Below are 115,343 nucleotides of genomic sequence, written 5' to 3' on the forward strand. Positions count from 1 at the left end.
GCTTCCGGTGCCGGTGGGAGCCAATTCCCAAATGGGTTTCTTCGATCATATATTCATGGACATTGGTGATGAACAATCTATTGAGAACGATCTAAGCACCTACAGTTCTCACCTGATGAACATGAAGTTTTTTCTGCGTCATTCCAACAACCGATCGTTATTGCTAATCGATGAATTCGGTACCGGCACGGAACCCATGCTCGGAGGTGCTATCGCCGAAGCGGTACTAAACCAACTGAACCGCCTGAAGGTTTACGGCGTCATTACCACCCACTATACCAATCTAAAACATTTCGCATCCGAACACGATGGCATCATAAATGGGGCCATGCTTTTTGATACGCATAAAATAGAACCTCTCTTCAAATTGGAGATGGGCCAACCCGGTAGCTCCTTTGCCTTCGAAATTGCCAGAAAGACCGGCCTCCCCGAAGAAATTCTTCAAACGGCCAAAACACAATTGGGCGAGGATCATATCAACTTTGATAAACATTTGCGTGAGATTATTCGAGACAAACGCTACTGGGAGAAAAAACGCGAAATGGTACGCAACCGTGAGAAAAAACTGGAAACAACCCTCAGTAAATACGAACAAGAACTTGAAAAACTAAAACAGGAGAGAACGCAAATTATTGAAAACGCCCGTAAGGAAGCGTCGGAATTGCTTTCCTCGGCCAATAAAGAAATTGAGAAAACCATTCGGGGCATCAGAGAGGCGCAGGCAGAAAAGGAAAAAACACGTTCACTGCGCAAAAACATTGAGCGCCTCAAAGAAGAGATTAAAGCCCCTGCCACAGATGCAAGTGTTCAAAGACAACTGGAAAAGAAAATCCAAAAAATTAAAGAAAAACAAGCCGGAAAGAAAAAGAGAAAATCTGAAAATTCAACGACTCCTCCCACGTCGGACCAAACAGAGATCCCGGTCGAAAAAAACCGTCCCCTACAACCTGGAGATGTGGTAAAACTAGAAGGTCAATCCATTCCCGGGGAGATCATGGAGGTTAACAAGAAAGAAGCAATTGTAGCTTTCGGACAACTCATCACCACCGTTAAAACCATCCGTCTCCAACGCATCAGCAGAAGTGAATACAAAAAGGCCATCCGGCAAAACCAAACTGTTGGCAGTAATATTGCCGAACGAGTACGAACAAAAAAACTGTCATTCAAACCGGATATCGATGTTCGGGGACTGAGGGCTGACGATGCCGTATCAAAAGTTCTGGAACACCTGGACGAAGCCCTCCTTTGTGGAGAACAAACCATCAAGATACTTCATGGAAAAGGAAACGGTATTCTTCGCGATCAAATACGGCAACATCTGGCAACACTGCCATATGTTTCACAATATCGCGATGAACACATTCAATACGGAGGTGCCGGAATTACAGTGGTCGAACTGGAATAACGAGAGATAAACCATCGTATTACAAAATTGCGCATCACATTTTCGTCTTTAAAACGGAAATCCTGCTCAACATTCACCTATAAATATATATATTTGACTAAATAACCAATTAAGAATAAATTTACTGCCAGTCCGTCATTCGCCGGTAATCAATAAATAGAACATTATGGGGTATTTTACACCTAAACGAACAAACATCCGGATTTTCTTATTTTGGAGCTTATTTTTTCTCATCATTCCTATTCAACCCGCAACCTCAGTAGGCGCTTTTCCTTATGCACAAAAAATAACGCAACCCGACGGGTCCACCATCACCATTCGCATTCGTGGGGATGAGTGGTTCAACTGGGTCACCACCGTTGACGGCTACAGAATATTAAAAAACAGAGCCGGCATTTTTGAATATGCGACGCAACTGAAATCAGGAATTATTACGGGTTCCGGAATTACGGCCTCCGATCCGGAGCATCGTACTGTGTCCGAAAAACAATATTTGAGTACGCTTTCCAAAAACATAGGGATTTCCCAAAAAAAGATGTTGGAAAAGCGTCAAAAAAGATATGACGGCTTATTAAAAAGTGCAGTGATGACCACCTATTTTCCTTCACAGGGTGAAGCCTCGCTGCTGCTGATCCTTGCCAACTTCAAAGATACAAACCCCTCCTTTCCGTCTTCCGACTTTGAAGCTTTTATGAATCAGAAAGGCTATAACAGCACCGGCAGTTTCAAGGATTACTATCAAGAAGTCAGCGGAGGTTTATTAACGGTCAACACATCTGTAACCCAATGGGTTTCTGTGCCCGGGAATCATGATTATTACGGTCCGGAAGATAAATGGAAAGAATTTGCGCTTCATGCAGTGCAGGCTGCTGCCGATGCCGGGGTGGATTTTTCTGCGTTCGACAACGACGGTGACGGGATCGTTGAAGGGGTTGCCATCATTCATCAGGGTGCCGGACAGGAGGTCACGGGCGACACCACCGACATCTGGTCGCACTCCTATTCCTTTTCATCCTGGGGTATTCCCGAATCGGAAAGAACATTCAACGGTGTGGTGGTGAATCAGTTCACTATCCAGCCGGAATTGCAATATAATTCGGGAAACATGAACACGATTGGTGTTATATGTCATGAATTTGGACATAACCTGGGCCTTCCCGACTTTTATGACGTGGACGATGAATTGAATGGCCAATACACCGGGACAGGCGACTGGGACATTATGGCCAGCGGCACCTACAACGGATCACCAACCGGCTCGTCTCCGGCACACCACAATCCTTTTTCCAAGGCAGAGCTGGGGTGGGTTACGGTTACACCTATCGATGAACCGGCTTCCATCACCCTTAATCCTATATACTCTTCTAAAGAAGTGCTTCGAGTCAATAGCCCCACAGATGGGGAATACCTGCTGCTTGAGAACAGGCGCAGAGTGGGCTTTGATTCATTTATCCCGGGTAATGGCCTTTTGGTATATCATGTGGACGAAAACCTCATCGATCAAAGACGACTAACCAATACCATCAATGTAGACAGTCATCAGGGTTTCTATCCCCTTGCTGCCAACGATACCATCAACGATGCTTCCTGTCCGTTCCCGGGCACCAAAAAAGTAACCGAACTTACCGATACCGGCACCCCTGCTACCAAGACCTGGGATGGACAAGGCTTTAACCGCAGCATGACCAATATTGTCCTGACAGATACGGTAATCACCTTCGATTTTATGTTTTTGCAAGATGGCACCCCACTCGAATTTGAAGCTAACCCCATCAACCATGAATCGATAACCCTTTCATGGACACCGTCAACAGACCATAAGCCGGTGTTGATAGCCTGGAGCGATGACGGCAATTTTGGCATCCCTGAAAATGGGAAGGAATATGAGGCAGGAGAAACTATTAGTGGTGGCGGAACCGTTTTGTACTATGGAACCGCTGATACCACTTATAATCATACCGGGCTTTCATCCTCCACACAATACTATTATTCGGCATGGAGTAACAAAGGCACCAGCTATTCCCAAAATCTGAAGGACAGCGCTATTACCAGCCCGCCGCCCATTACCTCTTTTCCCTGGAGCGACGGTTTTGAAAATGATTTGGATGCCTGGATGCAGGAATATGTTTCCGGTCAAATATCCTGGTCGGTCAACAAATTTTATATTAACGAAATTCGAGTCAAACCATGGGCCGGCTCCTTTTATGCCACATTTTTCGCCAACACTTTTATTCCCCAAACCACCCGACTTGTTTCCCCTATTCTGGAATTGAAAATCGATGAAACTTATTTCCTCCGCTTCCGCCATATGCAGCACGAATGGGAAGGAGATCAGGATGAGTTGAGGATTTTGATAAAAAAAGAGTCCGGTAACCAATGGGAAGAAATAGCTTACTTCGGTATTCATACGCCGGAATGGACCGAGAGAATTGTTGAAATACCCTATTCCGAACCGTTAAAAATTGCATTTGAAGGCACCTCCAATTACGGCTATGGCATAGGTCTCGACAGTGTAGAAGTATTTGAAGCCTCGGCCTGCAGTATAAAACCTGATATTTCTGCCTCAGAATTTTCCGCAGGTAACGTAACAAAAACCTCCATGGATCTGACCTGGAAACGCGGAAACGGAGATGCCCTGCTTATCCTGGCCAGGAAAGGAGCCATGGTCACCGAAATTCCTGAAAACGGCACTTCATACGCTGCCAACAGTGAATTTGGCATGGGAACTTCTCTTCCCAATGAAACTTATGTCATTTACAACGGGACAGGCACCTCCATGACCCTTACCGGACTGGAGCATACCTCGGAATATTACCTGAGTTTTTTTGAGTATTACGATGCTTATAAGTGTTATGAAATAAGCGCACCATCGGTTTCATTCGAGACCGTTCCCAACATTTACAATATTAGCGTGGTGGTTTCTGATAATGAAGGCAATCCAATTGAAAATGCAACACTCGTCCATGCGGAGGATACCTTATATACCGATGCTACAGGAACAGCTACGTTCCAGGCAACCCACAGCGAAGACAATTATGAGCACTTTGACGTGTTTAAAGAAACCTATGTAGCCTTCTCCGATCGGTTTATTCCCGATCAATCCAAGACGCTTCAGGCTGCCTTGCGTCGCTTTGAACCCTTGTCTCCGTCACACCTTTTAGGCACCAAAGAGAACAAAACAATCTCTCTGGAATGGTCACCCGTCATTAACGAAAATTTCGAGCAATACCTCACCTATTCCACAGAAATTGACGGATGGAAATTTTTGGACAAAGACGGCGACGACACCTATGGCATCAGAACCCTGACCTGGCCGGGTGAGAACGATCCTATGGCCTTTATGGTTTTTGATGTGCACGACAACAATGTTTTGCAAATGGATTACAACATTTCAGCTTGGTCGGGAAGAAAAGTATTAATTGCCTTTGCAGCACAAAAAGTTCAGAGCAATGACTGGCTAATATCTCCGCCAACCATTATCAATAAAGGTGACTCACTCTCGATTATGGCCCGCACTTTAGATGCCGGCAGCTGGGGATATGAAGTCATCAATATCAAGGTTCGTCCGGAAGGTGAAACGGAATGGACCACTCTTACGGAAAATGAGGAAGTTCCGGAAACATGGACCCAATACAAATTTGCGCTGGATGAAGAGTATCTAGGACAAAAGGTAGAAATAGCTGTACAGAGTATCGGCAATAACACATTTGCGCTTCTAATCGATGATATCCGGATAGGTTCAATCCTTGAATCTGTTGATCAGAATTTGACTTCATCACTTGCCATGTCTCCCCAAGCAAATAATGCGCTTAGAACCACGGATGAGACGCGACGCATCAAACTATCACGCGATGGGAATAGAGCCATTTCCTATAAAGCACCATCGCCCTATACCGGCAATGTAGAATATGCCATCTATAAAGACGGCATAGAAAAAGAGCGCATTTATGGCTTTTCCTCCATTACATTCAAAGAGGAGGTGCCGGACTGCAAAGAATATGAATATAAAGTGAGTGCCGTTTATTCTGACGTAAAGATGGAGTCAGCACCCACCGAACCGGTGTGGATTGCCCCTTGCTATAGCGTACTTTTCATCATCCGTAATGCCGATAATCAACCAATAGATAATGCCGAGGTAACATTTAACCGGGAAACGCAAATCACCGACATCAATGGGGAGGCATACTTTTCTCTGGTGGATGACAGCGACGATCAGGAATATACCATTTCAGCGGCAGGATACCAGCAATTTCAGAATGTGATCACGATAGAAGCAGATACCACCATTAAAGTGGTGATGGACACTCTGGATACCGGAATTAAAAAACCAACGACCGATCCAATTTCCATTACCCCCAATCCGGTGGATGCCGAAGCAACCATCCACAATTTAACCGATAACCAATACATTATTGAAATTTACGAAATCACCGGTAAACCTATAAAAACAATAACCATAAACGGAGGTCTGACCTCCACCATAAATCTTTCGTCTTTAAAACCGGGGATGTATTTCTTAATGATTAGAAACGACAGAGGAGAAACACATCGGCTAAAAATAATCAAACGAACCAGATTGTGACTAACTACACACCCTGTTTCGAACGCGGGTATGCACTGAAAGCAGAAGTTAGCAAGGTTTAGAAAAAGTTCTTGCAGAATACCTTCAGGAACGACTCGATTTATCATGAACATATCCAATGCCTTAAGCAATAAATTATGCAACTGAAAATTTCAATTCTGCTCATGATTGCCTTTTGTCAAACCTTATCTGCCGAAACAGAAGAGGAACCAATTACGCTTGAGACAAAGACTGGAAAGATAGAAGGAACCCTTTTATGTCCCGTTTCAAGTAAAAAAATTCCGGTGGTTTTAATCATCTCAGGGTCTGGCCCTACCGACCGAAATGGCAATAACCCGGTCATGATCAACAACTCGCTAAAAATGTTGGCAGAAGGATTATTTCAAAAAGGGATTGCCTCTGTCAGATATGATAAACGAGGAATTGCCGCGAGCCGGGAAGCAGCCAAAATCGAAAGCAATTTAAGATTTGAAACCTATATTGATGATGCCATAGCGTGGGTTGATCTGCTTAATAACGACGCCAAATTTTCAGAAATCATCATTGCCGGACACAGTGAAGGTTCCTTAATCGGGATGATCGCTTCCCGCAAAAAAGAAGTAACAAAATTCATCTCTTTAGCCGGCTCCGGCTCTCCTGCCGCAAACATAATTAAAGACCAGCTAAAGGAACAACCCCCAATGGTTTTAGATCAGATAACGACAATCATAGAAAAACTGGAAAAAGGAGAAACCACAGATAGTGTTCCTCTAATGCTCTATTCACTCTTCAGACCCGACATTCAGCCTTATCTGATCTCATGGTTTAAGTATCACCCCAAAAAAGAAATCGCAAAGCTCAATAAACCTGTTTTAATCATTCAAGGAACTACTGATATTCAAGTAGGCATCTCCGAGGCTGAAAAATTGGCCGATGCAAATAAAAACGCAAAAAAACATATTATTCAGGGGATGAATCATATTTTAAAACCTGCCGAAACCGACAGAATTCAGAATATCCGAACTTACTCAAATCCGGAGTTACCATTAAAAGAGGGATTGATTGATTTAATAAGTCAGTTTATTTATGATTGAAGATTAATAATTCATATTTGCACCAAACAACCCCTTATAATAACCCCGAGTCTCCATCCAACTATAGAAATGTTTTTTAATTACCGAATTTACTAATTTATCAATAAGATGAGCAACCCAAAAGATAGAAGGGAAAAGCCGGATTCATCATCGGACAATAAGCCCAAAATAACTGGAATTGGTGGAATATTTTTTTATTCAGACAATGCCGAAGAAACACAAAAATGGTACGCTGAAAATCTAGGACTAGAATTGAATGATTGGGGTTCATGTAGCTTTGATAGTAGAGATATAAATAACCCTGAAAAAATAAACACACTACAATGGAAGCCTTTCAAAAGAGGGGACAAATACTTTTCTCCATCCCAAAAAGAGTTTATGATAAACTTCCAAGTTCAAAATATAGAAGGGCTTGTAGATAAGCTAAAAAAAAACGGAGTAAACATACTTGACAGCATTGCTACTTATGATTACGGAAAATTCGTCCATATATTAGACAGAGAAGGAAACAAAATAGAATTGTGGGAACCAATTTAAACCAGTTTAGAAAATTGCCTTTATAAAGCCGAAAGCACTACCTCATTGTCCTGAGATCTGCAACTTGATATGAACGAGGTAATCAAAAATAAATACCGCATTCTCTCCCCTCGATAACAAAATTGGGATTAAAGACAGAACGTCACCTAGTTTGTGATCATTTGGTCCAAAAACAATATTCCTTGGAAATATTCGCTCCGGAAATATGCTAAACCTGCTCAATAAAATGAAGGACACCATCTCATGAGGATGGGAATATCATAGACTGAAAGAATGGTTTGTTGAGACTAATAGGCCAACAATCTTTCGTAAAATATTCGTAAAACATTCGCCCGAAATCTGGCAAAATTTAGTGTAATTTTAACAAACCCAAAAAGGCCCTGAACCTAGTCAGAGCCTTTTATCTACTTGATTTTCAAGTGAGCCAATGACGGGAGTTGAACCCGTGACCTCTTCCTTACCAAGGAAGCGCTCTACCACTGAGCTACATCGGCGAAACAAAAGAGCGGAAAACGGGACTCGAACCCGCGACCCCGACCTTGGCAAGGTCGTGCTCTACCAACTGAGCTATTTCCGCAAATTTTTAAACGATTCTCAGGCCTTTTGCCTGATGAGCGGTGCAAAATTATAAAAAAATTGGTTTCAACAAAACGGTTTTCACCAAAATTCTCTCAAAAAACGGAAAAGCCGCTGCAAACGTTTTTGCAACGACTTTTGCCTATGGAGAGCAGAATTTAAGATTATCAGAAAATTACATCGCATTCTCTTATATCATTCCCTTCAACGTCTATCCTTAAAAAATTCTGTGGCCTGCCGAAAAATATCTTCAAATGCATGATTCACTTTTCGAGCAATAGATTGGTCGGCCAAAGGGAAAGGTGTTTCATGACTATACCTGAAATCAAAATCAGTGACCAAAACATTACTATTTTTCCCCAAATTAAGAGTACGATAAATCCCCTCACCGGGTATGACATGATCCATTTTCAAACCAATGGCTTTTATCTTTTTAATGAGTGTATTCAAGGTTTTCGTTTGTTTTTTTCTAAAACGGTCCAGTGAAATCACGGAAGTAAAAACATCCCAAATGGTATTACTAAAAGGAATTAAAAAGTCAGGAAACTTCCATTTCACCTCCGACACTTCCGTATGATTAAGAAAATACTTTAAAGTATCAAAGGCCCGATCGTCCAGAATAGTTCTGGAACGACCATCCATCTGATCAAAGGTGGCACCCCCACAAAAGAAAAACGCGCGACTGTTATCATACAAGTGAAAAGGATTGGAAAGCAATAGTATTTCCGCCACAAATGCCCCGATGGAATAGCCAAACAAATCTAAAATGGTACCCTTATTAAATAAGGGATGATTCCCTGCTCCAATCTGCTGTGTCAACTTCACAATATCTCCTATGCTTTGAATGCCGGAAGAGACAAATACACCCGGTGCCAAATCAATTCGTTCGCTGAGGGCGGCATTGACAAAAGTGCTGTTTCTGATTTTCCCATAAGATTTTTCCCTGACCCCTACCACTTTAATCATTTGCCTGGGGAGGCTCCACGTGATCGGGGATCGATTGATATGGTTGGCCAACGGAAACAAAATAACCGGCACTCCGGTTTCGGAAGCCAACACATAAGCCCAGGATAAATACTTTTCCCAGGATCGTTCGTTCAGACCATGCAGCAAAAGAATAGCCCTCCCATTTTCAACCCGTTTAAGAGGCACAAAAACAGGATATCTAAAATACAGATTTTCCTGACTATCACTAACTAACAGATTCAGACTCTTCATGGTCTCATCCATTTCGTCCACAGCAAACTCATTATGTTGATCCTTCAGTGCAGTTGATTCAAATGGGAAAGTATGAACCATAACCTGATCATCTATTTGATGAACAGGATGGTCGAGATTAAAATGTTTTTTTAGGTGACTTTGTAAATCCTGAAGAAATATCATAATGTTTTATCAATCTGAATAATCATCACCAAAATAGCAACAATTTCTTTAAACAGCCAGTCTTAATGTAGGATAAGACACCATTTTGGGGTGAATGGCAATTATTGTGGGACGAATGGATTTATTGTGGGGTAAATGGATTTTAACTAAAAAAATCCCCATATTTGCATTGGAAACGCTTTACGTTTTTCATCTAAAACCCTGAAAACAAAACCTTTTATTTTCCAGACCCCTTATGAATACAAAGAAACCCATACCAAATTACTTTATCACACGAAAGAATACCATACTTCAAATATTATTCACCTCTCTGTTCGCTTATATATTTATCAATATCTACCAACCCTTCGGATCCGGGAAATGGTTCAACATAACGGGATGGGAGTTTTCTTTTTATTCCGGATTACTCGTTATCGCCGGTATGTTGGTCGTGTTGGTCAGCCGTATTTTCCTGATGTTTATGATTAAACGGAGGAATCCCGTTTCCATACGCTATTATATTTTGATGGTTTTTGGAGAGATCCTGTTTATGGGAGCTCTATATGCCTTTCTTCAAAAAGTAGTGATGCATGATTACCGAAGCTATTTATTCCTTCTTTCCCGTGCACTGGAAAACACGGCCTTAATCCTACTTATCCCCTACATCATCAGTCTGCTGTTTTTCGCATGGAAGGAAAAGACCATCAGTTTCAATAACCTGCTTCAGCAAATAAGAAATAATTCAAGTTTTATCTCTTTTCATGACGAAAAAGGAGTGCTAAGGATTTCGCTAAAAACAAATAATCTTCTTTATCTCCAGTCGCTCGACAATTATGTTTCCGTAAAATACCTTCAAAACAACCAACCCAAAACGGTACTAATCCGGAACACACTAAAAAATATCTCAAAAGAATTTGACAATACAATTCTTTTGAGATGTCACCGATCTTACATGGTAAATGTAAACAGAGTTATCATGGTAAAAAAAGAAGGGAATAATCTAAAGCTACAAATCGAATGCCCTAATGGCAATGTAAACATTCCGGTATCGAGAGGATATGCCCCCACAGTAAAGCAATTTTTTGAAGGGCACCAATAACGAAGATGATCATTCCCTCTCGGATAGCAACATTACAATCGGTGGCCAACATAAATTAGTCATGCGAGTTAGATCCAACCAATGTTTGAAATAAACATTAATCTGCAACAACATAATAATACGCTTGCCATAGTTTTAATATAAATGGAGATTGAATCCCGACAATAAGCGACTGCATCGCCTATGTATAAAGTCGTTAATCAGGACATTGGTTTCAGACTTGATATTCCGCTTATCATCAGATTAGAATATCCCTATTCAGAAAATCCTTCTACCTTTGCACCAAAAATAGAGATTATGCAGTTGGTGTCTGAATCAAATTATCATTTTACCCCTTTAAAAGGATACGAACATTTTGAAGCAACTACCCAAATCATTATTGCGGAGCTATTAAAAAGATCTCTGTCGTTTGAAATCATTGACCCGGAAAGAAACCTCATAGCTGTAAATCATAACAATAAGGAATATATTATCCACGAAGGAACCATCTCGGATGCCAATTCACTGATTGCCTACTGGATTTCCAACGACAAGTGGATGACAAAACAGTTTCTAAAACGCCAAAACATCAATTTCGCCAAGGGCATTCTTCTTACCAAGAATTATGATGACAAAGCACTCGGATCATTAACATTCCCTCTGGTGGTCAAACCCGTAAATACCGACCATGGAATAGCTGTCAGCACCAACATTCAAAACCGGCAGGAGCTCAAGTCTGCCCTCGCACATGCCTTTCACTTTTCAGATCAAGCTATTGTTGAAGAATATTTTCCCGGTAGAGAATACCGTTTTTTGGTCATCGATTTCCGGGTTCGGGCCATTGCATTCCGCGAACCCGCCAATGTGGTTGGCGATGGCATCCATTCCATAAAACAACTGATCGATAAAAAAAATCAAAATCGAGGAGACGACTATACGCACCCGCTATTGAAAATTAAGGTTGATGATGAAGTATTACGACATCTAAACGCCCAGGATTTATCAGAGGAAAGCATTCCGGAAAAAGGACAAAAAATATTTCTTCGAAAAAATTCCAACCTGAGTACAGGAGGCGACAGTATTGATGTTACCGACGAAATGCCGGACTATTACAAACAAGTTGCCACCCAAGCAGCAAAATCGGCAGGATTGAAAATTGCCGGCATCGACATTATCATCAAAGATACGCATGGCACACCTTCTGCCGATAAATACATCGTGGTAGAATTAAATGCCCCGGCAATGCTATCGATGCATAACTTTCCCTACATAGGGACAAACAGACACGTAGAGAAATATGTGCTGGACTGCATTCTTAATTCCAAATAGCAGCCCGGCAATAACGGATTTTTCCGAACTATTTTTTGAACAAAAAATGTCCGAATCACTTATTTCGGCATCAAAGAGAAAGAAAAAAGCATGACATCTATGGATCTCCATACAGAAATAACCAGCAAAAAGCAGCTCATCGACTATTTTGAAGAGGGAAACAAACCTCCGGAACAATGGGGTATTGGTACGGAACACGAAAAATTCCTCTTTGACAAACAGAGTTTTCGTCGTATAGGCTATGATACGACGCCCGGCATTCGCCAGGTTTTGAGGCACATTGAACAAAGTGGCTGGAAGCCTCTCACTGAGCAAGGAAACATCATAGGGCTAACGAAAAACGGTGCTTCCATTACGATAGAACCCGGAGGACAGTTTGAACTCTCCGGAAAAAACTTCCGCAACATCCATCAGACCTATTGCGAAACGCAAAAACATTTTGATGATCTAAGTCCGATCTGTCGGGAACTGGATGTTTTACACGTGGCCATGGGCTTTGATCCCATCAGCAGCAGAGCAAACATTCATTGGATGCCAAAAGAACGCTACCGCATTATGAGAGCTTATATGCCCACCAAAGGCGAACTGGGGCACGACATGATGACACGAACCGCGACCATCCAGGTAAACCTGGATTACGGCAGTGAAAAGGATATGGTTTGCAAGATGCGTATTGCTCAGGCGCTTCAACCGATAGTTACAGCAATTTTTGCCAACTCGCCCTTTTGCCAGGGAAAACCCAACGGATATTTAAGCTACCGGGCTCACATTTGGGATCATACCGATCCCGACAGGTGTGGTTTTCTGCCATTTCTTTTCGATGAAGATTTTGGCTTTGAAAAATGGGTTGACTACTTATTGGATATTCCCATGTATTTCATCATCAGAGACGGTCAATATCTGGACTGCAAAAACATTACTTTCCGTTCGTTTATGGCAGGAGAACACCGGCTCAGACCAACATTGGAAGATTGGGAGAACCATGTATCTACTGTTTTCCCCGACGTGCGATTAAAAAGATATATTGAAATGCGAGGTGCCGATGCCAGTTGCGTTTCACATATCGCCGCATTATCGGCCTTCTGGGTTGGACTCTTATACGATCAGGATGCGATTGAAGAAACTTACTCAATAATCCGGAAATGGAATCTGTCAACCTTACAAGAATTACGATCTCTGGTCCCCAAAAATGGCCTAAAAGCAACCTCCAATGATTTAAATGCCAAAGAAATTGCACGTAGAATGTTGGATATATCAGCCGGAGGACTGTCCCGTCGATCCAAACAATTCGGCATTGATGACGAAGGACAATATCTTTGGCCTATTCAGAAAATAACTGAAACTGGAATTACCCAGGCCGAAGAATATTTGCATAAATATCATACGGAATGGCAAGGTGACATTACTAAGCTAATGCATTGCATACCTCAGGAAGAAACATCAAGATAATAAATCATGCGATCAAAGCTCGGCTTTCTGTTGAAATATACCTACAGATTCAGATGGTGGTATCTGGGAGGCATCATCTTCCTATGGTTAACCATATGGACCTCAGTTACCATTCCGCAATACATCCGACAAAGTATTGACATCATCAATGAAGGACTTGGAGCCAATCAAAAAGCATTTTACCACTACATTTTAATCCTTTTTGGGCTAGCCATTCTATTGATTTTGGTACGCACATTATCACGCATATTGATATTTGTTCCAGCCCGCCTGATCGAGAAACAATTAAAAGGGGAATTATTCCGTAAGTTATCTTCGTTTAGCAAAGACTACTTCGATCAAAACAGCACAGGATCCATAATTTCGCGGGTCAACAACGACATTAATGGAGTAAGGATGATCACCGGATTCGGTTTTTTACAAACAGGTAATATTCTGTTTTCTCTCTCGGTTACACCCTACAAAATGTGGGAATTATCACCTGCTCTGACCCTCTATTGTATCATACCTGTCATAGTTATTTTCCTGATTGTGCGGGTTGGGATGGTCATTATGGTTAAGAATACACACCGTCGTATGGATACGCTGCAAAGATTGTCGGGCAAGACCATATCCTTTTTGTCGGGCAACAGTATCATCAAAAGCTACAATATTTTCAAATGGGCCGAGGAGGAATTGGGAAAAGAAAATGTCTCTCTCTTTGGATACACAATGAAAATCACCTGGATACGCTCCTTTATCTTTCCATTGCTTTCAAATCTGGAACAAATTCTTAAAATTGTCATTCTCTTTGCCGGTGGCGTGTTTGTCATAGAAGGGCACTTCACCATTGGTCAGCTGGCTGAATACATAGCCTACTCAGCCCTGTTAACACACCCCGTCATGGGCCTGGGATGGGTATTAACCATCCTTCAACAAGGCTTTGTGGGTATCACAAGTCTGCAAACCATTATGAATCGCAAAGGTGTGGATGAAAATAAGAAAGCCCTGCCCCCACCCCAGCAAGAGAAGCTGTTCGACAGGGAAATTACCTTAAAAGATCTAACATACACCTACCACAATGGAGATCGTCCCCAACTAAGAAACATCTCTTTTTCCATAAAACGCGGCCAAATCGTTGGCATCACCGGAAAAGTTGGTTCGGGAAAGACCACCTTGATCAATATTCTCAACGGTTATTTGCGCCCTTCTCCCGGGCAAGTGTTTTTTGGAGATACAGATATCCACACCCTCACCGGGCAAGACATCAGAGCGGTGGTTAGAACGGTCACTCAAGAAGTTTTTCTTTTTTCCGATACCATTGAAAATAACATCCGTTTTGGATCCAAACGCCATAATGCAACCAGATCACTGGAAGAGGTAATTTTTAAAAGTTCCTTTTCAGATGAGCTCTCTCGTTTTCCCATGCAAGAAAAAACTTTGGTAGGCGAAAAAGGCATCATGCTCTCCGGCGGACAAAAACAACGCATCAGTCTGGCAAGGGCTCTTTACACACCTTGTCAGGTACTGATCCTCGATGATGTTTTTTCAGCTGTTGATGCCGACACAGAGAGATTTCTGATTCGACAAATTTTAACAGACCGTCCGGCAGAGACCCTGATTATTGTTTCTAACCGAATTAGTGTGCTGGAAAAGACCGATTTTACAATAGTACTGAATGAGGGAACCATAGAAGCAACAGGAACACACCATGAATTGATTAATCAATCCGCCTTTTACAGAGAGACCTGGGAACTGCAGAAGTATAAGTAATTAATGAATTTGTTATCATGATGAATAGTAAAAAATCAAACGACGGATAAATAGCTAATAGATGTATTGAAATTAAGCAAGCCAAGCAGGTTCCATTAAAACAATGATTTAAACGAATTACATATAAAACCCGAATAAATATAGAATGGCCAAACTATTAACAAATAAAGACTGGCAGTTGATAAAGAAATTTGGACGCTATTTTGTTCCTCACAAACGATGGCTCATTGTCAGTTTGTTGTCCATTCCTCTTTCCACCACGGCAGGCATTGCCTTTTTGTGGCTGGTGGAACGAATCATTGACGACTATATTATTCCCGGTGATGTAACAGGGCTGAAAACAAATGCCATCTTTCTTGTGGGGGTACTGTTGCTGAATATTTTATTTGATGGGACCTATAGCTATACGTTTTCCAAAGCCGGAGGACTGGCCATTGTGGATCTTCGCAACCAACTATTTGGGAAGACACTTCGTTTTCCCATGAGCTATTATGATAAACACCCCCTTGGGGTCACACTTAGTCGTCTGACCAGTGATATGGAAGCCATCAGTGAATCCTTTGCCACCGGAATATTAGGTCTGCTTTCCGAAAGCATAAAAACAATGGCACTGGTAAGCTATCTGTTTTACCTCAACTGGCGACTCACACTGGTTCTTCTTCTGGTAGCTCCGTTAATCTTTATAACCATGAGTTATTTACGGCGGAAGATGAGAGCCGCCTACAATGATTCCCGAAGTTTTCTGGCCAAATCGGCAGCATATCTCCAAGAGTCCTTAAACGGGATGAAGACCATCCAGTTGTACAATGCGGAAGAAGAGGCCTGGGAGAAATACAACCGACTCAACAAAGATTATTGCAACGCACAAAACCGATCCAATGTATACGACTCCGCACTTTTCTCAATTGTGGAAGGCATAACATCCATCGCGACGGCGCTAGTAATCTGGTATGGCGCCATACAAATATGGGATTATGGCTATACCATGGGCTTATTGGTTGTTTTTGTAACCACTCTGGGACGATTGTTTATTCCCGTTCGCCAGTTTGCCCAACAAATCTCCACCATTCAACGGGCGTTGTCGGCATTGGAACACATCAGTGATCTTTTCGTTCAGGAAACCGAAGAACCGGAAAATAACGAAACCTCATCTCACCCCAGCCCCATCCACCTTGAAGAGATTGAATTTGACAATGTATCATTCCGGTATTCCCCTGACAGCCCAGAGGTATTGAAAAACATATCCTTCCGCATGAAGAAAGGAGATCGCATTGCGCTTGTCGGAACAACCGGATCCGGAAAATCAACCATCATTAAGCTACTTACCAAATCATATACCGGTTACCAAGGATCCATCAAAATAAATGGTCAGGAGCTTCGACAAATTCCCTTGTCTGCCATCCGACAAACCATTTCTCTTATGCAGCAGGACCAATTCCTTTTCAATGATACCATTGCTTTTAATATTTCACTGGGAAGGGAAGGAATATCTGATCGGGATATAAAAAATGCTGCTTCTTTTGTCTATGCCGATCATTTTATAGAACAATTACCCGGCAAATATGATTTTGTCATTCAAGATAACGGTGAGAACCTCTCCAAGGGGCAAGCTCAATTAATTTCATTTGCCAGAGCCATTGGTGGCAACAGTGAACTCATTATTCTTGACGAAGCGACCAGCGCCGTTGATTCTCTCACCGAACAATTGATACAGAAAGCCATTGAAAATATCTTTTCGGCACGAACCGTCATTGCCGTGGCACACCGATTAAGCACCATCAAACATTCCAACCTTATTTTGGTTCTTGAAAACGGATCCATCATTGAACGGGGTAACCATGACCAACTCATTCGTCAGGGAGGAAAATATGCCCATTTGGTTAATACCTGGAACACTAAAACGCCGTGATCTTTATTCCAGAAAGGCAACAACTGTTAACAAAAACTTTACTTCAACAACATCTCAGTATGTCCTTTGCATTTTTTACCAATCATAATCAATAATTCTTCTTATATATCAATCTTTCATTTTTTTAAGGCTGCCTAATTAAGAGTTATCCTGAAATTTTTTTTTCTGGATAATTCCACTATATTGTAACCGAAAAACAAAAAACATTATTAGCAATGGCAGACAATTTAGAAAAAATTGAGCTTGAGTATTTACTCAACACCTCTCCGGCCATCCTATTTAACCGACTGGCTACGCCCAGTGGCCTTTCAGAGTGGTTTGCCGATAATGTAAACGTCAAAGGAGACATCTATACCTTTATCTGGGATGGAAGTGAGCAACAAGCCCAACAAACCCATCGCAAAGACAACAAAATGGTCCGCTACCAATGGCTTGACCAAGATCAACAAGAGGCATGGTTTCAGTTCGATATTAACATCGACGAATTGACCGGTGATGTAGCTCTTATTATTACCGACCATGTGGAACCAGATGAAAAGGAAGACACCATTGAGTTGTGGAACCAACAGGTAGAAACCCTGAAACACGGCTTGGGCTCCTCTTGATTTTTTTAAAGGTTTATTGGATCCTTATCACTAACTTTGCATTCAAAATGTGGCCTATATTTTGAATGCATTTTTTTTCTTCCTGCCCAACAACATAAAATTTCCGATGAAGAAAGTACATATTTTTATTTTAAAAAGTTATCTCGGCCCTTTGGTCATGACCTTTTTTATTTCCATGTTCATTCTCGTCATGCAGTTTCTATGGCGATATGTTGATGATCTGGTAGGAAAAGGCTTGGAATGGCATGTGCTGACCGAATTACTCTTTTATGCCTCGCTTCAGGTGGTCCCAATGGCTTTACCATTAGCTATATTGCTGGCTAGTTTAATGACCTTTGGTAATCTGGGTGAAAACTATGAACTCACCGCGCTGAAATCGGCCGGAATTTCTCTGATCCGGATAATGATGCCATTAATTATTCTTACAGTACTCACGGCCTTCGGAGCTTATAAATTCACCAATAACGTATTGCCCGTAGCCAATTTAAAACTGGTTTCGATTCTTCATGGTGTCAAAGAGACCCGTCTGGAACTGGATATTAAGGAAAATGTGTTTTATCAGGGCGTTGACGACTTCAGCATTAAAGTAAAAAAGAAAAATCCTCAAAAGAATATGCTTTATGACGTCATGATCTACGATCACCGTGATCGTAAAGCGCGCAACAGCAATGTTACACTTGCCGATTCGGGACGATTAATGATGTCTAATGACAAAAAATTCCTAAAACTAACCCTCTACAACGGAGTTCGATACGACGAAAAGATTGGTTTGCAAGATCAGAAACCAAATGCTGAAGAAGGGCTGTTCAGAACGGATCATTTTAAACAACAAACAGCCATTATCCCTTTAAAAGGATTTGATTTTTCCAAAACCGATGAAAATCTTTTTAAGAACAGCGACCGAATGAAGAATCTGAAACAGATCATCAATGATTTAGATTCGCTAAATACTGAAAAGAGCAAATTTATCGACAACTTAAGACTCCGTTCCAAATCGTTCTACTTTTCCCAGATTCCGATCAGCAGATCAAAACCCGGTAAAAAAACAAATAAACCGGATCGCTTGTCCATGATAGATTCCAGCAGAGTTGTCAATGCCGACAGCCTCTTCCTGACTTTTTCCGACAACCAAAAACAAGTCATCATGGAAATGGCCATGCAAAAGGCGCGTTCCACCAAACAAACCATTGATGAGCGACTTCGCTTTATAGAACAAAAAGACAGAACTATCCGACGGCATAAAATGGAGATGCATCGCAAATTCACCCTCCCTTTTGCCTGTTTGATATTCTTTTTTATAGGTGCTCCACTGGGAGCCATCATTCGTAAGGGAGGATTGGGTATGCCGGTGGTGATCTCGGTTTTGTTTTTTGTGGCTTATTACATTATCGATACCATGGGCGCAAAACTGGCCCGCGAAGGCGTATGGTTGGTGTATCAGGGGATGTGGCTTTCGTCGATAGTCTTGCTGCCTTTAGGAATTTTTCTGACCTATAAATCGGCCACCGACTCTGCGATTATGAATGCCGATGCCTATACCATTTTCTTCCAGAAGTTGAAAGCAAAATTTTCCCGGAAGAAAAAGAGGAATATCAGAGACTAATCTCTAAAGCAAAAGAGATTCCTGAGATTTACTCATTGTTACTGATTATTATTTATGTAATTTTGCAATCTTTAAATGACATTTTATTCAAAATCATGGACAACAACGCAGAATTTCAACTCAACACAATAGAAGAGGCCATAGAAGCGATCCGGAATGGAGAATTAATTATCGTCGTTGATGACGAAAACAGAGAAAATGAAGGGGATTTTATAACCGCAGCGGAACTTATTACCCCTGAAAAGGTCAATTTTATGACCAAATATGGTCGAGGCCTTCTCTGCGTCCCATTGGTAGAAGAACGTTGCAATGAGCTGGAACTGGATCTCATGGTTGGCAAAAACACCTCGCTTCACGGCACCCCATTTACAGTATCTGTTGATTTGCTTGGACAAGGATGTACCACCGGCATTTCTGCATCTGATCGTGCCAAAACCATCAAAGCATTAAGTGATCCTGCCACCCAGCCTGAAGACCTGGGCCGCCCCGGACACATTTTCCCGCTGAAAGCAAAAGAAAAGGGAGTACTTCGTCGTTCAGGACACACCGAAGCAGCCGTTGATCTGGCCCGATTGGCAGGCCTGACGCCAGCAGGAGTGTTGGTTGAAATCATGAATGATGACGGAACGATGGCCCGACTGCCACAATTAATGGATATTGCCAAAAAATTTAATCTTAAAATTGTTTCCATAGAAGACCTGATAGCTTATCGACTGAAACAAGAGAGCTTGATTATTAAAGGGGTTCAGGTACATTTACCCACTGCTTATGGAGACTTTCAGTTTATCCCATTTAAACAAAAATCCAACGGACTTGAGCACATGGCTCTGATCAAAGGAACCTGGGAAGAAGATGAGCCCGTTCTGGTAAGGGTGCACTCTTCCTGTGCCACGGGGGATATCTTCGGCTCCTTACGCTGCGAATGCGGAGAACAATTGCACAAAGCCATGGAAACCATTGAAAAGGAAGGCAAAGGGGTTATTGTTTATATGAATCAAGAAGGACGAGGAATCGGGTTAATGAATAAAATCAAAGCATATAAATTACAGGAAGAAGGTAGAGATACCGTAGATGCCAATACTGATCTGGGATTTGATGCTGATGAGCGAGACTATGGCGTTGGCGCACAAATTCTGAGAGAGCTTGGTGTCACAAAAATGAGACTAATGACCAATAATCCAATCAAACGAATTGGGCTGGAAGGTTACGGACTTCAAATAGTTGAGAATGTACCCATTGAAGTAAAACCTAATCCGTACAACGAGTTCTATCTACTCACCAAAAAAGAAAAAATGGGACATAATCTGAAATTCTTCACTTATAAAGATCCCCATTCAAAAGGGACCAAAGAAGACATATAGGAAAAAAATTCTTCCTTACGATATTTAAAATTGCCCGGGTACGAACGAATCAACATCTAAAATCCCGGGCATTAATGCATAACAACCTTTTTGCATTCCACCTATCGTGTCTGGAAATTGTAAGGCTATAATGATGGCTCCATCTTCTTGATGTCATTTTTTCTATATTTGTTAAAAACAAACAACGATGCAAAACTTGAAGATTGTTTTCATGGGGACCCCTGACTTCGCTGTAGAAAGTTTAAAAGTTCTGCTGGAGGCAGATGCCCACATTGTAGGTGTAGTTACAGCACCCGACAAACCCGCCGGAAGAGGTCGAAAGCTTACCGCATCCCCCGTCAAAAATTTTGCAAAAGAAAAAGGTCTAGAAATATTACAGCCCACCAATCTGAAAGATCCTCTCTTTCTCAAAGAGCTCAAAGCATTAAACGCCGATCTTCAAGTCGTTGTAGCGTTCAGAATGTTGCCAGAAGCAGTTTGGAATATGCCGCCTAAAGGCACTTTCAATCTTCATGCTTCTCTCCTTCCTGAATATCGGGGTGCAGCACCCATCAACTGGGCCATCATCAACGGTGAAGAAAAAACAGGCGTTACCACCTTCTTTTTACAACACCAAATCGATACCGGTGATATTTTATTTCAGGAAGAAATGCCTATTTTACCAGACGATAATGCCGGTAGTCTCCACGACAAATTAATGGAACAAGGTGCCGCATTGGTACTAAAAACAGTAAAAGCTATTGCAGCCAACACCATCGCTCCCAAACCTCAATCGCACAAACAAGGCAAACCGGCACCTAAAATATTTAAAAATGACTGTAAAATAGATTGGTACAGAGAGTGCGAAACCGTTCATAATAAAATCAGAGGGTTAAGTCCCTATCCAGCTGCATGGACGGAACTGTCCGCCCCAGAAGAAAAAATTCGCGTCATGAAAATTTTCCGTACCGAAAAGTCAGGATCTGCAGGACTAAATCCAGGAGAAATTTACAGCGACGGAGAAAAAATTATTCTGGCAGGAACCCGTAACGGCGACCTGAAAATAAAAGAATTACAGATAGCCGGAAAAAAAAGGATGACGACAGAAGAATTTCTAAAAGGAAATAAAATTCCGGAAGGTTCATCCTTCCTATCCTGATAAATAGCGTTAATAACAACCGACAATTCCTCGGTATTATTCAAGCTAAATTTCTCTTTCAACCAGAAGAATGACTGTTGCCAAACAAGGAAGCCGATCGGAGTTAATAATTCCGATCGACCTATTATCAACGGCTTACTTCTTTATTGCTTTCCTGAGGTTTAAACGCTCACCAGGCTTGGGTTCTTCCCCCTCAGTCATGTTATTCAGCTTATAAAGCTTCCGCATTTTAACCCCGTATATTTGGGAAATTTCAAACATGGTCTGTCCTTCTTTCACTACATGCGAGGGATGATCCGGATGGGCTTTGTTGCGTTTTGGCTCTATATACAAATATTTATAATCGGTAGCACGGCCGGCATCTTTCAGGTCATTATATTTGGGCAGTTCCCAGTCGCGAAGATCAAATTCGGTTGCTATAGACGAAAAAGTATCTTCCGGCTTCACCATAATATACCTCACGCCATTATTAAAATGCACTTCATGTTTAATATATGGATCAATAACATGACCACCCGAACTTTTTCCTTTGGTTCGTTTCCAAGTAGTGTTGCCTGCCCCCTGCTCATCAAACTCATAAAGTTTATATCGTTCAATCAAATCGATTAATCGCCTGGCATAGTTGGGGTCTGTGGCATAACCTGCTTTTTTTAATCCACGGGCCCATCCTTTATAATCTGTAATGTCGAGTTCAAACAGAAAAGCATATCGGGAGCGGGTAGATAAAAACCTGGCATGGTCGGCATATGAGTCATAGACGGTATTGTATTTCCTGAAACATTCATTGCGGCGATCGTCATGATGATAGACTTTTTCCCCTGTCCAGTCGTGGCATTTAATGCCAAAATGGTTATTGGCCTCTACCGCCAGACGACTATTGCCGTTCCCCGACTCCAGCATACCTTGTGCTAGGGTTATGCTTGCAGGCACGCCGTTTCGTTTCATATTCATTACGGCCCAATCATGGTATTTATCTATATATTGTTCGGGCGTGAATTTGGTTGTCTCCTGACCATGAGCCAGGTGAACAAAAAAACTACTAAATACAACAAAAAGAATCGCTATTTTTTGCATAATCAATCCATTCAAAAAAGAATCATCTTATAGAAACGAACATGACCAAAAAGTTGATCACTACTTTTATCCCTTCCTATCGGAAACAAGGACGTAAATAAACTGTGTCTTGTGAGTTCCATCCAACCAATAACTTAACTTTAATTTAAACGGATGAAACGAGCATGACAATGCAAGATTGTCACAAAAGAGATTGCATAAATCTTTGTCATGCTAGTTCCATTCGGCCAATAAGTTAGATAAATTATATACGAATGAAATATTGTTACTATCAGACCTTTGTTTCGACAAATATATAAAACTGATTAACAAAAACAGACCACGCTATAATTATTTTGAATAAGAGATTCATAATCCTTCTCACCAAACCGTATTCCGTATCGGCTCACTTCCATTAACAAAACGGTAGGTGGTTCAGATTATAGCGAGCAAGCAACTGACAGGCGATATTCATTTATCAAACAACTTTTTAATACAATTAACCTCTTCTAATTACAACAATAAACAGTCGCCACCCCCACTTTTCATAAAGAATAAACAAATTCCCTTCCCTTTTTTTGCCCTAACCACCAACTTCGCCCGGTTGGAATTTGTAAATACCAATCACCAATATTAAATTGCGGTTATGAAATGCGCATGCCCCCACTCTTAAGGGATGTATACAAAGTCATGACGGAAACGTTCGTCCCAATTAAAATTTTAAAGAATGAAACACACTAATCAGCAGCAATATACCTTTCCTTTTGCGGAATTCACATCTTCAGATCAGCTTAATCCGGAGGAAAAAGCATTAGTTGAACGTGCCATGGAGGCATCCTTCAAAGCCTATAATCCCTATTCAAAATTTAATGTTGGTGCGGCCGTACTGCTGGACAACGGAAAAATAATTACCGGCAACAATCAGGAAAATGCCGCTTATCCTTCGGGTCTTTGCGCCGAACGAGTGGCACTCTTCTATGCTTCCTCGCAATATCCGGACGCTGCCGTAAAAATGTTGGCGATTGTTGCCTCCAAAGACGGCCAGGTAATTAAAGCGCCTGTTCCGCCATGTGGCAGCTGCCGACAGGTTTTTATCGAGTGGGAAAACCGGTTTAAAAAGCCTTTCATCGTCATCATGGCCGGAACCGAAAAAATCATCCGAGTGGAAAAGGCGGAGTGGCTACTCCCCTTTAATTTTCAGGCAGATTTTCTCTGAAGGGGAAATATCCTATTCTTCATCCATTTCCTTTAGTACTTTTTCCACTTCTTCCTCGGTATTTTTTAACTTGTTGCGACAATACCGCACCAGTTCCGATACCCGCTTGACCTTCCCGGATAGTTCGTCCACCTCCAGCTCCTCATTTTCCATTTGCTGTAAGATCTCTTCTATTTCAGCAATAGCTTCGCTATAGGTTATTTTTTTTTTGGGTGCCATTTTAATTTAGATAATTAGATTTAAGATTCTTAGATATAAGAAATATTGAAATTACAACGTCAAGGCCTGTTTCACCATCAAGCCAAAACCATTTATTCTTTGCATACTATACACGCTTCTTCAATTTTCTGACATTCTCCACCTTAGCACTCATCTCTCCGTCTATGAATCTGGTTGTAATATAATCTCCTTCTTTTAACATGGAAATGTTTTTAACCAACTTACCATCATGATAAGTGAGCGAATAACCACGTTTCAGCAATCGCACCGGATCATTTGAATTTTTAGCTTGTTCCAGAAAATCAAGCTTTTGTCGCGACGCATTCAAAATCCTGGTGGGCAACTTCCTAAGAGACAAGCTATATTGATTCAGCAATTGATGATTAAAACTCACTCTGTTCTTAGATGCCATCACCATCCTTTCCTCATAACGTTTCAGCCCATACCCGGCATTTCCCAACCGTTGCGAAACTGTTATCGGCAACCGCCCCACCAAAAGCTCCAACTTGCTACGTCGTCGTTGCAACGATGTCTTAACGGTAGGCACATAAACTCTCGAAAAATTATCAATTTTCTTTTTTTCCTCCTGAATCTTTTCTCTGGCCATCTCTGTCATCAAATAAGCTTTCTCATCCACCAGCTGCAAAAAAGAGGCAGCCCGCTCAATCAAAAACGCAGCAACAGCCGTAGGCGTTTTCAGCATGGTGTTGGCCACCAGGTCGGCGACTGATTCATCCCTTTCATGGCCTATCCCGGTAATTACAGGCAATGGAAATTGAGCAATATGATAAGCCACCCAGTAACTGTCGAAACATAAAAGGTCAATAGTGGCTCCTCCCCCTCTAATGAGCACCACAGCATCAAAAAAAGAAGAATAATTAAAAATCTTTTCCAGAGCCTCAACAATGGACCCCTCGGCCTGATCTCCCTGCATCACAGCAGAAAACAGATGATAATAGAACCTGATTCCATAAGGATTATTATCTAACTGATGCACAAAATCGCCATATCCGGCAGCTGTGGGCGAGGATATGATCGCTATCTTTTGAACCACTTCCGGCAGCTCCAACTCCTTATTCATCTCTATCACCCCTTCTTCGGTGAGACGATTCAGCACTTCCCGACGCTTACGTGCCAAATCGCCCAAAGTATAAGAGGGATCGATATCGCTAATGATTAAACTCAAGCCATAGACTTCCTGAAATTGGACCGATACCTTTACCAGAACTTTTAATCCGGTTGTTAGTGGTTGTCCCGTGGTTGATTCAAAATAGACCTTCAGCATTCTAAAATTATGGGCCCAGATCATGGCACGTGCACGCGCTACCAGATGATCACCGCTTTCATCTTTCTCCACCAGATCAAGATAACAATGTCCGTTCCGGTTGACACGCAGTTCGCCTATTTCCGCTTTAACCCAAACAGACATCAACATGGCATCATCGATAATGCCTTTTATTTTTCGGTTGAGTTGTAATAAAGTAATGGCTTCCTGCCCCATAAACCATGGATTAAAAATTCCGCATTAATTCGGATGGATTGTTCATATATTTTTCAGGATCTTCAAATTTCTTTTTGTTCTCCTCATACAGATTATACTCCTCTTGTTGCATACGGTCCAGTTGATCTCTATTGACTGCTACCCCATCTCTATATTTTAGGGAAAACTTCTCTCTTCCCAATGCATCGTAAAAGATCCAGAGACTGTCTTGCAGCCCTTCTTTATAAAAGCCGGTAATCTCTTCTTTCCCGTCGGGAAAATAAACCGTATAGGCACCATGAAACTTACCGTCCTTATAATTAATAAACACCCTTGGTGAGCCATTGGGATAGAACTGCTTCTCCAGTCCCTGTTTTTCTCCCTCCCAGTAATAAACCTCTGAGGCGAGCGTACCATCCTCAAAAAATATCTGCGAAACGCCTTGCTGAAGATCATTGAAAAAAGTCTTTCTGGACTTCAGGATGCCTTTCTCATCAAAGAATTTCCAAACGCTGTCTTTTTTCATATTTTTAAAAAACCCGGTAGCAATGACTTTTCCTTTTTCAGAAAAAAAACGGGCTTGCCCCAAACGACTGTTTCCCTCACCAAAGATTATTTCGACAAATGTTTTTCCACTTTTATAATAGCGAGTCAGAGTGTCAATGGGCTGATCATCTTTAAAGTGGGCCCGATAAGCGGGATTACCATTGGGATGATACCTCATCCAATATCCCTGTCGACGTCCCTGTTCATCCCTACGATTTGGATACCGGGCATCTTGCTTAATTTCTCTTTTTGTCTGGCCGGCAGGCTTTTCAAAAAGTCCCGTCTGCGCATTTACTGTAATCCCCAAAAACAACAAAAAGAATAAATTCAATAACCTTAACTCCATTCCTTTAATATTTATCTAAGTTTTAGGTTCCCAAAACATTTCCGAAACATCGGAAGTGCCTGTAAGAACTCGCATGACAAGATGGGTATGCATTGCCCTTCCCTTTAGAGGCCAGAATGAGACCTGAATTATTTAACCGGCAAAGACATTTAGCATCCGGCTCCAAAGTCATGCTCGAATCATTAGTATTAAATCTGTCTAATATTTTGTTCTGATATTCTTGAATAAATGGTTTTCTAGCCATCAGTATCCTGTCCGGTCTGAAAGTTGAGAAAACATTGTCTATTGCAGGTGACAAACCGGCTCAAAAATAACATCTTCAACTCGGTAAAGTATTAAAACCATCAACTAGTACAAAAGTATTCATTTCGGCTGAATTATCGGAGGAGGATTACAAATATACAGTAAGGAAGTTTTCACCAGTAAAGAAACCATGCGGTTATCATCAGCAAAAATTTTTGATAGTGCCGATACGGACAATCTTCTGCCACAAAAAAAAGGGCTGCCTAATAGACAACCCTCTATAAAAACAGTTCTCAATGCGTATTGTTATTTTACTTCTTCAAAATCCACATCGGTCACTTCGTCATCCCCACCCTTTTTGGCAGATGGATCAGCTTGCTGCTCTCCACCGGCTTGTGGTCCGCCTTGCGCCTGCTGACTGGCATTATACATCTCTTGAGAAGCGGCCTGGAACACCGTATTAAGTTCCTGAGTGGCTTTATCTATGGCGTCGACATCCTGGCTCTTATGCGCTTCTTTCAACTTAGCCAAAGCATCTTCGATGGGTTTTTTCTTCTCGGCCGGTATTTTATCACCAAATTCTTTCAGCTGCTTTTCAGTTTGGAAAATCAAGCTATCGGCAGTATTGAGTTTATCAATTTTTTCTTTGGCTTTTTTATCGGCTTCAGCATTGGCTTCGGCTTCTTCCTTCATTCTTTTGATTTCATCATCCGACAGTCCGGAAGAAGCTTCAATTCGAATACTTTGCTCTTTACCCGTAGCTTTATCTTTAGCGGTCACATGTAGAATCCCGTTGGCATCGATGTCAAAAGTTACTTCAATTTGAGGTACCCCTCTAGGTGCCGGTGGAATACCGTCGAGATGGAAACGTCCAATGGTTTTATTGTCTTTGGCCATAGGTCGTTCACCCTGCAACACATGAATTTCCACGGAAGGTTGATTGTCTGCTGCGGTTGTAAAGGTTTCTGATTTTTTAGTAGGGATGGTCGTGTTGGCTTCAATCAGTTTGGTCATCACCCCTCCCATGGTTTCAATACCAAGAGAAAGAGGCGTCACATCCAACAACAACACATCTTTCACTTCTCCGGTGAGTACACCACCTTGGATCGCAGCACCCACAGCAACCACTTCATCGGGGTTCACCCCTTTGGAGGCTTTCTTTCCAAAAAAGTCTTCAACGACTTTTTGAATAGCAGGAATACGAGTAGAACCACCTACCAAAATAACTTCGTCAATATCAGAAGCACTTAAACCTGCATCTTTTAAGGCAACTTTACACGGTTCCAAACTTCTTTGCACTAAATCGTAAGTGAGTTGATCAAATTGAGATCTGGAAAGTGTTTTCACCAAGTGTTTAGGCACACCGTCAACCGGCATAATGTAAGGAAGGTTGATCTCGGTACTACTTGAACTTGACAGTTCAATTTTAGCTTTTTCGGCAGCATCTTTCAAGCGCTGCAAAGCCATAGGATCCTTTTTCAGGTCAACACCCTCATCCTTTTTGAACTCACTTGCCAACCAGTCGATAATCGCTTCATCGAAATCATCACCACCGAGGTGGGTATCACCATTGGTAGATTTCACTTCGAACACTCCTTCGCCCAATTCAAGAATACTAATATCGAAAGTACCACCTCCTAAGTCGAAGACAGCTACCTTCATATCCTGACCTTTCTTGTCAAGACCATAGGCCAAAGAGGCAGCAGTCGGTTCGTTAATGATTCTTTTCACATTCAGTCCGGCAATTTCTCCGGCTTCTTTGGTCGCCTGGCGTTGTGAGTCATTAAAGTAGGCCGGAACGGTAATAACGGCTTCAGTGACCTCTTGTCCCAGATAGTCTTCAGCGGTCTTCTTCATTTTTTGGAGGACCATGGCAGAGATTTCCTGCGGCGAATACTGACGATCATCTATCTGAACCCGAGGTGTATTATTGTCACCCTTCACCACTTTATAAGGAACCCTTTTGATCTCATTAGGGATGTCATTGAACATGCTTCCCATAAAGCGTTTGATAGAATATATCGTTTTTTCAGGATTTGTGATTGCCTGCCGTTTGGCAGGATCACCTACTTTGCGTTCACCATTTTCTACGAATGCAACAATTGATGGCGTCGTACGTTTGCCTTCACTGTTGGGAATTACAACAGCTTCGTTACCCTCCATTACTGCCACACACGAGTTGGTAGTTCCTAAGTCAATTCCAATTATTTTTCCCATTGTGTAATTTATTTTTCGTTCTCATTACTTTTCAACAATCGACCAACTCTTAAATCAAAGGATATGCCATTTATCTAACATCATCAAAAGAAGTAATAAAGATGTAATTATGACACGGGATAATCAAAATCATCTCGTATTGTGACAGGCACCACGTGACAAATCGACAGAAGCTCATTCATTAGCTTCTACAGGATCATATAAAAGATTTAAAGACGTTTCGAAATACTTAGTCCTTTTTCGTTTATCTGCCAACGAACAGGGGCCGGATAAGCACCCGCCCTCACAAGCCATAACTTCTATAAAGTTGCCGGGTACTTTACCCCGGGCATAGGCTTTTAACATATTCATAGATTTTTTATCCAGACCATTGATCACTATTTCTTTAATAAATACATCCTCGCTGACCTTCTTGACGGCATTGACCACACCACTGCTTCTGGCAAAGCCGTGCGCCTCACGATCCACAATCGTCAGAGTGGCTCCTTCATCCTGAGTATGGACATCGATTGCCAACCCCTCAAAAATGGCATCAAGTTCTTCAAATGTAAGGGTATAATCTACGAGCCCCGATTCTTTAGCCTCTTTTCTTTTTGCGACGCACGGACCGATAAATACGGTGGATGATTCCGGGAAACGTTCTTTGGATATCTTGGCTGTAAAAATCATTGGAGAAGGGGTTTCACTCACCAATTTTTTCATGGCCGGAATATGTTTATTCACTGCTTCCACAAACGAAGGGCAACAGGAAGTGGTCATCAATCCACACCCCTTTTCCAATCGTTCTCGAAATTCATCGGCTTCTTCACGCGCTGTTATGGCAGCTCCTTCTGCAACTTCCACCACATGGGCAAAACCTGCTTCTTTTATGGCATTGATAATTTGTCCGGGTTTGGCACCATACTGGCCGTAAAGAGACGGTGCCACCATAGCAGTCAGCTTCTTCCCTTTCTTGACAGCACTCAATACATCAATAGCCTGAGATATTTCGAAGACGGATCCAAATGGACAGGCATTAATACACCGTCCGCAAAGGATGCATTTTTCCTCATCGATCTCTTCCACGCCTTCCTTATTTTTCTTTATGGCACCTACCGGACAAGCCTCCTCGCAGGGCACCGGCACATATATGATCGCATGATAGGGGCATGCTTTATGACAAATGCCACAACTAACACAGTTTTCTTCTTTGATACGTGCCTTACCATCGGCATCGATGGTTATGGCATCCTTGGGACAATTCATCTGACATGACCGCCCCACGCATCCCCGGCAAAGATTACTGACCACATAATTGACCTTCACACAACTGGTGCAGGCTTCATCAACCACTGTCAACATGCTATTATTCACAGGCTGCTCCCGCTGAAGCGCCTTGGTGGCATATTCAGACAACGGCGTTAGTTCATCAATTTCATCATGGGGTCGAAACCCTAACAGTGGCATCGACTTATACTTGATCACCGCTCTCTCTTTATGCACACAACACCGATGGCGTGTACCCCTCTCTTTGGGCGCCATTTCCAGTGGAATACGGTCGATCTTTTCAGTTAGTAGATTCTCTTTCATCAGTCTGGTTAACCGCACGAGCAGTTCTCGACGAATAACCATGGTGTTTTGGAGGTAGGCCATAAAAAACTATGGGATTTTTCTGGTTTATTATTTCGCCGCAAAAGTAAAGATTATTGAAGAATTATTTCTGCAATCGCTGTTAAAAAAGAAAAATTTCTTTATTGATCTGGAATCATTGCCAAAAAACAGCACCATAAACGGATACTATTAAATCACGCGCCCTCATAATAGAACGCCAACCCGGTCAACTCTACTTATCAAAATACAATAATCCTTTTGATCGACAATAAGCAATTATTACTTTTGTCAACCTTAATTTTTTAAAATATGAAACAAATCTATATATCAACTATCATTTCATAAATTATTTAGAAAGAATTGCACGTATAGATTATCAAATTATTTTTACAACCTATATATTCAACAAAGTTCGCATAATCCCAATTTTTATCATGCGCCTTATTTTCTTAAAAATTATTCATGAAGAATCGTCTTATAATTTTTCTGTTAATTTTCTGCCATTGCCTTGTCAAAAGCCAAGCGCAAGATGCAAATGTGGAAAAAAGCGTTTGGGGTGTCCAAACCTTATTTCTTCCATTAACAATTTACAATGAGTCGAGACTCACAAACAAAATTGCCTTACGCAGTGAATTGAGTTGGGGCTTTTTTTGGTCTCAGAACTTCTTGAACGATTCTCCCCAATGGGGTATTGTCCCTTATTTTTGTTTGGAACCACGTTATTACTACAACTTTAACAGACGGCTTCAAAAAGGAAAAAGAATTGACGGCAATAGTGGAAATTACATATCGGTATATAACGGATTTCAACCTGGATTCAGAATAAAATCTGAAAATATTGACTTTAATCCATTTATTTTTATTGTGCCTATGTACGGATTAAGACGCCATATCGGCAAACATTTCAATTTCGAAACAGCAATTGGAATTGGCTATGGACTGGAATTTGAGACAATAACCTATGCCAATAAAACTTACCACAATACTTATTCATCCATATTGCCCAACTTTCGTCTGGCTATAGGATACATATTTTAAAGTATAAGGTGTTTATGCTGTCTCATCCACTCAAACAGGCAAACGGCTGCGGCATGTGACACGTTCATCGATTTTACCGGCCCCAACATAGGAATGTGAACGTCTATCTGACCGGGAAGTTTAATCCCTTCGGGGAGCCCCGACCGTTCACTGCCCACCATAAGAGCCATTTTGTCAGGTAATTTAGTTCTCAACAAGTTTTTGGACCCGGGGACGGTTTCCAGTGCCACAAAAGTATATTGATCAGGGATATGTCGAAGAAGCTCTTCTGTACGACAGAAAAGCCAGTCAACCTGATCATAAGCGCCCCCTGCAACATACTTCATTTTGGTTGTTTTGAAGACGGCTTCCGCCTCATCTTTCACAAACAAAACCAACCGGCATCCAACATTGGCAGCCAGACGCAAAAGACTTCCTGCATTTTCCGGTGTCTGGAGATGCCAACCAATTAGTATGGGAGCCATTTCTTCAGCAAAAGGCTCATAATGTTTATCCGCGAAGAATCTATTGGCCTGATTCAATAATCTAGATTTTGTCTTTATTAATAATGGCTCTATCTATTCTAAAATCATCTCTTTCGCTTGGGTAACTTCAATAACAAACAATCATTTGGTCCCATCAAATTTGTCGTTGGTCCCAAATTACTTCTTCCCAACCAACCCGTATGGACTAAGATTTCAACACTTCAACCCCATCTCTTTCCCTTTTTGGAGCATAAAGTTTCTGGCCTCTTCATACTCGTTATGAATGGTTCCTTCCAGTATAGCTTCTTTTATTGCGGCCTTTATCTCTCCCACAATTTTGCATGGGGGAAGTCCGAACGTTTCCATAATTTCTTCTCCCGACACCGGTGGCTGAAAATTACGGATCCGATCTTTCTCCTCAATCTCTTTTAGCTTTTGCCTGACAATTTTAAAGTTACGCAAGAACTTACGTACTTTCACCTCATTCTTGGAAGTAATATCGGCTTCACATAAAGTCATCAAACTCTCTATATCATCCCCGGCATCAAAGAGGAGCCTTCGAATGGCCGAGTCGGTAACCTCTTCTTCACTCAGGACAATAGGGCGCATATGGAGCTCCACCATTTTCTGCACAAACTTCATCTTGTCGTTTTGCGGCAACCTCAGTCGATTAAAGATTTTTGGCACCATTTTCTTGCCCACATAGTTGTGGGAATGGAAGGTCCATCCGAGTTTGGGGTCAAAACGTTTGGTCCGCGGTTTGGCTATATCATGCAACAGAGCTGCCCATCTTAACCAAAGATCATCCGAATGTTCCGCCAACTGATCCACCACTTCCAAAGTATGATAAAAATTATCCTTGTGCCCTATACCGTTAATTTTTTCGACCCCTTTTAAGGCCTGCAGCTCCGGTAAAATCATAGGTAGCAGCCCGGTTTTCTCCAACAACTTGAAGCCCACCGACGGTTTCTTCGACAACAATATTTTATTAAGTTCCTCTGAAATTCTTTCTTTGGAAACAATTTCCAACCGTTTTTTTTGGGACACAATTCCTTCATAGGTGTTCTCTTCGATACGAAACCCCAGCTGTGCCGCAAAACGAATGGCTCGAAGCATCCGCAAAGGGTCGTCTGAAAAAGTCACCATCGGATCCAAAGGAGTACGTATAATACCAGCTTCCAGATCCCTTATGCCGTGGAAAGGATCCACCAATTTCCCATAGCTTTTTTCATTCAATGAAAGCGCCAAGGCATTGATGGTAAAGTCTCGTCGATTCTGATCATCCTCCAGCGTTCCGTCTTCCACTATAGGCTTACGACTATCTCTTTGATAAGATTCTTTTCGGGCGCCCACAAATTCCACGTCCAATCCCTGATATTTAAACATGGCCGTTCCAAAGTTTTTAAACACATAAACTTTAACGCCACCCAGTTTCTTGGCCACAGCACCTGCCAGCTCTATCCCGCTGCCAACCACGACCACATCAATATCAGTGGTAGGACGCTTCAATATCAAATCCCTGACAAATCCGCCCACCACATATGCCTCTTTGTCGTATCGGTCAGCCACCTGCGAAATAGCCTTAAATACCGGCGATTGTATATGTTTTATCATTCCTGTAAAATTCATTTCTATTTTTAATACCCCTGGCTTCCTGTAAATTTGGAACAAATCCCGAAGAACTTGAAAGTCCAGCACATAGACCTATCCTTATCGCTAAAAATCAGGATTATTCAACTATTTGACCTTTTGGGTTGTTAGGATAAGATCATCGGGAGGGCAAAATTACAAATATAATCTCAATCGGCAGGCAGATTGACATAACTCAATATTTTTTGGCACAGGGATTGTATTAACATATTCACAAATTTACATATTTGGAAAATCTAAAAAATTCACTAATTTTGAACCAATAAAAACAAGAAACATTATGGTTGAGCATTTGACAAAAGAAACGTTCAAAGAAAAAGTTTTTGATTTCGAAAACAATAAAGAATGGAAATTTGAAGGCGAAAAGCCTTGTTTGATTGACTTCTACGCAGACTGGTGTCAACCCTGTAAAATGGTAGCCCCCATCTTGGAAGAACTTTCGGAAGAATACAACGGAAAAATAGATATTTATAAGATAGATACTGAAGACCAACGCGAACTGGCCGGCATGTTCGGGATTCAAAGTATTCCGTCGCTTCTGTTCGTCCCTACCGAAGGTCAACCGCAAATGGCACAGGGTGCCTTGCCCAAAGACACATTTGAGCGGGCCATTAAAGATGTATTAAAGGTTGAGAAATAAACTTCACCTTTCTTATTTTTGTAAATCATTAATAAGTCAACGATCATGAAAAGTAACTCAACATTATTTCTGGGACTCATTCTCCTGCTATTTTCGTCCTCATCGGTCATCAAGGCAAATCCCGGGGGGGACACCGCAGAATCTAATGTCATTCATTTAGACAAACAGGCTTTTATTGAGCAGGTATTTGACTTCGAAAATAACAGCGAGTGGGCCTACAAAGGTAACAAACCAGCCATTCTGGACTTTTATGCCGACTGGTGTGGCCCCTGCAGGATGTTGTCGCCGGTATTGGAAGAAATTCAGAAAGAATACAATGGAAAAATTCAGGTATATAAAATAGACACCGAAAAATCGCGCGAACTATCAGCTGCCTTTGGCATCCGTAGTTTACCTACCATTGTTTTTATACCTCTGAATGAGAAACCTCAGGCTGTGCTCGGTTTTGTACCCAAAGAACAGTTGACCAAAATGATTTCAGAAATACTGAAAGTATCGAAATAAAAATTCTTAACATTAAGGATGAAACGAGCATGACCAACAAAGGTTGGCACAACAAGAACATGCATAAACCAATGGTCTTGCGAGTTCCATCAGACCAATAAATTAGATAAACATTTGGATGAAAAGTTGAAAGCTTAGGAATCAGAGTTTTTAATGGTGAATTTCAAAAAATATTACTCCCACAAAACTTTAACGAATACGCTTTTTAATTAATCACCCAAAAAATAAACATAAATAAAAAGGGATTACCGGTTATGGTAATCCCTTTTTTGTATCCTATCCCTGAAATCATTAAATTTAACAGACAAAAAACCGATTCATGAGCACAAACACATCATCTGAAACAAACACCGGTAAAGCCCTTCTGGAAGAACGGCTCGAAGGATTGGACCATAAAAATTTCAACTGGCAAGCCTGGAAAAAAGGCACCCTGCTGGTGTTGAAAAGAATCTTCGGTCCCGACAACATCTACGTTCGCGAACTGGAAAATACCGACTATCAATACAACAGCTGGTCGTTACGCGACACCGCCGGAAGTGAAGACCCGGTAAAAGAAAGCGTCAGAGAGCTGCTTCGAATATGTATTACCGAAGCGAACCTTAACGAGCCTCTTAAATCCAACGAAACCACCAACCCCTTACAGGAACTTAAAAATATTTTGTCACAGTTTTTTGACCATGCCACTTTGGCAGAAATCCAAAAAATTGCATCCGACGATATGCCTGCTATGGCAAAAGAAGAACAGATAGAAAAAATCATTTCGGACAAAATACCCAAATACCAAACCACCTTGCTGGGTAAAATTTTGTTGTGGGCTGCTGAGAAGTAAAATTAAACTAACCCTTTTCCTCTCCTATCCGCAAAATGAACAATAAAAATACTGTTTTCCAACATTGTTTACAGACTTAATCCGGCCGGGAAACGAATAAACATAAAACTTCAGTGCAGGAACATCTTTAATACCCACAAAATTGTCAAAACCCGCGAATCAAACTTAGCCTATTTACAAACCGAATATTCCCTGCACCCAAGAGAATTCTTAATAACGGCTTCATGGTCGCTGAGAAACCCAAAGCATTAACAATGAATTTATTAAAAAAACGATATACTGATAAAAACCCCACCGTTGTTGTAGATTCGCCATACACATCGCGATAGTTAGAAACAACTAGCAATCATAAATATTTAATGATGTCTATAACCTTTAAACTGTATAGCCATGATTAAGTACTACTTAGAATCGAACCCCCTTACCCGCAAATCTAATCGTCTGACTGCAAGAGTTATGACCACCGACACTCTCTATCTCAAAGACATAGTCAAGAAAGCAGCGAAACGGGGAACCTCTCTCACCGAAACCGACCTTATGGCTGCAGCCTTATTGTTATCTGAAGTCACCTCGGAAGAAGTGGCCCGGGGCAAAACCGTGGTTTTACCTCTGGCGGTAATCCGTCCCACCATCAGAGGGGTGTTCAACAATGTGGACGACACCTTTGACGAGTCCCGCCACACGAAACGGGCTTCTCTAAAGGCCGGGACCATGCTGACGGCAAAAATACAAAATGCCCGGGTAGAAAAGCTCACCGGCAGAAGTCCGGCACCCATTGTCACCGAATTTACCGACGTCACCTCAGGTACAATCAATAACCTGCTAACACCGGGCGGAATCGGCACCATTATTGGCAAAGATTTAAAATTTGATCCGGAGAACTACTCGGAAGGTATCTGGTTCACCCCCACCGATGGCAGAGAACCGGTAAAAACATCAACCATTGCCTTACAAACACAGGGTAAACTGATATTCTCCATCCCTGATTCATTAAAACCCGGTAGTTATATCCTGGAAGTTCGAAAAAAATACGGGACTACTGAAACCATTATTCGCTCCGGCCAACTGTTAGAACAACTGCAAGTAACATAGTTATTCCCTCGTCGTGATGGATTTGCAAGCCCGGACAAATACCCCATCATCGTTGTGGATTTCCGAATCCACAACGCTTAATTTCCGGGTTTTGTAATCCCTATGAATTCCTTTATTTTTCACTTAGCCAGGAATTATAACTCAACAGTTCTTCTTCATGCCATATCCATAACATTTTATCTGGATTTGTTTTTTTGGATTGCAAATTCACATCATTAGTTCTGCATGGATTACAAAGCCACGCCGACATGAGGATTATCTGCCCAGCCATTTTTTGAAATTTGAAGCACGATCAATACTTACAATAGTTTCTAAATTATTTTCTGGATGTGGGGTTAGCTCTATCAGAACTCTACTACGAGATAAAGTCGTCATTTTTGATATTGCCTTAATGTTAATGATGTACTTACGATTGATTCGGAAAAAATCGTTTGGATTAATTAGTTCTTCCAATTTATCAAGTGAAAATTCCACAGGGTATGAATTCCCCCGGAATAGCTTCATATAAACAGATTTATTAAAAACAAAGAAATATGCTATTTCTGCAATATCTACTTGAATAAGCTTAACACCTATCTGAATTATAAATCTTTTCTTGTATTCAGGTTGTTTACTTTGAATTTGCTTTAATAGGTTGTCAAAATCGATTGCAAAGCTTGACTTTAGTGTTTTATATTTATTCAAGCTTGCTTCTAAATCTTTAATTCGAATAGGTTTTAATAAATAAGCAATACTATTTAATTGAAATGCTTTTATCGCATATTGGTCATAGGCTGTCGTAAAAATAATGGGCGTGTTTATTTGTAATTGATTGAAGATACTAAAGCTAATACCATCTGAAAGCTGAATGTCGAGAAAAATTAAATCGACAGGATTTTTCAGGAGCCAATTAATCGATTTTTTGATGGATTCAACTTTGGCTTTGACTTTAATCGTAGCGTCAAGTTTCTGTAACATTCGCTCCAGCTTTTCTGCTGCAATTTTTTCGTCTTCAATAATTAACACCTCCATTCTTTATTCCTTTCTAAAATTCTTACTGGTCATTTTATTTTCAACTTTTTGTTCTATCGTTTACTCCATCTTATTTTTACCTATAGTCAATCCAACACTTAAAATTGTTTAACCAAGGGTAATTTGGCAATAAACTTGTCTTCCTGAACATAAAAATCAGGATATATCTCACTAATTAAAGCATACCTTTTTTGTAAATTTTTAAGACCTATTCCTGTTGATTTGCTTCTGGATATTTTTGCTTGTATTTTATTGCTAATAATTATAAAATCATCTTCATAAGCGATATCGATATGAAGTGGTTTTGATTCATTAACCACATTATGCTTTATAGCATTCTCAATAATTATCTGAAAAGATAGAGGAGGTAAAAAGCAATTCATGATAGAGGCAGGTAGGTTTATGGCATAGGTTAGAGACTCTCCGTAACGGATTTCTTGCAAAAAAAAGTAGGAGCGGATAAAATCAAGCTCTTTTTCCAGGGATGAAACTTTTTGTTCAATGGTATCAAGCACATAACGATAGATGAATGAAAATTCATCGACAAAAAGTTCAGCTTTTTTTGCATCTTTACTTATCAAACCCGATAATACGTTTAAACTATTGAACATAAAATGTGGATTAATTTGACTTTTTAATAGTTCAAACTTTATTTGAGCTAACTCCTCTTTTAATGAATTTGCCCATATTTCAACTTCTTTTTTTTGCCTGGAAAAAATTAAACCTTCTAGAATGGATATTAACAATATATTGACTACCGAAAATATTAAAGCATTATTTAAGAGCACATTACTTAATGTGTGTGAATAGGGATTTAGTAAATTTGCAAATAGCGTAAAAAAAACTGAAAATAGGACTCCAATAATAAGGGTGAAACTCAATTCAATTAAGACTCTTTTAAAGACTTTCGTTTCCCACGGAGCTTTGCTTTTTAAAAATTGAATTACAAGAATATCTGAATATGCAATAAAAAAGGATGCTATTAAACTTAAAATACAACCGCGTAATAATCTTACTAAAAAATGTTGAAAGTCTTTTAATACATAATAGCCGCTAAAATGATTATATGTTATTACATTTATTTGTATTGTAAGAACTAAAATTATAAGCAGCCAAATTAGCTGCTTATAAGATATTTGTTCTTTATTTATTTTTAATAACATTTTTCAAATATATATTTTTAAAATGAAATTGGATACGGGTTGGTTATCATTTTAGAATTGCTTTACAAAGCCAATTCTTATAGAAACATATTGGTAATCTAAGTTTTTAGAAATTCCCTCAAAATCTGCATCTCTGCTCAGAGAATTGAATTTTACACCTCCTGTCAAATTCCAGTTTTTGCCTAAATAGTAGTTTACCCCACTTGCTAATTGAAAACCCAAACCATGTCCAGTATCGTTAATAATATCACCTTCTGCATTTTCAGTTTCTATATGGTTGTACAATCCTCCAACTCTTGCATAATAGGAAAATGGAGAATTACCTATTGGGTGCATAAGCTGAAAGCCAAAAATATAACCGGTTTCTTCGAAACAAATATCATCACCAGCAAAAGAATTGTCTGCGGGTAGTTTATTCCACCCCCAACCTGCGTATGCTCCAAGATGGGGCACAAAGCGATAATGTAACAAAAATTCAAACCCACCACCAGCATTTAAACGAGTATTGCTTAATTCTTTTGTTGCTATTGAGGCACCCCCATTAATTTCAAATCCAAATTTCTTTTCACTGTTTTGGGCAATGATGCCTGAGGTCAACAACATAACCATTCCTACGATTGTAAATACTTTCACTTTTGTTTTCATCCGTTTAAAATTTATCTAAATCACTGACATAATGAACCTTGCACAACCATTAATTTAAACATATTCCTGTTGTGACAAACTTTGTTGGTCATGCTCGTTTCATTTATTTTTTTAATTAAAACTTAGTCCACAAAAGTATTTCGCCTCAAAGTGTTACTAAAACAAAACAACTTGAACACGTATATTTGTTTGCTGAACACGTTGTCAATTAATTTAAGCACGTTTTTACTTAAATATAATTTGGTCTTTAACTGATCGATTCTTTCAATGGTAGGGTTATTTAATACCCCATCGTCGTTGTGGATTTGCAACCCCGTTATGCCTTATTATTTACCTCATTTGCTGAAATTAAACCTTACCGATTATCCTTCGTCCTTTATCTTCATTAACCTATACATTGATTAGTTTTTTGGGATTGCAATTCCACACAGATGTGAAAGCGGCTTTCAATATTCTTAGAAGCTGCTCTCAAGGTTCTCGGAAGCTGCTCTCAAGGTTTTCGAAAGGGGCTTTCAAGGTTTTTGGAAGCGGCTTTCAAACTTCTTGGAAGGGGCTTTCAAGGTTCCTGGAAGCGGCTTTCAAATTTCTTGGAAGGGGCTTTCAAGATTCTTGAAAGGGGCTTTCAAGGTTCCTGCTTAAGGCTTGGAAGCGTTTCACATACATTAACCAAAAGACCTGGCATGAGCTCGGCCCAAGGATAAAACTATCCCGAAATAATAAACTTTAATTTCTTCCCCCTTCTGCCTGTGCACTTAATGCATGTTATCTTTGTAACAAAAAATTATTTAAAAATAATTTGTCAGGAATGGGGTATTCCCCCGACAAATTCCCGACACATTAAAAGAAGAACCGGCAGCACCAAACATTATGGTATGCCCATCTCTTTAAATTAATAATTCGTACAAACATTAATGATTCAAACAGAATATGAAAACATACGCCTTTTGCCCCATATCGCCACATAAGATCAATGAAAACGTTGCAAGAATCAACGGGGCATTTACCTTTCTGATATTGTTAGCTTTCGTCTATAGTGGATGGTTCTGGCTCATCGCCTTTCTGGCACTCGATTTTTTGTTGAGGTCGACCAGGCTGTCGCCCTACAGCCCGATAGGAATAATCTCGCGGCAAATGGTAAAGCAATTGTCTTTACCGCCACGGATGATTAATGCCGGACCAAAGATTTTTGCTGCGCGCATTGGTCTTCTCGTTAGTGTTGCCATACTGGCGACGACCATACTTCAATACCCGGCAACAGCCATCATTCTGACCTCCATCCTTGGTTTGTTTTCTTTTCTGGAAGCGGCCTTTGGCATTTGTGTGGCCTGTAAAATTTATCCTTTTGTATATAACAGTCTGTATAAACCGCAAGGATAAGCCATACGAGTTTCATAATGACAGGAATACAGATAAGTTTATAGAGATAAAAAATCTTTTTTTTACCTTTAACCAATGGTGCCAAAGCCAATGGCCATCAGAGTAGCGCCTGACAAAAACACGTTGTGGTATTTAAATTTCTTCATAAATGTCAGTGGAAAAGAGAGTAGACCTCACCCATCTGGTAGAGAGCTATGCCGGTGATTTATATTCGTGGGCATTGCACAAAGTATCGGATAAGGAACTGGCTAAGGACCTGGTTCAGGATACGTTTCTGGTAGCAGTAGAAAAACTGGACGGGTTTAAAGGGGATAGTTCGCCCAAAACCTGGCTGTTTTCCATTCTCAACAACAAAATTGTGGATGTGTACCGAAAAAAGGTCAAACAACCGGTGAATATGGACCCGGAAGTGTTCTCGGCCTTGTTTAATGCCGATGGCGGCTGGCAGGATAACAAACACCCCAACGAGTGGGAGGTCCAGGAACCACAATTGCTGGATGACAGCGAATTTCAGCAGGTATTGAAAAAATGCCTGGATGCATTGCCCGAAAAATGGAACATCTGCGTTAAGTTAAAATACCTGTCGGGAAAAAACGGACAGGAAATATGTCAGGAATTGGGTATTGCCCCTACTAATTTCTGGCAGATTGTTCACAGAGCTAAGTTACAGCTAAGAGATTGTGTTGAAAACAACTGGTTTAAAAATTGATTTGCAAGAAAAAGAGCATGACCAGCTAAGCTTTTCACAACAAGAACAGGTATAAATATAGGCAGAATTGCACAGGCAGAAGCACTGTAAGGTCATTAGGTCAATAGACCATTAGGTCGTTAGATAATGATATTGAATGGATTGAAGAGATTGGTGAGATTGATAAACTAAATAGACAATTGACTAACCTCTAACCACAAATGACTAATGACTACTTTTAAGAATCAATATATCAATAAAGTAGGTAAATTTTACACGAATGAAACGAGCATGAGCAAAAAAGTTTGTCACAACAAGAGAATGTATAAAACTTAAGATCATGCGAGTTCCATTCGGCCAATGACTTAAATAAACTTTATACGGATGAAACGAATTATACATATACTCCTTCTTTCATGTTTAAAAGCCACGGAGCTCATTGAAAAAAAAATGCACTTTAAGCTCAGTTTCATTGAACGCCTGCAGCTAAAGGCTCATAAAATGGTTTGTAAGGCTTGTGCCAATTATGAAAAACAGAGTGAACTGCTGGAAACGGGTATTTCGAGGTTGCAAGAGCAACAAATTACGCAAGATGACATTGCGGAACTCAAAGAGTCGATTTATCAAAAACTGGATAACCTGAAATAAAGAATAGAGGTCCGCATATCCTCACCCGGTCGTTGTGGATTTGCATCGTCGTTGTGGATTTCCGAATCCACAACGCCCCTATACCAGCTTGCCACTCTGTCATCGTCGTTGTGGATTTATAATCCATCGTCGTTGTGGATTTGCAATCCACAACGTCTTAATCCCGGGATTTGTAATCCCGGACTAGAACAATTTTTCTTCACTTTCTGAAATTAGGACTTACTGACTATCTTTCAATTTTTTCCATCAACATCGTCGTTGTGGATTTGTAATCCACAACGTCTTAATCCAGGGATTTGTAATCCCGGACTAGAACAATTTTTCTTCACTTTCTGAAATTAGGACTTAATGACTATATTTCAATTTTTTCCATCAACATCGTCGTTGTGGATTTGCAATCCACAACGTCTTAATCCAGGGATTTGCAATCTCGCACTAGAACAATTTTCATTCACTCTCTGAAATTAGGACTTACTGATTATATTTCAATTTTTCTCGTCGTTGTGGATTTGCAATCCACAACGTCTTAATCCCAGGGATTTGCAATCCCGGGCCAGAACAATTTTCATTCATTTTCTGAAATTAGGACTTACTGACTATCTTTCAATTTTTTCCATCAACTCTTTACCTTTGGATTAATTTTTGGGGGATTGCAAATCCAATGTTTTTTCCGGCGTGGATTACAAATCCACGCCTACGAGGTTAATTTACGTTTTCCCACTTAGCCCTAAATTATAATTCACCGTCTTTTTTGTCATCGTCGTTGTGGATTTGTAATCCACAACGTCTTAATCCAGGGATTTGCAATCCCGGACTAGAACAATTTTTCTTCACCCTCTGGATAAAATAAATACACCCCAACCCGCGGTTTTTTGAAGAGAATTTGTAATTTCAAAATTTTTCTAGAACATCGGGTGTGGGGGTACTGCAGCACATGCAGGGCACACACACAGGCTATACCCAATAAGGGCGATAGTCCAAATTTGAAAATAGGTACAAGTAATGAAGAATAGAAATAAATTGAAATGGACTGGCGTTGAAACCCTTACTGGGCATAGCCAAAACCGTTGTGCGTAGTTTAAGACAAACTCAAACCAATATATAAAATGAAAGATTTTTTTTTAAAGCAAGGTATATATTTACCTATATTATATTTTGGAACTGTAATTATAGCTGGATTATTTGCTTCCGATTATACTCATATTGGACAACACGCAAGCGAATTAGCTATTAATGAAAATCAAACTGCTGGTAGTATTTTTAACATAGGAATTTTTCTTACTGGAATTTCTGCAATCTTTTATGGAATTGGACTGATTTTAAAATTTAAAAGTCAATTTACTATTACTTCAGTTTTGACAATAATCTTCGGTATTACGTTCTTATTTGGAGCAATATATAAAATAGGTTCACCTTGGCACGGACTTTATGGAATTGGATTGTCAATAATGATGCTTCCATTCGCATTTTTGTATGAAATGAAAGACTTCGATATAAGTCGTATGACGAAAATAATTTCCATTCTTTCGGCACTTACTATCTTCCTATATTTTTGGGCTATGGTTGCAAGATTAGACCCAATGGAACAAAGAGGTCTAACTCAAAGAATATTTGGAGTTTTTGTGTTTGGATTTATTTCTTATTCGGCATATGTAACGCATAAACTAAAAACCGTGGAATAAAACTACGCACAATACCGTATATAATTTATTGCTAGTTATAGCCTACTTACGAAAATCCTCGAGGATTTTCTATTCGGTTTTTATTTGCTAAATTAGGTGCCATCGTCGTTGTGGATTTCCGAATCCACAACGCTCTATTTTGGTCGTTGTGGATTTGCCATCCACAACGTCTTAATCCCAGCATTTGCAATCCCGGACTAGTACAATTTTCCTTCATTTTCTGAAATTAGGACTTACTGACTATCTTTCAATTTTTTTCCATCAACTTTTTACCTTTAAATTTGCTTTTGTGGATTGTAAATCCTCTTCTTTAGTTCTGCGTGGATTACAAATCCACGCAGACGTGCAGTCTACATTAAATGTAAAACATCGTCGTTGTGGATTTGTAAAATCGTCGTTGTGGATTTCCGAATCCACAACGTCTTAATCCAGGGATTTGCAATCCCGGACTAGTACAATTTTCCTTCATTTTCTGAAATTAGGACTTACTGATTATCTTTCAATTTTTTTCCATCAACTTTTTACCTTTAAATTTGCTTTTGTGGATTGTAAATCCTCTTCTTTAGTTCTGCGTGGATTACAAATCTACGCAGACGTGCAGTCTACATTAAATGTAAAACATCGTCGTTGTGGATTTGTAAAATCGTCGTTGTGGATTTCCGAATCCACAACGTCTTAATCCAGGGATTTGCAATCCCGGACTAGAACAATTTTCATTCACTCACTGAAATTAGGACTTACTGACTATCTTTCAATTTTTTTCCATCAACTTTTTACCTTTAAATTTGCTTTTGTGGATTGTAAATCCTCTTCTTTAGTTCTGCGTGGATTACAAATCTACGCAGACGTGCAGTCTACATTAAATGTAAAACATCGTCGTTGTGGATTTGTAAAATCGTCGTTGTGGATTTCCGAATCCACAACGTCTTAATCCAGGGATTTGCAATCTCGCACTAGAACAATTTTCCTTCACTCTCTAAAATTAGAACTTACTGACTATCTTTTAATTTTTTCCATCAACTTTTTTTTGGAACAATTTTTGGGGGATTGCAAATCCAATGTTTTTTTCCGGCGTGGATTACAAAGCCACGCCTACGAAGGAATGACAAAGTTTACTTTATGCAAAGTGAATAGCATTTAAAAATAGAACAGAATGTTGCTAAAGAGTAGTATTCTTTAAAGGTAAAAGGTAATTTATAACATTTAACAATTCTTAAACGCTCAAAAAACCGTTAACATGCGTTCAAAAAAATTTAGGCTTTTGGAGGTTCACAGACAAAATATTACATTTGCGTTTTTTCCTTATTTCTTGCAACGGGTGATAGTGAAACCGGCCTAAAATCCCAAACTTTGCTTAATGCAGAACCGTTTTAGAGCATAAGAAAGTTATTCCCTAACTAAAATCCCAAACTTTGCTTACTACAGAACCGTTATAGAGCATAAGAAAGTTATTCCCTAATGAGGAAATGAAGTATAAAATCAGGAGAAAATCTAATAAACCTGTGTAAATAAAAGCTTAGACGAGTTTCTAAAATAGTTAAAAGCAGGAAATTTTTAATATTTTATTAACATTTAATTAAGTAATTATGAAACAACTTTTTTCAAAAGTTATTACAGTAATGATTATCCTTCTGGGAATAACTATAACAGCAGATGCACAACCATCAATATCTGCTGAACTGCCAACCGGGAAAAAAATATTGATACAATCAGCTGTTCAATATGGCAGAAGTAACAAAGGATTTTGGGAAAAGCCAGGCGGTGGTTCAATGGCAGCAAAAGGTGATAATATTCGAGTTTGGAGTTTAGACAATGCTCTAACAAAAAGATTTACTCTTGTAAAATCTAACGAACGCGGTTGGTACGAAATTTATATCGCTGATATACCATCTTCCAGAATAGATGTTGCCAATAACAAAAATATAGGTATATGGGAAAAAAACGGTGGAAACAACCAGAAGTTTCTGTTTAAACATCTCGGCAACGGACGTTATAAAATTTATACAAAAAATGGCAAAATTGTAAACCTTGAAAATGAGGGTGCAAATAATGGAACAAATGTACAAGTTTGGCGTGACCATGATGGCTTGCATAACGAATGGTACATATTAGATGCTGCAACAAAAAAAGCAATACTACCAACAAATAAAGTACTTACTGAAGAAGTAAGTCTTAAAGGAGAAAAAGTTCCCGAAGGAATATATTACATACAATCGGCAATGAGTTACGGACGCAGTAATAAAGGATATTTGGAATTTCCTGGAAAACACCCAGATTGGTACAGAAAAGGCAATTTGATGGATATTTGGACCAAAGACTCAAACCCTAATAAAAGGTTTCACTTTGAGAAAAGTCGTAATAGTGCCTATTACACAATAACATCGGGAGACTATAGTTACAGAGGACTTGCATTAGACTGTAAAGACGGAAAAACAAGTAAAGGGACTCGTATACAGGGTTGGGAAAAACAGGCAAATAATTCGGCACAACAGTTTTATTTAAAACATCTCGGTAACGGCAGATTTAAAATCTACCACAAAAGCGGAAAAGTTATTTGCTTAAAAGAAAACAAAAACGATAATAACGGCAATGATATACACTTATGGGATGATCATAGTGCAATATCTACTGAATGGTATCTGATTAATTCAAGAACAGGTAGACCTTTTATACCACAATAGAAGATAAAAATATAACTAAACAAATAATTATCTTATAAAAGATAATTATTATCATTTTACATTAACCATAGATTTGCAAACTTAAATATTTTATATTTGCGAGTCTATGGTTTTTTTTATAACAAACATTTAAAGTTAAATACAGGAACAGACTGTTATTATCAACAATAACAATCGTTATATTATAAGGTGAAGGAAATTTTAAAAACACGACTGAAATAAATCGAAATTTACTAATTCCATCGTCGTTGTGGATTTCCTAATCCACAACGCACTATTCACAGGATTTGTAATCCCGTTTTAATTACGGTTTTTCCCACTTAGCCATGGTCGTTGTGGATTTCCGAATCCACAACGTCTTAATCCAGGGATTTGCAATCCCGGAAATGAATTATAATTCACCGGCTTTTATACCTGATATATCAATCTCTTTACCTTTGGATTTGCTTTTGTGGATTGTAAATCCACTTCTTTAGTTCTGCGTGGATTACAAATCCACGCAGACGTGTCGTTGTGGATTTCCGAATCCATCGTCGTTGTGGGTTTCCGAATCCACAACGCTCAATTTCCGTGATTTGCGATCCCGTTTAAAATACGTTTTTCCCACTTAGCCAAAAATTATGATTCATTGGCTTTTATGCCTGATAAATCAATATCTTTACCCCACAACCCATTAATTTTAAGTATTTTTGAATCCAATTTTCAGAAAAATGGATAAAAAAAAGGATATCCCCTTCCACAAATATTCCGAAACACCCAATCATATAAGTAATCTAAAAGGATATATACCAGATGGCATCACGGCCGACTTTCCGTTTGTGATGACCTCATTTGGCAACAAGACACAGGCTGCCAATACCATTCACGCGCATCGGCACGACTACTATGAGATTTTGTTCATTGAAGAGGGCGCCGGACAACATATCATCGACTACGAACCCTACGAATTAAAACCGCCTTCCTTCTTCTTCATCTCCAAAGGGCAGATACATTTTTGGCAACTGACAAAACCCCTGAAAGGGAAAGCCATGCTTTTTCCGCGCGAGTTCTTGATTTCGCCTGCCACCAATGCCCGTACCGAAAGCGATATCCTCAACTTCAACAGTCTGAATCAGGCACCACAACTCTGTATCGATAAGCACGATTTACCGTCGCTCGATGAATTACTTAAGGCAATCGATGAAGAATTTAACAGGGGTACCGACCGCTCGCTGAGCGTCATAAGGGCTTACATTCACATCTTATTGGTTAAGCTGATGCGTATCTATAACGAAGAACATGTTGAAAACATTCTGGACCCGACCAATACCATGGTTCGGAAATTCAGACAGTTGGTATCCGATAATTTTTTGAAGATACGTTCCGTTCAGCAATATGCTCAAATGATGGGGATTAGTACCACCCATTTACGGGACACCGTAAAAGCGATTACGGGATACAGCCCGGGACAGATTATCCGGCAGGAATTGGTTTTCGAGGCCAAGCGAAAATTAGCCAATACCGCTCTTACCATTGCCGAAATAGCCTACTCGCTTAACTTTGAGGAACCCTCTTATTTCAGCCGTTTTTTCACCCGCGAAACAGGGGTTAGTCCAATCCAATTCCGCGAAGAAACCAGAAAAAAATATCAACTACCAACTTAGCTTATCCATCTATTCCTTCCACCATTCCAGCCTTCCGTTGAAAAGTATCATCATTCCCGCTTTTAGTGTATTATCTGGCACCGCTGCAGGTCCTACTTTTGTATTGTTCATTATTTATTAATCGGTCAGTCGTCAGGCTGACATTAAATTCAGAAAATCATGTTTAACAAAAAAGGTAAGACCATGAAGTATAAAGTAACCGTTGAAGAAGTATCAGGTGAAGATAGTTTGGTATTCGAAATTAATAACCACGAAAACGTGTTGGAAATTGCCCAAAGGCTTAAAAAACTGCCCGACCTAAATGAAGATGATGCCGCTGCTCTGGGCGTGGGACTAAAACTTTTTTCGGGCGTGATGATGAATAACAAAAACATGCCGCTGTTCAAAGATTTTTTGCCTCATTTCAAGGATTTCATGAAAAACCTTAAGGGAAGTATAAAAAACAGAGGTGAGATTGTGTAATCGGCAGTATATAAAAATAAACGAAACGAGCATGCCTTAAATCAGATCATCTTAACGGTCATGCTCGTTTTTATTTTTTCCATCGTCGTTGTGGATTTCCGAATCCACAACGCTCTATTTCCGTGATATGCAACCCCGTTAAATTACGTATTTTCCACTTAGCCAAAAATTATAATTCATTGGCTTTTATGCCTGATATATCAATATCTTTACCTTTGGATTTGCTTTTGTGGATTGTAAATATCGTCGTTGTGGATTTGTAATCCACAACGTCTTAATCCAGGGATTTGCAATCCACAACGCTTTAATACCGGGATTTGTAATCCACGCAGACGTGACAATGAAAATATAGCTAAAACAATAATTCCACTTGCAACAAGCCGGGCTCACCCGCATAATTTTTTGCAGAGCTATATTTATATTCATGAGGCTCGTCAACTATTTCTGCGACTACAGGATTCATATGGATGTAATTTAATTTCTGCTTCAAAAAATCCTCAAGAAATATCTCTTGTTCAGCATTTCCCCTCTGCCAAACGGTGAAATTTTTTATTTTTTTATTATACCGCCCGGCTTTGTAAAAAATATCCAGCATCCACTCTCTCCGACTTTCTGCTTGCGTTTTAATGGCCTCAACTATTTTTTTGCTGGTAAATTTTTTAAAATCCCTGATAATATCAGAATGTCTTACACCTTCTTTTGCGCCTGAAATCAAATGAAGATGGTTACTCATCAAAACCCAGGCATACAGTATTAACCCTTTATTTTCCTGACAATATTTCAAGGCATCAACTATGATATGCTTATGACAAGGTCGAGTGAATACATCTACCCAGTTTACAACAGTCATGGTAGAAAAATATATCTCACGGGTTATTCTGCGAGCTATATCCATACCTCATTCTTTTCTTCAGTATAAAATTAGGTTAAATCATTGGTCTGATGGAACTCGCATGGCTTAATCAAATTTATACATGTTTTTTTGTGGCAAAAGTTGCCATGCTCGTTTCAATCTGTTTCCTCTTGATTACAAATCTATAATTTTTATCTTTAGTTCTGCGTGGATTACAAAGCCACGCAGACGTGTCGTTGTGGATTTCCGAATCCACAACGTTTTTATCCCGGGATTTGTAATCCCGCACTAGAACAATTTTCCTTCACTCTCTGAAATTAGGACTTACTGATTATCTTTCAATTTTTTCCATCAACCTCTTTACCTTTGGATTTATTTTTTGGGGATTGCAAACCTCGTCGTTGTGGATTTGCAATCCACAACGTCTTAATCCCAGGGATTTGCAATCCCGGGCTAGAACAATTTTCATTCATTTTCTGAAATTAGGACTTACTGACTATCTTTCAATTTTTTCCATCAACTCTATACCTTTGGATTAATTTTTTAGGGATTGCAAATCCAATGTTTATTCCGGCGTGGATTACAATTCCACGCCTACAAGGTTAATTTACGTTTTCTCATCGTCGTTGTGGATTTGTAATCCACAACGTCTTAATCCAGGGATTTGCAATCCCGCACTAGAACAATTTTCCTTCACTTTCTGAAATTAGAACTTACTGACTATCTTTCAATTTATTTCCATCAACTCTTTACCTTTGGATTAATTTTTGGGGGATTGCAAATCCAATGTTTATTCCGGCGTGGATTACAAATCCACGCCTACAAGGTTAATTTACGTTTTCTCATCGTCGTTGTGGATTTGCAATCCACAACGTCTTAATCCAGGGATTTACAATCCCGCACTAGAACAATTTTCCTTCATTTTCTGAAATTAGGACCCACGCAGACGTGATTGTAAATCACGCATACTTCACAAACCACCCCATCATCGAACCACGCCCCAAAAGTTAACACCTATTAATTTTCCTTAATCTATTGTTAAAATAGATTTTCACTGTCAGGAAAAAGAAAATGCACCGACCAATGTAGTAAATCAAAACAAGTCTCACTTAAAAATAAACAGTTATGACAAAGATTGCCATTTTAGTGTTTTCTGACACCAACAATGCAGAAGCATTAGGAAAAGTTGCCAATGCCTTTACCCTGGCCAGTGAAGCCGATGAAGCGGGCGACCAACTTAAAATCATTTTCGAAGGCGCCGGAACCAAATGGATTGGTGAACTGGAAAAAGAAGACCATAAAGTGCATGCGATGTACAAGGCCCTAAAGGATAAAATAACAGGCGCTTGTTCGTTTTGTGCCAAGGCTTACGGTGTAAAAAGCCAGGTGGAAAAGGCCGGTATTCCCTTATTAAGTGAATACAAGGACCATCCCAGCATTCGCACCCTCATCGCCGAAGGATTCCACATAGTAAATTTCTAAACATTAATATTTTAAGCGAATGGGACGAACATGAACAACCACTTTAGTGCCCAGGCAGAAAGGAATTTAACTTAATTAAATTTCATCATTGCAGCATGACAAAGTAGGGTTATTGCAAAAAAGATTCACGAAAATCTATTCATACCCGTTCCATTCAACCAATAATTAAATTTTACAATTATGAAAGCAAAATCAATTTTAGTAACTCTAACACTGTTCCTTTTGGTATCCCTGTCGGCCATATCACAATCGGATGTAAAGGTTATAGCGGTGGTGAATCATGCCGAATGGTGCCCTACCTGTCAACACCATGGCGAACGAGCACAGGAAGCCTTTAAAGAAGGTAATACCGATGGTGCCATACAATTTGTGGTCAATAATCTGACCAATGACGACACCAGGGCGCAATCGGCACAGGCCTTAAAAGATGTAGGCCTCGATAAGGCTATGACCAAACATAAAGGTACCGGAGTGGTCTATCTGTTTGATGCAAAAAACAAAACATTTATTGACAAAGTCAGTGTGGCCAAAAGTAACGAAGAAATAAAACAGGCTCTGGCCACTGCCAAAAACAAGGCAAAATAAGTTATGCTTTCAAGCAGAAGAGGCTGTCCCGAAATGTTTTGGACAGCTCCTTTTTTTAAACCCGAATAATGCATTAGAACTTCGTCGTGAGAATTAAAAGTGCAATCAATCAAGAACTTGTTGAAATGAGGCATAGCAACGCTATGGTGAATTGAAACAAGTTAGCTTGCGACTTGATTGGCAGCAATTTTAATTCGTAATAGATTTTCTAATGCATTTTTCGGGTTAAAAGTTTTGCCTGCACTTACCCATTTGTTTTGAACACTGAATAGTTGGAAAAAATAACATACGATGAAACTACAAACAGGAAACAGAGCCATCGACTTTGTGGCCAAAGACATTAATGGTAATGAAATACGATTATCGGATTACCGGGGCCGAAAAATAATTCTTAGTTTTTTCAGGAATGTCAGCTGCCCCTTTTGCAACCGAAGAGTGCACCAATTGATGTGGCATAATAATCGGTTTAAGAATGCCGGGGTACAACTCATCTTTTTATTTGAGAGTTCCAATGAGAAGCTACTGTCCAGCTCTTTTCACCGCGGCATCAGTCCCTGGCCATTAATTGGCGACCCGGAAAAGAAAATTTACAAGCAATACGGTGTGGAACAATCCACCCTCAAACTGATGAAGACCATGTTGGTTGCCAATTTAAGTCAGGCCAAAAAGGAGACGAAAGAGCTCAATCTTCCTAAAGATAAAGACGCCAGCATGAATCTTGTGCCGGCCGATTTCCTTATTGACGAGGACTTTAATATTGTAACTGCGCATTACGGAAATCATTTGGATGACCACATCGATATGGACGAATTAAAGTCCTTTGCCGGCATTGAAAGTCGGTTCAGAAAATCCGGTTAAATCAGTCTATTTCCATAACACGAAGGGGCCTAAAGCCCCTTTCTTTTTACCCTGGTGGTGGATTTAAAACCCGCTAACCATCATCACCATCGTCGTTGTGGATTTATAATCCACAACGTCTTAATCCAGGGATTTGCAATCCCGGACTAGAACAATTTTCCTTCACTTTCTGAAATTTGGACTTACTGACTATCTATTAATTTTTTCCATCAACTCTTTACCTTTGAATTTGCTTTTGTGGATTGTAAATCCACTTCTTTAGTTCTGCGTGGATTGCAAATCCACGCAGACATAGGATTGCGAAATCCAATGCTTTTTTCCGGCGTGGATTACAAAACCACGCCTACGAGGGTTGTTTTTATCTTTAAATCAACATCGTCGTTGTGGATTTGTAATCCACAACGTCTTAATCCAGGGATTTGCAATCCCGGACTAGAACAATTTTCCTTCACTTTCTGAAATTTGGACTTACTGACTATCTATTAATTTTTCCATCAACTCTTTACCTTTGAATTTGCTTTTGTGGATTGTAAATCCACTTCTTTAGTTCTGCGTGGATTACAAATCCACGCAGACATAGAGGATTTAAAACCCGCTAACCATCATCACCCTGGTCAGACTCTTCTTTTGATGCCTCGTCCCATCTGTTTCGTGGTATATTCAATGGTTTCAACGGCTCATTGATGGAGAATATGCACACCACAGCCAGCAACCTGTTTTTTATGAGTTGATAATCAAGATTCGTATTATCCGCGAAATAAATAATTAGCCCAGACCTCGATATGTCGCCTGATCCCATAATAAATTCATGTAAATCACGAAAGTAGTCGTCTGACTCCCCAACTTTTCTTATATAGTCTAAATACTTTCCATTAATATTCACCCTCAGCTTTTTACTATTTGTTCCGGTATCACGGGTTGTATCAATATGTGCCATATCCACATACCAAAACTCATTGAATGTATTTTCTTCAATTTTTTCTAAAAACGAAAATTTAGCTTCACTTTTAATCGGCACCATAAAATGACCTTCAAACATCCTTGCTCTCAGATTATTAAAATATAGTCGATATGCACTATTTATGTCCTCAACACCAGTCTCTTCTTTCACCAAAATGTCAACATAATCGATTAAAAATATTATATCATCGAGCTCTTCCTGATTAAATGTCTTAACAAATGCTTTGTCCGATTTTAAATCAGACCTCTCATTACAGCTCAATAGCAATACAAAACAAAATGTAAATAATATTTTCTTACAAAGCATAACCGTTTTTTACGTTGTTTGATATTTTGCCAAAACCATAATCATTGAATAATTACAACTTTTTGACTCAACATAATCTCATTGAGTAGATATTCAAAACTCCTTTCCTATATAAAAGCCATCCCTTTAAATGATGTCATTTATAATAATTGGAAGAACAATTCGAACACTGTTATGAAGTTTATGTTACATTTTAAAAATACGTTGTTTTTTTCTTTAAATCAACCTATTAAAAATAAATCAGACAGCAATTAAGGGGATTGCGAAATCCACATCTTTAATTCTGCGTGGATTGCAAATTACGCAGACGTGGTTAATTTTTGGGGGATTGCAAATCCAATGTTTTTTCCGGCGTGGAGTTCACCGTCTTTTCTGTCATCGTCGTTGTGGATTTGCAACATCGTCGTTGTGGATTTGTAATCCACAACGTCTTAATCCAGGGATTTGCAATCCCGGACTAGAACAATTTTCCTTCACTTTCTGAAATTAGGACTTACTGACTATCTATTAATTTTTTCCATCAACTCTTTACCTTTGAATTTGCTTTTGTGGATTGTAAATCCACTTCTTTAGTTCTGCGTGGATTACAAATCCACGCAGACATGGGGGATTGCGAATTCCACATCTTTAATTCTGCGTGGATTGCAAATCCACGCAGACGTGGGTTCAATAAGTGCCACCCAAATGTGGTTGTAGATTTCCCACCTTCGCCATTTTCTTATCAAAGAAACCCGCAACAACGAAAAAAATAGATGATTATTACTAAGATTTTTTACCAAAATGTGTACTTTTGCCCATCCCCAATACCGGTCCGTAGCTCAGCTGGTAGAGCAGCTGACTCTTAATCAGCGGGTCCAGGGTTCGAGTCCCTGCGGACCGACCAGAAAAGACGATTCGAAACATTTCGGATCGTCTTTTTTTTGGTGCTTCTGTCATGGTGAAACGGCTTTCATTACAGATTCCTCCTTCGTAGTGAGTTGTAATTCCCGCTGCTTCGATGCGACTCAATCGCATGTCGCGATGGTTGCTTTTTTCTTTCCGCTCCCTTGGTCGTTGTGGATTTGCAATCCACAACGCATCAGTTTAGGGATTTGTAATCCCGTGCTTATCTCGATAAAAATTTAATCACATTTAAATTCTTTTTCTTTTGATTTATTTATACGGTTTGAAAATCCATTTTTTAAGTTTTGCGTGGATTACAAGTCCACGCGGACGTGACTGTTTACTGCCGAAAAAAGCATTATAACACGAAAAATCGGAACTGTTAAACCCGAAGTGTTTGAAAAAGTTACCGATAAACTTTTTGAGATTATAAAGCATTAAAAAAGCCCGGCAAGTCCGGGCTTTTTTAATGCTATGGATATGTTATTGTAAAATCACTTTTCTTTAAATCCTCCAGACTCAGGTCATACCGCTTTAATATCATATAACCGTCTTGGATTTCTTCCCATGTGTATTTGTTTAGGGTGTCAGTGTGGAAAATATAAACAGACATGGTATCTTGTGGCAAATTCTCAAAGATTTCTTCCCATTTAATACCACTATCATAGATGTACCTTGAACTCGCTTTTATTTCATTAATAATATATTGATTGGATGTAGGAAGCGTTGTATCAGGGTACAATGTTCCAAAATTACCTCCTAAAGCAAAATAACAACCAATTGAGTGATTTGCTTTATTTTCTAAGTACACAGCATATCTATTATCCATTGCTTTCTCACATTTATAAAAATTCGAGAGAAGTAATATGACCATTATTATTTTAACCATCTTCTTCATTATTACTTAATTTTATCGTCTACTACGAGGATACATAGTTTCGTAAATGCTCCAATCTACTCCATAATGTTTACTAAAATATCTTGAAGCATGTCGGTTTGCCCTCATTTCATACCATCTAAAATCATGAGTAGTAACACCATATGGTTCCCCATCAACCTGAGAAGCTCCTGCTGCACTAATTATACTTGGTGCTCCAATAGCTAATAAGTAAGAAATACCAAAAATTTGACTATCAAAGGTATGTCCGTACTCATGCATGTATAGTGGGTCAGAAATTACTCTATCTTCAAAATTGCCATTAATTTCATCCCAAATAGAAACATTAACAAAATTACCTAAAGACATACCACTTCTTCCATCTTGATTTTCCCGAGTAGCAAAAGTTGCTCCACCAAAATAATCAACCCTATCTACTCCTCCAAATGTATTTCTGAGTTGTGTCCAAGTATGCCTTGGTCGTTGTGGATTTGCAATCCACAACGCATCAGTTTAGGGATTTGTAATCCCGTCCTTATACTCAATAAAAATTAAATTGCAATTAAACCTTTCAATAATTTCCAGCTTAGATTGAACAATATTTCAGAGGCTGTCCAAAAAGTAAAGGACAGCCTCTTATACCAGGTGTTGGGATAAATTATTCTAAGGCTAAGCAAACACCTCAAAAAATCCACCAATCATGATAACATGGATTATTTTTTTATATTTGTTATAAAAAGTATAGCGTGACTACCCAAAAAGAAACATATTTAAAAAAACTATTCAAATTACTACAACCCGGCAGTGTCGTTACAAGCAGTTGGTTGGTATCTTGTGGCATATCACGAAACTTACAAAAATATTATCTCAAAAGTGGCTGGTTGGAAGCCATCGGGCGAAGCGCCTATAAAAAACCGGGGGATAAAATTGAATGGCAAGGAGCTTTAAATGCCATACAAAAACAAACCAAAATTAAAGTTCATGTAGGTAGTGTATCAGCTCTAGCCTTACAAGGTTTTAGCCATTACTTACGTATTAGCGATAATTCCCTGCATTTATTTTCACCTTTAAAAACAAAGCTTCCCAAATGGTTTGTCAATTACAATTGGGACCTTAATATACAGCATCATTTAAGCTCCTTTTTACCCCTGAATACAGGAATCAAAGAATGGGAGCAGGAACAGATTCAAATAGAAGTTTCCTCCCCCGAGCGGGCCATCTTGGAATGCTTGTATTTAGCACCCCAAAAGATGGATCTTATAGAATGTTACCACTTATTTGAAGGTTTAGTAAATTTAAAGCCCAAATTAATTAATGAGCTTTTACACAATTGCAATTCAGTAAAAGTAAAACGATTGTTTCTTTATTTTGCCGAAAAAACAAACCACCAATGGATACATTTCATTGAACCCCAAAAAGTTGACTTAGGAAAAGGGAATCGGATGATCGTTAAAAATGGGGTATATATTCCAAGATATTTACTGTCAGTTCCTAAAGAATTGGCTCAATTATGATTTCACCCACATTTAAAGAGCAGGTAGACTTACTTTTACAAGTCATTCCTTACGTAGCAAAAGAACAAATTTTTGCCTTAAAAGGAGGTACTGCAATCAACCTTTTTGTTCGTGATATGCCTCGCCTGTCAGTTGACATTGATTTAACCTATTTACCACTGGATTCAAGAGATAATGCTTTAAAAAATATTCAGGATGGGTTAAGCCGAATAAAGGTTGACATAGAAAAAAATGTTCCGGGCGTAAAAGTTCTCGCCGTTCCTTTAAATAATGAAAGAACTGAAGTAAAATTAAATTGTCAAGGTAAAAAAGCCCAGATAAAAATGGAAGTCAACACCATTACACGTGGCAATGTTTTTCCCACTCAATTAATGCAGGTAGTGAATTCGGTACAGGATGAATTCGGCAAATTTGCTGCCATCCAAGTGGTTTCTATAGCTGAATTATATGGAAGTAAAATATGTGCTGCAATTGACAGGCAACATCCTCGAGATATTTTTGATGTAAAACTACTTATGGAAAACGAAGGATTAACCGATGAAATTTGGGAAGGAGTAAAAATCGGAATGATTAGCCACTATAAACCTATCCATGAGTTACTAAAGCCCATCTTAAAAGACCATAAATCAGCCTTTAATAATCAATTTGCAGGTATGACTTCGATTGAATTTACTTATGACGATTATGAAAAAACAAGAGCCACATTAATAGAAACCATCAAACAAAGACTTACGGATAATGATAAAGAGTTTTTGTTAAGTTTCGAGATGGGTGATCCCTGCTGGGATTTATTTCCATACCCTGTATTGAAAAATTTACCTGCCATTAGATGGAAGCTGCTAAACATTCAGAAATTAAAAACCAATAATTTGCAGAAACACAAACAACTAATTAATAAACTCAAAAAAACCTTATACGAAATATAAATACATTTTGCGAAAATACACCACCATTTTTCCTCTTCTATATAATTGCCACAACCATTCTATCCCATTGTTGTGTAGTGTTATTCCATCCGGCTTCGATGCAAATCAATCAAATGTCGCCATCCATTGTCTTTGTGGATTTGCAATCCACAACGCATCAGTTTAGGGATTTGTAATCCCGTCCTTATACTCGATAAAAATTAAATCACATTTAAATTCTTTTTCTTTTGATTTATTTATACGGATTGAAAATCCATTTTTTAAGTTTTGCGTGGAGTGATCCCTGCTGGGATTTATTTCCATACCCTGTATTGAAAAATTTACCTGCCATTAGATGGAAGCTGCTAAACATTCAGAAATTAAAAACCAATAATTTGCAGAAACACAAACAACTAATTAATAAACTCAAAAAAACCTTATACGAAATATAAATACATTTTGCGAAAATACACCACCATTTTTCCTCTTCTATATAATTGCCACAACCATTCTATCCCATTGTTGTGTAGTGTTATTCCATCCGGCTTCGATGCAAATCAATCAAATGTCGCCATCCATTGTCTTTGTGGATTTGCAATCCACAACGCATCAGTTTAGGGATTTGTAATCCCGTCCTTATACTCGATAAAAATTTAATCACATTTAAATTCTTTTTCTTTTGATTTATTTATACGGATTGAAAATCCATTTTTTAAGTTTTGCGTGGATTACAAGTCCACGCGGACGTGAGCTTATACCTAGTGTTGGGAAAGGTTATACCTAGTGTCGGGAAAGGTTATACCTGGTGTCGGGATAAGCTTGGTCGTTGTGGATTTCCCAATCCACAACGCTTTAATCCCGGGATTTGTAATCCCATTTAAATTACGTTTTTTCCACTTAGCCAAAAACTATAATTCATTGGCTTTTATGCCTGATATATCAATATCTTTACCTTTGGTTTTGCTTTTGTGGATTGCAAATCCACTTCTTTAGTTCTGCGTGGATTACAAATCCACGCAGACGTGAAAAGGTTATACCAGGTGTAGGGATAACCCTACTACTACCATCCCACCTGTTTCACATTCAACCGCCCCGATACTATCGTCATGGATTTAACAAAAGAGATAATAAGACACAATAAGGTGCTCACCTTTCCCCATTCCACCCTTCCCCCATTCCACCATCGTCGTTGTGGATTTCCCAATCCACAACGCTTTAATCCCGGGATTTGTAATCCCATTTAAATTACGTTTTTTCCACTTAGCCAAAAACTATAATTCATTGGCTTTTATGCCTGATATATCAATATCTTTACCTTTGGTTTTGCTTTTGTGGATTGCAAATCCACTTCTTTAGTTCTGCGTGGATTACAAATCCACGCAGACGTGAGGCATAGCACCGCAATGGTGAATTAAAACAAGTTAGCTAGCGACTTGATTGGCAGCAATTTTAATTCGTAATATATTTTCTAATGCATTTTTCGGGTTAAAATATACAAATTCGAATTCACCCTACCACACCTTACACCTTTCTGCCATTATACCCTTTCGCCTTTCCACCATTCCAATCCACGCCTCATAAGTCCTTTGCCCACCGTAAATCTTTTTTAATGGAATCCCCGGCTGTAGGTATTGTTCTGATTCATCAGAAATTGATGAGCTGGTGTTTCGTTTTAGTTTTCTCGAAAATATCTCTGCTAAACATATACAAATTGGCCGGTTTTTTAGAGATGCCGGTACGTTTTTCGGGGAGCGGCACAATATAAGTCTTGCCGATAATTTTTTTTCTGAAGTTGCGATTGTCAATGGTGATGTCCAAAACCGATTGGTAGGCTTGTTGAAGTTCGTTTAAAGTGAATTTGTCGGGAAGGAACTCAAAGATGGTTGGTTCAACCATTACTTTTTGCTTCAAATCGTCATAGGCCCGGGTGATTATTTCTTCATGGTCAAAACCTAATGGCGGCACTTTTTTTATGTGAAACCATTTTACATTATCGTTTTTTAGCGTAACTTTCTCTGTGGGAAGAAGAAAGTAATAAGCCACCGATATCACGCGCGGGTTAATATCACGACTTGTCAGCCATAACAGGTCTTTATGGTTTTTAACTCGTTCAGGATTTCCAAAGGTGCGGAATTGTTTGAAGTACACCTGTTTTATTCCTGTGAGCTCCTGAAAAATCCGCATGGCCGATTCATCCAGACTTTCATCTTTCAGCACATGTCCACTCGTCAACATCCAGTCGTCAATCACCGGATATTTTTCGTCGTGCATATTTAATGAGCGCTTCGAAAGAAGGATATTTATCCCGTTGGTTGACAGACCAAAGATGACACAATCAATCGATACGTTAGGAATCTTTCTAAAATCCATATTTGCAAACGTCGATGGTACGTTTTAATTAAAAAATTGCAACAAATATAAAGATCTATTTCCTAAATCCCAATAAATAAAAAGATAACTGCAGATGCGGGAATCTGTAAAATATGACGTTTAATCCCAAATACATAACTTCAGGAGTGAATATCAGGCTACTAAATTATAGATGTGAAGCAAAACATGTTAAAAAACATAAAATGATAAGGCATTGAAAAAGAACTATATAATGTTTTTCTGAAAAATATTTTAATAAAATTGTTTGCTTTTGACAAAATTTATTTGATACATTTGTTGCGGAAGCGTAATAAATACGTTTTATAAAAAGCGGTAAGAGTTTGAACCAATTTTAAGGAGAGAACAATGAGAAAAGAAAGAAATAAAAGTAAAAAAACTACAACCGATCAGGTTATACGTTTAATCACCGCAGTTTTTGCAAACATTTTTTTCCTGTGTGTTTTTTTTCATTCTGGTTCGGCCCGGGCGCAGGATAAAACGTCTTTGTCCGAGAACTTTGAGCTCAACTTTGAGGTCAAAAACATGCACTTATGGCATGGGGGTGTCGTTACGCCCGGAGCGATGTTTGCTTCTGCAATGGAGTACAACTCAACGGATCGAAAGTTTACCGTCGGGTTATGGGGCGGTGCCGGGTTTAGTGGCGACTACAAAGAGTTTTCTTACTACACCACTTATCGTTTGATGCCTTCTTTTAGTGTCTCTCTGATCAGCCATAACAACTACAGTAATTCCGAAGAGGTGGATATATTCAGTTATGACAAATATACTTCCCCCAATTTTGTGGATATAGTTTTGGAATATACCCTTTCGGAGCAAACTCCTTTAACCTTCTACTGGTCAACTATTTTGTTTGGGAATGGGGGCGACTATGAAATCAATAACGATGGGTCGGTAAGTAATTCCTACTCCAACTATGTGGAATTGAAGTATCAACTGTTTCCGGGGGAGAAAACCCGTCTGACGCTATTTGCAGGGGGGGCTTTTTCATTGATCACGCAAAAAACTTTTTACAGCGATAAGGCCAATTTAACCTCATTCGGGTTAACCTTAAACCGAATGGTTCAAATTGCGTCTGCGAATTTTCCCGTTTCGGCCACTGCACTCTGGAATGCTGAAACAAAAGTGGGCGTACTGCAGCTGGGCATTGCATTGTTTTGATATTATTAGATGAGACCTCAATAAATTGGGCATAGTTCATTTTGGTATAAATAGGACATCAAAAAAAACGGAATCATGAATGATCAATTGACAAAAAGGTTTGATAAGCTGGATGAAGAACAGCTTCCGATAGCCAACAATCAACTTCATGGTGGCAAACACTTTGCCGGGCTCTATGCCGGCGAACACGTGGCAGCTACTGAATTCGTTATCGGCGCCACTTTCGTGGTTTTGGGAGCCAGCACTCGCGATATATTATTTGGCTTGCTGATCGGAAATATACTGGCAGTTTTAAGCTGGACTTTTCTTACCGCGCCGATCGCCGTTCAAACCCGGTTGAGTCTGTATACTTATCTGAATAAGATTGCCGGGTCAACCATGACCAAACTCTACAACTGGGCCAATGTGATCATCTTTACCGTCATTTCAGCGGCCATGATAACGGTCTCTTCCTCTGCCGTGCGTTTTTTCTTCAATATCCCGGCGCAGCTCGACTGGTATTCAACCAACCTATGGTTTATCCTTATCGTTGTGGGAGTTGGCATTGTTGTGGTTTTAGTGGCCATTTACGGTTTTAATACGGTGGCTGATTTTTCCAGTATATGTGCCCCTTGGCTATTTGCCCTTTTTGTGGCGGGGGCTTTGGCCTTGTTGCCTGCTCTGTCTCATTCGGTTTTGGGAACCACAACCATTTCGAGCTGGAAGGAGTTTCTTCAAATCGGCGATCAATCCATCTGGAAGGGGGTTCCCAACACCGGAGATGCGGGCATCGGCTTGTGGGAGGTGATCGGCTTTGCCTGGGCTGCCAATACCATTACGCATGTGGGACTGATTGATATGGCTATTTTGCGTTATGCCAAGAAAGCAAGCTATGGACTCTATTCCAGCTTTGGGATGCTGTTTGGTCACTACATCGCTTGGATTGCTGCCGGTATCATGGGTGCCGGAGCCGGCGTGTTACTTGGTCAGCCGGTTGTTGAGCTTGATCCCGGCGATGTGGCCTATTACGCCCTTGGCGCTTCCGGCTTTGTGATTGTCATTGTGGCGGGCTGGACCACGGCCAACGCCAACTTGTACCGGGCAGGGTTGGCTGCTCAGGCCATCTTTTATCACCATTCACGCCGTCGAACAACGTTGGTCGTAGGAATTTTTACCGTCATCATTGCCTGTTTTCCGTTTGTCTTCACCAAAATGTTACCCATGCTCACCTACGCCGGATTGATTGTCGTGCCGGTGGGCGCCATCGTGTTTGCCGAGCATTTCATCTTTCCTAAAATCGGATTGACAAGATATTGGGGTTATTACAAAAAGCTGGTGACCAGCCGACCGGCCGTATTTTCGTGGGGGGCAGGACTCGTCCTCGGTTTTGGACTGAATGCTCTTCAGATCATGTCGTTCTATTACCTCTTTATTCCAACCTGGATATTTACTCTGATCTTATATACCTTCTTGGCCAGACGATATGGTGCCGCTGAAGATTATACACACGAAAAGGCCGAGGAAGTGCAGCTTCAGGCTGACATTGTTGCCTATCAGGAAGAAAAAGCCAAAAGGAAAGTTCCGAGACAAAAAGACACCTCTATGTTTTCCAGATTATTGGCCTATGCTTCCGTGGCGTGTTTGCTGGTGATTTTGGCATTGTCGGTAAATGTTATGTTGGCAAGTCCCGATATGGAAATTTATAATGTTAATAAAGCGATGTTCCACCAATATGGCTTTTATTGCACCATCGGTTACTTCGTTTTTGCCTACTGGAACCTGCAGAGAAAAAAAACGCTTAATAAAGCGATTTAATGCCATGTGGCCGGATTTGTATAACCTGTTACAGCGGTTATTTTAGAAGTTTTTCAATGAAATCAAGGACAGAGGGGAGAAACAATCATGGTTCAGAATTGTCGAAAAAGAGAAATGGTTATTCCCGTTTCACGTATTGCCCTTGCTTGTTCCTTTTTACAGAACGTTTCGGAAAACAATGAATTAGATAAATTATATGTCATGAAAACAACCATAGCACTTAATCAAGAGAATCTCAGACGCTTGCCACCCAATGTAAAGGTGCCTTCCTACAACCGCAATGAAGTGAAAACAAGCATTGTGCATATCGGGGTGGGAAATTTTCACCGCTCCCACGAAGCCTTTTATACCCACCAGCTAATGGAGCGTTTCGGCGTTTTGGATTGCGGCATTTGCGGAGTGGGCTTATTGGACTACGACCGTAGGATTTACAACATTCTGAAAGATCAGGACGGATTATATACTTTGGTGATTAAAGAGTTGGATGGTTCCCTCACCCCCATGGTGATCGGATCCATTGTGGAATACATCTTTGCCCCGGAAAACCCGGTAGCCGTGATCGAAAAAATGGCGCATCCCGACATCAAGATCATTTCTCTTACCATTACCGAAGGAGGGTACAACCTGAATGAGGCAACCGGTGAATTTGATTTCAGCAATCCGGTCATCATTGAGGATATGAAAAATCCCATGTCGCCCAAAACCGTTTTTGGTTATCTGGCGCAAGCTATGAAATTAAGAATGCATCGTGGGGTGGGAGGTTGCACCATCCAGTCGTGCGACAATATTCAAGGCAATGGCAATGTGGCCAAGAAGGCCCTGCTCAACTATGTGGAAAAGGCAGAGCCGGAATTGCTGGAGTGGATAGAAGAAAATGTTTCGTTCCCCAATGCCATGGTCGACCGAATCACGCCGGTGACAGTGGCTGAAGATATTGAAAAATTACGGGATGAATTCCTGGTGGAGGATCAATGGCCGGTGGTTTGCGAACCCTTTATTCAGTGGGTTATAGAAGACCGGTTTATGGCCGGAAGGCCCGCATGGGAAAAAGTAGGAGCGCAGTTTGTGGAGAATGTCGTTCCCTTCGAGAATATGAAGTTGCGACTCTTAAATGCCGGACATACCGTTCTGGGTATGCTGGGTGCTTTGCATGGGTATAAAACCATCGACCAAGCTGCCCGGGATGAAGATTTTTGCACCTTCCTAAAAGCGTTTATGGACGAAGAGGTGAGCCCCACCCTCGGCGATTTGGGCGGTATCGACCTCGAAAAATACAAAGCCAGCCTTATTGAGCGTTTCCGGAATATACACATTAAAGACCTGGTGGCACGTATTTGTCTGGAGAGTTCTGCCAAAGTACCCATCTTCCTGTTGCCAACGATCAAAGCTCAGCTGAAGAGCCAACAAAATATTACCAAAGCTGCTTTTGTGGTGGCGGCATGGTGTAAATATAACGATGGTAAAGACGAAAAGGGAAATACCTATCCCATCGAAGATGCCATGAGCAATGAATTGATTCGCGCCGCTGCATTATCTCATCAAGACCCTATTCGTTTTCTTCAAATAGAGCCGGTATTTGGCGATTTGGTCAATAACAAAACCTTTGTCGATGCATTTCTTACCTCATTGGAAATGTTGAGAAGCAAAAAAGTGAAGGAATGCGTTCGGGAAATCAACTCAAAATTAAAGTAGAATGAAGAATATAGTCTGTTTTGGTGAAGTGTTGTGGGATATGTTACCAACGGGAAAGAAACTGGGCGGTGCACCACTCAATGTGGCACTTCGGGCCCAATCGTTTGGCAATCAAACATCTGTTATCAGCAGCATTGGCAATGATAAACAGGGTGAAGAAATTTTAAGGAAGATGAGGGCTTTTAAGGCTGATTTCAGTCACTTGCAGGTGAGCAACCACTTTGCTACCAGTGAAGTGTTGGTAAGCCTTAATGAAAGAGGATCTGCTTCTTATGAAATCAAGATGCCTTGTGCCTGGGATGATATCAAACTAATGGAGAAGGATGTTGAGTGTGTAAAGGGTTCAGACGCTTTTATTTATGGCAGCTTGATTGCTCGGGGCGAAAAATCACGAAACACTCTGTTCGAGTTACTCAAACATGCTCCCTTTAAAGTTTTTGATGTTAACCTGCGACCTCCGCATTATGACATGCCAACGCTGCTGAAATTGATGGAAGCCTCTGATTTTATTAAGTTAAACGACGATGAGCTCTTTGAGATTTGTGGTCATATGGGTTTCGAAAACCGGGCGATTGAGGAATGTGTAAAATTTTTAGCAACCAAAACCAACACCGACCGGATTTGCGTGACACGCGGAAAACACGGAGCGATACTCTTTATCAACAATCAATTTATCAACCACAAAGGGTATAAAATAACCGTGGCCGACACCGTTGGCGCGGGCGATTCATTCCTGGCTTCGCTCATCAGTAAACTGCTCAATGGTGCTTCGCCGGCCGAAGCCCTCGACTTTGCCTGTGCCGTAGGGGCCATCGTGGCGTCTAAAAGTGGTGCCAACCCTATGGTATCAATGGCAGAGATTGAGGATATGATGGAATCCTAATAGCTTGCGTTATAGTCAATAAGCCTGTAAGATATGGTAGAAGGGTCGAACGGCAGGATGGTAAAACGGTAGAAGGGGAAAAGGTGGAATGGCGGAAGGGACAAATAGAGGGATTGACATGGTCCGGAAATTCAAAGACACTTAACCATTGGCCCCCTTTCAAATAACTGGGATGAAATACTGTACCCCTGTCAATATTTCTTGTTGTCAGGTCTGACACCTAAGACATGGGGTGCCAAACAAAAAATTAGGGGCTGTCTTTTATCTCCGGACAGCCCCTTCTTTATAAAATATTTATTTTAACTCAAGTTGTTCAATACTACTGTATCCTTCACCCCTTATTCTTGTAAAATCATCGATCATTTCCTTAAGCTTCTCAGGATGCTTTTCAGCAAGATTGTTTTTCTGACCAACATCCTCTTTAATATTGTAAAGTTGATAGACATCGGCATTACCAAGCTCAATATTCACCTGTTCATTAACAGCAGGTCCTTTATATGGAGGAATCATTATCCAATCACCCTTTCTAAGTGCAGTCCGGCTAGTTGCTTCAATAATTAAATGATCACGTCCCTTTTGACTTTTTCCCAAGAAAACATCTAATAGATTTTCACTATCAGGACCACGTAATTCACTTCCGACGAAATTAGCCAACGATGAAAGTAAATCAACATGACAAACCAAAGCCTCTGAAACGCCAGGTTGAATAACGCCTTTCCAATAAGTAATAAGCGGAACTTTTGTGCCGGCCTCAAAAAGACTATATTTTCCACCTCTGAGAGGGCCCCAGGGTTTATGATCGCCTAATTTCTCAACCGCATCATCATAATAGCCGTCATTAATGACCGGCCCATTATCACTTGAAAAGATAATAATCGTACTCTCTAACAGGCCTTCTTCTTTTAAGGTATTAATAAATTGTCCGATGCAGTAATCCGCTTCAACGATAACATCTCCCCGTGGTCCTAAATCGGTTTTACCAACAAATCTTGGGTTGGGAGTTCTTGGAACATGCGGCTGCTGCATTGCATAATACAAGAAGAAAGGTTCGTTTTTATGTTTTTTTACAAACCTTTGCGCCTTTACCAAAAAAGTATCTGCCATATTTTCATCGACCCATCTGGCTGATTTCCCTCCTTTCATAAAGCCTATGCGCGGAATACCATTAACAATACTACTATTATGCCCATGATGCCATTTCATTCTCAACAATTCGGGATTATCTTTTCCTGTGGGCTCACCATCAAAATTTTTTTTGTAATTCACCTGAATGGGATCCTCAGGATCAAGGCCTACAACCTTTCCATTTTCAATAAAAACAGTGGGCACCCGATCTTGCGTAGCAGCCATAATAAAAGAGTAATCAAACCCGACTTCATTGGGGCCCGGAGCAATATGCTTATTCCAGTCAACATTTCCATTGCCTAGTCCTAAATGCCATTTGCCAACAAGTCCTGTACGATAACCTTTTGTTTTCAACATTTTTGGCAACGTCAACTGTGCAGTATCAATAAGTAGTGGCGCTGTTCCCGGCAAAATTTTGGCATTTTTATTTCGCCATGGATACTGTCCGGTAAGCAGCGCATAGCGACTGGGTGTACAGGTAGATGAAGTCGCATACCCATTGGTAAATTTCACGCCGTTCTCGGCAAGAGCATCAATGTTAGGTGTTTTTATCGCTGTAGCACCATAAGCGCCAATATCGCCGTAACCTAAATCATCCATATAGATTACAACAATATTAGGCTTACTTTTCTCTGTAGATAGATTTGACTTTGGTTCCTTTATCTTACAGGAGAAGGTTGTAAACAACAAAACAATCATAAAACACCAATAATTCGTAAATTTCATAACAAACACATTTTATCAAAACGTTTAGACAACACTCCTATTCTTATAAGTTAGATTTTCTCAACCGCCCAATTGGGCAGATAAGAAAATCCTTAAATTCCACCAATGGAACACAAAATAATACCCCTGAAATTATTCCTCAACAATCAGCAATTCATTTTCAGAATAAGGGGTAATTCCGTTTTCATTAAAAGCCTCAATAGAGAAATAATAATTCTGCCTGGCATTTAAGCTTCTAATAACAACCGTTGTATCCTCATAAACCATATAATTATGATACAACTTGTTTCTTTCTGAACCATAGCTAATGTTGTATCCAATAGCCTCTTCAGACTTGTTCCATGAAAGCGTAACAGCTCGTAAATCATTCTTATCACGAATGCCATTAAAATGTTTTACAGGCCCCGGTTTCGGACCATTGCCGATTCCAAAAACCCGGAATCCCGACACGGCAAAGCTTCCATCAGGCACTTCGACGTTCCTAAGGCGGAGATATCGACAATTCACTTTAGCCGGAAGCTGGACATACTGATGGCTATTATCATTATTATTATCGGACCGATCCACAATGGTTACCCATTGATTTCTATCCTGAGAGGCTTCAATGGTATAGCGATGAAATACACCAGATACCCTTCCATAAAGGTTGGCATTATGTTCGGCAAAATTCATCTGCACGGCATGAACATCATAAACTTGGCCTAAGTCCAGTTCAGCCCATTCGGTTTCATGTCCGGTTTTTGCGGCCCAATAAGTTCTGATATTTTCGTCAACCATATTAACCGCCTCATATCCCTTTTCGGCAGACGACACAGTCACACTCTTTCCATAAGAAAGTAACATCCAACCTGGAAAAATCTCATCAAAAGAATGGATTTTCCGATCGGGAATGAGGATGGGAAAATCGCCATATTTGGTCAGGCTGTACAAAACCCCATCGTCATCAAAAAAAGCAGGATAGAACCCGATTCTTCGTTCAAACTTATGCTTCACAGAAATAGAGATAGTTCCCGTATGCCAATAATTTCCATACCTATCCGTAAAAGTACTTCCATGGCCTGCACCTCCGACAAATCCTTCGGGTTTATAAGCAAACGGATTATGCCTGGCCGGCTTGAACGGGCCAAGAGGATGGTCACTAACATAAACGCCATCACAGTAGGATTTTTCAAGAGTCCCGGGAGCCGAATATTGCAAATAATATTTCCCGTCGTAGAAGTTCATCCAGGCTCCTTCCAGCCATGGAGCATTTTCGTACTGAGTATTGTGGTCGCCTCTTACTTCCCATCCAAACACTTTCGGGTTGGGAAAAATAAGTTCCTTTATTTCACCGATAACGCCAAAAGTTTCCGGGTCAAGCTGAGCCCCATACAGAGGATTCACATTGGAACAACCCCAATATAAATAGAGTTTCTGATCGTGATCTAAGAAAAGGCAGGGATCTTCAACGGGAAAATCCAAAGAATCTGTCACAAACCACTGGCCCGTTTCGGGCTGGGTAGTATGGTATATCTTTTTATTTTTTTTTGAAGAAACCGCCAGATATATGGTATCGTTTATTACCACCGCAGTAGGTGCATAATCTTCGGTCGGGAAATTTTCGGCCAATACAAAGTCCCAATTTTTTAGATCTTTGGAATTCCAATATCCGCCTGATTTGGATGCAAACATCCAATATTCCCCTTTGAATTTTATAATGGTAGGATCGGCCGCTTCACGCCTGGACACCTCATCTCTTTCAGGCCGAAACCGGTAACTCAAATCCATAGGATTACAAACAGTGGCAGGCATCTGATCCTGAGCGGACTCTCTGCAGCTCAAAAGAGAGACTGCACACAAACAGATAAAAACAAAACGCTTCATTGGTATATAGTTTATCTCATTCATTATTTACTTAAACTGGCACGGGTTACCTGAATTCATACCTATTCTCTTGGTGGCATTAACAGCTTTGTGCCTTTGGTATAAAAATTAAGACACATCACCCGGAGAAACCAGCCCAACCAGATGATGCATCCTTCTTTTTTCCTTTTAAATCTAGTGCACATTCCATTATGTATCACTTTATCTTTTTATAGAATATGAAGTCTCCAGGCTTCTCTAAAAGCGACTATTTCACTTTGGCCACCTTCATAATTTCCATCCCGTTCAATTTTTCTACTTTCAAGACATAAAAGCCCTCCCCCATTTTATCGACAAGGGATAGGTTCAATCGACTTTGTTGATTTACGTCCAAGGAATAGACGGGGACACCTTTTAAATTCACCAAAGAAACTTTTGTCAACAAGTCATCCCCTGCATCAATAAAAAGATTTTGCCGAAAAGGATTGGGGAAAACAACACATTTTTCATCAGAAACGGCCTCTTTATCAACTGTTACCTCATCGGAAAGTTTAATGGCATATAAGGTACCCCCGGAAGGGGGCCCCGCACTATACTCGGGAAAATTTTCCATACGCTGTTGGTTCGACAACCCCAAAAATTGAGGTCCATAGTAAACCTTGTTGGGATCGGACCATGGTGTGCGACTACCAAAATCATGGTTATATTGAACACAACTGTTTCGGTAAATAAAATTAGGATTTTCCGACACCTCATGTTGTATCGACCAGGGCCCCATAATGGCAAAATAGACAGGTTTATTATTGCGCGCTTCCACAGGAGTCACCTCATCAGCATCTCCCGGTGCCACAGGCGGCATATCTACGGGTAAGGTTATGCGGTTATTTTCAATAAGATTATTGCCGGCATCCCCGGAATGAAAACTTATTTCCTGTCTAAAATCATTATCGTACACTACATTGTATTCTACATTGCTTCCCTGTAAAGAGATATGTCTGAGATGAGTGACCTGACAACCAGTAATAAGATTATCCCTTCCCTGAATAAAAAAATAGCCTTGTGCGCCGCCTGCTTTTCGTTTACAACCATCCACTATAAGATTTCGGAAGGTGTTATGGTCTGCGGCACATCTCAAGGGATCATTTCCACTGTTAAGAATAACAACCCGGTCTAACCAGCAATCGGTAGAACCACCGGAGAGTTTCACCGAAATATTATCATTATCAAACTCTTCATTCTCTTCCAAACTATAATTCCAATTATACTTTGGTTCCGGCCAACTGCCTTTAATGGTAAGGTTGTAGATTCCACAATTGTGGACACCCCAAAACGAAAAAGCGACCCCGCCGAACATAGTTATGCTGCACACTACCTCATCCTGATCTTCCCCAATAAGAGAAACATTGGATTTCATTTTAATTGTTTCGTCAATCACATATGTTCCGCGTTCCAGGATTATCAACCCCTTTTCATCGCCATTTAAACTGCTTGCCATGTCTTGAATCGCTTCACTAATATGAGAACTGTTGCCGGAAGAAATCTTCTCAACCTTGTCAAAATCTTCGACAAAGGGGATTCCACCCCTCACACCAGCATTGGCCCACCGTTCCATTTGAGGATAATCATCATCTAATTTTTGCGTATCGACCAACACACCGGGATCCCCCACTTGTAGTTGAGCCGGACTAAAGAAATTTATAAATAGAAACCCAAGAAGAATTCCTCCGCGCAAAATGTTCTCTTTTAAATTTCCCCTAATATTCTCATTCATAATTCATAAATTTTTAATTATTCCAAAATTGCTAGTAATGAAATGCAGATAAACATTCTTCATACAAAGATTTCCGAGCCGGTCCTCTAAAATGGTCAGAAATATTTCATTTATTAGAGAATAAAAGCGTTCATCAACAGCTCTAAATTAGCTAAAGATCAAGCCGATGCTTTAATTGAATACGATAGAGAGAAGGCAAATTCATTTTTTTGTTCAAACCCTCCACATATATCCAATCATCACATCGGTCTTCTGATTTATGTTCAATGGATAATTTGTGTTTCGTGCTATAAATTCCCACCAAAATACTTCTCAAATAAAGCTTATGGCAATCAATATGAAAATCGTTATGAAACTGTTTGGGTTGCCTCCAAATCCAGGAATAAAACAATTCTCGGTAACCGTTGTCATCAAATCCCGACATCTTAAGCCCCCAGAACGTATTGTATTCTCCGGAATGAGGAATATTAGAGGGAGCTCCACCGCCTGCGAACTGTGTTAAGTTGCTTATTTCTTCATACAGATTATACATGGGAGGACAAAAATCAGGGCCGGCAATACCATGCAGATCAATTGGAGCAGGAAAAGCAAGTTCGATTTTGCGATAGACATTGCCAAAACAAGCGCCTTCCAATCCGGGTCCATGAGTAAACTCTCCCTCTACATTAATATTTTGAACCAGATTATCACTGGAGTTGTACATTTTCACACTGTAATGCCCTTTCCCATTAATGGTCAAATTTTCGACCGTAACATTGCGACTGTTAATTAAATGAAGATTTTGCGTGTAGTTATCGAAATGGACATCTCTTACCCAACTATGTTTGGTACGATGCAAACAGATTGCTCCCCAACCATAATCATGCTCAGGAGAGAGATGATGTTCATACCCCCCCTTATAGGCACAATCAAACCGGAAATGTTCGATGCCGATATTTGATAGCATAGGGAAAATAGCAACTTTCGCATTAAAACGGGTTTTAATGTCTCTACGTGCCGGTTGCTTCAATAGTACAGTGCCGTGATCAATCACTTCATCCACTTCCACGGGCCACTGGAAAGAAGATTTTCGATCTATCCCTGCATTCAAATAGGAAGTTTGAAAGGTGTCATAAGTGAGTGGTTGCATTAATTCCCACATCAAGTCCCCATCATCGTTAGTATTGCTCATGGCCAACAACAATATATCCCCTTTTTTCATTCCGGCGGTTGTTTCCAAATGAAGGGCTCTTTCACCTTTTAATAAATCCTGCGTTAAACTAACAGCATCTGAAGCCTCCTCGATGGAATAAAAACGGTCTGTTCCAAAAAGATTTAATCCGGTATGAAAAATAAAAGGGGATAACCAAGGATTCTCATCCTGGGTGGTGGGATTACCACTAAAAATAGTGGTGCCATCCTTCCCGGAACCGGATCCTCTGAGAACTATATTACTCCCATTGATTTCAATCAACCCCAATCTGGAAGAATCCATATTAACATGAAAAACCCCGGGAGGGAAAAAGACAACTCCTCCACCATTATTGACGGCATCATTTACCGCCGCCTGAATAGGAGTTGAGTCATCATTATTGTCATTGGGAACCGCACCATAATCAACAACATTAAAAATGGCATCCTGCACATCAGGAATCTCCGTTTCCCCATACTCATATCCGGCGTATGAAAAATCCGGCAAAATACTATGTGCACCTTTGTCCAAAAATTCCTGAAGAATCAGAGGCGGCCGCCCAGATTTTCCCGACTTGCAAGAGACAAACAAAGAAACTATTAATAAAAACAAATAAAGGCGAATCATATCTATTAAATTTTACAAACGATCTTTACCAAAACGGCCTGAAAACCTCAGGAGAAGTCTGCAATATACTGTTGTAGGGCTAATCCTTATTTCACGAAGTTCATGAATCCTACCACAAAGTCTGTCAAACAAAACATCAAGCCTTAAAAACATCCTTCTTCACATCCTTATGAACCTTAATCCACAAGAAGGACCTTTGCAACGAATAAAATCGCAAACCTCTCCATCCGCACTACTTTAAAAAGAGGCCATGATACAAAAACTACAAATAGGGTCCTGAATCATCAAAGTTCTCCATCAAAGCGAAGTTTCACGGATGCAGGCTTTCCGCATAGATCGCCTTGAGGCATCGGTACGGTAACGATACTCCATGCACCATCTTTTTCTACAACATCTCCCTTCCAGTTGAAGGTCGTTTTGACTTCAATATATTTCAAATCCTCATTCATCTGAGCATCCGTAACGGTCAGCGTCCAACCATCTTCATTTTTTTCCAACAGCAGGGCACAGGGAGCCGACACACGGATTTTATTTTCTTTTATCCCCAATATCTCATCCGGATTATAGAAAGAAGCCCCAAGATATCGGCCATCCCAGGCCACCGCCTGTATGTCGGTCGTATTGACAAGGATCTCCAAAGGCATTTTTTCAAAAGCTTTTTTGGCTTTCTTTTCACCGGCATATACAACGTAAGCATAAGATCCATTATTCACCTGACGGCCATGGTTTATATACATTTGAAAAATATCCTCTTTCTCCGTTTTATTCTTAATTCTTTTATTAGCCTCATTAATTTTCTCCCATTTGGTGTTCCGGGTCTCAGTCTGCAGAAATACCTTTCCGGTTGTATATTGTGGTAATACCGCATAATCAAATCCATCCTTATGTGAAACCCATATCATTTCCTTGTCAGAAAATTCCACCGACTTATTTCCGTTTATTTTCTGGACTTTTGAATCTTCCATGAATTTGACAGAACAGTTATAGTGAGTTTGGTCAATGGTTGTCCAAATATCGCCTTCCATATTAGGCTTCTTATTGGTTATACCGGCCCCAAGAGCCACCATATAATCATCCGCCATAAAATAGCCTTTGTAAGCCTTTACACAATAAATTAAATCATTGGGATCTTCTTTCCCGACAGGATCGTTGACATTATTTTTTTCAGAAGCATTCATCTTCTCAAAGATAAACCCGGCAGCTGCATTTTTCGTACCACTGGTTGCAGCGGCAGCAAAATTGTGCAAACTACAATAGCCCCTCCAATTGGTCATCGGAATTAAATCATCCTCATCGACCTGGCGTGCGGTGACACCCGGCAGTGCCGTTAAATTCCAAGCTCCTATAGCCTTATGGTATTCATTGCCCTCTTTCATCAAGAAGGTCAAGCCGTCACAAGTAAAAAAATTGAATTTATCGGCCATATTATGTGCCATTTCAATACCATCGCAACGGACAGAGGCCATGCTGACAAAGATGTAATAATCAGGATTCTTTTTTATAAGATTATCATTATTAAAAAACCAACGGGTGCCATTATAAAGTCCGTCCGGATATCCTTCCATAACAATCCGATTATCTTTTATATCCTCCTGCAAATCCAACAACTCTTTCTGCTCCTCATCAGAAAATGAATCAATCCAGTCTTTTACGGCACCCTTAATCATCTCCGCCGTCCCAATTTTCTTTTCTACTAAAGGGGTATACTCCATACTACCTCTTCCGAGGCTACGAGGGATATAACCTTTATAATAGTACCACGAACTACCGCGATAGTAATTTAAAAGTGCCTGAGCATTAGCATTATCTAATTGTTTAGCCCATGGAGTGCCTTTGAAGTACTTAATTAAATTTAAAGCAGCAGAAGTTCCTGATATAGGATATCCCCAAATCAGACACTGCATGCCATGTCCCCAACCCGCGCCATCGGCAGTAAACCCTTCTGTCCAGAAAGATTCGTCATAAGTATTTTGGGATACCCAGCTAAGTGCTCCCTTTGCGACCACCGCTAAAACATCCATCATTTCCACAGAATTCATAGCCGCTGCTGTAGGCAGTAATGATCTAAATCCTAATCCATTTCCTCCAACCCACCATACGTGTTTTCTAAATCGATCAACACTCACCGGATTTTTATCGGTTTCATCGTTACGATAGGGTTGCGTCCACGATTGAAAACCCATCTGTTTCAAATATTGATTGGCCGTTACAGCCATCTCACTGTTCTCTTGCCCATTCTCCACCGCCTCCATCGCATCAAACAAGCAGAAATAAGTATTTACAGCTGCCGTAGGAATGGCAAAACAACTAATATGAAATCTGCCATTTTCAATACTTCCCCTGTCAGCTTCAATTTTGCTGTAATTATTAATGGCTTTAAAAAGTTTGGTTAGGACTGGGTCATTCTTATACTGTTCATATTTTTTACCTCGGTATAATTGAGCAATTCTCCATATTCTATTAAAGGCCTTCTCAAGGGTTTCACCCACAAAGTGCTGGGATTCGGTTTTTCGTTGAAGATTCAACTGCTGCGTCTCAATTTTTTCCTGAGCTGCAATCAAGTCAACAAAACGACCATCATTCCCTAAAAGCTCGACACTTTGTTGCGAGGTTATTTGTTCTGTTTTTGGTTTTGTAAGTTGATGCCCACGATAGGCATGTTGAGAAAAGTATTTTCTAAATTCAGCAACAGCCTTCTCTTTAGGTGAATCCTGTGCCATTACAGAAAAGGAGATGGCAAAATAAACAAACAACAATCCAAAAAATGTAATAGTTTTATGCATTTTCATAATTGATTCGATTAACACAAACTCACTTACCTGTTTTTTTACATGTGAAATACCATTCACGTTAAAAGGCAGGAACGAATAAAATCCTAATTTCACATCAGCAAACCACACGAAAGATAAAATATGAGCAGATAGGCCTACCCGTTCTTCTCTATATTCTGTCCTCAAACTATGGATATTGATAAAATAGATAACCCCCTTTCAAAATTTCCATATTCACATTTTCATGCTTAACGATCTAAAATACCTCCACAGAACAATATCCTCTCGCACGAGAACAAATCCCCGACTTATTCAATTCTCCATACTTTAAAATTCTTATATCTGGCACTTCGGGTGTACATCTGTCTTAGTCCGATCCTTCCTGAATTACAAGGAGGAAACATGGCAACATCCCATTTAAAGACACGTTTTTCCCGGGGATTATGTTTATTCTGAACATGCATCTCTACACAATTATTAAAACGAAACACTTGAATGTGATAAGTGATATTCGTTCTAAACAGACCTGTTTTGTTATAATCACCCGGGACATCGGTTCCATCCAAACCTTCCCGAGAAGGATTATATCTGCGAAACCTGACATAATCATTATTGCCGGAAAATTCTTTGGCAGCAAAGGCAGCATAACTGATGTGATAAGTATGCATATTATTAAAATAGGTACGCATATGGGGCACCCGACGCTGATCATTCCAAAGAGAAATATCTGCAGGGTATTCCTTATCCCCTTTTCCTGTGGCATGAAAATAGAGAATATTAACACATCGCGTAGCGGTGTCGGTACGGGTGTAATCGTACTCAATACAGATATTACCCGAAAAACTTTGCTTCGTCCAGAGCACGGCATGACAGGTGTCGTTGCCAAACTCATTCCCTGCAACCAGCTCCATCCCCTCGTTAGAATTTATAACTTTAGCTCTTTGGCCATCCAACATCCAATTAATTTGCCAATTCACGGTTCCTGGATCAGAAAACAAAAGGGATGTTTTGGACCAGGGAACCTGAGATATTGCAAAAAAAGAATTTAAAAGAAAGACCGTTAATAAAACAGGATGCGAATTCAATTTACTCATCATAACATTCCTTCCTCTGTCGCAAATATAATTTTACGACAAACCACAAATCACGGCTACATCCAACTAATAATCAAGATAATCCCCACAAATCTTTTTCTGAGCCCATTTATCATTAATTGCGACGAGTTGCTTGGCCAACTCCTTTTTAAAACCTTTAACCAGCTTTTTATTCATAAAACGACCGGTAATCCGGTGAAGCTGATAGGGATCTTTCTCATTATCGTAGTAAAAAACCTCTTTCAATTTTCCATTTCCATCTTCTTTTACCACAAAAGTATATTGACCAGTATAAAGCCCCCGGGAGGTATAATCAAAATAAAGAACGGCCTTGGGCCTTTTCACATTTTTGGAAGCTGGATTTTTAATGACATCGGCATAATTCGTACCCTGTACCGATTCAGGAATAAGATTTTCAAGTCCGGCTATTCCCAATAAAGTAGGCATAATATCCGGTGCACAAATCATTAAATCCTCAATGCGATGTTCCAGTTTATTTCCCCATTTCAAAACAAACGGAATATTGAAAGCCTCCACTTCCGGAAAAGGTTTTCCTTTCCGTCCATGACTTCCCAACATTTCACCATGGTCAGAAGTAAAGAGAATAATCGTATTCTCTGTTTCTCCCATTTCATCCAGTTTTTTCAGCACTTCTCCAATAAAAAAATCGACAGCACTCACATTTGCAAAATAGTAGGGGGCATAGTTCCCCACCTCTTTATCGGCATTTTCTCTCAACAAAAGACTATCAATGATAACTTCACCGTTATGAGTATACTGAGGGAAGAATCGCATATCAGTATGTTCTTCCGTCCAAGGGTTATGGGGAGGATTCAGAGACCAAGTAATAAAAAATGGCTTTTCAGGATCTCGTTGGTTATGGGTATTATCCAAATAATTTAAAACAGCTTCGGTTTCTACGGCGGCATTAAAGCGGTGAGGCATATAGAGTTCCCCGTCTTTCAATCCATTAATGGCCTTTGGATCATTGGAGTAGCACAGCGGATTGGTATGCGTATCGCGTAAGGTTTGGAAAAAATAATCAAATCCGAGGCGGGGTCCACCCGGAGGGACATAAGTATCGTAATTATTAGTATAATGGCCACCGGGAGCTTCGGTGGTGCCGACATAATTTCCTTCCTTATCAAAAAGAGGCTCGGTCCGTTGCCAATGACATTTACCAAAATAGGCAGTTTCATACCCGGCCTCAGAAAAGATATTCCCAATGGCCTTTCCATCCACCTTAATTCCCACTTTTCGGTCTTTTCGGCAATTGGCAGTTATTCCGTTAGATGAAGGATATTTACCGGTGAGCATCATTCCCCTAAAGGGGCTACACAAAGGGAAATTACTCATAGCCCGGTTAAAAACAACCCCTGATTCAGCCAGCTTATCTAGGGCAGGCGTATGAACAGGATCCGGATTTCCCTGAATATGACGAGCATTATCATCTTTTGCCCAAAATCCCAAACTAAATTGTCGGTACTGATCCGGGAATATTACAATAACATTGGGTGCTTTTTCTTTATCAGCTGCGTTGCCTCCCACAACTGCAAGTATGAAAAGAAAAAATAAAATTCCAATTCTTTTTACATTCATTTTTTTGTGTTTTTTGTTTTTCCACAAAAGGTTCTACGTCAATTATATGCATAATTTAAGTAGAACCTTTATATTTTTAAACTATTATTTCCAGAGAGCTTTCTGTTCAAGTTTATTATTGATATTTACCTCTTGTTCAGGATATGGAAGTGTTAAATATTTGGGAGCCTCAAAATAGTTGCTGGCCCGCAGATAAGCCTGATGATCTCCATTGGTACTGTCATAATCACTATCCCCTTTGATTACCTGAGCCAAGAAATCAAGTCTTTCTCCCAACTTCTCCCAACGAATAAGATCCATTTTACGAATCCCCTCAAAACAAAACTCACGCATGCGTTCATCCATGATCTCTTCAAAAAAGTTTTCTTTGGAAGCAATGACAAAAGGTTTAACCGCCTCAATAGGTTGAAGTCCGGCTCTATCTCTCACCAAATTAAGATAAGCAATGGCCTGAGCAGTAGGGCCGTCATTGATGACATTGTCTGCTTCAGCATACATCAACAAAATATCGGCATATCGAAGAACGGGATAATTAATATTAGAAAAATTTTTATTGGGATTGGTCGTCGCTTCCAAAACCACATAGGGTTCGATCATGCCATCTTCCACCTTACGATCCAGGTCGGCCCAATCGGCCGGTTCCCATTTTCTGAATTTACCGGGGCAGTAGCTCCTGCTCAAATGACTGGTTACTCTTTGTGCATCGCCACTAGATGAATAAGAAATAGCAGGAATATTCCATTCAATACGTTTATCTCCCTCCTCATAGATTAAAGGGAGAACTGGTGAGGCGTTCATCATGGCATAGGCTGAAGGGTATCCCACATTTGTTCCGCCATAATTAAAGGCTAAACCATTTACTCCACCTAATCGGCCATAAACATAAATTCCGGATTCGCTCAAATCACGAAATGAAATTTCAAAGAGAGATTCATTCAAATTGTATTCATTCTGGATATAGTTAAGAAACAGATTTCGGTATCCCAACGTGTCAGAATTAACGGTTAAATGACAAAAACCATCCTGGATGACGCTGTCACATCTGTTTTTGGCTAAAATATATTTATCGGTATCTTTTAAAGGATAACCGGCCATTTTCATATAAACCCTTGCCAACATACCATGTGCAGCCAGTTTATGTGCACGTCCCGGCAGATAATCTGCATCCGAGGGATGTGGAAGATATTTAGATGCGAAATCAAAATCACTTTCGATCTGAGCATATACCTCTTCCATGGGCGACACAGGCAAGTTATTATCAGACAAATCCTTAGTATAAGTTAATGGCATAGGCACATCCTCAAACCACTTAACTAATTGAAAATAAGCGAAAGCTCTCAAAAAACGTTCCTCAGCCAGATAACGGTTAACGATCTCTTCCGAAAGCTCTGAATTCCCGATCTTCTCCTCCATCAAATTACAGAGATTGATGGCATTATACAATTCATTCCAAAAATCCTTTATATCAGTATCAGCAGCGGTATAACGATATAGCCCAACCGTCCAATTATCATTATAACGTCGATTATAAAAACTCTCATCTGTTCCTGCCTCGAATGTAATCAAACTACCACCATAAACTTTATCGCTTGCGAAAACTGAATAAATACCTGCCAGAGCAAGATCCAACTCTGTTTCATCCGAATAAAAAGCATCAATATCCCAGGTGGAGTCAGGTTCAACCTCCAAAAAATCGTCACAGCTTGTTGGAATCAATAAAAACAAGATGCCCAGTATCGACAAAAAGAAATTTATATTTTTCATGACTTCCTCATTAGTATTTTATTAATTAAACTCATTAATTTAATGAAACGGGCATGGCATCACTTTTTCCCCAACCCTTTTTCACCATGCTCGTTTCATTCTGTTATTTAAAAGTTAATATCAATTCCTATTTCCACGGAAGAACTTTGCGGATAAGCCGAATAATCCAGATTAGGGGTAAGGGCGCCATACTTCCCGACGGATACATCGGGATCATATCCGGAATAATTTGTCCAAGTATAGAGATTATTTCCGGACACATAAATTCTGGCTTTTTGAATATGTATTCGCTTAACCAATTTATCCGGAAGGGTGTAACCTACAACCATTGTTTTTAACTTCAGGTAGGAGCCATCTTCCACAAAACGTGAATCAATCTGATTTCCTGTGGGGGCGGTACCATATACAGACTGGTAAACACGAGAGCTCACATCGGTATCTGTATAATATGGCGTCCAGGATTGAGACAACGCAGATAAACCGTTAAAAGTACCATCGGGGCTGGCATAAACTGCTTTATTCGCATTCAGGATATCAAAGTCATAGGACCATTGAAACAAGATTTGACAATCAAAGCCATTTAAAAACTCGAAAGTATTACTAAATCCGCCAAAATGTTTAGGATGAGGGTCTCCAATAATAACACGATCACTACTATTAATGGTTCCATCCCCATTTTGGTCAACAAACTTAATACTCCCCGGAGCAATAATGGCATTGCCATTGTCAGGAATGCCTTCCTTAAGTTGATATACGCCGGTATCGTTGTCGTAATTAAAATCACTCACTTGATATATGCGATCAAACTGCAAGCCATAGATCATCCCCACAGGCTCCCCGATTCGGGTCACATACTGGTACTCATTGTATCCATAGTTCCAGTCGGGATTGGTCAAAATTTCTGTTTGACCAGCATTAAGTGCCAATACCTTGTTTTTATTAAAAGAAATATTGAATGAACTACTCCATCTGAAATTCTTTTTGCGAATATTTTCGCTATTAATAACAATTTCCAATCCTTTATTCTCAACTTCTCCCACATTTTGCTGAACCTTATCAAATCCGGTATGCAAAGCCATTTCCGCATCCAGCAACAAATCAGAAGTCTTCTTGTGATAATAATCAATGTTGGCAGAAATACGTTGATTGAGGAATCCCAAATCTAAACCGACATTGGTTTGCGCGGTTTTCTCCCATTTTAAATCAGGAACACCCATGTTGACCAAATAGACGCCTGGATTATAATCTTCACCATTTCCCCACACATAACCACTGGAAGTACTTACGCCCAATTGATTATACGACTCAAAATCACCAATGCGATTATTTCCGGTAAGGCCCCATCCGGCTCTTATTTTGGCGTTGGACAGCCATCCAAGGCCTGTCAAAAAGCTTTCTTCTTTCACTCTCCACGCAGCGGCAAAGGAAGGAAAGTATCCCCACGGATTGTTTTTAAATTTTGAAGACCCATCGGCCCGGAACGTGGCGGTTAACAAATATCGACTTTTATAATCATAATTAATTCTTGTAAAATATGATAGCAACCTATTTTCCGAGGCACTGGTTTGTGGTAATGAGGGCGCAATTCCAATCCCCAAATTATCAATTCCCAATAAGTCGGTGGGTAGTTGAGAGTTTTTCATATAAGCATATTCATAGCGCCGGGTTTGGGCTTCCACCCCAATCAACGCAGAATATTTATTCCCATTTTTTCGTTTGCTATAAGTCAAAGTATTGGAGGTAGATAAAGTGGAATACATGGGCAGGGTTACTGAGCCATTTATCAGATCGTTTCCTCTGGATCCCTGCTGGGTATCTTCACCATAAAACAAATGCTGTTTTCGTAAATCCATCTGATAATTACCTCTCATCGACAATACCAATTCCTTGGTAAACTTATATTTGAAATCCAGTCCCCCGCGAAAAACATAGGAACGATATTGGCGGTCTGTATTTTCGAGGTTTTTAACCGGATTAAAATAATATCGATAGTTGGGATCCATCGGATCATATCCTCCTTCCTCCAGACCATCGTCAACAACGGGCTCTACCGGACGAAAACGAATCACATCTCGAATCACACTGGTATAGGAATTTCCTCTGACGCTTAACCCCTTTCTGTTCATATAGGAATATTGCAGTTGCGCACCAATATCTGCTTTATTGTTAATTTTATGACGAATTTTCAAGTTGTTGATAAGCTTTTCAAATCCGGTATTGATAAGTGTCCCATCCTGCTTGAGGAATTCCCCGGAATAATAGAAAGAGGTATTTTTATTTCCTCCGCTAATATTCACATTGGCGTTGATACTGGGAGCCGCCCTAAAGACCCGCTCCTGCCAGTCAATACCTTCTGAATCCAAATAATAGGAGGGATCAACATATGATGTACTAAAATATTTCACATACTGTGAAGGAATATAGCCATCCATTGCATAAGCCACCATCTCCTGATACTTAACAAATTCATAAGGACTTAGCACCTCCAGCCGTGTAGGGATCCAATCGGTTCGGTAAGAAACACCGGCTCTGACATCAGTCTTACCATCGTTTCTTCCTTTTTTGGTGGTAATAATGATTACTCCGTTGGCACCTCTCGAACCATAGATAGCTGTGGCAGAAGCATCCTTAAGAATGTCAAAAGTTTCTATATCATTGGTATTGAGCGTGGCAGGGTCGAAATCATCAAGCGGCATTCCATCCACCACATACAGCGGAGAATTATCTCCGGTGATAGAGTTCCCGCCACGAATTACGATATTTGATTTTTCACCCGGGGTTCCATCCACAGAGGTAATACTTAAACCCGCCACTCGACCGGCTAAAGCCTGGTCGAAGTTGGAAACAGATGCTTTTGCCAGATCATCCGTTTTAATGGAAGCAACAGAACCGGTTAGATCCGTTCTTTTGGTAGTACCATAACCCACAACCACCAATTCGTCTAACTCAGTTATCGTACTTTTTAATACGACAGTAATATTACTTTTATTCCCAACGTCAACGGTCGATGATTCAAAACCTATAAAACTAATCACCAACCGATCACCCTCATTAACATTCTCTATGACAAAATAGCCATTAACATCCGTAATGGTACCATTGGTGGTCCCCTCTTTCACAACTGTAGCGCCGGGCAATGGAACATTTTCCTCATCATAAACAGTCCCGGTCACCTTTTTTTGTGCAAAAACAGAAGAAGATATTATAAAAGCGATTAAAACAAATATATATTTATTCATCGTATTATCTTTTTATATTATTTTATTTTGGCAACATAATGAACATCAGAGATATAATACCGCCCAGGGCGTCCGCCCGGAGTTCCGTTATAAACAATTACACCATCGTATAAGGACTCCAGATGAAAAGCCAGCGTAAAATTCTTAGACTCCTTATAAGGCGAAAGATCCAATACACACTTCACCCATCTACCATCAGCATTGGGTCCCTTTTTCCCATCCGGATCGTCCCCGGTCTGATCACCAGGATAGGGAAGGCCAACAAATGTATTTTCAGGATCATTTTGGATGGCACAAACAACTATATCACTAACATCCTCCCAAACGGTTTTTTGCACATCTCCGGTATATTCAGTCGTAACTTTTACCGACAGATTAGTGGGTGTCCGTCCATCATCCAGATATTCAACATATTTGTTCTGGATGTAGAAAATGGCTTCCATATCAAAATCATTCTTATAAAGAGAGATATTTTGACTGTTCATGATAACCCACGATTCATGTGGCAAATTATCGCCGGAAGTTACATTGGTCATTATGCTCTTAATGGAAGAGGCAATATCGGCGGGTCGCTCATCAACTGCTCCGGGAAAACTGTTTTTAAAAGACTGAGGAGTCCATACATTGGCTTCAGAAACACTTCCTGCTGAAACGATTTTATAGGTATAACCATAAATAGAATTTCTTGCTTCCATCGTAGGATAAAAAATATTGATCATATCCACCGAAGGGATATCTTCCAGGGGATCTTTAGAAACAATCAATTTCAGAAAATCTTCACCCTGAAATGACACTTCCTCACCACTAATTTTGCTGGTAACTTTGATGGTTGGAATAAGGGTATCATTTTCGGTTACGCTATACCCGGCGATAAGAGAAACCACCCCCGTTTCAGAATCAATAGTCAATTTCTCGGTATCACTTTCCAGCGAGAAAATAACTTCACTGTTTCCTTCCAAAATAAAAGGTTTGGTAGTAGAAGAACTACCCTCTACAACTATATTCTGAACAATGGGCCAATACAATAAATTATTAACCAGTTTAGGTCCTATCTGTAAATGAAACGCATCCTCAAAAGTAGTTGAGAGCTTTTCCCCTTCAGGAGTCGTCACTGTCACTTTTATGGTGAAATAATAGTCTCCAATTCCATAAGGATTTTCATCTTCAATTACAATCATGCCGGCTTCATAGCTGTCAACGCCCGTATAAGACTTAACGGTATCCCCGTCCAACACATACCAGTCATCCGCATCCAATGAATTTTCAATGGTATCGGCATTCAAAATTGAAACGGTTGACAAGTATTCTCCCGTCAAGAGATTGCCATCACCATCCTTAATACTTACAATTTCAAAAACGGGGATTAATCCTCCGGTCATCACCGTAGGTTTCCCGGTATGAATAGAGGAGTATTCCCGGGCATTCAAAACATCCGCATAACGCAGGTCATACGGATTCTGATATTTCCCTTCTGATGAATAAAAGGAATCTTCTGTACATCCAAACCCTATTAGATTTAAACATACAAAACCAAAAATTAGAAACAGATTTTTTTTCATAGTAATCTATTAGTTTTTATCAATTCAAAAAATCAGAAAAAACAATTAAATAATACTCTTTACGCATTATTGATATGGGAGCAGCCACCTGGGTAATTCTCCTAGTCTTAATTCCAATTGAGCCTCAAAAAGCGACTCCGGTTTTACTTTAATTCCGGTACTTTCTTCAAATAAAAGATCTTCCTTTTTAAATGTGGTTCCCGAGCCATGAAAGCCAATAATTATGGGAGGAACAATTTTCCAATACTTTGTATTAGATGCCCAAAAACCAAAATTCTCTTCAGATTCGTCTATTTCGCAATAATTCCACAGTACAAGATGGGAAAGATGGTTTGGCAAATTTTGAATAGCCCCGCCTGCTCTTCCCGAGAAAAAACCTCCTCTCACATTATCAAACAAAGTGCACCGAGGTTGCGAAGCATGCATTTCAAAAGATGTATCATCTGTATGTGAACAACGCCAAAAAACATTTCCCACACACCCTCCACCGGAGACACCGCTGGTATGCCACATCCCAGCCCTATCTTCCACTTTCGCCACCAGAATACCGGTCGATCCACCTCCTACAGAAACAGCGTTATGGCCTGAATTACCATCTACAACAACATCTAATACAGTACAAAACGCAGAACGGGAAATATGAATAACACGGCTTACATTTCGAAAACGACAATTTTGGATCCAAGAATTAATAGTCCGGTCCATTTTAAGAATGCTCCAACCGCCATCATCCTGAGCAGACCGATGATGAACAAAAGGTTTCAACCAATTACCTTCAAAGGCTAAATCCTCAAAACCAACCTCTTCAACATAACTGGCTTTGTAAAGCGACCACTTGTATTTGGCCTCAATTTTATGATGTAAAGGATTATAAAATGAGACAGTATCACCATTGACACTCTTAACTAAATGAAATTCATTCACCACAACTCCTTTTTGTTGAATGGAAGTCCATTCCGGTCGTGCCTCTTTAGTATACAGCTCTTTATTTATAAGCTCTTTATCTTTACTTTGAAGTTTTAAAACCACCCAATCACCTGCCTTTATCTTTGAGGGATCCTCCATCACTACCTCATAACTTTCTCTATTGCTATCAGATACCACTCTTGTCAGCAACTTTTCTTTTCCGGGACCTTTAACTTGAATGGCAAACGGAACACTCCACAACTTATGGGGATCGGATGCCGGCAAATCCCGATCAAAGAATAAGACACTACCGTTTTCATCGGCCCCTTCCCCTCGAAATACAATTCTAGATGAGGTTATAAAGATAGGTTCATCATCATCGCCGCTCCTATTAATGATATATTTCCCTTTAGGAAAAAAAACAATTCCACAGCCATTTTTTTCTGCCGCTTTAACAGCCTTTCGGATCGCCGTTTTATCGGAGACTTCATCGTCAGGAATCGCACCAAACTCGGTCACATCAAAAATTCTGTACTCAACCTTGGAAATTCCTTTTTCACTAAAGTGATATCCTGCGAAAGAAAAATCAGGGAGTACGGGAATACCTCCTTTCGTTTTTTTCTCCACGAAGTCTTCCCACAGTACACTGTTTTGCGCAGACAAACTGATGGAAAAAATAAAAAACAGAAATAACCATTTTATTTTCATCATAATACCTTTACCTCTAGCATATAAAACAAGATCCAATGATTTACTTTATTGGATTGTCATAATTCATCAGGCGAATAAGCGCTTCGATGTAATAATAGTCCGCATAAACAATAGGCACATCAACCTCCGACTTGTGAGGGATGCTTCCAACGCTGTGTTTTAGTATAAAATTTCCGTTTTCTCCAATACCGGCCCTATATTGCTTTGAAGACAAACTCTTCAGTATCGCCACAGCTTCATCCATATAATTGTCTCCACCGTTAACATATCCACTCAATTCAATCAGGGCTGAAGCGGTAATAGCCGCAGCAGAGGCATCTCTTGGTTCTGCAGGAATATTTGGCGCCATAAAATCCCAATAAGGAATTTTATCCTCAGGAAGGTTGGCATTTTTCAGAATATACCGGGCAATTTTCAGTGCCTGGTCCAAATATTTTTGTTGATGGGTAAAACGATAGCAAATGGTAAATCCATATAGTCCCCAGGCTTGGCCTCTCGCCCAGGCACTTTCGTCAGAAAAACCTTGGGCCGTTTGCCGACTCCTGACAACACCGGAAATAGAATCATAATCCACCACATGATAAGAACTACCGTCTTTTCTAAAATGATTCTCTAACGTTTTATCGGCATGAGATATTGCGATAGACTGATATTTGGGATCACCTGTAATTTCACTTAACCTGAAAAGCAATTCGAGATTCATCATATTGTCAATGATCACCGGATATTCCCAGTTTCTGTTGGATTGCCAACCTCTATCCACGTCCCACGATTTGATACACCCAACGGTTGAGTCATATCGAGTAATCAAAGAATTTCCCGCATCAATCAACACTTGCTTCATGGAATCACTATTGGTCAGTCGATAGCCATTCCCATGAGAACAATAAAAAACGAATCCTAAATCATGGCTATGCTTATTAAATCGATGCTCTTCAAATGATGCCTGAAGTTTTTGTGCCATTTCTTTCCACTGAGGGTTTTTACTGTATTCATATAAATACCAGCAAGATCCCGGGAAAAAACCTTCTGTCCAATCAAATTTTTTGCCAACAGAATAAATACTCCCATCCTGATGTAAGGCTCTAGGGAGCCAGCCCTTGCTCAAGGCATTTTCGGCCATCAATTTGGTCTGCTTTTCTGCAAATTCCAGGTTTTTATCTACTAATCTTTCAAAATTTGTTTTACTTTGACTTTGTTTACAACTACTCATTATAAACAAAGCTGAGACAATTAACAACACATAACAGAAAAAGACTTTCATAACAATAGAACTTTCAATTTTTTTTTAAATTTTATCATTAACCACGAAAGTAAGGCAGACGAAACACAGCCAAATACCATGTAAATCCAAAAAATGTATCAAAAAAATACACCATGTCTACACCCCTATTTATCAGCCCCTAAAAAACACCATCTATTATTTTTATGTACTATTTCATACATGGGTTGTACATTTATCACCCCCCAATTTTCCCGGAATGATTTTTTTTGCCGTGAAATTCCATTAACACTATTTATAAAACTAACCTTAAAAACTGATATCAAAAAAAATATTTGGCAATGACAAAAATTAAAAGCCTTGTAGCAGCATTTCTTTTTCTTCACTTATGCCCACTCTACTCGCAAGACATAAATTTCAGTTATTTGGGTATATCACAGGGCTTGTCACAAAACTCAGTAACATCTTTGGCACAGGACAGTTTGGGAAGGATCTGGATCGGAACCAGAGATGGCCTCAATCTTTATGACGGATCAACAATTTCCACGCTCCGACCACAAAAAGGCGATTCGACCACTTTGCTTAGCCACTCGATCAAAAAAATCATTTCTGAAGAAAACAGAATATGGGTGGTATCAAAAAATGGGATATCCAAACTAAACCTAAAGAATTTAAAATTCCAACAATTTCCTTTCGATGGGATTCTAACCCTTCTACCCTATCAAGATAAAATTTTAGTTGGCACACAAACCGGTCTTTTCGAACTCGATCCAAACAAAAAACGCTTTAACAGAGTCTCTAATATGTCGGTAGGCAACCGGGCTGTTCAAACTCTTTATACCGATAATTCGCAAACGCTGTGGATCGGAACAAGTGATGGACTATATATTTTTACTCCCTCCTCTCAAAAAACAGAAAAACTCCTGCCTATAAATGTTACTTCAGTATTTACGGATTCCAGAAAACAAACCTGGATCGGAACCAGCAACAATGGCATATTTCATCTAAATTCGCATCGGCATTTAATTGACCATTTGGTGCATGATACCATTTCTTCCTCTATTGCCCATAATATTGTACGAGACATCAATGAAGGGCCAGACGGCAAAATCTGGATTGGAACATTTCTTGGGCTTAGCATTATTGATCCCGCCACCAACAGCATCACCAATTACGTTCACGAAAAAAACAAGACCAATACTCTCTCTCACAACAGCATCTATTCCATTCTAAAAGACAGACAAGGAAATATGTGGGTCGGAACTTACTTTGGCGGCATTAGTTATTTTAACCCAAAATCTAACATTTATAAAAAGTATCCAAACCTATCGGATGACGGCCATGGTTTTAGCTTTAATATAACAGGGGAAATCCTCGAAGATAAGAAGGGTAACTTATGGATCGCGACAGAAGGCGGCGGGGTAAACTTCTTTGACAAAACCACGCAAGAAATTAAACACTATTACATTCAAGATTCCAACACCGGACAGAAATATAACAACGTTAAAACCCTTGCATTTCTTAATCAAGATACCTTACTCATTGGAACTCACCTAGGCGGCCTTTTTATGCTAAACACCCATACCGACCACTTGATTTCATTATCACAAACTGAAAATGACGACATTCAAACACCGGATATCATAGAAGATATTATCCCCTACTACAACCAATTTCTGTTAGCAACCAAAAAGGGGTTATACCTGTTTAATCCCGTCAATCTCCGTATGTCTTATTTCTTAGATAAAGAAGGAAAAAGAGTTATGGGGGATACGCCGATCAATTGCATATTTCTCGACAGCTTTGAAAAACTTTGGATTGGGACGGAGGAACAAGGTCTTTATTCTTATGACGATAAAAAAGGGACCATAAAAAACCACCATCTAAACGCCATACACAATTCAATCATTGATGACAACATTTCATTTGTGTATGAGGATCAAAAATTCAGATTATGGATTGGCACCTTTGGAAGCGGGCTGTATCAATATCTTCGGAACAAAAATCAATTTAAAAGTTATACCATAAACAGTCATGCCTTACCAAGCAACTTTATTCTTGGCATCAAAGAATCTTCTCTCAACAATAACCTTTGGGTTTCTTCTTCCAAGGGGCTTTCCCGATTTAATATCGAAACTAATCATTTTTATAATTACACCCATAGTAATGGATTTCCGTTGAGTGAACTCAACAAAGGAGCCCTCGCTATCACCAATGACGGCCATTTGTTTGTGGGAGGCCTCGATGGACTTATTTCCTTCAAGGAGGAAAACTTGTTACAACAAAGATCCCAATTCAACTTATATTTTACATCCCTTTTTGTCAACAATAAAAAAGTATTCCCCAACGATGAATCCAAGATTCTCACCAAAGATTTTGCTTACACCAACAGGATTCAACTACATCATGGGCAAAACGTGTTGACCATCTCCTATTCCACCAGCAATTACATATCTACCAATCCTAGTAAATATCGCTACATGCTTGAAAATTTTGATCAGGAATGGATCAATGCGGGCATTCAGAATCGCGTAACATATACCAATCTGGATCCGGGGTTATATACCTTTCGCGTCCAAGGACTTAATGGCATTGAAGACACTGTAGTGGAGGAAAAAAGTCTCCTCATCAGAGTATTACCCCCCTTATATAAAACATGGTATGCAATTTCGTTTTATTTATTAACAATCATATTGATCATCTGGTGGTTAAACAAAACATACAGATCAAAAATCAGGTTAAAGGAGAAAATCAAAACCGAACAACATAAAAAAGAACAAATTCAAAAAATCAATCAAGAGAAGTTAGAATTTTTTACCAACATATCGCATGAATTTAAGACCCCATTAACGCTTATTACCGGGAATTTGGAGACCGTTCTGGAAAACCCTAAAATTAAACCCGACCTGTACAACAAGCTTTTAATCATCCATAAAAATGCAGCCCGATTAAATAATTTAATCACCGAACTATTAGCTTTCAGAAAACTAGAACAAGGTTTTTCACAACTGAATATTGAAGAACATAATTTGCACACATTTTTGTATGAGATTTTTCAATCCTTTTCTGAATATGCTCAACATATGGAAATTGATTACCAGTTTAATTGTCCTTCAGGCCCCCTTATTTGGTTCGACAAAAATAAAATGGAAAAAGTTATTTTCAACCTCATTTCCAATGCTTTTAAATTTGTGGAAAAAAAGACCGGAAGCATTTCTTTGAAGGTGGAAGAATATGAAAATTCGGTCAACATTTTAATATCAGATAACGGCCGGGGGATGTCAACAGCTGAAACCACGAAAGTATTTGACCGATTTTATCAGATTGACAATTCAAAAGGAAAAAACAGTGAACTTGGAAGTGGTATCGGACTGGCCCTGTCACAAGAAATCATCAAAAAACATGAAGGAAACATCTTCGTTACCAGCCAGGAAGGAAAGGGAACTTGCTTTACCGTTAACCTAAAAAAAGGCAAAGAACACTTTAAAAACGCAAAATTAGTTTCAAAAAAGGCCCCCCCCAACCATAGCAAACCTCTCACCCATTATTTTCTGGACCCAAAAACACCCTCCGATAGTGAGAAACCCAAAATGGTTGCAGCACCCGATGCTTCCAAAATATTAATTGTTGACGATGAGCCTGATGTAAGAACTTTTCTAACAGAACTCCTCCAATCCACCTATAATATAGTAGAAGCCTCCAATGGGAAAGAAGGAATTCAGAAGGCAATAACGACTCAACCGGACCTCATTATTTCGGATATTATGATGCCCGTTATTTCTGGAACCGAAATGTGTGCCAAGCTAAAACGTAATATTCAAACCAGTCATATCCCCATTGTCCTCCTTACTGCAAAAACGGCAGTGGAATATAAGATTGAAGGGATTGAGACCGGTGCCGATGATTATATCACCAAACCTTTTAACGTCAAACTCTTTAAAACAAGAATTAAAAACATCATTCAAAACAGAGCTTTAATACAACAAAAATTTACTACAGGCTCCTCTTTTGAAGTGAGAGAGATCACCACAAATTCTATGGATCAAAAATTATTGCAAAAAGCCATAAAGATAATTGAGAAAAATATTGAAAACAATGAATTTAAAGTCGAGGAATTTGCAAAAGAAATGGGGTTAGGGAGAACAAACCTCTTTATCAAAATTAAAGGTTTAACCGGACAAACACCGAATGACTTTATCAAGACCATCCGACTTAAAAAAGCGGCCCAAATGATTTTAAATAAACCATCCGGAAGCAGCATCTCTGACATAGCCTATTCGGTAGGATTCAGTAGCCCACGTTATTTCAGCAGATGCTTTCGAGAACATTTCGGGGTTACTCCCTCTAATTTCTCCAATAGAGAACATTAACCTAAAACTGCCACTTCACCATACATTTAATGCTTCCTCTGGTTCGCATCATTAAAACCTTGCGTTGAGGAGAGAGAATTGGACACATGGGAAAGAAGGGTGGAAGAGTAGATTGATGGAGAGAGGAAAGGCGAGTACCACCTGGCATCTTACAATCTGTGATCCCAAAATATGGATCACGATGGCATTAACTTAAGTTAATGCCACACTGTGACAACTCTGTTAGGCCATTCACCGAACAGAGTATCACATTGTTTTCAGACAGCCATTACAAAAAACCATCTAAATTCAGGGCTATTACATTCTTTCGGGTACATCGATCCCCAACAGCCACATTCCACTCCTAATTGTTTTCCCCACCGCATAGGTCAATGCCAGCCGATTGGCACGAAGCGCCTCATCCTCTTCATAAACGATGGGCAACTCATGATAGAACTGGTTGAACTCCTTGGCCAGATCGTAAACATAGTTGGCAATTAAAGCGGGGCTGTAAACTTCTCCGGCTTCTTTAACCACATTGGGGAAATTGCCGATCATTTTCAACACTTCCGTTTCTTTGGGTGTAAGCGAAACGTCTCTTACCAGTTGGTCGAGAGCAGTGTCAATACCTTTCTCTTTGGCCTTCCTGAAAATGGACTGCACCCGGGCATAAGTATATTGAATAAAAGGTCCGGTATTGCCGTTAAAATCGATGGATTCACGGGGATCGAAGGTCATATTTTTCCGGGGATCCACCTTAAGAATGAAGTATTTCAGTGCCCCCAGGGCTATGATGCGATAAATACGCTCGGCCTCTTCGTCGGTATATCCGTCGAGTTTTCCCAACTCTTTGGACATTTCGCGAGCAGTATTGACCATATCTTCTATGAGGTCGTCGGCATCGACCACGGTTCCTTCCCGCGACTTCATCTTACCTTCGGGCAATTCCACCATGCCATAGCTAAAATGAATTAGGCTTTTACCCCATTCAAAACCGAGGCGGTCGAGCAAGATGGATAGCACTTTGAAATGATAGTCTTGTTCGTTCCCTACCACATAAACCATCTTGTCAATATTGTAGTCGTCGAACCGCATTCTGGCGGTACCGATATCCTGTGTCATGTAAACAGAGGTGCCGTCGGATCGAAGCAACAGTTTTTCATCCAATCCGTTTTGTGAGAGATCGGCCCAGACACTGCCATCGTCGCGACGATAGAAGAGCTCCTTCTCCAGTCCTTTCAATACCAGATCCCGCCCAACAGTATAGGTTTGCGATTCGTAATATATTTTATCGAAATCGACGCCCAGAGATTTATAGGTAGCATCGAACCCTTCATATACCCAACCATTCATGGTTTTCCAGAGTTCCACCACTTCGGGATCGCCGGTTTCCCATGCTCGAAGCATATCACGAGCCTCCTGCATTAGGCGTGATTCTTTTTCGGCTTCTTCTTTGGTAATCCCCTGCTCCATTAATTGGGCCAATTCCTTTTTGTATTCCTGATCGAACTTAACATAGAAGTCTCCAACCAGATGGTCCCCTTTTTTACCCGTTGATTGAGGCGTCTGCCCATTGCCCCATTTTTTCCAGGCGAGCATGGACTTGCAAATGTGGATACCCCGATCGTTGACAATATTGGTTTTCACCACGCGATTACCATTGGCCGTAACGATGCGCGAAAGAGAATACCCCAACAGGTTGTTACGAATATGCCCCAGGTGCAACGGTTTATTGGTATTGGGTGAAGAGTATTCGATCATAACGAGCGGCGACTCCTCCGTTGCATTAATAAAGCCGTAGTTTTCTGCACCTACAGCATCCTTAAGCACTGAAAGCCAATACTGATGAGATAGAGAAAGATTCAAAAAACCTTTAATGACCTCAAAAGAAGCAATGGCAGAACATTCTCTTTTCAAAAATTCACCTATTTCAGTGCCGGTCTCCTCGGGTTTTTTACGAGAAATACGAAGAAGCGGAAAAACCACAACGGTATAATCGCCCGGTTGGTCTTTGCGAGTTCTCTCGAGTGGTACTTTTTCTGTTTCAAAATCGGCCCCGTACAGTTCCTTAATAGCCCGGGTTACGACGTCCTTAATCTGTTGTTCGATTCCCATTATATTAATTTTATATGGTCTGTTTTTATGCCCTTAATCTCCGGCAAGAAGGTTCAAAGGGAAACAGTCAGAAGGAAACAGCTTCGGCTACCTTCTAAAGTATTTTCATGAAATAAGCTGCAAAGATAATAAAAGAGGGAAATTTTAATCCCGCAAATCCATACCAATAAAGGTTGCATTTTTGAAACTTTAATCTGCAAACTTTTTTTGTCTCAATAAATTACCCGTTTCATTGGTTGGATGAAACGCGCACGACTTAATCTTTTTAATTAATTTCCTGTTGAGACCAACAATCTCAAGCTCGTTTCATTCCAAATAAGTATATCCGTATAGGCCCGACCGATAATTGGATAAAAACTCTTTTCCCTCTTCGGCAGAAATAACGCCGGATTTAACAGAGGATGTCACCCATGTTTCGACGGTTCGAACCAGTTTCTTGGGGCTGTATTGAACATATTCCAGTACTTCTGCAACGGTTTCGCCATCGATAATTTGATCGATTTTATAGCCATTTTCAGAAACCGAGACATGCACGGCATTGGTGTCTCCAAAGAGATTGTGCATATCGCCCAGGATCTCCTGATAAGCCCCAACGAGAAACACACCGATATAGTACGGATCCCCTTTTCGTAATTTATGAACCGGTAAATAATACGAGATGTTACGAGTGGCAATAAAATTGTCAATTTTCCCGTCCGAATCGCAGGTGACATCCTGCAGGGTTGCCACCCTGTCGGGTCGTTCATTCAGTCGGTGAATGGGCATCACGGGGAAGATCTGATCGATGGCCCAGCTGTCCGGTAATGATTGAAAGAGGGAAAAATTACAAAAATATTTATCTGCCAGCAGCTTTCTAAGATTCAACAACTCATCAGGAACATGTTTCAATTTGGTGGTCATAAGATGCACTTCACGGGCGATGGACCAAAACAATCGTTCGACCCGGGCACGGGTTTTCAAATCGATGAGTCCCAGACTAAACCTGTCGAGCGCTTCTTCTCTTATCTGCTGAGCATCGTGCCATGTTTCCAGCATTTTGGGCTGGTTAAGGGTATCCCATAAAGCATACAAATCTTTCACCAGGTCGTGATCCTCCTCCGAGATCTCATCCTCATCGTCCCATTGAGGTACAGAGGTAGCCTCCATCGCTTCAAAAATAAGGACGGAATGATGAGCCGTAAGAGAACGTCCCGATTCGGTAATAATATTAGGATGGGGAATATGATGTCTATTGCTGGCATCCACCATTGTATAGACAGCATCGTTCACATATTCCTGAATGCTGTAATTGATACTACTCTCACTGTTGGCCGATCGGGTACCGTCATAATCGACGCCCAGTCCACCTCCTATATCTACAAACTCCACGTTAAATCCCAATTTATGAAGCTCGATATAAAATTGAGAGGCCTCTTTCAGGGCATTTTTGATACGACGAATTTTATTTACCTGACTACCAATGTGGAAATGGACCAATTTGAGGCAATCTTTCATTTCATTGGTCTCGAGATAGTCGAGGGCTTCGATCAGCTCACTGGAGGTAAGCCCAAACTTGCTGACGTCTCCGCCGGAATCTTCCCATTTACCACTGCCTGAACTGGCCAATTTTATACGTACGCCCAGATTGGGACGAATTTTGTGTTTCCGTGCCAGACGCGTAATAAGCTTCAACTCATTAAATTTCTCAATGACGAGAAAAATACGCCGTCCCATCTTCTGTGCCAGCAAAGCCAGTTCAATATAAGCCTCATCCTTATAACCGTTACATACGATCAAAGAATCACTATCGGTGTTGGTGGCAATAACGGCGTGTAGCTCCGGTTTAGAACCGGCTTCCAGTCCAATGTTCACTTTTTTTCCGTGCCCCACAATCTCTTCTACCACAGGCCTCATTTGATTGACCTTAATGGGATAAATGATAAAATTCTGGCCTTTGAAATCGTACTCTTCCCGGGCCTTGCAAAAACAGTTTTGCATGGTCTCGATACGACTATCCAGAATATCCGGAAACCGGATAAGCATGGGCGCTTCAACATCGCGCAGAGTCAGTTCGTCCACCAACTCTCGGAGGTCCACTTCAACGCCTTTTCCGCGTGGTGTGGCCACAACATTTCCTTTTTCATTGACAGAAAAGAAATTGATTCCCCAGCCGTTAATATTATACAGCTCTTCGGAATCTTCAATACGCCATTTTCTCATTTCGACAGCGATCCTCTTAAAAGTTTTAGAAAGAATAACCGGCCCCTACCCTGGCATTAAATCCCTGCATGGGGTAGCCGGCCCAAGGATAAAATTTGGATGCAAATATATTCTGAATTCTGCCAAAAAAATGCAATCGCTTATTAAATTGATAATTTGCACTCAAATTAAAATCCGCCACCGAGCTAAGATTTTTAATATCACCATCTTGCAAAGAGTTAAGAGCTTTTCGTTCTCCTATCACATTAAAGGATGCATCAAAACGCCATTCCTCATTGAAAGTATAGCCGGCTCGTATGCCCAACTCCATTTCGGGTTTATGCCAGGCATAATCAAAGTTATCCAATGTCCAACCGTAATAGACCCCTTTTAGAATAATATCCAGTTCCTGTACCGGACGAATAAGAAATTCACCGGTAAGGGTGAGCAAGGTGGCATCATCGTATTGAACGTCAAAAAGATTACTCATCGCCCAATCGTCAACACTTTCATCCCGTAGAAAAAAACGATTGACAAAGAAGTACTCATCTTCAATAAACTCATAATCGAGACGAGCGGTAAAAGAGGTGGCACTGCTGAAGTTGCCTTTTACCCCGGCAAATCCACGAATATTGGTAAACGAAGGTTGCACCAGTACATCTGGCGACACAAACGGGTTTTCTTCCATAATATCGCGATAGCTGTTCTGATGCACCTGGCCGGTCATGCCCAGGAAAGTTGAAACCACCCCTTCGGCTATGATCAAATCGCCACGTACATGCGGGGACAAATAAAACTTCTCCGAGTCTGAAAACTCACCCGTAAGGTTTAACCCCACCTCTACCTTCAATTTATTTCCCGGGAAGACCACTTTGGGATTCACTGTCAAAAAGACCTGGTCTCTCTCCTCAAAATCAAATAGTTCAGGATTCTCATCCTCCTCCGGCACATTTGTCTTACGATAAATCCCGGCTCCATCCACCTTCAGCGAGAGTGCTCCAAAAGGGATATACAAATCGCCGCCCAGTGAAAAGCTATTTTCTCCTACGCCAGTCCGATTATTGAACCCACCGTAATCAAAGTTTAAATGATAACGAGTGTCATTCAAGTCGGATTGTTGACCATGAAGTCCAAAATGAAGATCAAAAGCCGTCTGACGCTGTTTGTCATCCGGGATCAGATTAGCACCTACCACGTCCTGACTCGTCCCATCTCCTAAAAAAACATTATACACAGCTGCGGGGTCAATGGTCTGAAAGCCGTAATAACGATATGCCAAACGATGAAAATCCAGATCCAGTTCCAGCGTCTTGTCATCAAAGAAATGTCGCATGTACAATCCCCCATTGGTATTGTGATACGGGGCATCCACCGAACGATCATTTTCCAGTTTCAAATCACCCCATGAAGATTCCTGTTGCAGCCCAATGGAGAAAGCAAATTTTTCATTACGTGTAATATTGTAAAAGATATCACCGAAAAGCAATTGATAATTTCCCAATCCTCCCCTCACATAGGAAGAGTAAAGATCACGCGGATGCTGACGAGCCAGAGCGGCGGCCTTTAACGGTGACACTTCCGGTATTCCGGACAAAGGATGCACCGATAATTGATACCCGAATCGGGGATTAAAATCGATGGTATCTTCCCTTTCGGGCATCTGATTAATTTTCATGGCATCAAATACGGTAGGAACATATTCTCTTTGCACCCGAACGTCTTTGGTTAAAGATTCCTGAGCCAAACCATTTACCCCGAAAACGAAAAGGGTAAAAAACAGTATAATTATATTGACGGACTTCATAGAAAACAGATCGTTAGATATTTAGATATTAGATAACAGAAATATGATCATCACCAAAGGCCGAAGATATTACTACTCTCCGGCTCCCTGTTGATCTTTAAGTTCCTTCAGGCGCATTTCTGCCCTTTCGCGAATATCATCATCTCTATTTTTATAATTTTCGAGCAAACTCTCCACATACTGACGAGCCTGGAACTGATCCCCCCGACTTTCAAAAATATCGGACAACAAAAGGAAGCATCTTGCCATCCAATATTGGTGAGGCGTACCCACGTTTACAAAATCAAAAATCTCTTTTTCTGCCAGATCCTTGTTACCCTGATCGAACAGGATTTGGGCGACACGGTAACGAGCTTCAGCACCTTCGGGTGAACTGGTATTCTTTTTCAAGATTTGGAATTCTGCCAGTGCCAACTCCTTTTCACCCAGTTCCAGAAGGGCTTCCGCCTTTCGGAAACGGGCTTCCCGCTCCACTTCCGGAGAAGTTTTGGGGTCGGCCAATATCCGTTCGGCCAGTCGGGCAACATTTTGAAGTCGTTCGCCCAGATAAACCTGACAGCGCATCTGACCGATTAGAGCCTCCCTTCTTAGATCCTCCTCATCGGCTTCATTCTCCAGACGCTCATAATAACCGAGGGCTTCACTATAGCGCTCTTGTTGAAAACTGATACGTGCAATACTCACCAATGCATCTTCCATAAAAATGTTTCCGGGTCGACTAACCACAAATTCAAAGGAGCGACGTGCATTTTCCAAATCCTGATTGCGATATTGACAATCTGCTTTATAAAAGTGAGCATTAACCACAAACCGTCCGTTAGGATAGTTGCGCAGGTAGGCTTCGAATTGATTTATGGCCTGCAAGCACTTGTCCTGCATATAAAGTTTTTCTGCGGTAATATAGGACAAGGAATCTTCCTGCCGTTTGTCGATACTTGCAAAGCCTCCCACCTGACGGGTATAGTTGATATATCCATCGGCATCATTTCGATCCAGATAGATGTTTTTAATTCCCAGCAAAGCATCTTCTGCCTCCGGGGTACCGGGGAACTCATTCACCACACGTTTGTAAAAGGCCAGCGACTGATCCAGATCTCCACTATTGTAATAAACCAGTCCCAGCTGCAACATGGCCTTTTTGGAAAAGTTGGAACGAGGATACTCCTCCTTTAACTTCTTGTACATTCTGATGGCTGTAGGTAAATCATTCAGTGCCACATAAGATCGTCCCATTTCGTAATACGCATCATCCACATAGGACGATTGTGGAAAACGATTCACCAGCTGTTGCAGTTGTTCAATCTTGCCACGGTGGTTTTTCACCAATCCAAGCGCAAAAGCCTTCTGATACAATGCGTAATCGGCCGAAGCCCCCGGCACATTGGCAGCCGCATCGTAATAATGGATGGCCCGATCAAAATCACGTTGCATATAAAAGCAATCCCCAATGCGATTTAGGGCATCTCCAAGCATTGGTGATTGGCGACTGCCCATCAGATTCTCATATTTTCTGAACCAGGAAGCTGCCTGAGAATAATTCTTTTGCTTAAACCAGGCATACCCGATATTATAGTGGGCGGTTTTAAACTCATCCAAAGAATAAGACCCGGGCGTATGGATAAAAATATCATAATTCTCGATGGCTTTATCGAATTTTTCCAAACGATAGTATGCTTCCCCAAGCCAATATCTGGCTTTCACCTTCAAATCACGATTGTACTCACCATATTTCAGACTGTATTGCAACATATCGACGGTTTCATCGAAGCGCAAATTGGTAAACAACTCAAGGCCACGATGATAAGCAATTCGTTGGAGCGCCCGGTAATTGTCTGCCGTTTTGTTTTTCACCTTCTCAAGAGCCTCAAGAGCTTGCTGGTAATTTCTTGTGGTCAGAAGCGCCTGTCCTAAATATTGCCAGGCTTCATCCAAATAGGTACTGTTGGGAAACCGGTCAATAAACTCCATGAAGCTGTCGATAATCTCATTAAAAGGAGAGAAGGACAGTTCGTAGTTTAATTTGATATAATTAAACATGGCCTCTTCGGTAATCACTTTATCGAATTCATATTCCGAAGCAGCCCCGAAAGCGGTGCGAGCCCTCTCTTTTTCATTAATCTTTAAATAACAATCGCCCAAATGGTAATAGGCATTCTGAGCCAGGGCATCTTTTTCAAGGGTAGTCTGGGTTAACGCTTCTGCTGCCTCCTCATACTTTTTCAAGTGGTACAGACTTATTCCCAAATGGTACAGATCCTGCCGGGGGGGGGCCTCGGTCAGACTAACGGACATGGAAAGATATTTAGCAGCATTCTCATAATCCGAAAGCGCATACCATGCATTCCCCACCACACGTGCCATATCGGCCTTTCTGACACCTTCTGCCTCTTCAATCAGCGGCATCCCATAATCAATCGCCTTTTTATACGCTCCCTGCAAATAATGGATCTGTGCAATATAGAAAGGAACCTCGTCTCCAAATCCGGGTTCATCTTTCAGTTGTTCAAAAATTTTCAATGCCGAATTATAATTGCCCTGCTCATACTGGATATGGGCATAATAGAAATTAGCGGCGCCCCACCATTGACCTTCCACATTGCGAATTTCTGAAAAGGCCGGAAGCGCCTGATCATACTCTCCTTCCATAAAATGGCAATAGCCCGACTTGAACCTAAAGTCGTAACGGGTATCCCGATTCAGTTTACGGGCCTCTACATATCTGTAATTTCGTAATGCTTTGCGATACTTTCCCGCCTCATAGTCCAGATCCCCCAAACGTTTATAAACATAGGGCCGCATTCCGCTTTCGGGAAAATCAACAAGGAAAGACTCCAGAAGATCCTGAGCATCCTCATTCTTTAAGTGAGAGGAGGCCATGGCCAAATAATAGGCCGATTCAGCTCTCAAATTGCTCTGTCCTGGGCTAAACATCTCCTGTATGTCGGCAAACATACTTCGTGCTATTCCATACCTACCGTTACGGTAATGTTCCAGAGCTTCGTTAAACAGACGATCAGGTTGTCGACTGTCATACGATTGTTGAGCTGTTGAAAAATGGCCGCCAATAATAACCAACAGCAATAGCCAAAGTATACGAAGATTTGTCATGATATTCCAAAATATTGATGTAATCGTAATTTTGAGCCATCGGCTCAATGTGAGTGATTCTATTTTTGTCCTGATCAGACTATTTCAAACAACGAAAATAGAGAAAATTTGGTGTATTTCCAGATAATTTATTATTTAAAGCGAACTTGAGAAAAATAGACGGAAAATAATTAGCCACACCCCTAATAATAAACTTTGTGCTGTTATGGTATTTTCTACTTCATTGGAAATCTTAAAGTAAAGATTAAAATACAATAAAACCTGTACGGTCGATTGAGTCGTTTGCTTGCAGTCGACTCAGTCGTTTGCTTGCAGTCGACTCAGTCGTTTGCTTGCAGTCGACTCAGTCGTTTGCCTGCAGTCGACTCAGTCGTTTGCCTGCAGTCGACTCAATCGTCTGTATAATCTCCATGGAGTCGACTGAAGAAGCCCAAAGCCCATAGCTTCCGACACCAAAACAAAATAATTTAAGATCGCGTTCTCTTTTTTTAATTAAATGTTTCTATATTTGCCGCCACGGGGTGCCCAAATAGGAGGCTGAGATCACACCCATTGAACCTGATACGGGTAATGCCGGCGCAGGGAAATGAGCGCTCTCCTTTTATTTTTCATCCCCAAATTTTCATAGCACACAGAAACGCAAAGGATAAAGATGGGCAAGGTTTATTGTGCAACATAAAACCAACCAAACACAAAAAAATATAATCAAAACAAGCCCTTCTACCTTTTCATTTCTGCCTTAAATTCAACTACAATGGGGTGCCAATAAAAATGGCTGAGATCATACCCTTTGAACCTGACCGGGTAATGCCGGTAAGGGAATGTATGATATCTTCAAAAGCTTTCCCATTGCAGTTTATGGTTTAATTGTTAAACATTAACTGCTTTGTTATGCAAAAATTAATGCTTTTAGTGGGGCTGATCTTCCTTTCGGCCCAGACGTTTTCACAAAGAATGTTACAGGGTATCGTTTACTCTGAGAATCAGGAACCCCTTGCCGGGGCATCCGTAGTGATGAATCCGGGAAACCATGGAACCGTTACCGACCGTGATGGACATTTTCAATTTTCGGGCATCACATCCCCCACCGTCCAAATCCGAGTTTCCTTTATGGGTTACGAAACCTGGCAAGCAATGGTGGATCCGGGAAAAACCAAACACCTGAAGATCACCCTGAAAGCTGCATCCCACTTGACGGAGGAGGTGGTGGTAAGGGCCTATCGTGCCGGTCATCAAACACCGGTGGCACATACCGATCTGGCAGGTGAGGCCCTCAGGGGCGCCGGGGTGGGAAATGACATTCCGTCACTTCTGAAATTAACCCCATCGCTGGTCTCCACCTCCGAAAGTGGCATCGGGCTGGGGTCTACCAACCTCAGAATACGCGGGACCGATCCTACCCGCATTAATGTAACCATGAATGGGGTGCCTCTGAACGACTCGGAAAGTCAAGCTGTCTTTTGGGCCAACATGCCCGATTTCGCCAATTCGGTAGAAAACGTTCAGATACAACGGGGGGTGGGAACCTCCACTCAAGGGTCTGCAGCCTTCGGGGCTTCCATAAACTTTCAGACCACCACGAGCGATCCCCGGGCTTACGCCGAAATAACGTCAACTGCCGGCTCTTTCAATACTTTTAAAAACAGCATTCGCTTTGGCACAGGACTTATTAATGAAAAATTTTCTTTTGAAGGGCGCTATTCACGTCTAAAAAGTGACGGATACATCAAAAACGCTTTCTCGGATCATCAGTCGCTCTACCTGGGTGGCACCATGCATTTCGACAACAGCTTTTTAAAGATGATAATCCTTCATGGTGACCAACAAACAGGTATCAGCTGGTGGGGCGTTCCGCAGGAAATGCTGGAAACCGACCGGCGATATAATCCTGCCGGCGTCTATACCGATGAGTTGGGCAATGAACAGTACTATGACGACCAAACCGACAATTACAAACAGACACATGCCCAATTATTTTACAGTTGGGCAGCAGGGCAACAGTTGCATCTCACCGCAGCGCTTCACTACACCCGTGGCGAAGGTTTTTATGAACAGTATAAAGAAAAGGATTCTTTAAATCATTACGGGATATCACCCATTCAAATCTCTGCTCAAACCATTGAGACCAGTGACTTGATACGCCGGAAATGGATGGAAAATGACTTTTACGGCGCAACGCTTTCGGGCGATTTAAAATTATCAAGTCAGTCCAGCCTGACCTTTGGTGGGGGATGGAACCGATATGACGGCGATCATTTCGGGCGGATCATCTGGATGCGCTATGCCGGAATCACCGAGAAAGATTACGAGTGGTACTTCAACAACGGCACGAAAACCGAACACAACCTGTTTACCAAGTTTGACTGGGAAGCTTCCCCACTCCTTCGGCTCTTTTTGGACATGCAATACCGTGGCATCAACTATGATATGTCAGGAATGGACGACGACCTGCGGTCACTGGATCAGGAACATGATTTCCAATTCTTTAATCCCAAAGTTGGGTTTTACCTCACCCCCGGCTCGAACCACAACATCTATGCTTTTGCGGGGATCTCCAACAGGGAACCCACCCGCACCAATTTTAAGGATGCCAACCTGGATCGGGAAGCTACCCCAAAAGCGGAAAGACTTTACGACATTGAAACGGGTTATAAATATGAATCGGCGGCCTTTTCGGGTGGCATCAACCTCTATTACATGTATTACGAAGATCAGTTGATACCAACGGGTGAAAAAAGTAATGTGGGAAATCCCATCCTGACCAATGTGGATGAGAGTTATCGTGCCGGAGTGGAAGTTATTGCAGCGGTTCATCCGGTATCATGGTTACATTGGGATATGAACCTCACCCTCAGCCGCAACATCATCTACGATTTTGTGGAAACATCGACCAACAGCTATCCAACAATAGTAAACGGCGAGGAAGAATGGATTACCGAAACGGTAATAAAACCTTTGGGAGATACACAAATTGCTTATTCACCTTCAGTTGTTGGCAGCAGTAACCTGACGGTTGATCTGACATCCGGCCTAAGCGTTGGGTTGCTGAGCAAATATGTGGGCGAACAGTATTTCGACAACACCGAAAGCGAAGACCGTAAACTGGATGCCTGGTTGGTAAATGACATACAATTCAACTGGACATTGAATCCCAAACCATTTAAAAGCATCGGCCTGCAATTTACCATTCATAATGTGCTGGACCATGAATACGAAAGTAATGCTTACGGCGGTAATTGGTATGAAGAAGGTGTTGAAAACACCTGGGCCTACTATTACCCCATGGCCGGACGGTATTATATGGGGCAGGTCGTGATAAGGTTTTAAAAAATGAAGCTAAAAATAGATCCGGCCCTTTAGGAGCCGGATTTATTTTTAGAATCTACTGAACGGCCATCCATTCTTAATTTTAAAATTCCATTACATATCAGTATACCCTTTCCCATCAGAGTCTTTTCTTTCACTTATTATTCCACCCGGGTGTTTCCAGATGCAAGAGAGTTCGGATAAAAAAGTCTCGACGTTTCCGTTCTCCGAACTTACCTCCCAAAGTATGTTTAACACCTGGCAACACGACCAATTCAAACTCCTTATCGGCCTTAATCAAAGCATCTGCCACCTGCATGGTTGAAGCCGGATCCACATTGTCATCCAACTCTCCAACAATCAGCATCAACTCACCTTGTAAAAGATGAGCATTTACCACATTGGATGATTCAGCATAATGAGGGCCAACGGGATATCCCATCCATTGTTCGTTCCACCACATCTTATCCATGCGGTTGTCGTGACAGCCGCAAGATGCCACTGCAGCCTTATAAAAGTGGGGATGAAAAAGAACTGCAGCCATGGCGTTTTGTCCGCCAGCCGATCCACCAAAAATCCCCACTCTTGTCGTATCCATAAAGGAGTATTTTTCTGCCGCTGCTTTAATCCACCTTATTCGATCGGGAAAACCTGCATCTTTCAGATTTTTATAACAAACATCGTGAAATGCCTTACTGCGGTTGGAAGTGCCCATCCCGTCGATCTGAACAACGATAAAGCCCAATTCGGCCAAGCTGCTAAATGGGTAGTGATAAGAAGAAAAACTTTTTTGAACAAAGGATCCCTGTGGCCCCGCATAGATGTATTCGATAATTGGATAAGATTTATTCGGATCAAAGGTTGTTGGACGATAAATGTTTCCCCAAATGTCGGTTTTTCCATCCCGTCCTTTGGCAACAAATGGCTCGGGAGCTATCCATCCGTTCGCTTCAATGAGGGAAATATCCGCCTGTTCCAACAACATCAGGATTCTGCCATCGGAGGTTCTACGCAATACAGATACCGGAGCCTTATCAGGAGTGGAATAGGTGTCAACAAAAAAGCGATAATCGTGAGAAAAATGAGCATTATGTTGCATCTTCTCAGGAGTCAGATCTTTCAGACTCTTACCATCGAAACCAATACTGCAATAATGTTCATAATAAGGATCCTCCTTTTTATTACGCCCCCCGGCCCGCAACAAGATGGTTCGATCTTTTTCATTCACATATTCGACTCCACGCACGACCCATTCGCCCTTCGTAATTTGATTAATAATTTCCCCGGTTTCACCATTAATCAGATAAAGATGGTTCCATCCATCCCTTTCGGAAGCCCAGATGATCTCACCTGTTTTATCCACATCATACCTGTACCGTTTCCCGCTGTAATCAATAAAAGTATCACTTTGCTCATCAATAACAATCTTTGTTTTACCGGTTTGCGCATTTACTCGAACCACCTGAAAAACCTGATGCCCCCTCTGGTTATACTCAAAAGAAAACGATTGGCTATCTGGCGCCCATTGGATATTGGAAAGGCTGAACTGGTTTTCGAAGGGACGAATATCTACTTCAATTTTCTTTTTGCGCACCACATCAAAAAGGGCAGGCCGAAATACAGGCAGCACATCCCCAGGACGGAGATATTCCAATTTGTGTAAATTGGGCAATAGCTGATCAGGAGGTGAAGATTCAACAAAGTGCATATAACGTTTCTCATGCACTCTAACTTTGTTGGTGGTCAGATAATGCGAATCAGGTGACCATACAATGTAGGAAGAATATAGGTCGCCGGCACAACCATCATAGCTAAGTTGATTAATCTCACCGGTTCTTATATTGCGAACAAAAACATTATAATCACGAATAAAGGCTTCTTGCTTTCCGTTGGGTGAAACAACAGGATTATTGGCCAACTCGTCACGCGACTCACCCCAATGCGGCCATTCCTGTTCCTTTTCTTTAGCTGACAATGATTCCAGTCGATAAGCGTCTGCCAAAAAACATTTCCAGATCGTATCTTTTCGTTCAAAAGTAAACGTCGTGAGGTCGGCAGCAAATTTCAGGTTAGGAAGTAAAAGTTGATTGGCCTTTGTTTTCAATTTTAATCTCTCCCGTATGGCATTGGCAAGTCTTTCCGTATCAAACGCGATACGTTTTTCCTGTTTTTGTGCATCAACAATAAAAAACATTGTTGTATCAACAGAAGTACGGGCTTTATACCAAAATAGATGGGTCGTATCAATCCAGTTTAGTTCAAGAATTTCATTTAACACCAAACTTTTGAATTCCGAAACAGAATCGGCTCGCAGATAATCTTCTTTCGTAAATTGAGCACTTAAAGAAAAGCATGCAAAAACGAGGAATATTAAAAAAATTAAACGTTTCATAGTTATGAAAATAAGTTTTGAGTTCCTTGCTCCGTGATGTGAGCACTGTGTCAGGGTTAGGGTTGGGTAGGAAATTTATCAACCTTAATCTCAATCTTAAGACAACAAACGTAACAAAAAGGGGGAGTGTTCATTAAACGGTATCCACTTATTTTTTCTTTATTCTCAAAAGCCTCCTAAGTATATTTCCATTTTCTGTCAAAGGAGTCGAGGCAAGAGACATTGATATAGCCATTCCCGGATATATTCCCTATGCAATTTTTTCCTTATAGGAAAAAAAATAAACCAACTTCAGTCATTCTAGGCCCAAATGTCATTGCCCGACTAATCGCGGCCGGGCTCCACACTGGTGGTATTCCTCTTCCACTCTTCTGTTAACTCTCTAATGCGGAGATACATCATTTTATTCAATGTCAGAACAACCCAAAAGCCATTTCTAACAACATTGTTGTTTGCATCAAATTGATACAAATGACGCTCATGATTAACCGTATTTTTATCTCCAACCCATTACGAAAGCCATTAAATATTTTGATCCATCATTTATTGATACGATGGGGCTCCAATAGAGCCCCATCGAGGTAAAAATGGATTCGATATGTTACTCAAACAACGTTGGGGTGATAAAAACATTACATCAACCCATATTTCGCTGCTTTTAAATATTGATGGTCCAAACGGCTTATGAAAGGCAATCTTTACCACAACAGAAACTTATATCAAGTTATGCCATGCAAGGTCCATTAGACCAACCAATAGTTGCCATACAGAATGCCACGATTCATAGGTAGGATCTACCATTTTTTGTTCCGGTCATTACTCCTTCCCTTTCAACGTTCTAACGCCAAAAATAGGTCCTGCACGATGATTATCTTTTGGATCGAATGTAACGGTAATCGAACCCTTTGAAAGATCAATATCATCAGGAATGTTATATGTATTGGTATAGAATTCTCCCGGACGAGCATTGGAAATATTTTCTGTAGCTACAACCTGATTGTTAACGAGAATATCAAATGTTCGGCTTCCCTGATATCCACCCCAATATTCCACTGCAATCTGAATTGGACGGTTATCATTTACTTTCATTTCACAAGACATCCAGCCGCCCCGATCGGCTTCCCTATATTTTCGACGACGATATTCATGAGCCCAACTTTTTTCACTTTTAAAGTTGTGATCTCTTTCGGGTTGCATTTCACCAGGTTGGAAGAAGTCTATGGTGCGAATTTCCAGCCTTTTTTGAGCTTCCTGCTTGGCTTTATATTCTTCCTGAAATTGAATCCATTTGGCTTCGTTAAAGATGTCGAAATAAACAGAATACCTTCGGTCATTGGTTTTATAAAAGGGTTTAAATACAATATCCTTAGGTCGTCCTACCTCTTTTGTTTTAAACATATTAGGCTCATCTGCGATAGGGGTAGTCCAGGTTTCCGGATTTCGGTCCTCTACCATTAATACCGGTACATAAAGCGGATTGTTAGCATTAGAATCATTAACAGCTCCCAACTGTCCGGCAAGAACCAATGGTCCATACATTAAAGCGACTCTGTCTTTGTTATCCGGCATAGTCTCCAACCTGAGCGAGAAGGGGAAAGAGACTTTGACAATATCTCCTGATTTCCATTGTCGATCTAAAGCAATAAAACTCTGAGGTTCCTTGTCATAGGAAACCTCCTCTCCGTTAACGGTAATGATCATTCCTTTTTCAGCCCAGTAGGGATAACGAATTTGAAGAATCAAGTCGACGGGTTCATCGCACTCAAAAGTAAAAGAGGTATTTTGTTCATCCGGGAAACGGGTATTTTGTGTCAATTTCAGACCTTTCTCTTGCCAATTAAGTTCAGATGCAATAAACTGACTAACAAATAACTCCTTATCATTGAAAAAGTAAATATTCCTAGGGTATTTGGCATGATTTTCCATCCCTGTTCCCACACAACATGTAAAGCCAAAGGGATCCTGATAATGCTTATGTCCCCCCATTTCAAGAGATAGATTGTAAATCACATGACCGGTTTGGGGATGCTGTGATGATAAGATATGATTAAACAATGCCCGTTCATAGAAATCGGCTACTTCGGCATTGGCTTCCCACTTAAACAGATGGTTCGATAGCTTCAGCATATTATAGACATTACAGGTTTCTGTGGTATTGCTGCTGAGTCTGTTATTAAGGGTATCCGGCGCTCCAAAATATTCATGATCACCATTACCTCCGGTTACATATGAATGATGATGAACCACACGATCCCAAAAGAATTTGGCAGTATAATGGTCCAAGGAATCTCCTGTCAACTCGTATCTGCGTGCCAGACCAATCAACTTTGGAATTTGTGTATTGGCATGATGTCCGGGAAGAATGTCCACACCCTGGGAAAGAGGTCCCAGAACGGCATCGTGATGAAATACTCGTGATAAATCAAGATATTTTTCGTTTCCGGTTACGCCATATAATTCAACCAGAGATTCATTAATGCCACCATGTTCACAATGCAGCATTTTTTGCATTTCATCATGGGAAAGATTTTCTACAATGGAGCCCAACCAATCTGCAAATTTCAGTTCTATTTCCAGGGCTTTTTTGTTGCCACACAATTTGTAGGCATCCATCAAACCTGCCATAATTTTATGTTGAGTATAAACAGGAGCCCAAATGCCATTAAGGTCGAATCCGGCCGAACGAATTTCACCTTTTGCAATTTCTTCTTCAAAAATTTTCTTTCCATTCTCGAAAGCACCAATATATCCATCGCCTGTAGCCTGCTGAACAGCATCCAATTCATTCACAATATAAATCACTCTTTTCAGGAACTCATCATTTCCGGTAGTCCTATACATCATCGAACAAGCTGACAAATAATGTCCCAAACTATGGCCGGTCAAAGATTCACCTTCCCATCCGCCGTAATGTTCTGCTTTGGGTTTGAGGCCAGCTTGCTCTCTGAAATGGGCCAAAAAACGATCAGGTTCATAATTCAAAAGAATTTTTTCATTGCGTTTGGCGGCTTCCATGAAAGGTCCGTCGAGCAATTTCACATCATCAAGGTCAAATTGCAATGTCCTGAATGACACCACCTCCGGGCCATTCGTCTTGATGTAATGTTTCTCTTCTTCGGATTGCTGGCAGGCACTCAGCCACACAGCAGCTCCCAAAAAAACAGCTTTGAAGGTATTTGTTGTCTTCTTCATACTTTAATAAATATAGATCATTAGATTAATGGATAAAATCAATTCAATCAATAGGTTTCAGTCAGTAGTGCAATTTTTCTCTCCCATTCCTGAGAACGACATAGACAGCATTAAAAGTACGGTGTAGCCCTACCCCTCCACTACCCGTCTTTTTTAATACAAATTTTCTATTGCCACATGACATGAAGGACAATCCTCCAAATCAAAATCCGGGAAATATGCCCTGAGCAAATCATACAAGGCCGGATCATATTCCTTTAATTCGCGTCGAGTATTCACATGGTTGTGTTTGCCATCGGGCTGGGCTACTTCCGCATTTACATTAAACCAGTTTTGAACTCCTTCTGCCCAGTATTCATATATATTGGTTGCCGCATAGGTATTTTGATATTTTCCTTGATTCCGAGCATCATCCAAAAGTTTCTGAAGAGTTTGATTAAACTCAGGATACAACGGCGCAATGCCTATTAAATGGATGGCATGTGCGAATTCATGAATTAAAATATCTTCGGCATGATACTTATCGATCTGATAACACAACAAATTCTCCTCGGCACAGGTGGTTAAGGGAAGTTCCAGATCTCCTCCCAGCCCTCTTGCTCTTACATCCCAATTTAGAGAAGTGTCATTCACTAAATAAGCGTGTTCAGGAATGTCGGTAGTTCCCTCATATCGCGCCATGATACCAACTCGGGCTTTTACTTTCTGCATTTGGGCCAGCACATCTTCCGGTAAACCATCCGTCATAAATTCTACAATCCGACAGGCCGCGAAAACAGCCGTTTCGGGTACTCGATGAGAACTGACAATATGAATGCCATTGACGTTGACATATTGTTCATAGAAAATGTCAAGCCCCAAGCTGTCGGGTGGTTGAATTATTTGATATACTTCATTCGCAACATTTGTTTTTTCTTGACCAACAGCCAGCCCACTCCAACAGAGCCAAAACCCCAAAATGAAGCAAATTAGTTTATGTGTTCCTATCATATTTCCGCTTTTTAAGTACTATCCTCGTCCGCATGATGAACCCCTAATGCAGCCGAAGTGAGAATTGGTTTTATAAAGGCAATAAATAATTATTTCTTTTTCAGTCTCACCATTAACACCCCATGAGGTGGTATTTCTGCTGAGAGTTGTTCGTCGGTGGTACCAATGTATTTATGCGCCCAACAGTCCCATATCTTGTAATTATTTTTATGCAAATTGACGTCTCTCACAAAATACATGGTGTATCGCTGCCAGTCGTAATCCAACGACCATGCTTGAAGGGAACGGTTAAGGAAACAGACGGCAACTTCTCCATTGGAAAGTGGCTTAGCCCATATTTCATAGTCGCCCATTTTCATAAACCGCCGTGCCTGTTTTCCCAGCTCATCCTGATTAACATCAATCACATCATGGTTGGTAAGTATTTCAAGCGTCGGTTGATCCAAATTCCTTAAATCATTTCCAGCCATTAGTGGGGCTGCCAACATTGCCCACATGGAAAAATGGCTTATATATTCGGTATTGGTCATACCACCATTGCCCACTTCAAGCATATCGGGGTCGTTCCAATGACCGGGTCCTGCAAAAGGATAAAGCTCCGCTTGCCGATCGATAATATCCAACACACCAAGTCCTCCCCAATCAAATTGGCACTGAAAGCAATCGCGAATATCCGCTGTGGTTCGCCACAAATGACCTATGCCCTTTCCCCATTCCCATGGCTTATGTTCTCCCCACTCACAAATCGAAAAAACAATCGGTCTTCCCACCGCTTTCAGAGCGTCACTCATGGTCTTATAAGCCGCTTCTGCACTCTGTCCTTCATTGTAGCACCAGTCGTACTTCAGATAATCGACCCCCCATGCTGCATAAGAACGGGCATCCTGAAACTGGTATCCACGACTCCCGGGGCGTCCCTGACAGGTTTTTGATCCGGCACAAGAATAAATTCCCAATTTCAACCCATGAGAATGAATGTAATCGCCCAAAGCTTTCATCCCTGACGGAAAACGTTCCGGATCGGGTATAATATTCCCAAGACTGTCACGTCCGACCTGCCAGCAGTCATCGATAACGATGTATTCATAACCGGCATCGCGCATCCCAGATGTCACCATAGCATCGGCCATCTCCATAATCATCTTTTCGTCCACATTACAGCCAAACTTATTCCATGAGTTCCACCCCATTGGAGGAGTAATAGCTAAGTCTGCCACGCCTTGATTAAAAGCCGTTTGACCAACAAACAAAAAAAGAATTAACAACGAACAGTTTTTCATAATATTTCAGAATTAGTCAAATAAAAGGAAACCTCATCCAACCATACAAGATGGTCGGATGAGGTTTTCTCTGTTTAAATGCCTTTTAGAACACGAACCGTTCTTTCTTTCTTTTTTAAAGGAATACTATAAATTCCGCGGTCATTTTTTGAATACTTGAGGACCTTATACTCTCCGTTTTCAGAATCACCTGTAAATTTAACCTGCAAGAATGCCTTCGGTGTATATTCATTTCTCGAATCCAAAACGATCTTTATCTCTCCAGATTCAGGATGAAATGAAACCGTTTTGAATTTACCGGCATCAAGAGATAATTCAACCCCGGCAGGAGCAATAAAAACTTTGGAACGGGCGGCAGTTGTCAATTCCATGGTAATCCATTCCGCCTCATTGATAATGTTACCGCCCATAGAAATCCATCCAAATTCATCATGCATAACCAAGAAAGAGGCAGTATTTACAGCATATCCAAAAAAACCGGGGCCATAATCACCAGAAATGCCATCGTTCCGTAAAGTGGATGGAAAGGAGTGAAAAGCACATGGGGCAAATCCGTCTTTTGTAATGTTTGACAAAGCCCCCATAAGACCGCCATACCCTACACGCAGCAAATACAAATTATCTGGCACTTCTTTAAAAGCATGTAATACCGGTATAGCATTCAGCGCTGAACCATAATGATGGATTTGTCGCTCCACGCGGGAAAGTTTACCGCCAAAAAGGAAATCCCAGTAACGGCGAGCACATCCGTTGTATCCCCAGTGGGGGATGGTGGGCATATAAGCGAGTATCGCATTGAGAGTAATGGACGCTTTCTCATCAAATCCAAAATATTTGGACCACATATACACTTCCTCTTGTCCGGTAGAATCCCAAGGCATTTCACTTCCAAAAGGATAGTTGAGGGATGCCCAGTGCTCGGCTCTTTTGCGCATGGTCGATTCCAGTTTTTGGGCAAGTTCGGTCCAACCTTCCCGTTTTAAGTCCTCCAGAACCAAAATAAAAATAGTTCCTTCCATTTGTCCAAATTGAGCATAATATGGAGCTTGCTCAACCATAGCGATTGCTGTATGGAAAGCATTTTCCAGATACCACTCCCAGGCACGTTGAGTCACAAGACCATTGTAATTCCGTGCCAAGCGATACATTACCCAATGTGCCGCCGCCACATGCGGATAATTATAAGAACGACCAACCGTTTCGGCAGCTTCCTTACTCCAAGCTGCCCATGTTTTATAGTTTACCTCGTCACTGTAAGTACCCTCCGGCATGCTATCAGGCTCATAATAAAATAAGCTTTTTCTGACTCCGTATTTATGCTCACCGATACTATACTGAATCCCTCCCCACATCGTTTGGTTCACAAAATCTTCCATTTTGGCGACTTCTTCCGGATCGGGTTGAACCAGCTGCTTCATAATGGCATTAAGCCAACTCCCGGCTCCCCCTTCATCACTCAATCCTGCAATCCAGGCACGACTATCTTGGGTTATCTTTTCTTTTTTCTCATAATCATAACTAATTACAGACGGAGCTCGACCAAAGGGATCATTCTTTTTATCAAACCATTGTTCAGTAAGCAAAAAATGCCCATTATCCGCCACCACCTCTGATTCAGGTTTTATTACCTTATAGTTAATCGTCTGAACGGTTCCATCAGTATATGTTACGGAAAGACGAGCCCGCCCCCAAATAACACCATTCACCGCATATTTGTCCCAACCGTGAGAGGTCGTTCCAACTTTTTTCACGACAAGCGCACCTTCAGGCTCCACATCAATGGAGCGAATTTCCTTTTCATATGTTAAGAATAAGCTTCCCTGGACGTCCTGAGGCAGAACGTACCCTGGAAACCCAATGGCCACCGGCTTGTGGTGCTTAATCAATGTTTCTTCAATATTTTGAACATTATCGGCCAACACAAATTCAACACCTACTGAATAAGTTTCTCCCGGAGCAAGAACCATCGAGGTTGGTCTGTTCCACGGATCCGCTTCTTGCCATTCATTTTCCGCATAAGCCTTACTATGCACCATCCATTCATGAAACCCTTCAAAAGTAATTCCTCGTGGCATGGGATCGTCAAGCAAAGGACGATAAGCTTCAAACGGAGTTTTTTCATGAGGCAGCACCAGGAGAACAGGCCCTTCACCGCTTAACCTGACCGCTTGCAAATAACCGGCATCCATTCCAATATATGGATCAAAAAATACATTTTCGGCATGCACTTCATCCAAGTGCTTCTCGTGAAGAATGTTATTAAATATCATGGGGATGCCTAAAGCACCAACTTCTATTGGTTCACTATTTTTGTTTTTCAACTCAAATCGCAATACCAAATTCCCATTCTTACTCTCCCAGAAACGAGTTATTTCAAGGGCAATGTCCTTCGACAAGGAATTTGACAACTTAGCCGCTGTCAAAACTCCATTTCCCTCATGGTTCAAAGACTCAACAGGACTTCTATGGGCAGCG

At 40.6% G+C, this 115,343-nt stretch carries 76 protein-coding genes, 3 tRNA genes and 2 riboswitches (2 of these 81 running past the window's edge); of the genes, 38 read left to right on the top strand and 41 right to left on the bottom strand.

The window, feature by feature from the left end:
* From ACT29H_RS11310 to ACT29H_RS11325, 4 genes are all read left to right on the top strand, one after another.
* Nucleotides 1–1,405, top strand: partial view of an endonuclease MutS2 gene (locus ACT29H_RS11310; protein ID WP_444821839.1) — the 3' portion only. It extends 1,097 nt beyond the left edge of the window; only the last 1,405 of its 2,502 coding nucleotides appear in the window; its start codon lies beyond the left edge, outside the window; it ends in the stop codon at nt 1,403–1,405.
* Between the two features lie 166 nt (nt 1,406–1,571).
* Nucleotides 1,572–5,987, top strand: coding sequence for a M6 family metalloprotease domain-containing protein (locus tag ACT29H_RS11315; RefSeq protein WP_444821740.1), 4,416 nt, complete (start codon nt 1,572–1,574; stop codon nt 5,985–5,987).
* 137 nt (nt 5,988–6,124) lie between these two features.
* A complete protein-coding gene (locus tag ACT29H_RS11320) occupies nt 6,125–7,060 on the top strand; it encodes an alpha/beta hydrolase (protein WP_444821741.1) in 936 nt (311 codons plus the stop codon).
* 108 nt (nt 7,061–7,168) lie between these two features.
* Nucleotides 7,169–7,597, top strand: a complete 429-nt coding sequence (locus tag ACT29H_RS11325) for a VOC family protein (RefSeq protein ID WP_444821742.1) — start codon at nt 7,169–7,171, stop codon at nt 7,595–7,597.
* A 422-nt stretch (nt 7,598–8,019) separates the two neighbouring features.
* Here the strand turns inward: ACT29H_RS11325 and ACT29H_RS11330 are convergent.
* The 3 genes from ACT29H_RS11330 to ACT29H_RS11340 form a co-directional block, all read right to left on the bottom strand.
* Nucleotides 8,020–8,091 (bottom strand) — tRNA-Thr (locus tag ACT29H_RS11330).
* Nucleotides 8,092–8,101: 10 nt separating this feature from the next.
* Nucleotides 8,102–8,174: transfer RNA gene (locus ACT29H_RS11335), tRNA-Gly, on the bottom strand.
* Between the two features lie 203 nt (nt 8,175–8,377).
* On the bottom strand, nt 8,378–9,556 hold the full coding sequence (locus tag ACT29H_RS11340; protein WP_444821743.1) for a DUF6051 family protein: 1,179 nt from the start codon (nt 9,554–9,556) through the stop codon (nt 8,378–8,380).
* 235 nt (nt 9,557–9,791) lie between these two features.
* Between ACT29H_RS11340 and ACT29H_RS11345 the strand changes: the two genes are divergently transcribed.
* The 9 genes from ACT29H_RS11345 (at nt 9,792) to fmt (ending at nt 21,759) form a co-directional block, all read left to right on the top strand.
* Nucleotides 9,792–10,634, top strand: coding sequence for a LytR/AlgR family response regulator transcription factor (locus ACT29H_RS11345; RefSeq protein ID WP_444821744.1), 843 nt, complete (start codon nt 9,792–9,794; stop codon nt 10,632–10,634).
* A gap of 183 nt (nt 10,635–10,817) precedes the next feature.
* Nucleotides 10,818–11,942, top strand: coding sequence for a glutamate ligase (locus tag ACT29H_RS11350; protein ID WP_444821745.1), 1,125 nt, complete (start codon nt 10,818–10,820; stop codon nt 11,940–11,942).
* Between the two features lie 99 nt (nt 11,943–12,041).
* Nucleotides 12,042–13,391, top strand: coding sequence for a glutamate--cysteine ligase (locus ACT29H_RS11355; RefSeq protein ID WP_444821746.1), 1,350 nt, complete (start codon nt 12,042–12,044; stop codon nt 13,389–13,391).
* A gap of 6 nt (nt 13,392–13,397) precedes the next feature.
* Nucleotides 13,398–15,143, top strand: a complete 1,746-nt coding sequence (locus ACT29H_RS11360) for an ABC transporter ATP-binding protein (protein WP_444821747.1) — start codon at nt 13,398–13,400, stop codon at nt 15,141–15,143.
* 145 nt (nt 15,144–15,288) lie between these two features.
* Nucleotides 15,289–17,052, top strand: coding sequence for an ABC transporter ATP-binding protein (locus ACT29H_RS11365; protein WP_444821748.1), 1,764 nt, complete (start codon nt 15,289–15,291; stop codon nt 17,050–17,052).
* A 215-nt stretch (nt 17,053–17,267) separates the two neighbouring features.
* On the top strand, nt 17,268–17,657 hold the full coding sequence (locus ACT29H_RS11370) for an START-like domain-containing protein (RefSeq protein WP_444821749.1): 390 nt from the start codon (nt 17,268–17,270) through the stop codon (nt 17,655–17,657).
* 106 nt (nt 17,658–17,763) lie between these two features.
* Complete coding sequence (locus ACT29H_RS11375) at nt 17,764–19,260, top strand: LptF/LptG family permease (RefSeq protein WP_444821750.1); 1,497 nt, start codon at nt 17,764–17,766, stop codon at nt 19,258–19,260.
* Nucleotides 19,261–19,355: 95 nt separating this feature from the next.
* Nucleotides 19,356–20,621, top strand: coding sequence for a bifunctional 3,4-dihydroxy-2-butanone-4-phosphate synthase/GTP cyclohydrolase II (locus ACT29H_RS11380; protein WP_444821751.1), 1,266 nt, complete (start codon nt 19,356–19,358; stop codon nt 20,619–20,621).
* Nucleotides 20,622–20,808: 187 nt separating this feature from the next.
* Nucleotides 20,809–21,759, top strand: a complete 951-nt coding sequence (fmt, locus tag ACT29H_RS11385; RefSeq protein WP_444821752.1) for a methionyl-tRNA formyltransferase — start codon at nt 20,809–20,811, stop codon at nt 21,757–21,759.
* A 135-nt stretch (nt 21,760–21,894) separates the two neighbouring features.
* On the opposite strand, the gene ACT29H_RS11390 is transcribed toward fmt, so the two are convergent.
* Nucleotides 21,895–22,833, bottom strand: coding sequence for a glucosaminidase domain-containing protein (locus ACT29H_RS11390; RefSeq protein ID WP_444821753.1), 939 nt, complete (start codon nt 22,831–22,833; stop codon nt 21,895–21,897).
* Nucleotides 22,834–23,539: 706 nt separating this feature from the next.
* On the opposite strand from ACT29H_RS11390, the gene ACT29H_RS11395 reads away from it, so the two are divergent.
* Nucleotides 23,540–24,028, top strand: coding sequence for a cytidine deaminase (locus tag ACT29H_RS11395; RefSeq protein ID WP_444821754.1), 489 nt, complete (start codon nt 23,540–23,542; stop codon nt 24,026–24,028).
* 12 nt (nt 24,029–24,040) lie between these two features.
* Here ACT29H_RS11395 and xseB read toward each other — a convergent pair whose 3' ends face one another.
* From xseB to ACT29H_RS11420, 5 genes are all read right to left on the bottom strand, one after another.
* Complete coding sequence (gene xseB / locus ACT29H_RS11400) at nt 24,041–24,247, bottom strand: exodeoxyribonuclease VII small subunit (RefSeq protein WP_444821755.1); 207 nt, start codon at nt 24,245–24,247, stop codon at nt 24,041–24,043.
* A 106-nt stretch (nt 24,248–24,353) separates the two neighbouring features.
* Entirely contained in the window at nt 24,354–25,748 is a 1,395-nt protein-coding gene (xseA, locus tag ACT29H_RS11405) for an exodeoxyribonuclease VII large subunit (RefSeq protein ID WP_444821756.1), read from the bottom strand.
* A gap of 10 nt (nt 25,749–25,758) precedes the next feature.
* A complete protein-coding gene (locus ACT29H_RS11410; protein WP_444821757.1) occupies nt 25,759–26,619 on the bottom strand; it encodes a toxin-antitoxin system YwqK family antitoxin in 861 nt (286 codons plus the stop codon).
* Between the two features lie 549 nt (nt 26,620–27,168).
* Complete coding sequence (gene dnaK, locus ACT29H_RS11415; RefSeq protein WP_444821758.1) at nt 27,169–29,079, bottom strand: molecular chaperone DnaK; 1,911 nt, start codon at nt 29,077–29,079, stop codon at nt 27,169–27,171.
* 174 nt (nt 29,080–29,253) lie between these two features.
* Nucleotides 29,254–30,711: a monomeric [FeFe] hydrogenase gene (locus ACT29H_RS11420; protein ID WP_444821759.1), complete on the bottom strand. Its 1,458-nt coding sequence runs from the start codon at nt 30,709–30,711 to the stop codon at nt 29,254–29,256.
* A 495-nt stretch (nt 30,712–31,206) separates the two neighbouring features.
* Between ACT29H_RS11420 and ACT29H_RS11425 the strand changes: the two genes are divergently transcribed.
* Entirely contained in the window at nt 31,207–31,707 is a 501-nt protein-coding gene (locus ACT29H_RS11425) for a hypothetical protein (protein ID WP_444821760.1), read from the top strand.
* Here ACT29H_RS11425 and ACT29H_RS11430 read toward each other — a convergent pair.
* The gene (locus ACT29H_RS11430; RefSeq protein WP_444821761.1) at nt 31,704–32,228 is read right to left on the bottom strand and encodes a TrmH family RNA methyltransferase; all 525 of its coding nucleotides are present in this window, start codon (nt 32,226–32,228) and stop codon (nt 31,704–31,706) included. The genes ACT29H_RS11425 and ACT29H_RS11430 overlap by 4 nt on opposite strands.
* A gap of 156 nt (nt 32,229–32,384) precedes the next feature.
* Nucleotides 32,385–33,785, bottom strand: coding sequence for a CCA tRNA nucleotidyltransferase (locus ACT29H_RS11435; RefSeq protein ID WP_444821762.1), 1,401 nt, complete (start codon nt 33,783–33,785; stop codon nt 32,385–32,387).
* 316 nt (nt 33,786–34,101) lie between these two features.
* On the opposite strand from ACT29H_RS11435, the gene trxA (ACT29H_RS11440) reads away from it, so the two are divergent.
* The 4 genes from trxA (ACT29H_RS11440) (at nt 34,102) to ACT29H_RS11455 (ending at nt 36,886) form a co-directional block, all read left to right on the top strand.
* Nucleotides 34,102–34,461 (top strand): thioredoxin, encoded by a 360-nt coding sequence (trxA, locus tag ACT29H_RS11440; RefSeq protein ID WP_444821763.1) that lies wholly within the window; start codon nt 34,102–34,104, stop codon nt 34,459–34,461.
* 45 nt (nt 34,462–34,506) lie between these two features.
* Nucleotides 34,507–34,965 (top strand): thioredoxin, encoded by a 459-nt coding sequence (gene trxA / locus ACT29H_RS11445; protein ID WP_444821764.1) that lies wholly within the window; start codon nt 34,507–34,509, stop codon nt 34,963–34,965.
* Nucleotides 34,966–35,284: 319 nt separating this feature from the next.
* Entirely contained in the window at nt 35,285–35,794 is a 510-nt protein-coding gene (locus ACT29H_RS11450; RefSeq protein ID WP_444821765.1) for a hypothetical protein, read from the top strand.
* A gap of 390 nt (nt 35,795–36,184) precedes the next feature.
* Nucleotides 36,185–36,886 carry a DNA-binding domain-containing protein gene (locus ACT29H_RS11455; protein ID WP_444821766.1) on the top strand — a complete coding sequence of 234 codons (702 nt, stop codon included), beginning with the start codon at nt 36,185–36,187 and terminating at the stop codon, nt 36,884–36,886.
* A 255-nt stretch (nt 36,887–37,141) separates the two neighbouring features.
* On the opposite strand, the gene ACT29H_RS11460 is transcribed toward ACT29H_RS11455, so the two are convergent.
* The 3 genes from ACT29H_RS11460 to ACT29H_RS11470 form a co-directional block, all read right to left on the bottom strand.
* Nucleotides 37,142–37,897 (bottom strand): LytR/AlgR family response regulator transcription factor, encoded by a 756-nt coding sequence (locus tag ACT29H_RS11460; RefSeq protein ID WP_444821767.1) that lies wholly within the window; start codon nt 37,895–37,897, stop codon nt 37,142–37,144.
* 98 nt (nt 37,898–37,995) lie between these two features.
* Entirely contained in the window at nt 37,996–39,060 is a 1,065-nt protein-coding gene (locus tag ACT29H_RS11465; protein ID WP_444821768.1) for a sensor histidine kinase, read from the bottom strand.
* A 51-nt stretch (nt 39,061–39,111) separates the two neighbouring features.
* Complete coding sequence (locus tag ACT29H_RS11470; RefSeq protein ID WP_444821769.1) at nt 39,112–39,705, bottom strand: outer membrane beta-barrel protein; 594 nt, start codon at nt 39,703–39,705, stop codon at nt 39,112–39,114.
* Nucleotides 39,706–40,632: 927 nt separating this feature from the next.
* Between ACT29H_RS11470 and ACT29H_RS11475 the strand changes: the two genes are divergently transcribed.
* The 7 genes from ACT29H_RS11475 to ACT29H_RS11505 all read left to right on the top strand — a co-directional run bounded on the left by ACT29H_RS11475 (nt 40,633) and on the right by ACT29H_RS11505 (nt 48,886).
* Nucleotides 40,633–41,082 carry a DUF4395 domain-containing protein gene (locus ACT29H_RS11475; RefSeq protein ID WP_444821770.1) on the top strand — a complete coding sequence of 150 codons (450 nt, stop codon included), beginning with the start codon at nt 40,633–40,635 and terminating at the stop codon, nt 41,080–41,082.
* Between the two features lie 148 nt (nt 41,083–41,230).
* Nucleotides 41,231–41,791: a sigma-70 family RNA polymerase sigma factor gene (locus tag ACT29H_RS11480; RefSeq protein ID WP_444821771.1), complete on the top strand. Its 561-nt coding sequence runs from the start codon at nt 41,231–41,233 to the stop codon at nt 41,789–41,791.
* A 363-nt stretch (nt 41,792–42,154) separates the two neighbouring features.
* Nucleotides 42,155–42,418, top strand: coding sequence for a hypothetical protein (locus ACT29H_RS11485; RefSeq protein ID WP_444821772.1), 264 nt, complete (start codon nt 42,155–42,157; stop codon nt 42,416–42,418).
* A 1,106-nt stretch (nt 42,419–43,524) separates the two neighbouring features.
* Complete coding sequence (locus tag ACT29H_RS11490) at nt 43,525–44,100, top strand: DUF998 domain-containing protein (RefSeq protein ID WP_444821773.1); 576 nt, start codon at nt 43,525–43,527, stop codon at nt 44,098–44,100.
* 1,586 nt (nt 44,101–45,686) lie between these two features.
* The gene (locus ACT29H_RS11495; protein ID WP_444821774.1) at nt 45,687–46,781 is read left to right on the top strand and encodes an RICIN domain-containing protein; all 1,095 of its coding nucleotides are present in this window, start codon (nt 45,687–45,689) and stop codon (nt 46,779–46,781) included.
* A gap of 710 nt (nt 46,782–47,491) precedes the next feature.
* Nucleotides 47,492–48,424: a helix-turn-helix domain-containing protein gene (locus tag ACT29H_RS11500; protein ID WP_444821775.1), complete on the top strand. Its 933-nt coding sequence runs from the start codon at nt 47,492–47,494 to the stop codon at nt 48,422–48,424.
* 183 nt (nt 48,425–48,607) lie between these two features.
* Nucleotides 48,608–48,886: a DUF3861 domain-containing protein gene (locus tag ACT29H_RS11505; RefSeq protein WP_444821776.1), complete on the top strand. Its 279-nt coding sequence runs from the start codon at nt 48,608–48,610 to the stop codon at nt 48,884–48,886.
* Between the two features lie 352 nt (nt 48,887–49,238).
* Here ACT29H_RS11505 and ACT29H_RS11510 read toward each other — a convergent pair whose 3' ends face one another.
* Entirely contained in the window at nt 49,239–49,781 is a 543-nt protein-coding gene (locus tag ACT29H_RS11510; protein WP_444821777.1) for an REP-associated tyrosine transposase, read from the bottom strand.
* 1,083 nt (nt 49,782–50,864) lie between these two features.
* Here ACT29H_RS11510 and ACT29H_RS11515 point away from each other — a divergent pair.
* The 3 genes from ACT29H_RS11515 to ACT29H_RS11525 all read left to right on the top strand — a co-directional run bounded on the left by ACT29H_RS11515 (nt 50,865) and on the right by ACT29H_RS11525 (nt 52,664).
* Entirely contained in the window at nt 50,865–51,221 is a 357-nt protein-coding gene (locus ACT29H_RS11515; RefSeq protein WP_444821778.1) for a DsrE family protein, read from the top strand.
* Between the two features lie 180 nt (nt 51,222–51,401).
* Entirely contained in the window at nt 51,402–51,806 is a 405-nt protein-coding gene (locus ACT29H_RS11520) for a hypothetical protein (RefSeq protein WP_444821779.1), read from the top strand.
* Nucleotides 51,807–52,097: 291 nt separating this feature from the next.
* Nucleotides 52,098–52,664: a peroxiredoxin family protein gene (locus tag ACT29H_RS11525; RefSeq protein WP_444821780.1), complete on the top strand. Its 567-nt coding sequence runs from the start codon at nt 52,098–52,100 to the stop codon at nt 52,662–52,664.
* A gap of 595 nt (nt 52,665–53,259) precedes the next feature.
* Here the strand turns inward: ACT29H_RS11525 and ACT29H_RS11530 are convergent.
* Nucleotides 53,260–53,931, bottom strand: coding sequence for a hypothetical protein (locus ACT29H_RS11530; protein WP_444821781.1), 672 nt, complete (start codon nt 53,929–53,931; stop codon nt 53,260–53,262).
* Between the two features lie 807 nt (nt 53,932–54,738).
* Between ACT29H_RS11530 and ACT29H_RS11535 the strand changes: the two genes are divergently transcribed.
* Nucleotides 54,739–54,814 (top strand) — tRNA-Lys (locus ACT29H_RS11535).
* 471 nt (nt 54,815–55,285) lie between these two features.
* On the opposite strand, the gene ACT29H_RS11540 is transcribed toward ACT29H_RS11535, so the two are convergent.
* Nucleotides 55,286–55,711, bottom strand: a complete 426-nt coding sequence (locus tag ACT29H_RS11540) for a hypothetical protein (RefSeq protein WP_444821782.1) — start codon at nt 55,709–55,711, stop codon at nt 55,286–55,288.
* A 12-nt stretch (nt 55,712–55,723) separates the two neighbouring features.
* Entirely contained in the window at nt 55,724–56,194 is a 471-nt protein-coding gene (locus ACT29H_RS11545) for a hypothetical protein (protein ID WP_444821783.1), read from the bottom strand.
* A 242-nt stretch (nt 56,195–56,436) separates the two neighbouring features.
* On the opposite strand from ACT29H_RS11545, the gene ACT29H_RS11550 reads away from it, so the two are divergent.
* Nucleotides 56,437–57,204 carry a type IV toxin-antitoxin system AbiEi family antitoxin gene (locus ACT29H_RS11550; RefSeq protein ID WP_444821784.1) on the top strand — a complete coding sequence of 256 codons (768 nt, stop codon included), beginning with the start codon at nt 56,437–56,439 and terminating at the stop codon, nt 57,202–57,204.
* The gene (locus tag ACT29H_RS11555) at nt 57,201–58,130 is read left to right on the top strand and encodes a nucleotidyl transferase AbiEii/AbiGii toxin family protein (protein ID WP_444821785.1); all 930 of its coding nucleotides are present in this window, start codon (nt 57,201–57,203) and stop codon (nt 58,128–58,130) included. Before ACT29H_RS11550 ends, ACT29H_RS11555 begins: the two co-directional genes overlap by 4 nt.
* Before the next feature lie 1,039 nt (nt 58,131–59,169).
* On the opposite strand, the gene ACT29H_RS11560 is transcribed toward ACT29H_RS11555, so the two are convergent.
* Both ACT29H_RS11560 and ACT29H_RS11565 read right to left on the bottom strand, forming a co-directional pair.
* Nucleotides 59,170–59,349, bottom strand: a complete 180-nt coding sequence (locus tag ACT29H_RS11560; RefSeq protein WP_444821786.1) for a hypothetical protein — start codon at nt 59,347–59,349, stop codon at nt 59,170–59,172.
* Between the two features lie 404 nt (nt 59,350–59,753).
* On the bottom strand, nt 59,754–60,479 hold the full coding sequence (locus ACT29H_RS11565) for an NUDIX hydrolase (RefSeq protein WP_444821787.1): 726 nt from the start codon (nt 60,477–60,479) through the stop codon (nt 59,754–59,756).
* A gap of 366 nt (nt 60,480–60,845) precedes the next feature.
* Between ACT29H_RS11565 and ACT29H_RS11570 the strand changes: the two genes are divergently transcribed.
* From ACT29H_RS11570 to ACT29H_RS11585, 4 genes are all read left to right on the top strand, one after another.
* A complete protein-coding gene (locus ACT29H_RS11570) occupies nt 60,846–61,658 on the top strand; it encodes a hypothetical protein (RefSeq protein WP_444821788.1) in 813 nt (270 codons plus the stop codon).
* 75 nt (nt 61,659–61,733) lie between these two features.
* Nucleotides 61,734–63,452 carry a purine-cytosine permease family protein gene (locus ACT29H_RS11575; protein ID WP_444821789.1) on the top strand — a complete coding sequence of 573 codons (1,719 nt, stop codon included), beginning with the start codon at nt 61,734–61,736 and terminating at the stop codon, nt 63,450–63,452.
* A 201-nt stretch (nt 63,453–63,653) separates the two neighbouring features.
* The gene (locus tag ACT29H_RS11580; protein ID WP_444821790.1) at nt 63,654–65,144 is read left to right on the top strand and encodes a mannitol dehydrogenase family protein; all 1,491 of its coding nucleotides are present in this window, start codon (nt 63,654–63,656) and stop codon (nt 65,142–65,144) included.
* 1 nt (nt 65,145) lies between these two features.
* Nucleotides 65,146–66,027: a carbohydrate kinase family protein gene (locus tag ACT29H_RS11585; protein ID WP_444821791.1), complete on the top strand. Its 882-nt coding sequence runs from the start codon at nt 65,146–65,148 to the stop codon at nt 66,025–66,027.
* Nucleotides 66,028–66,321: 294 nt separating this feature from the next.
* Here the strand turns inward: ACT29H_RS11585 and ACT29H_RS11590 are convergent, their stop codons facing one another.
* The 12 genes from ACT29H_RS11590 to ACT29H_RS11645 form a co-directional block, all read right to left on the bottom strand.
* A complete protein-coding gene (locus ACT29H_RS11590) occupies nt 66,322–67,878 on the bottom strand; it encodes a sulfatase family protein (protein ID WP_444821792.1) in 1,557 nt (518 codons plus the stop codon).
* Nucleotides 67,879–68,010: 132 nt separating this feature from the next.
* The gene (locus tag ACT29H_RS11595; protein ID WP_444821793.1) at nt 68,011–69,741 is read right to left on the bottom strand and encodes a family 43 glycosylhydrolase; all 1,731 of its coding nucleotides are present in this window, start codon (nt 69,739–69,741) and stop codon (nt 68,011–68,013) included.
* Between the two features lie 247 nt (nt 69,742–69,988).
* Nucleotides 69,989–71,491: a T9SS type A sorting domain-containing protein gene (locus ACT29H_RS11600; RefSeq protein WP_444821794.1), complete on the bottom strand. Its 1,503-nt coding sequence runs from the start codon at nt 71,489–71,491 to the stop codon at nt 69,989–69,991.
* A gap of 151 nt (nt 71,492–71,642) precedes the next feature.
* Nucleotides 71,643–73,289 carry a glycosyl hydrolase family 28-related protein gene (locus ACT29H_RS11605; protein ID WP_444821795.1) on the bottom strand — a complete coding sequence of 549 codons (1,647 nt, stop codon included), beginning with the start codon at nt 73,287–73,289 and terminating at the stop codon, nt 71,643–71,645.
* 284 nt (nt 73,290–73,573) lie between these two features.
* On the bottom strand, nt 73,574–76,078 hold the full coding sequence (locus ACT29H_RS11610; protein ID WP_444821796.1) for a polysaccharide lyase family 8 super-sandwich domain-containing protein: 2,505 nt from the start codon (nt 76,076–76,078) through the stop codon (nt 73,574–73,576).
* Between the two features lie 290 nt (nt 76,079–76,368).
* Nucleotides 76,369–77,157, bottom strand: a complete 789-nt coding sequence (locus ACT29H_RS11615) for a DUF1961 family protein (RefSeq protein ID WP_444821797.1) — start codon at nt 77,155–77,157, stop codon at nt 76,369–76,371.
* Nucleotides 77,158–77,220: 63 nt separating this feature from the next.
* Nucleotides 77,221–78,753, bottom strand: a complete 1,533-nt coding sequence (locus ACT29H_RS11620) for a sulfatase-like hydrolase/transferase (protein ID WP_444821798.1) — start codon at nt 78,751–78,753, stop codon at nt 77,221–77,223.
* Nucleotides 78,754–78,837: 84 nt separating this feature from the next.
* Nucleotides 78,838–80,517, bottom strand: coding sequence for a RagB/SusD family nutrient uptake outer membrane protein (locus ACT29H_RS11625; protein WP_444821799.1), 1,680 nt, complete (start codon nt 80,515–80,517; stop codon nt 78,838–78,840).
* 107 nt (nt 80,518–80,624) lie between these two features.
* A complete protein-coding gene (locus ACT29H_RS11630) occupies nt 80,625–83,756 on the bottom strand; it encodes a SusC/RagA family TonB-linked outer membrane protein (RefSeq protein ID WP_444821800.1) in 3,132 nt (1,043 codons plus the stop codon).
* Between the two features lie 17 nt (nt 83,757–83,773).
* The gene (locus tag ACT29H_RS11635; RefSeq protein ID WP_444821801.1) at nt 83,774–85,315 is read right to left on the bottom strand and encodes a hypothetical protein; all 1,542 of its coding nucleotides are present in this window, start codon (nt 85,313–85,315) and stop codon (nt 83,774–83,776) included.
* A 66-nt stretch (nt 85,316–85,381) separates the two neighbouring features.
* The gene (locus ACT29H_RS11640) at nt 85,382–86,932 is read right to left on the bottom strand and encodes a DUF4955 domain-containing protein (RefSeq protein WP_444821802.1); all 1,551 of its coding nucleotides are present in this window, start codon (nt 86,930–86,932) and stop codon (nt 85,382–85,384) included.
* A gap of 40 nt (nt 86,933–86,972) precedes the next feature.
* Nucleotides 86,973–88,145 carry a glycoside hydrolase family 88 protein gene (locus tag ACT29H_RS11645; protein WP_444821803.1) on the bottom strand — a complete coding sequence of 391 codons (1,173 nt, stop codon included), beginning with the start codon at nt 88,143–88,145 and terminating at the stop codon, nt 86,973–86,975.
* Nucleotides 88,146–88,495: 350 nt separating this feature from the next.
* Between ACT29H_RS11645 and ACT29H_RS11650 the strand changes: the two genes are divergently transcribed.
* Nucleotides 88,496–92,524, top strand: coding sequence for a hybrid sensor histidine kinase/response regulator transcription factor (locus tag ACT29H_RS11650; RefSeq protein ID WP_444821804.1), 4,029 nt, complete (start codon nt 88,496–88,498; stop codon nt 92,522–92,524).
* Nucleotides 92,525–92,821: 297 nt separating this feature from the next.
* Here ACT29H_RS11650 and argS read toward each other — a convergent pair whose 3' ends face one another.
* The 4 genes from argS to ACT29H_RS11670 all read right to left on the bottom strand — a co-directional run bounded on the left by argS (nt 92,822) and on the right by ACT29H_RS11670 (nt 101,708).
* Entirely contained in the window at nt 92,822–94,618 is a 1,797-nt protein-coding gene (gene argS / locus ACT29H_RS11655; protein ID WP_444821805.1) for an arginine--tRNA ligase, read from the bottom strand.
* Between the two features lie 306 nt (nt 94,619–94,924).
* Nucleotides 94,925–96,817: a biosynthetic arginine decarboxylase gene (gene speA / locus ACT29H_RS11660; protein WP_444821806.1), complete on the bottom strand. Its 1,893-nt coding sequence runs from the start codon at nt 96,815–96,817 to the stop codon at nt 94,925–94,927.
* Nucleotides 96,818–96,842: 25 nt separating this feature from the next.
* Nucleotides 96,843–98,600: a TonB-dependent receptor gene (locus ACT29H_RS11665; protein ID WP_444821807.1), complete on the bottom strand. Its 1,758-nt coding sequence runs from the start codon at nt 98,598–98,600 to the stop codon at nt 96,843–96,845.
* Between the two features lie 72 nt (nt 98,601–98,672).
* Nucleotides 98,673–101,708: a tetratricopeptide repeat protein gene (locus tag ACT29H_RS11670; protein ID WP_444821808.1), complete on the bottom strand. Its 3,036-nt coding sequence runs from the start codon at nt 101,706–101,708 to the stop codon at nt 98,673–98,675.
* Between the two features lie 507 nt (nt 101,709–102,215).
* A riboswitch (TPP riboswitch) is annotated at nt 102,216–102,311 on the top strand.
* Nucleotides 102,312–102,453: 142 nt separating this feature from the next.
* Nucleotides 102,454–102,546: riboswitch (TPP riboswitch) on the top strand.
* Nucleotides 102,547–102,599: 53 nt separating this feature from the next.
* On the opposite strand from ACT29H_RS11670, the gene ACT29H_RS11675 reads away from it, so the two are divergent.
* A complete protein-coding gene (locus ACT29H_RS11675) occupies nt 102,600–105,035 on the top strand; it encodes a TonB-dependent receptor (RefSeq protein WP_444821809.1) in 2,436 nt (811 codons plus the stop codon).
* A 133-nt stretch (nt 105,036–105,168) separates the two neighbouring features.
* Here the strand turns inward: ACT29H_RS11675 and ACT29H_RS11680 are convergent, their stop codons facing one another.
* The 5 genes from ACT29H_RS11680 to ACT29H_RS11700 all read right to left on the bottom strand — a co-directional run.
* The gene (locus ACT29H_RS11680; protein ID WP_444821810.1) at nt 105,169–107,406 is read right to left on the bottom strand and encodes a DPP IV N-terminal domain-containing protein; all 2,238 of its coding nucleotides are present in this window, start codon (nt 107,404–107,406) and stop codon (nt 105,169–105,171) included.
* Between the two features lie 816 nt (nt 107,407–108,222).
* On the bottom strand, nt 108,223–110,598 hold the full coding sequence (locus ACT29H_RS11685; protein WP_444821811.1) for a beta-L-arabinofuranosidase domain-containing protein: 2,376 nt from the start codon (nt 110,596–110,598) through the stop codon (nt 108,223–108,225).
* A gap of 153 nt (nt 110,599–110,751) precedes the next feature.
* The gene (locus tag ACT29H_RS11690) at nt 110,752–111,588 is read right to left on the bottom strand and encodes a hypothetical protein (protein ID WP_444821812.1); all 837 of its coding nucleotides are present in this window, start codon (nt 111,586–111,588) and stop codon (nt 110,752–110,754) included.
* 89 nt (nt 111,589–111,677) lie between these two features.
* Nucleotides 111,678–112,868: a glycoside hydrolase family 27 protein gene (locus ACT29H_RS11695; RefSeq protein WP_444821813.1), complete on the bottom strand. Its 1,191-nt coding sequence runs from the start codon at nt 112,866–112,868 to the stop codon at nt 111,678–111,680.
* A gap of 74 nt (nt 112,869–112,942) precedes the next feature.
* A protein-coding gene (locus ACT29H_RS11700; protein ID WP_444821814.1) for a DUF5695 domain-containing protein crosses the window boundary here: on the bottom strand, nt 112,943–115,343 show its 3' portion. Its footprint extends 344 nt past the window's final position; only the last 2,401 of its 2,745 coding nucleotides appear in the window; its start codon lies off the right edge, out of view; its stop codon occupies nt 112,943–112,945.

Origin of the sequence: Thermophagus sp. OGC60D27 (genome assembly GCF_052400625.1) — a bacterium.
Classification (GTDB): Bacteria; Bacteroidota; Bacteroidia; order Bacteroidales; family Marinilabiliaceae; genus Thermophagus.

Bases quoted from the DNA above. Each gene is read 5' to 3' on its own strand.
- ACT29H_RS11315 (WP_444821740.1), top strand. From the start codon at position 1,572: ATGGGGTATTTTACACCTAAACGAACAAACATCCGGATTTTCTTATTT.
- ACT29H_RS11320 (WP_444821741.1), top strand. From the start codon at position 6,125: ATGCAACTGAAAATTTCAATTCTGCTCATGATTGCCTTTTGTCAAACC.
- ACT29H_RS11325 (WP_444821742.1), top strand. From the start codon at position 7,169: ATGAGCAACCCAAAAGATAGAAGGGAAAAGCCGGATTCATCATCGGAC.
- ACT29H_RS11340 (WP_444821743.1), bottom strand. From the start codon at position 9,556: ATGATATTTCTTCAGGATTTACAAAGTCACCTAAAAAAACATTTTAAT.
- ACT29H_RS11345 (WP_444821744.1), top strand. From the start codon at position 9,792: ATGAATACAAAGAAACCCATACCAAATTACTTTATCACACGAAAGAAT.
- ACT29H_RS11350 (WP_444821745.1), top strand. From the start codon at position 10,818: ATGTATAAAGTCGTTAATCAGGACATTGGTTTCAGACTTGATATTCCG.
- ACT29H_RS11355 (WP_444821746.1), top strand. From the start codon at position 12,042: ATGGATCTCCATACAGAAATAACCAGCAAAAAGCAGCTCATCGACTAT.
- ACT29H_RS11360 (WP_444821747.1), top strand. From the start codon at position 13,398: ATGCGATCAAAGCTCGGCTTTCTGTTGAAATATACCTACAGATTCAGA.
- ACT29H_RS11365 (WP_444821748.1), top strand. From the start codon at position 15,289: ATGGCCAAACTATTAACAAATAAAGACTGGCAGTTGATAAAGAAATTT.
- ACT29H_RS11370 (WP_444821749.1), top strand. From the start codon at position 17,268: ATGGCAGACAATTTAGAAAAAATTGAGCTTGAGTATTTACTCAACACC.
- ACT29H_RS11375 (WP_444821750.1), top strand. From the start codon at position 17,764: ATGAAGAAAGTACATATTTTTATTTTAAAAAGTTATCTCGGCCCTTTG.
- ACT29H_RS11380 (WP_444821751.1), top strand. From the start codon at position 19,356: ATGGACAACAACGCAGAATTTCAACTCAACACAATAGAAGAGGCCATA.
- fmt (WP_444821752.1), top strand. From the start codon at position 20,809: ATGCAAAACTTGAAGATTGTTTTCATGGGGACCCCTGACTTCGCTGTA.
- ACT29H_RS11390 (WP_444821753.1), bottom strand. From the start codon at position 22,833: ATGCAAAAAATAGCGATTCTTTTTGTTGTATTTAGTAGTTTTTTTGTT.
- ACT29H_RS11395 (WP_444821754.1), top strand. From the start codon at position 23,540: ATGAAACACACTAATCAGCAGCAATATACCTTTCCTTTTGCGGAATTC.
- xseB (WP_444821755.1), bottom strand. From the start codon at position 24,247: ATGGCACCCAAAAAAAAAATAACCTATAGCGAAGCTATTGCTGAAATA.
- xseA (WP_444821756.1), bottom strand. From the start codon at position 25,748: ATGGGGCAGGAAGCCATTACTTTATTACAACTCAACCGAAAAATAAAA.
- ACT29H_RS11410 (WP_444821757.1), bottom strand. From the start codon at position 26,619: ATGGAGTTAAGGTTATTGAATTTATTCTTTTTGTTGTTTTTGGGGATT.
- dnaK (WP_444821758.1), bottom strand. From the start codon at position 29,079: ATGGGAAAAATAATTGGAATTGACTTAGGAACTACCAACTCGTGTGTG.
- ACT29H_RS11420 (WP_444821759.1), bottom strand. From the start codon at position 30,711: ATGGCCTACCTCCAAAACACCATGGTTATTCGTCGAGAACTGCTCGTG.
- ACT29H_RS11435 (WP_444821762.1), bottom strand. From the start codon at position 33,785: ATGATAAAACATATACAATCGCCGGTATTTAAGGCTATTTCGCAGGTG.
- trxA (WP_444821763.1), top strand. From the start codon at position 34,102: ATGGTTGAGCATTTGACAAAAGAAACGTTCAAAGAAAAAGTTTTTGAT.
- trxA (WP_444821764.1), top strand. From the start codon at position 34,507: ATGAAAAGTAACTCAACATTATTTCTGGGACTCATTCTCCTGCTATTT.
- ACT29H_RS11450 (WP_444821765.1), top strand. From the start codon at position 35,285: ATGAGCACAAACACATCATCTGAAACAAACACCGGTAAAGCCCTTCTG.
- ACT29H_RS11455 (WP_444821766.1), top strand. From the start codon at position 36,185: ATGATTAAGTACTACTTAGAATCGAACCCCCTTACCCGCAAATCTAAT.
- ACT29H_RS11460 (WP_444821767.1), bottom strand. From the start codon at position 37,897: ATGGAGGTGTTAATTATTGAAGACGAAAAAATTGCAGCAGAAAAGCTG.
- ACT29H_RS11465 (WP_444821768.1), bottom strand. From the start codon at position 39,060: ATGTTATTAAAAATAAATAAAGAACAAATATCTTATAAGCAGCTAATT.
- ACT29H_RS11470 (WP_444821769.1), bottom strand. From the start codon at position 39,705: ATGAAAACAAAAGTGAAAGTATTTACAATCGTAGGAATGGTTATGTTG.
- ACT29H_RS11475 (WP_444821770.1), top strand. From the start codon at position 40,633: ATGAAAACATACGCCTTTTGCCCCATATCGCCACATAAGATCAATGAA.
- ACT29H_RS11480 (WP_444821771.1), top strand. From the start codon at position 41,231: ATGTCAGTGGAAAAGAGAGTAGACCTCACCCATCTGGTAGAGAGCTAT.
- ACT29H_RS11485 (WP_444821772.1), top strand. From the start codon at position 42,155: ATGAAACGAATTATACATATACTCCTTCTTTCATGTTTAAAAGCCACG.
- ACT29H_RS11490 (WP_444821773.1), top strand. From the start codon at position 43,525: ATGAAAGATTTTTTTTTAAAGCAAGGTATATATTTACCTATATTATAT.
- ACT29H_RS11495 (WP_444821774.1), top strand. From the start codon at position 45,687: ATGAAACAACTTTTTTCAAAAGTTATTACAGTAATGATTATCCTTCTG.
- ACT29H_RS11500 (WP_444821775.1), top strand. From the start codon at position 47,492: ATGGATAAAAAAAAGGATATCCCCTTCCACAAATATTCCGAAACACCC.
- ACT29H_RS11505 (WP_444821776.1), top strand. From the start codon at position 48,608: ATGAAGTATAAAGTAACCGTTGAAGAAGTATCAGGTGAAGATAGTTTG.
- ACT29H_RS11510 (WP_444821777.1), bottom strand. From the start codon at position 49,781: ATGGATATAGCTCGCAGAATAACCCGTGAGATATATTTTTCTACCATG.
- ACT29H_RS11515 (WP_444821778.1), top strand. From the start codon at position 50,865: ATGACAAAGATTGCCATTTTAGTGTTTTCTGACACCAACAATGCAGAA.
- ACT29H_RS11520 (WP_444821779.1), top strand. From the start codon at position 51,402: ATGAAAGCAAAATCAATTTTAGTAACTCTAACACTGTTCCTTTTGGTA.
- ACT29H_RS11525 (WP_444821780.1), top strand. From the start codon at position 52,098: ATGAAACTACAAACAGGAAACAGAGCCATCGACTTTGTGGCCAAAGAC.
- ACT29H_RS11530 (WP_444821781.1), bottom strand. From the start codon at position 53,931: ATGCTTTGTAAGAAAATATTATTTACATTTTGTTTTGTATTGCTATTG.
- ACT29H_RS11540 (WP_444821782.1), bottom strand. From the start codon at position 55,711: ATGAAGAAGATGGTTAAAATAATAATGGTCATATTACTTCTCTCGAAT.
- ACT29H_RS11555 (WP_444821785.1), top strand. From the start codon at position 57,201: ATGATTTCACCCACATTTAAAGAGCAGGTAGACTTACTTTTACAAGTC.
- ACT29H_RS11560 (WP_444821786.1), bottom strand. From the start codon at position 59,349: ATGGGATTACAAATCCCGGGATTAAAGCGTTGTGGATTGGGAAATCCA.
- ACT29H_RS11565 (WP_444821787.1), bottom strand. From the start codon at position 60,479: ATGGATTTTAGAAAGATTCCTAACGTATCGATTGATTGTGTCATCTTT.
- ACT29H_RS11570 (WP_444821788.1), top strand. From the start codon at position 60,846: ATGAGAAAAGAAAGAAATAAAAGTAAAAAAACTACAACCGATCAGGTT.
- ACT29H_RS11575 (WP_444821789.1), top strand. From the start codon at position 61,734: ATGAATGATCAATTGACAAAAAGGTTTGATAAGCTGGATGAAGAACAG.
- ACT29H_RS11580 (WP_444821790.1), top strand. From the start codon at position 63,654: ATGAAAACAACCATAGCACTTAATCAAGAGAATCTCAGACGCTTGCCA.
- ACT29H_RS11585 (WP_444821791.1), top strand. From the start codon at position 65,146: ATGAAGAATATAGTCTGTTTTGGTGAAGTGTTGTGGGATATGTTACCA.
- ACT29H_RS11590 (WP_444821792.1), bottom strand. From the start codon at position 67,878: ATGAAATTTACGAATTATTGGTGTTTTATGATTGTTTTGTTGTTTACA.
- ACT29H_RS11595 (WP_444821793.1), bottom strand. From the start codon at position 69,741: ATGAAGCGTTTTGTTTTTATCTGTTTGTGTGCAGTCTCTCTTTTGAGC.
- ACT29H_RS11600 (WP_444821794.1), bottom strand. From the start codon at position 71,491: ATGAATGAGAATATTAGGGGAAATTTAAAAGAGAACATTTTGCGCGGA.
- ACT29H_RS11605 (WP_444821795.1), bottom strand. From the start codon at position 73,289: ATGATTCGCCTTTATTTGTTTTTATTAATAGTTTCTTTGTTTGTCTCT.
- ACT29H_RS11610 (WP_444821796.1), bottom strand. From the start codon at position 76,078: ATGAAAATGCATAAAACTATTACATTTTTTGGATTGTTGTTTGTTTAT.
- ACT29H_RS11615 (WP_444821797.1), bottom strand. From the start codon at position 77,157: ATGATGAGTAAATTGAATTCGCATCCTGTTTTATTAACGGTCTTTCTT.
- ACT29H_RS11620 (WP_444821798.1), bottom strand. From the start codon at position 78,753: ATGAATGTAAAAAGAATTGGAATTTTATTTTTTCTTTTCATACTTGCA.
- ACT29H_RS11625 (WP_444821799.1), bottom strand. From the start codon at position 80,517: ATGAAAAATATAAATTTCTTTTTGTCGATACTGGGCATCTTGTTTTTA.
- ACT29H_RS11630 (WP_444821800.1), bottom strand. From the start codon at position 83,756: ATGAATAAATATATATTTGTTTTAATCGCTTTTATAATATCTTCTTCT.
- ACT29H_RS11635 (WP_444821801.1), bottom strand. From the start codon at position 85,315: ATGAAAAAAAATCTGTTTCTAATTTTTGGTTTTGTATGTTTAAATCTA.
- ACT29H_RS11640 (WP_444821802.1), bottom strand. From the start codon at position 86,932: ATGATGAAAATAAAATGGTTATTTCTGTTTTTTATTTTTTCCATCAGT.
- ACT29H_RS11645 (WP_444821803.1), bottom strand. From the start codon at position 88,145: ATGAGTAGTTGTAAACAAAGTCAAAGTAAAACAAATTTTGAAAGATTA.
- ACT29H_RS11650 (WP_444821804.1), top strand. From the start codon at position 88,496: ATGACAAAAATTAAAAGCCTTGTAGCAGCATTTCTTTTTCTTCACTTA.
- argS (WP_444821805.1), bottom strand. From the start codon at position 94,618: ATGGGAATCGAACAACAGATTAAGGACGTCGTAACCCGGGCTATTAAG.
- speA (WP_444821806.1), bottom strand. From the start codon at position 96,817: ATGAGAAAATGGCGTATTGAAGATTCCGAAGAGCTGTATAATATTAAC.
- ACT29H_RS11665 (WP_444821807.1), bottom strand. From the start codon at position 98,600: ATGAAGTCCGTCAATATAATTATACTGTTTTTTACCCTTTTCGTTTTC.
- ACT29H_RS11670 (WP_444821808.1), bottom strand. From the start codon at position 101,708: ATGACAAATCTTCGTATACTTTGGCTATTGCTGTTGGTTATTATTGGC.
- ACT29H_RS11675 (WP_444821809.1), top strand. From the start codon at position 102,600: ATGCAAAAATTAATGCTTTTAGTGGGGCTGATCTTCCTTTCGGCCCAG.
- ACT29H_RS11680 (WP_444821810.1), bottom strand. From the start codon at position 107,406: ATGAAACGTTTAATTTTTTTAATATTCCTCGTTTTTGCATGCTTTTCT.
- ACT29H_RS11685 (WP_444821811.1), bottom strand. From the start codon at position 110,598: ATGAAGAAGACAACAAATACCTTCAAAGCTGTTTTTTTGGGAGCTGCT.
- ACT29H_RS11690 (WP_444821812.1), bottom strand. From the start codon at position 111,588: ATGATAGGAACACATAAACTAATTTGCTTCATTTTGGGGTTTTGGCTC.
- ACT29H_RS11695 (WP_444821813.1), bottom strand. From the start codon at position 112,868: ATGAAAAACTGTTCGTTGTTAATTCTTTTTTTGTTTGTTGGTCAAACG.